Origin of the sequence: Nocardia vaccinii NBRC 15922 (genome assembly GCF_001613305.1) — a bacterium.
In the GTDB taxonomy this organism is placed as follows: domain Bacteria; phylum Actinomycetota; class Actinomycetes; order Mycobacteriales; family Mycobacteriaceae; genus Nocardia; species Nocardia vaccinii.
Genome location: NZ_BDCC01000020.1, coordinates 57672 through 173014 on the forward strand (window position 1 = coordinate 57672; position 115343 = coordinate 173014).

Annotated in this window: 102 protein-coding genes and 1 pseudogene; 69 read left to right on the top strand and 34 right to left on the bottom strand. The window is 68.3% G+C overall.

Features of this window, described 5'->3' with window-relative positions; all coding sequences use genetic code 11:
• Positions 1-82 precede the first annotated feature (82 nt).
• Positions 83-1603 carry a leucyl aminopeptidase gene (locus NV1_RS16305; RefSeq protein ID WP_067892073.1) on the bottom strand — a complete coding sequence of 507 codons (1521 nt, stop codon included), beginning with the start codon at positions 1601-1603 and terminating at the stop codon, positions 83-85.
• Positions 1604-1774: 171 nt separating this feature from the next.
• On the opposite strand from NV1_RS16305, the gene gcvT reads away from it, so the two are divergent.
• Both gcvT and NV1_RS16315 read left to right on the top strand, forming a co-directional pair.
• Positions 1775-2875 carry a glycine cleavage system aminomethyltransferase GcvT gene (gene gcvT, locus NV1_RS16310; protein WP_067892074.1) on the top strand — a complete coding sequence of 367 codons (1101 nt, stop codon included), beginning with the start codon at positions 1775-1777 and terminating at the stop codon, positions 2873-2875.
• Between the two features lie 303 nt (positions 2876-3178).
• Positions 3179-4279 (top strand): branched-chain amino acid aminotransferase, encoded by a 1101-nt coding sequence (locus tag NV1_RS16315; RefSeq protein ID WP_067892076.1) that lies wholly within the window; start codon positions 3179-3181, stop codon positions 4277-4279.
• A gap of 22 nt (positions 4280-4301) precedes the next feature.
• Here NV1_RS16315 and NV1_RS16320 read toward each other — a convergent pair whose 3' ends face one another.
• From NV1_RS16320 to NV1_RS16330, 3 genes are all read right to left on the bottom strand, one after another.
• A complete protein-coding gene (locus NV1_RS16320; protein WP_067892079.1) occupies positions 4302-5015 on the bottom strand; it encodes an MBL fold metallo-hydrolase in 714 nt (237 codons plus the stop codon).
• Positions 5016-5208: 193 nt separating this feature from the next.
• Positions 5209-6180: a carbohydrate kinase family protein gene (locus NV1_RS16325; RefSeq protein ID WP_067892234.1), complete on the bottom strand. Its 972-nt coding sequence runs from the start codon at positions 6178-6180 to the stop codon at positions 5209-5211.
• Positions 6181-6310: 130 nt separating this feature from the next.
• Positions 6311-6661, bottom strand: coding sequence for a HesB/IscA family protein (locus NV1_RS16330; RefSeq protein WP_040821053.1), 351 nt, complete (start codon positions 6659-6661; stop codon positions 6311-6313).
• Positions 6662-6892: 231 nt separating this feature from the next.
• On the opposite strand from NV1_RS16330, the gene NV1_RS16335 reads away from it, so the two are divergent.
• Positions 6893-7552 carry a DUF3043 domain-containing protein gene (locus NV1_RS16335; protein WP_067892081.1) on the top strand — a complete coding sequence of 220 codons (660 nt, stop codon included), beginning with the start codon at positions 6893-6895 and terminating at the stop codon, positions 7550-7552.
• Positions 7553-7776: 224 nt separating this feature from the next.
• Here the strand turns inward: NV1_RS16335 and NV1_RS43575 are convergent, their stop codons facing one another.
• Positions 7777-7947, bottom strand: coding sequence for a hypothetical protein (locus tag NV1_RS43575; RefSeq protein ID WP_157117032.1), 171 nt, complete (start codon positions 7945-7947; stop codon positions 7777-7779).
• A gap of 14 nt (positions 7948-7961) precedes the next feature.
• The gene (locus NV1_RS43580) at positions 7962-8126 is read right to left on the bottom strand and encodes a hypothetical protein (RefSeq protein WP_157117034.1); all 165 of its coding nucleotides are present in this window, start codon (positions 8124-8126) and stop codon (positions 7962-7964) included.
• Between the two features lie 86 nt (positions 8127-8212).
• On the opposite strand from NV1_RS43580, the gene NV1_RS16340 reads away from it, so the two are divergent.
• The gene (locus NV1_RS16340; protein WP_067892083.1) at positions 8213-9169 is read left to right on the top strand and encodes a helix-turn-helix domain-containing protein; all 957 of its coding nucleotides are present in this window, start codon (positions 8213-8215) and stop codon (positions 9167-9169) included.
• A gap of 14 nt (positions 9170-9183) precedes the next feature.
• Here the strand turns inward: NV1_RS16340 and NV1_RS46375 are convergent, their stop codons facing one another.
• Entirely contained in the window at positions 9184-9549 is a 366-nt protein-coding gene (locus tag NV1_RS46375) for a ClpX C4-type zinc finger protein (protein WP_067892086.1), read from the bottom strand.
• Positions 9550-9700: 151 nt separating this feature from the next.
• Here NV1_RS46375 and cobT point away from each other — a divergent pair, with 151 nt between their 5' ends.
• Entirely contained in the window at positions 9701-11509 is a 1809-nt protein-coding gene (cobT, locus tag NV1_RS16350) for a nicotinate-nucleotide--dimethylbenzimidazole phosphoribosyltransferase (RefSeq protein WP_084525438.1), read from the top strand.
• A gap of 450 nt (positions 11510-11959) precedes the next feature.
• Positions 11960-12712, top strand: a complete 753-nt coding sequence (locus tag NV1_RS16360; RefSeq protein WP_067892090.1) for an adenosylcobinamide-GDP ribazoletransferase — start codon at positions 11960-11962, stop codon at positions 12710-12712.
• A gap of 292 nt (positions 12713-13004) precedes the next feature.
• Here NV1_RS16360 and NV1_RS16370 read toward each other — a convergent pair whose 3' ends face one another.
• Entirely contained in the window at positions 13005-14651 is a 1647-nt protein-coding gene (locus NV1_RS16370) for a purple acid phosphatase family protein (RefSeq protein WP_084525439.1), read from the bottom strand.
• 84 nt (positions 14652-14735) lie between these two features.
• Positions 14736-16661, bottom strand: a complete 1926-nt coding sequence (gene asnB, locus NV1_RS16375) for an asparagine synthase (glutamine-hydrolyzing) (protein ID WP_067892094.1) — start codon at positions 16659-16661, stop codon at positions 14736-14738.
• Positions 16662-17137: 476 nt separating this feature from the next.
• Here asnB and ctaC point away from each other — a divergent pair, with 476 nt between their 5' ends.
• The gene (gene ctaC / locus NV1_RS16380; RefSeq protein WP_067892096.1) at positions 17138-18166 is read left to right on the top strand and encodes an aa3-type cytochrome oxidase subunit II; all 1029 of its coding nucleotides are present in this window, start codon (positions 17138-17140) and stop codon (positions 18164-18166) included.
• Positions 18167-18180: 14 nt separating this feature from the next.
• Entirely contained in the window at positions 18181-18597 is a 417-nt protein-coding gene (locus NV1_RS16385) for a cytochrome c oxidase subunit 4 (protein ID WP_067892098.1), read from the top strand.
• A 166-nt stretch (positions 18598-18763) separates the two neighbouring features.
• Here the strand turns inward: NV1_RS16385 and NV1_RS16390 are convergent, their stop codons facing one another.
• From NV1_RS16390 to NV1_RS16400, 3 genes are all read right to left on the bottom strand, one after another.
• A complete protein-coding gene (locus tag NV1_RS16390) occupies positions 18764-19030 on the bottom strand; it encodes an ATP-binding protein (RefSeq protein WP_067892100.1) in 267 nt (88 codons plus the stop codon).
• 40 nt (positions 19031-19070) lie between these two features.
• The gene (locus NV1_RS16395) at positions 19071-20351 is read right to left on the bottom strand and encodes an FAD-binding oxidoreductase (protein WP_067892102.1); all 1281 of its coding nucleotides are present in this window, start codon (positions 20349-20351) and stop codon (positions 19071-19073) included.
• Positions 20352-20662: 311 nt separating this feature from the next.
• Positions 20663-21610 carry a helix-turn-helix domain-containing protein gene (locus NV1_RS16400; RefSeq protein WP_245713751.1) on the bottom strand — a complete coding sequence of 316 codons (948 nt, stop codon included), beginning with the start codon at positions 21608-21610 and terminating at the stop codon, positions 20663-20665.
• Positions 21611-21731: 121 nt separating this feature from the next.
• On the opposite strand from NV1_RS16400, the gene cysD reads away from it, so the two are divergent.
• The 7 genes and pseudogenes from cysD to NV1_RS45705 form a co-directional block, all read left to right on the top strand.
• Positions 21732-22637, top strand: a complete 906-nt coding sequence (cysD, locus tag NV1_RS16405) for a sulfate adenylyltransferase subunit CysD (RefSeq protein ID WP_067892104.1) — start codon at positions 21732-21734, stop codon at positions 22635-22637.
• Positions 22638-22749: 112 nt separating this feature from the next.
• Entirely contained in the window at positions 22750-24729 is a 1980-nt protein-coding gene (cysC, locus tag NV1_RS16410) for an adenylyl-sulfate kinase (RefSeq protein WP_067892106.1), read from the top strand.
• A gap of 47 nt (positions 24730-24776) precedes the next feature.
• Entirely contained in the window at positions 24777-25988 is a 1212-nt protein-coding gene (locus NV1_RS16415) for a hypothetical protein (RefSeq protein WP_067892107.1), read from the top strand.
• Between the two features lie 146 nt (positions 25989-26134).
• Positions 26135-26911, top strand: coding sequence for an SDR family oxidoreductase (locus tag NV1_RS16420; protein WP_067892110.1), 777 nt, complete (start codon positions 26135-26137; stop codon positions 26909-26911).
• 16 nt (positions 26912-26927) lie between these two features.
• Positions 26928-28061 carry a sulfotransferase family protein gene (locus NV1_RS16425; RefSeq protein ID WP_067892112.1) on the top strand — a complete coding sequence of 378 codons (1134 nt, stop codon included), beginning with the start codon at positions 26928-26930 and terminating at the stop codon, positions 28059-28061.
• A 149-nt stretch (positions 28062-28210) separates the two neighbouring features.
• Positions 28211-29134 (top strand): hypothetical protein, encoded by a 924-nt coding sequence (locus NV1_RS16430; RefSeq protein WP_157117035.1) that lies wholly within the window; start codon positions 28211-28213, stop codon positions 29132-29134.
• 47 nt (positions 29135-29181) lie between these two features.
• A pseudogene (locus NV1_RS45705) lies at positions 29182-29268 on the top strand (hypothetical protein); the annotation flags it as partial.
• 199 nt (positions 29269-29467) lie between these two features.
• On the opposite strand, the gene NV1_RS16435 reads toward NV1_RS45705, so the two are convergent.
• Complete coding sequence (locus NV1_RS16435) at positions 29468-30757, bottom strand: alpha/beta hydrolase (protein ID WP_218027033.1); 1290 nt, start codon at positions 30755-30757, stop codon at positions 29468-29470.
• A gap of 79 nt (positions 30758-30836) precedes the next feature.
• On the opposite strand from NV1_RS16435, the gene NV1_RS16440 reads away from it, so the two are divergent.
• A complete protein-coding gene (locus tag NV1_RS16440; protein WP_245713760.1) occupies positions 30837-31373 on the top strand; it encodes a helix-turn-helix domain-containing protein in 537 nt (178 codons plus the stop codon).
• A gap of 145 nt (positions 31374-31518) precedes the next feature.
• Positions 31519-31971, top strand: coding sequence for a MaoC family dehydratase (locus tag NV1_RS16445; protein ID WP_067892120.1), 453 nt, complete (start codon positions 31519-31521; stop codon positions 31969-31971).
• A 9-nt stretch (positions 31972-31980) separates the two neighbouring features.
• Here the strand turns inward: NV1_RS16445 and NV1_RS16450 are convergent, their stop codons facing one another.
• The 3 genes from NV1_RS16450 to NV1_RS16460 all read right to left on the bottom strand — a co-directional run bounded on the left by NV1_RS16450 (position 31981) and on the right by NV1_RS16460 (position 34407).
• A complete protein-coding gene (locus NV1_RS16450; protein ID WP_084525456.1) occupies positions 31981-32634 on the bottom strand; it encodes a YdcF family protein in 654 nt (217 codons plus the stop codon).
• A gap of 206 nt (positions 32635-32840) precedes the next feature.
• Positions 32841-33896 (bottom strand): anthranilate phosphoribosyltransferase, encoded by a 1056-nt coding sequence (gene trpD, locus NV1_RS16455; protein WP_084525457.1) that lies wholly within the window; start codon positions 33894-33896, stop codon positions 32841-32843.
• Positions 33897-33990: 94 nt separating this feature from the next.
• Positions 33991-34407 carry a hypothetical protein gene (locus tag NV1_RS16460; protein ID WP_067892124.1) on the bottom strand — a complete coding sequence of 139 codons (417 nt, stop codon included), beginning with the start codon at positions 34405-34407 and terminating at the stop codon, positions 33991-33993.
• Between the two features lie 269 nt (positions 34408-34676).
• Between NV1_RS16460 and ctaE the strand changes: the two genes are divergently transcribed.
• From ctaE to qcrB, 4 genes are all read left to right on the top strand, one after another.
• Positions 34677-35288, top strand: coding sequence for an aa3-type cytochrome oxidase subunit III (gene ctaE / locus NV1_RS16465; RefSeq protein WP_084525441.1), 612 nt, complete (start codon positions 34677-34679; stop codon positions 35286-35288).
• 54 nt (positions 35289-35342) lie between these two features.
• A complete protein-coding gene (gene qcrC / locus NV1_RS16470; protein ID WP_067892128.1) occupies positions 35343-36215 on the top strand; it encodes a cytochrome bc1 complex diheme cytochrome c subunit in 873 nt (290 codons plus the stop codon).
• Positions 36212-37417, top strand: a complete 1206-nt coding sequence (gene qcrA, locus NV1_RS16475) for a cytochrome bc1 complex Rieske iron-sulfur subunit (protein ID WP_174557452.1) — start codon at positions 36212-36214, stop codon at positions 37415-37417. The genes qcrC and qcrA overlap by 4 nt, the downstream gene beginning before the upstream one ends.
• A gap of 73 nt (positions 37418-37490) precedes the next feature.
• Positions 37491-39125 (top strand): cytochrome bc1 complex cytochrome b subunit, encoded by a 1635-nt coding sequence (gene qcrB / locus NV1_RS16480; protein ID WP_067892130.1) that lies wholly within the window; start codon positions 37491-37493, stop codon positions 39123-39125.
• Positions 39126-39214: 89 nt separating this feature from the next.
• On the opposite strand, the gene NV1_RS16485 is transcribed toward qcrB, so the two are convergent.
• Positions 39215-39490 (bottom strand): Lrp/AsnC family transcriptional regulator, encoded by a 276-nt coding sequence (locus tag NV1_RS16485; protein WP_067892132.1) that lies wholly within the window; start codon positions 39488-39490, stop codon positions 39215-39217.
• A gap of 91 nt (positions 39491-39581) precedes the next feature.
• Positions 39582-41393 carry a DEDD exonuclease domain-containing protein gene (locus tag NV1_RS16490; protein WP_067892134.1) on the bottom strand — a complete coding sequence of 604 codons (1812 nt, stop codon included), beginning with the start codon at positions 41391-41393 and terminating at the stop codon, positions 39582-39584.
• 547 nt (positions 41394-41940) lie between these two features.
• On the opposite strand from NV1_RS16490, the gene NV1_RS16495 reads away from it, so the two are divergent.
• The 10 genes from NV1_RS16495 to NV1_RS16540 all read left to right on the top strand — a co-directional run bounded on the left by NV1_RS16495 (position 41941) and on the right by NV1_RS16540 (position 50935).
• Complete coding sequence (locus NV1_RS16495) at positions 41941-42525, top strand: C40 family peptidase (protein WP_067892246.1); 585 nt, start codon at positions 41941-41943, stop codon at positions 42523-42525.
• Between the two features lie 187 nt (positions 42526-42712).
• Entirely contained in the window at positions 42713-43723 is a 1011-nt protein-coding gene (locus NV1_RS16500) for an NlpC/P60 family protein (protein ID WP_084525459.1), read from the top strand.
• Positions 43724-43753: 30 nt separating this feature from the next.
• Positions 43754-44761, top strand: coding sequence for a hypothetical protein (locus NV1_RS16505; RefSeq protein WP_067892135.1), 1008 nt, complete (start codon positions 43754-43756; stop codon positions 44759-44761).
• A 287-nt stretch (positions 44762-45048) separates the two neighbouring features.
• A complete protein-coding gene (locus NV1_RS16510; RefSeq protein WP_067892138.1) occupies positions 45049-46212 on the top strand; it encodes a glycosyltransferase family 4 protein in 1164 nt (387 codons plus the stop codon).
• A 10-nt stretch (positions 46213-46222) separates the two neighbouring features.
• On the top strand, positions 46223-46618 hold the full coding sequence (locus NV1_RS16515) for a polyketide cyclase / dehydrase and lipid transport (RefSeq protein ID WP_067892139.1): 396 nt from the start codon (positions 46223-46225) through the stop codon (positions 46616-46618).
• Between the two features lie 46 nt (positions 46619-46664).
• A complete protein-coding gene (locus tag NV1_RS16520; RefSeq protein WP_067892141.1) occupies positions 46665-47102 on the top strand; it encodes an SRPBCC family protein in 438 nt (145 codons plus the stop codon).
• 104 nt (positions 47103-47206) lie between these two features.
• Entirely contained in the window at positions 47207-48451 is a 1245-nt protein-coding gene (locus NV1_RS16525) for an ArsA family ATPase (protein WP_084525442.1), read from the top strand.
• Positions 48448-48993, top strand: a complete 546-nt coding sequence (locus tag NV1_RS44940) for a hypothetical protein (RefSeq protein ID WP_174557453.1) — start codon at positions 48448-48450, stop codon at positions 48991-48993. Before NV1_RS16525 ends, NV1_RS44940 begins: the two co-directional genes overlap by 4 nt.
• Positions 48990-50075 carry an ROK family protein gene (locus tag NV1_RS16535; protein ID WP_084525443.1) on the top strand — a complete coding sequence of 362 codons (1086 nt, stop codon included), beginning with the start codon at positions 48990-48992 and terminating at the stop codon, positions 50073-50075. Before NV1_RS44940 ends, NV1_RS16535 begins: the two co-directional genes overlap by 4 nt.
• Before the next feature lie 134 nt (positions 50076-50209).
• Complete coding sequence (locus NV1_RS16540) at positions 50210-50935, top strand: lysophospholipid acyltransferase family protein (protein ID WP_067892146.1); 726 nt, start codon at positions 50210-50212, stop codon at positions 50933-50935.
• A 48-nt stretch (positions 50936-50983) separates the two neighbouring features.
• On the opposite strand, the gene NV1_RS16545 is transcribed toward NV1_RS16540, so the two are convergent.
• Complete coding sequence (locus NV1_RS16545; protein ID WP_067892148.1) at positions 50984-51472, bottom strand: polyadenylate-specific 3'-exoribonuclease AS; 489 nt, start codon at positions 51470-51472, stop codon at positions 50984-50986.
• A 90-nt stretch (positions 51473-51562) separates the two neighbouring features.
• Here NV1_RS16545 and NV1_RS16550 point away from each other — a divergent pair, with 90 nt between their 5' ends.
• Positions 51563-52948, top strand: a complete 1386-nt coding sequence (locus NV1_RS16550) for a class II 3-deoxy-7-phosphoheptulonate synthase (protein ID WP_067892150.1) — start codon at positions 51563-51565, stop codon at positions 52946-52948.
• A gap of 26 nt (positions 52949-52974) precedes the next feature.
• Positions 52975-53274 (top strand): hypothetical protein, encoded by a 300-nt coding sequence (locus tag NV1_RS16555; protein ID WP_067892152.1) that lies wholly within the window; start codon positions 52975-52977, stop codon positions 53272-53274.
• Positions 53275-53513: 239 nt separating this feature from the next.
• Here the strand turns inward: NV1_RS16555 and pknB are convergent, their stop codons facing one another.
• Positions 53514-55448, bottom strand: a complete 1935-nt coding sequence (pknB, locus tag NV1_RS16565; protein ID WP_067892250.1) for a Stk1 family PASTA domain-containing Ser/Thr kinase — start codon at positions 55446-55448, stop codon at positions 53514-53516.
• A 115-nt stretch (positions 55449-55563) separates the two neighbouring features.
• Between pknB and NV1_RS16570 the strand changes: the two genes are divergently transcribed.
• A complete protein-coding gene (locus NV1_RS16570) occupies positions 55564-55932 on the top strand; it encodes an Rv2175c family DNA-binding protein (protein WP_067892157.1) in 369 nt (122 codons plus the stop codon).
• A gap of 420 nt (positions 55933-56352) precedes the next feature.
• Here the strand turns inward: NV1_RS16570 and NV1_RS16575 are convergent, their stop codons facing one another.
• The 4 genes from NV1_RS16575 to NV1_RS16590 all read right to left on the bottom strand — a co-directional run bounded on the left by NV1_RS16575 (position 56353) and on the right by NV1_RS16590 (position 61838).
• Positions 56353-57297, bottom strand: a complete 945-nt coding sequence (locus NV1_RS16575) for a phytoene/squalene synthase family protein (protein ID WP_067892159.1) — start codon at positions 57295-57297, stop codon at positions 56353-56355.
• Positions 57294-58955, bottom strand: coding sequence for an alpha-(1->6)-mannopyranosyltransferase A (locus NV1_RS16580; RefSeq protein WP_084525444.1), 1662 nt, complete (start codon positions 58953-58955; stop codon positions 57294-57296). Before NV1_RS16580 ends, NV1_RS16575 begins: the two co-directional genes overlap by 4 nt.
• A gap of 130 nt (positions 58956-59085) precedes the next feature.
• The gene (gene crtI / locus NV1_RS16585; protein WP_067892256.1) at positions 59086-60678 is read right to left on the bottom strand and encodes a phytoene desaturase family protein; all 1593 of its coding nucleotides are present in this window, start codon (positions 60676-60678) and stop codon (positions 59086-59088) included.
• The gene (locus NV1_RS16590; protein WP_084525445.1) at positions 60675-61838 is read right to left on the bottom strand and encodes a polyprenyl synthetase family protein; all 1164 of its coding nucleotides are present in this window, start codon (positions 61836-61838) and stop codon (positions 60675-60677) included. The genes crtI and NV1_RS16590 overlap by 4 nt, the downstream gene beginning before the upstream one ends.
• Positions 61839-61948: 110 nt before the next feature.
• On the opposite strand from NV1_RS16590, the gene NV1_RS16595 reads away from it, so the two are divergent.
• Both NV1_RS16595 and NV1_RS16600 read left to right on the top strand, forming a co-directional pair.
• Positions 61949-62944, top strand: coding sequence for a methylenetetrahydrofolate reductase (locus NV1_RS16595; RefSeq protein WP_067892161.1), 996 nt, complete (start codon positions 61949-61951; stop codon positions 62942-62944).
• Positions 62945-63046: 102 nt separating this feature from the next.
• Positions 63047-63769 carry a hypothetical protein gene (locus tag NV1_RS16600; RefSeq protein WP_084525446.1) on the top strand — a complete coding sequence of 241 codons (723 nt, stop codon included), beginning with the start codon at positions 63047-63049 and terminating at the stop codon, positions 63767-63769.
• Between the two features lie 292 nt (positions 63770-64061).
• Here the strand turns inward: NV1_RS16600 and NV1_RS16605 are convergent, their stop codons facing one another.
• The 5 genes from NV1_RS16605 to NV1_RS16625 form a co-directional block, all read right to left on the bottom strand.
• Positions 64062-65243: a glycosyltransferase family 2 protein gene (locus NV1_RS16605; RefSeq protein ID WP_067892162.1), complete on the bottom strand. Its 1182-nt coding sequence runs from the start codon at positions 65241-65243 to the stop codon at positions 64062-64064.
• Positions 65244-65342: 99 nt separating this feature from the next.
• Entirely contained in the window at positions 65343-66080 is a 738-nt protein-coding gene (locus NV1_RS16610; RefSeq protein WP_067892164.1) for an LppM family (lipo)protein, read from the bottom strand.
• 27 nt (positions 66081-66107) lie between these two features.
• Positions 66108-66926 carry a carotenoid biosynthesis protein gene (locus NV1_RS16615; RefSeq protein WP_067892260.1) on the bottom strand — a complete coding sequence of 273 codons (819 nt, stop codon included), beginning with the start codon at positions 66924-66926 and terminating at the stop codon, positions 66108-66110.
• Positions 66923-68485, bottom strand: a complete 1563-nt coding sequence (locus NV1_RS16620; RefSeq protein WP_067892166.1) for a phytoene desaturase family protein — start codon at positions 68483-68485, stop codon at positions 66923-66925. Before NV1_RS16620 ends, NV1_RS16615 begins: the two co-directional genes overlap by 4 nt.
• A complete protein-coding gene (locus NV1_RS16625) occupies positions 68482-69138 on the bottom strand; it encodes a GNAT family N-acetyltransferase (protein ID WP_067892169.1) in 657 nt (218 codons plus the stop codon). Before NV1_RS16625 ends, NV1_RS16620 begins: the two co-directional genes overlap by 4 nt.
• Before the next feature lie 247 nt (positions 69139-69385).
• Here NV1_RS16625 and NV1_RS16630 point away from each other — a divergent pair, with 247 nt between their 5' ends.
• From NV1_RS16630 to NV1_RS16740, 23 genes are all read left to right on the top strand, one after another.
• Positions 69386-69817 carry an SAV_6107 family HEPN domain-containing protein gene (locus NV1_RS16630; RefSeq protein WP_067892171.1) on the top strand — a complete coding sequence of 144 codons (432 nt, stop codon included), beginning with the start codon at positions 69386-69388 and terminating at the stop codon, positions 69815-69817.
• A 123-nt stretch (positions 69818-69940) separates the two neighbouring features.
• Positions 69941-70363: an SCO2097 family morphological protein gene (locus NV1_RS16635; protein ID WP_067892263.1), complete on the top strand. Its 423-nt coding sequence runs from the start codon at positions 69941-69943 to the stop codon at positions 70361-70363.
• A gap of 442 nt (positions 70364-70805) precedes the next feature.
• Positions 70806-71237, top strand: coding sequence for a division/cell wall cluster transcriptional repressor MraZ (gene mraZ / locus NV1_RS16640; RefSeq protein ID WP_067892173.1), 432 nt, complete (start codon positions 70806-70808; stop codon positions 71235-71237).
• A 162-nt stretch (positions 71238-71399) separates the two neighbouring features.
• On the top strand, positions 71400-72383 hold the full coding sequence (rsmH, locus tag NV1_RS16645) for a 16S rRNA (cytosine(1402)-N(4))-methyltransferase RsmH (protein ID WP_067892265.1): 984 nt from the start codon (positions 71400-71402) through the stop codon (positions 72381-72383).
• Positions 72384-72420: 37 nt separating this feature from the next.
• Positions 72421-73293: a cell division protein FtsL gene (gene ftsL / locus NV1_RS16650; RefSeq protein WP_067892175.1), complete on the top strand. Its 873-nt coding sequence runs from the start codon at positions 72421-72423 to the stop codon at positions 73291-73293.
• Between the two features lie 98 nt (positions 73294-73391).
• Complete coding sequence (locus tag NV1_RS16655; protein ID WP_084525447.1) at positions 73392-75194, top strand: peptidoglycan D,D-transpeptidase FtsI family protein; 1803 nt, start codon at positions 73392-73394, stop codon at positions 75192-75194.
• 175 nt (positions 75195-75369) lie between these two features.
• Positions 75370-77235 (top strand): Mur ligase family protein, encoded by a 1866-nt coding sequence (locus NV1_RS16660; RefSeq protein WP_245713753.1) that lies wholly within the window; start codon positions 75370-75372, stop codon positions 77233-77235.
• Positions 77232-78791 (top strand): UDP-N-acetylmuramoyl-tripeptide--D-alanyl-D-alanine ligase, encoded by a 1560-nt coding sequence (locus NV1_RS16665; protein ID WP_067892177.1) that lies wholly within the window; start codon positions 77232-77234, stop codon positions 78789-78791. The genes NV1_RS16660 and NV1_RS16665 overlap by 4 nt, the downstream gene beginning before the upstream one ends.
• The gene (mraY, locus tag NV1_RS16670) at positions 78788-79864 is read left to right on the top strand and encodes a phospho-N-acetylmuramoyl-pentapeptide-transferase (protein WP_067892179.1); all 1077 of its coding nucleotides are present in this window, start codon (positions 78788-78790) and stop codon (positions 79862-79864) included. Before NV1_RS16665 ends, mraY begins: the two co-directional genes overlap by 4 nt.
• A 49-nt stretch (positions 79865-79913) precedes the next feature.
• On the top strand, positions 79914-81362 hold the full coding sequence (gene murD / locus NV1_RS16675; RefSeq protein WP_067892181.1) for a UDP-N-acetylmuramoyl-L-alanine--D-glutamate ligase: 1449 nt from the start codon (positions 79914-79916) through the stop codon (positions 81360-81362).
• 64 nt (positions 81363-81426) lie between these two features.
• The gene (gene ftsW, locus NV1_RS16680) at positions 81427-82845 is read left to right on the top strand and encodes a putative lipid II flippase FtsW (protein WP_067892182.1); all 1419 of its coding nucleotides are present in this window, start codon (positions 81427-81429) and stop codon (positions 82843-82845) included.
• Positions 82842-84002, top strand: coding sequence for an undecaprenyldiphospho-muramoylpentapeptide beta-N-acetylglucosaminyltransferase (murG, locus tag NV1_RS16685; RefSeq protein ID WP_067892184.1), 1161 nt, complete (start codon positions 82842-82844; stop codon positions 84000-84002). Before ftsW ends, murG begins: the two co-directional genes overlap by 4 nt.
• A complete protein-coding gene (locus NV1_RS16690; protein ID WP_067892186.1) occupies positions 83999-85579 on the top strand; it encodes a UDP-N-acetylmuramate--L-alanine ligase in 1581 nt (526 codons plus the stop codon). The genes murG and NV1_RS16690 overlap by 4 nt, the downstream gene beginning before the upstream one ends.
• 5 nt (positions 85580-85584) lie before the next feature.
• Positions 85585-86259 (top strand): cell division protein FtsQ/DivIB, encoded by a 675-nt coding sequence (locus tag NV1_RS16695; protein ID WP_084525461.1) that lies wholly within the window; start codon positions 85585-85587, stop codon positions 86257-86259.
• A gap of 364 nt (positions 86260-86623) precedes the next feature.
• The gene (ftsZ, locus tag NV1_RS16700) at positions 86624-87847 is read left to right on the top strand and encodes a cell division protein FtsZ (RefSeq protein ID WP_067892188.1); all 1224 of its coding nucleotides are present in this window, start codon (positions 86624-86626) and stop codon (positions 87845-87847) included.
• Between the two features lie 275 nt (positions 87848-88122).
• Positions 88123-88860, top strand: coding sequence for a peptidoglycan editing factor PgeF (pgeF, locus tag NV1_RS16705; protein WP_067892190.1), 738 nt, complete (start codon positions 88123-88125; stop codon positions 88858-88860).
• 145 nt (positions 88861-89005) lie between these two features.
• Positions 89006-89758 carry a YggS family pyridoxal phosphate-dependent enzyme gene (locus tag NV1_RS16710; protein ID WP_067892192.1) on the top strand — a complete coding sequence of 251 codons (753 nt, stop codon included), beginning with the start codon at positions 89006-89008 and terminating at the stop codon, positions 89756-89758.
• A gap of 263 nt (positions 89759-90021) precedes the next feature.
• Entirely contained in the window at positions 90022-90807 is a 786-nt protein-coding gene (locus tag NV1_RS16715) for a cell division protein SepF (protein WP_067892194.1), read from the top strand.
• Between the two features lie 123 nt (positions 90808-90930).
• Positions 90931-91233: a YggT family protein gene (locus NV1_RS16720; RefSeq protein ID WP_067675067.1), complete on the top strand. Its 303-nt coding sequence runs from the start codon at positions 90931-90933 to the stop codon at positions 91231-91233.
• A gap of 73 nt (positions 91234-91306) precedes the next feature.
• Positions 91307-92143: a DivIVA-like cell division protein Wag31 gene (gene wag31, locus NV1_RS16725; protein ID WP_067892196.1), complete on the top strand. Its 837-nt coding sequence runs from the start codon at positions 91307-91309 to the stop codon at positions 92141-92143.
• Positions 92144-92248: 105 nt separating this feature from the next.
• Positions 92249-92449, top strand: a complete 201-nt coding sequence (locus NV1_RS16730; RefSeq protein ID WP_067892271.1) for a hypothetical protein — start codon at positions 92249-92251, stop codon at positions 92447-92449.
• A 323-nt stretch (positions 92450-92772) separates the two neighbouring features.
• Positions 92773-95982: an isoleucine--tRNA ligase gene (gene ileS, locus NV1_RS16735; RefSeq protein WP_067892198.1), complete on the top strand. Its 3210-nt coding sequence runs from the start codon at positions 92773-92775 to the stop codon at positions 95980-95982.
• A 422-nt stretch (positions 95983-96404) separates the two neighbouring features.
• Positions 96405-96968, top strand: coding sequence for a 3'-5' exonuclease (locus tag NV1_RS16740; RefSeq protein WP_067892200.1), 564 nt, complete (start codon positions 96405-96407; stop codon positions 96966-96968).
• 16 nt (positions 96969-96984) lie between these two features.
• Here NV1_RS16740 and NV1_RS16745 read toward each other — a convergent pair whose 3' ends face one another.
• Positions 96985-98652 (bottom strand): PucR family transcriptional regulator, encoded by a 1668-nt coding sequence (locus tag NV1_RS16745; RefSeq protein WP_245713754.1) that lies wholly within the window; start codon positions 98650-98652, stop codon positions 96985-96987.
• Between the two features lie 88 nt (positions 98653-98740).
• Between NV1_RS16745 and pruA the strand changes: the two genes are divergently transcribed.
• From pruA to NV1_RS16765, 4 genes are all read left to right on the top strand, one after another.
• A complete protein-coding gene (pruA, locus tag NV1_RS16750) occupies positions 98741-100396 on the top strand; it encodes an L-glutamate gamma-semialdehyde dehydrogenase (RefSeq protein ID WP_067892204.1) in 1656 nt (551 codons plus the stop codon).
• Positions 100393-101457, top strand: coding sequence for a proline dehydrogenase family protein (locus NV1_RS16755; protein WP_084525449.1), 1065 nt, complete (start codon positions 100393-100395; stop codon positions 101455-101457). The genes pruA and NV1_RS16755 overlap by 4 nt, the downstream gene beginning before the upstream one ends.
• A gap of 256 nt (positions 101458-101713) precedes the next feature.
• Positions 101714-103084, top strand: coding sequence for an MFS transporter (locus NV1_RS16760; protein WP_245713755.1), 1371 nt, complete (start codon positions 101714-101716; stop codon positions 103082-103084).
• A gap of 360 nt (positions 103085-103444) precedes the next feature.
• Positions 103445-104062 (top strand): C40 family peptidase, encoded by a 618-nt coding sequence (locus NV1_RS16765; protein WP_084525463.1) that lies wholly within the window; start codon positions 103445-103447, stop codon positions 104060-104062.
• 34 nt (positions 104063-104096) lie between these two features.
• Here NV1_RS16765 and NV1_RS16770 read toward each other — a convergent pair whose 3' ends face one another.
• Positions 104097-104975 carry a UTP--glucose-1-phosphate uridylyltransferase gene (locus NV1_RS16770; RefSeq protein WP_067892206.1) on the bottom strand — a complete coding sequence of 293 codons (879 nt, stop codon included), beginning with the start codon at positions 104973-104975 and terminating at the stop codon, positions 104097-104099.
• 248 nt (positions 104976-105223) lie between these two features.
• Here NV1_RS16770 and NV1_RS16775 point away from each other — a divergent pair, with 248 nt between their 5' ends.
• From NV1_RS16775 to NV1_RS16785, 3 genes are all read left to right on the top strand, one after another.
• On the top strand, positions 105224-106579 hold the full coding sequence (locus NV1_RS16775) for a DNA polymerase IV (protein WP_067892279.1): 1356 nt from the start codon (positions 105224-105226) through the stop codon (positions 106577-106579).
• A 100-nt stretch (positions 106580-106679) separates the two neighbouring features.
• Positions 106680-107189 (top strand): WKL family lipoprotein, encoded by a 510-nt coding sequence (locus NV1_RS16780; RefSeq protein ID WP_067892208.1) that lies wholly within the window; start codon positions 106680-106682, stop codon positions 107187-107189.
• A gap of 149 nt (positions 107190-107338) precedes the next feature.
• On the top strand, positions 107339-110602 hold the full coding sequence (locus NV1_RS16785; protein WP_067892281.1) for an arabinosyltransferase domain-containing protein: 3264 nt from the start codon (positions 107339-107341) through the stop codon (positions 110600-110602).
• A 208-nt stretch (positions 110603-110810) separates the two neighbouring features.
• On the opposite strand, the gene NV1_RS43585 is transcribed toward NV1_RS16785, so the two are convergent.
• From NV1_RS43585 to NV1_RS16795, 3 genes are all read right to left on the bottom strand, one after another.
• Positions 110811-110987 carry a hypothetical protein gene (locus tag NV1_RS43585; protein ID WP_157117037.1) on the bottom strand — a complete coding sequence of 59 codons (177 nt, stop codon included), beginning with the start codon at positions 110985-110987 and terminating at the stop codon, positions 110811-110813.
• 204 nt (positions 110988-111191) lie between these two features.
• The gene (locus tag NV1_RS16790) at positions 111192-111932 is read right to left on the bottom strand and encodes a sensor domain-containing protein (protein WP_157117039.1); all 741 of its coding nucleotides are present in this window, start codon (positions 111930-111932) and stop codon (positions 111192-111194) included.
• Positions 111929-112879: a hypothetical protein gene (locus NV1_RS16795; protein ID WP_245713757.1), complete on the bottom strand. Its 951-nt coding sequence runs from the start codon at positions 112877-112879 to the stop codon at positions 111929-111931. Before NV1_RS16795 ends, NV1_RS16790 begins: the two co-directional genes overlap by 4 nt.
• Before the next feature lie 108 nt (positions 112880-112987).
• Between NV1_RS16795 and lspA the strand changes: the two genes are divergently transcribed.
• Genes lspA through NV1_RS16810 form a run of 3 tightly spaced genes read left to right on the top strand, consistent with a single transcriptional unit; the run spans position 112988 to position 115258 of the window.
• A complete protein-coding gene (gene lspA / locus NV1_RS16800; RefSeq protein WP_373864620.1) occupies positions 112988-113680 on the top strand; it encodes a signal peptidase II in 693 nt (230 codons plus the stop codon).
• Positions 113677-114603: an RluA family pseudouridine synthase gene (locus tag NV1_RS16805; RefSeq protein WP_067892209.1), complete on the top strand. Its 927-nt coding sequence runs from the start codon at positions 113677-113679 to the stop codon at positions 114601-114603. The genes lspA and NV1_RS16805 overlap by 4 nt, the downstream gene beginning before the upstream one ends.
• Entirely contained in the window at positions 114596-115258 is a 663-nt protein-coding gene (locus NV1_RS16810; RefSeq protein WP_067892211.1) for a hypothetical protein, read from the top strand. The genes NV1_RS16805 and NV1_RS16810 overlap by 8 nt, the downstream gene beginning before the upstream one ends.
• Positions 115259-115343: the final 85 nt, after the last annotated feature.

Sequence of the window (115343 nt, forward strand, 5' to 3'; positions counted from 1 at the left end):
GCCCGGCCGCCGGGAACAGCGGATCACTCCCGCACGGACGGCTCGCGACGCCGTGCCTGCGCGCGAACCGTCCGTCATCGCGCTACTCCGCCGCGATATCGCCGAGTACGGCGATGAGCGTGCGGACCGGAACGCCGGTGCCGCCCTTGGGGATATATCCGAAGGCCCCGCCGGTGTTGTAGGCGGGACCTGCGACGTCGAGGTGGGCCCACTGCACGCCCTCGGCGACGAACTCCTTCAAGTACAGCCCCGCCACCAGCATGCCGCCGAAGCGATGCGGCGAGACGTTGGCCAAATCGGCGATCTTGGAGTTGAGATCCGCGCGCAGCTCGGCGGGGAGGGGCATGGCCCAGCCGTTCTCACCGGTCGCCTGCGACAGCTGCGCGACCCGGTCGCGGAACGCCTCGGTGCCCATGACGCCCGGGGTGCGGCTGCCCAGCGCGACGAGTTGCGCGCCCGTCAACGTGGCCACATCCATCAGGTATTCGGGCTCGTCCTCGCAGGCCCGCACGATCGCATCGGCGAGAATGAGCCGCCCCTCGGCGTCGGTGTTGATCACTTCGACCGTGGTGCCGCCGTACTGGGTGAGCACATCGCCCGGGCGCTGTGCGGTGGCCGAGGGCATGTTCTCCGCCATGGGGACCGTGGCCGTCACAGTGACGGGCAGCTCCAGCTTGGCGGCCGCGATCGTGGCCGCGATGACGGCTGCGGCGCCACCCATATCGGAGGTCATGTTCTCCATGTTGGAGGCGGGTTTGATCGAGATGCCACCGGTGTCGAACGTGACGCCCTTGCCGACCAGTGCGATCTTCTTCGCGCCGCCCGCGTAGATGAGCCGGATCAGCCGCGGCGGGCGCGAAGAGCCCTGGCCGACGCCGATGATGCCGCCGTAACCCTGTGCGGCGAGGGCCTTTTCGTCGAGGATCTCGACCTGTAGACCGGCCTGTTCGGCGAGGGCCTTCGCGCGTTCGGCGAATTCGGCGGGATAGAGGTGGCTGGGCGGGGTGTTGACGAAATCGCGGGCCAGGGCGACCGCCTCGGCGACCTGGACCGCGTGCCGGACCGCCGCCGTGTCGGCGGGATCGGATACCAGCAGGTCGACCCGCGCGAGGGGCCCTTCCTCCGGCTTGGGTGCGGACTTCTCGGACCGGAACGCGGTGAAGGAGTACGCGCCGAGGAAGAATCCTTCGGCGGCCGGGCCGGGACCGGGCACCGAGCGGGACAGGGTCGTGACCGCCCGGCCCACGCCGGTCAGCGCGCGGGCCGCGGCGCCCGCGGAACGACGCACCTGCTCGGCGTCGATGCCGTCCGGTGCGCCGAGGCCGACCGCGAGGACGCTCGTGACGCCGGTCAGACCTGCCGGCGCGGGGATGCGGGTGAGCTCCTCGGCCGAGCCCTTCGCGCCGACCGCGCGCAGGCTCTCCAGCACCGCGGCGAGTGCCTCGGCCCCGACCGCGCGGATGACGACCTCGTCGTCGCTCCCTGCGAGAGCCGGACCGTCCTCGCCGCCGATTACTCCGAGAACCAGCACATCGGTACCGGGGCTGAGGGAATCGACCAGATCCACATCCGGTCCGAGCGAACGATCTGCAACAGCTGTCATGCGGAACAGGCTACTGGCCGTCGACGCCCTGTCATGGCGGTGGAGCGCAGGCGCACCCCCTGCGTGGATCTGCACCCGAAATAGGTGCGGTAAGGGGTGCGTATCCAGGAAGAGGGTGCGGCTGTTCGGCAGGTGCACACGAAGGGAGATTCGGCGGCTAGGGTTGGCCCGGTGAACGAGGCGAACCTGCTGCGAGGGCCGATCCACGACGTACACGTCGAACTGGGCGCGAACTTCGCGCCCTTCGGCGGCTGGGAGATGCCGGTGTCCTATGCCGGGACGGTGGCCGAGCACACGGCGGTCCGCACCACCGTCGGGGTATTCGATGTGAGCCACCTCGGCAAGGCCACCGTATCGGGGCCGGGTGCGGCGGAGTTCGTGAATTCGGCGTTGACCAACGATCTGCGGCGGATCCGGCCAGGTAAGGCGCAGTACACGCTGTGCTGTACGGCCGAGGGCGGGGTGATCGACGATCTGATCGCCTATTACGTCGCCGACGACGAGATCTTCCTGGTACCCAACGCGGCCAACACCGCCGCGGTGGTCGCAGCCCTCCGCGAGGCCGCGCCCGAGGGCGTCACCGTCACCGAGGAACATCGCGGCTATGCCGTATTCGCGGTTCAAGGGCCCGAATCGGCGCGCGTTCTGACCGAGCTCGGCCTTCCGGCCGAGATGGAGTACATGGCCTACGCCGATGCCGAATGGGGCGGCCGCCCGGTCCGGGTCTGCCGCACCGGCTACACCGGCGAGCACGGATACGAGTTGCTGCCGCGCTGGGACGACGCCGAGGCGCTGTTCCGCGAACTCGTAACGCAGGTGCGCGCGGCCGGAGGAGAGCCCGCGGGCCTGGGCGCCCGCGACACCCTGCGCACCGAGATGGGTTATCCCCTGCACGGACACGAACTGGCACTGGACATTTCGCCGGTGCAGGCGCGCGCCGGATGGGCCGTGGGCTGGAAGAAGCCGGAATTCTGGGGCAAATCCGCTCTGGAACAGGAGAAGTCGTCCGGGCCGCGCCGAATCCTGTTGGGGCTCCAGGCTCTCGATCGAGGCGTCTTGCGGCAGGGGCAGTCGGTGTTGCGCGGTGACGAGGTGATCGGCGAAACCACCTCCGGCACCTTCTCGCCCACCCTCAAGATCGGCATCGCCCTGGCCCTGCTCGATACCGCAGCCGCCCCCGAGCCCGGCGACGAGGTCGAGGTCGACGTCCGCGGCCGGCGGCTGCGCGTGAAAGTCGTCCGCCCGCCCTTCGTTACCGCGCATACATCCTGACCAGAGCTGATGTGGTCGAAAGAATATGCGCGATGAGCAACCGTCGGCGCGCAGCCCGAGAGCATCGACGGGAGTGAGCCGACCGGTTCACCGCCCAGGCGCGGTCGTCTCGATAGCTCGGTAGAGATGCCGAGGCTCGAGTGACTTCGGTTTATCCGAGTCGGGCTCAGTGCCCAACCACCGAGCTACGGGAACGCGACGAATTGGGCAGCGTGCCCAACCGCTCCCGTAGGCGTGAAGCTGGCCAGGTCACAGCATGATGGGCCGGAAAGATGCGGACGCCATTGCCGCTAGGATCGAACCATGACCGCTGCCGCACAGTTCACCCGTATTCCGCATCCCGCGCCCACCTCGGCGCAGCGACGGCAGGAGATCTTGGCGGCACCGGGATTCGGGCGCTACTTCACCGACCACATGGTCTCGATCGATTACGCCGACGGTCAGTGGACCGACGCGCGGGTCGAGCCGTACGCGCCGCTGTCGATGGACCCGGCGACGATGGTGTTCCACTACGGGCAGGCGATCTTCGAGGGCCTCAAGGCATATCGGCAGAGCGACGGCAGCATCGCGACGTTCCGCATCGATGCGAATGCCGCACGCTTCCAACGGTCGGCGCGGCGCATGGCGATGGCGGAACTGCCCGAGGAGCTGTTCATAGAATCGGTGCGGCAACTGCTCGAAGTCGATGCGGAATGGGTGCCCGCCGTCGGTGGCGAGGATTCGCTGTACCTGCGGCCGTTCCTGTTCGCGACCGAGTCGGGGCTGGGCGTCAAGCCCGCCGGGGCCTACAAGTACCTGCTGCTGGGATCGCCCGCTGGTGCGTACTTCCCGCGCGGCCTCGAGCCGGTGCGGGTGTGGCTGTCCACCGAGTACGTGCGTGCCGCTCCCGGCGGTACGGGCGAGGCGAAGGTGGCGGGTAACTACGCGGCCTCCCTGCTGGCGCAGAGGCAGGCCAGTGAGCAGGGCTGTGACCAGGTGGTGTGGCTCGACGCATGCGATCACCGCTATGTCGAGGAGATGGGCACCAACAACCTGTTCTTCGTGTTCGGCGCGGGCTCGCAGGCACGGCTGGTGACGCCGGAACTGTCCGGTTCGCTGCTGCCGGGTATCACCCGCGACTCGCTGCTGACCCTGGCCGCGGACGCCGGATACGAAGTGGAACAGCGTCGGGTCTCGGTCGAGGAATGGCGCAAGGGCGCCGAATCCGGGGAGATCACCGAGGTTTTCGGCTGCGGAACCGCGGCCGTGGTCATCCCCGTCGCCTCCGTCCGTTCGGCCGACGGTGAGTTCGCCATCGCCGACGGCAAGCCCGGCGAGGTCACCATGGCGCTGCGTGACACGCTCACCGGCATTCAGCGCGGCACCTTCGCCGATATCCACGGCTGGATGCGCGCGCTCGCCTGACCGAACCGTGCGGCCGGACTTTTCAGCCCGGCATCAACATCTGCCACTGCTCGAGGGTCTGCGGGCGCATGACGTAGTTCTTCTCGCGGACCTCGGACAGCGCCGCATTGGGCTCCTGGGAGTACCAGTGCCCGGGGTACACCACCGGATTGCCGGATAACTCCGCTAGATGACGTAGGCTGCGGAACATCGACTCCGAATCCCCACCCGGGAAGTCGGTGCGGCCGCAGCCCTCCACGAACAGCGTGTCACCCGCGACGAGCCGGTCCTCGAACAGGAAGCACATACTGCCCGGTGTGTGTCCGGGGGTGTGCAATAGTTCGATGTCGAATCCGCCGACGCGGACCTTGTCGCCGTGCTCGTGTCCGGTCAGCTCGCTCGGCGCGATCTCGGTGACATTGGCCACCCACGGCACCTCCTCCTGATGCACGTGCACCGGGACCTGCACCCGCTCCAGCAGTTCGCGCACCCCGCGCAGAGTGAATCCCATCATCGTGCCGCCCACATGATCGGGATGGTGATGGGTGGCCAGCACCCCGGTCAGTCGCAGGCCGTCGCCCTCGGCGATATCCACCAGATCGCCCGCCGCATACGCAGGATCCACCACAACGCAGTCGCCGGTCTCACGATCACCGATCAGATATGCGAAATTTCGCATCTGAGTGGCGATCGGATCGCCCACAGCCCAATCGCGTCCGGCGAGTAGCTGACGGAAGTACAAACGGTCGGATCCCATACGACCCACCCTATTGCCAGTCGGCCAACTCCACGCATTCGGCCGGGTTGTGAACGGTCACCGTGCTGTTGGTCCACAGGCAGTGCAGGACACACCGCGGGCCCGATCCGTCGCGACGATTTCGCGACGCAGCCCTCGGTGCGCGTGATTCACCGTGCGGCGGAACAACTTCCGCCCGATGCCGGGACGTAGCTCAGTTCAGGATGGCGGCGATGTCGGTGGCGGCCTCGGTGCCGTAGGCCGCACCGATCCGCTCGAGCGCACGCCCCCGGTCGAGGGTCCACTCCTGGGTGCCGACGGTCTCCAGCACCAGCACGGCGATCAGCGATCCCAACTGTGCGGAGCGCTCCAGGCTCAGCCCGCCGGTGTGCCCGGTGAGGAATCCGGCCCGGAACGCGTCGCCGACGCCGGTCGGGTCGACCTTCGAAAGTTCCGGCACCACTTCGACATTCACTTCGACCCCGTCGGGATCGACGATCACCACGCCCTTCGCACCGAGGGTGGTAACTCGGATGCCGACGCGACGACTGATTTCCTCGGGGGTCAGACCCGTCTTCTGCAGCAGCAGACCCCACTCGTACTCGTTGCTGAAAAGGTATGCGGCGCCGTCGATCAGGTCCAGCGACTGTTCGCCGTCGAGCCGGGCGAGCTGCTGGGAGGGGTCGGCGGCGAAGGCGATGCCCAGTTCGCGGCACTGCCGGGTGTGGCGGACCATCGCGTCGGGATCGTTGGCGCCGACCAGAACCAGGTCCAGCGTGTGCTGCTCGGCGAGGTCGGCGATCGAGATGTCGCGGGCCTCGCTCATCGCGCCGGGGTAGAACGAGGCGATCTGGGCCATCGCCTCGTCGGTGGTGCAGACGAAGCGAGCGGTGTGTGCGGTCTGCGAGATGCGCACGCCGGAACAGTCGACGCCGTTGCTCTCCAGCCAGTCCCGGTATTCACCGAAGTCCGCGCCGACCGCGCCGACCAGCAGTGGATCGCGGTGCAGCAGGCCCATCGCGTAGGCGATGTTCCCGGCGACGCCGCCACGGCGGATGACCAGATCGTCGACGAGGAAACTCAGCGATACGTGCTGCAGCTGATCTGCCAGCAGCACATCGGAGAACTTTCCCGGAAAACGCATCAGATGGTCTGTCGCGATGGATGCGGACACTGCGATGGTCACGAAAACCCGGTCCTTCACTGTCGAGGCGAGATCAGCCTTCACCGTACCGTGTGATGATCACGAGTGGTAAGGGCGAACAGACATGACGCCGACGCGGAACCCGAAGGAGTTCCGCGTCGAGGGACGGATCTCAGTTGAAGCTGTCGCCGCAGGCGCAGGAGCCTGTGGCATTCGGGTTATCGATGGTGAAACCCTGCTTCTCGATGGTGTCGACGAAGTCGATGGAGGCGCCTTCCACATAGGGGGCGCTCATGCGGTCCACGGCCAGCTTCACGCCGCCGAACTCGACGACCAGATCGCCGTCGAGCGCGCGGTCGTCGAAGAAGAGCTGATAGCGCAGGCCCGCACAGCCACCGGGCTGGACGGCGATGCGCAGGGAAAGATCGTCGCGGCCCTCCTGATCGAGCAGCGCCTTGGCCTTGGACGCGGCGGCATCGGTCAGTGTCACACCGTGAGTGGTGGTCTCGTTCTGCACAGTCATGAACTCTCCTAGGGACCTGTGTTCAACCCGTAACAGCGCACGGCTTGTAAGCGGTCAACGTTACCCCCGTGGGTGTCTATTCCAATCTTGCCACTTCGGCGCGGGTCGGGTCCTCGCGCACCCTGGAAACGCCGGGTTACCGGGGGTTGAACGGTGTGATATGAGTTATGACACAACAAAGTGGGTGTACCGCATTTCCCGGGTGATGCTCCATCCAATAGCCTGGTCGGCGTGAAGTTCCTCCGCCGCGGCGATGCAGCCGGCAGTAACGACCTCGCCGAGGACGCCCCGGCCGCCGAGACCGGCGGCTCGACAGCGCCTGCCGCGGCCACCGCGGGCAAGGGGCGACCCACCCCGAAGCGGCGCGATGCCGAGGGTAAGCGGCGGGGTCCGGTCGCCCCCGCGCCGATGACCCAGAAGGAAGCCCGAGCCAGGCGCAGGGCCACGCGGGGCACGAAGGCCGACCGCAAGGCCGCCGCGGCCGAACGGCGTGCCGCTGCCGCCGATCGTCGCGCCCGGATGGCCGCCGGTGAGGATCAGTACCTGCCGCCGCGCGATCGCGGTCCGGTCCGCGCCTATGTGCGCGACCTGGTCGACGCCCGCCGCAATCTGGTGGGCTTGTTCATGCCGCTGGCGCTGCTGCTGATCGTGGCGATGTTCCTGAATCCTGCCGTGCAGATCTACGTGACGCTGGCCATGCTGGTGATGATGGTGTTCATGGCCGGCGAGGGTGTCGTACTCGGCCGCATCATCAACCGCCGGGTGCGCGAGCGCTTTCCCGCCAGCACCAATTCGTCGATGCAGCTGGGCTGGTACGCCTTCGTCCGGGCCTCGCAGATCCGCCGGATGCGGATGCCCAAGCCCAGGGTCAACCCCGGCGACAGCGTCTGATCCGATTCGGTCCGAGCCGGGTTTCGGTCCGCGTCGCGTGTCGATCCGGCGCGGCTGCGTCCGGCCGGGTCGGACTATGAGTCGGGATCCGGTTCGACACGGTTCGGATTCGTCGATTCCGAGCCGATCCTTCGGATGTGAGCCGGGCCCGGACCCGTCCGAATGTGCTCGTTCGTGTCGCGACCGCGGTGGATCGCGTCGAACGAGTTCGAATACCTACGTGCTCAGCCGTGCTCGCGCATACCGCCGGACGCGTTGAGCAGAATGCCGAATCGGGCGGTGTCCTCGGGACGGACTCCGGCGCGTTCGGGGGACTCCGGGACGAATGTGTAAAGCCTGCTGGTCAATTCACCGACGATGGTCCAGGCCCGGTGTAGTCGATCGCGAATCGTCATGGGGGACCCGACTTTCAGCGCGGTTCGCGGACGCCGAAGATGGCGCGCAGTTCGTGGTTGACCCGGTCCGCGTCCCGATCGACGACGGCCGATGATCCGGTGGGTCGCGTGCCGGACCGGTAGTGGAGGTAGACCGACAGTGTGGTGATTACCAGGAGCAACAGAATTGAAATGAGCATGGCAGTAATTTTGCGCCCATCCACTTGCCGCCAACAGTGGCGGTAACGACATACTTCATCAATATTCAGCCACGTACACTGGTTGAGTGCTCTCCAAGGTCGCCGTCGTGCTCAACGAACATCTGGCCATGTTCGAATTCGGGGTCGTCTGTGAGGTTTTCGGACTGGACCGCCGGGAGGACGGGCTACCGCTGTTCGACTTCCGGGTGTGCGGCGCGCAGGCCGGACGGGCGCTGGCGTCGAGTACGCCCGGCATAACCGTCACGCCGCAGTACGGCCTGGACGAATTGCGGGGTGCGGACCTGGTCGCGGTTCCGGCGTTTCCGTTCGTATCGCCGGGGGCGTTCGATCCCGTTGTGGTGCAGGCGGTTCGCGATGCCGCCGCGGCGGGAGCGATCGTGCTGACGGTCTGTTCGGGCGCATTCCTGGCGGGGGCGGCCGGACTGCTGGACGGGCGGACCTGCACCACGCATTGGCGGTACGTCGATCAGCTGGCCGAGATGTATCCCGAGGCAACCGTCGATCCGGACGTGCTGTTCGTCGACGAGGGGTCGGTGATCACCAGTGCGGGCACCGCGGCCGGCATCGACGCCTGCCTGCATCTGGTTCGCCGGGAGCTGGGCGCCACGGTGGCCAACAAGATCGCCCGCCGCATGGTGGTGCCGCCGCAGCGTGACGGCGGCCAGCGGCAGTTCATCGAACGTCCGGTCCCGGACTGCGATTCGGACAGTCTGGGGGACACCATGCGCTGGATGCACGAACATCTCGAACTGCCGCACACCGTGGAGGATCTGGCCACGCGCTCGGCCATGTCCACGCGCACCTTCGCTCGCCGCTTCGCCGCGGAGGCCGGGACGACTCCGGTGAAATGGCTTACCTCGCAACGCATTCTGCTGGCCAAGCAGCTGCTGGAGGAGACCGCGCTGGATCTCGAGACCATCGCCGGGCGCTGCGGGTTCGGCTCGGGGGCTCTGCTTCGGCACCACTTCCAGCGTCTGGTCGGCATCGCGCCCACCGAATACCGTCGCCGTTTCGGGGCCTGAATCGCGTCCGCGGTTCACTCCTCGCCGGAGAAACGTTCCCAGGCGGACTGCCTGGTGATGTTCAACGCACCGCCGATCCGGGCCCAGGTGACCTTGCGGCGACGCAACTCCTGGATCCAGTCGCGCAGATTCTCCTCGACCTGATCGGCCACCGCCGCGACCCGCGGAATGTGCTGGAGCATCTCGTCGTCCGACATCGTCTGCCAGATCTGCAAGGGGGCCGGCGCGTCGGACTTGCGGTGGTTCGCCGTGATCGTCGCGGCCAGCCCGACGCATTCGTCGCAGATGTGTACGCCGGGACCGGCGACGAGGGTGCTCACCTCGGAGTGGGCCTTGCCGCAGAAGGAGCAGCGGGGCGGGGCGGGGGTCGGTGCGGTCATCGTGCGCTCCTGGTATTCGGGAACTGCGCTGTCAGGGATTGCCTGACGCAAGTATGCATCTGTCAGGGTCGCCCTGACAAGAGGGCTGCGGGTCGGGCACGGTGCCGGTGCGCGCATGTCGTGGTGAGGCGGTGATTGGTACCGTTCTGGCGTGTTGAACGATGCTTCGAGGCAGCGCCCGCTGCGGACGCTGGTGCTCGGTGGGACACGGTCCGGGAAATCGGCCTTCGCCGAGGAACTGGCCGGTCGGGACCGTCCGGTCCGGTATGTCGCGCCCGCCGCGGTGGATCCTGCCGACGGTGATTTCGCCGACCGGGTGGCGGCGCATCGGGAGCGCCGGCCCGTGGACTGGCAGCTCGTCGAGGGCGATCCGGTGCGGGCGCTGGCCGAGCCGACGCCGATGACGCTGATCGATGATCTGGGCACCTGGCTGACCGCGCGGATCGATGCGCGGGCGGCCTGGGAGTCGCCCCGCGGCACCGTCGCGCCCGATGTGGCGGAGCTGGTCGCGGCCATCGCCGAATACGAACAGCCGTTGGTGATCGTGAGCCCCGAGACCGGACTGGGCGTGCTGCCGGGTACGCGGTCCGGTCGGTTGTTCGCCGATGAGATCGGGACGCTCAACCAGCGGGTGGCGGCGTTGTGCGATGAGGTCTACCTCGTCGTCGCGGGGGTTCCGGTGCGGGTTCGGGAATTCGGAAACCCCACTGCGGCCGGGGCTTCGGTCGAGCGCGCGGAACAGGCCGGGACCACTGTGCAGGGTGGGGCCGCGGCGACAGCGCTCACTGCCGGAGCCGCGGCGGGTTCCGGTGTGGGCGTGCGGGATTCGGGGAACGGTTCGGCGGCGACTCCCGCGATTCCCGGTGCGGCCGATCCGATGTACGACTTGTCCGGCGAGGCGCCGGTTTTCGGGATCGTCGCACCGCCCGATCAGCACGTCCGGGCGCAAGCGCAGGAACGGCAGTTGCAGCTGACCAAGCCCGCGGGTGCGCTGGGGCGGCTGGAGACGCTGGGCAACTGGATAGCCGCATGCCAGGGGGTCTGCCCGCCGCGGCAGTTCGAGCGGGCCCGGGTCGTGGTGTTCGCGGGCGACCACGGCATTGCCCGGCACGGGGTTTCGGCCTATCCGAGTGAGGTCACCGTGCAGATGGTGGCCAATATCGTCGCGGGCGGCGCAGCGGTGAACGCCCTGGCACGGCTCGCGGATGCGAGTGTGCGCGTGGTCGATGTGGCCGTGGACGCCGATACCGATCCGGCCGTCTCGGCGCACAAGGTGCGCCGGGCGAGCGGGGCCATCGACCGCGAGGACGCGCTGACGCAGGCCGAGGTCCACGCCGCGCTGGCGGCGGGGCGCGCCATCGCCGACGAGGAGATCGATGGCGGCGCGGATCTGCTGATCGCCGGTGATATGGGCATCGGAAACACCACGCCCGCAACGGTTCTCATCGCCGCGATCACCGATACCGAACCGGTGCTGGCCATCGGGCGCGGCACCGGCGTCGACGATGCGGGCTGGATGCGCAAGGCTGCCGCCATCCGTGACGCCATGTGGCGGGCCCGTCCGCACCTGCACGATCCGGTCGCCCTGCTGCGCGTCGCGGGCGGTGCGGATCTCGCCGCGATGGCCGGATATCTGGCACAGGCCGCGGTGCGCCGGACGCCGGTGATCCTGGACGGCGTGGTCGTCACGGCCGCCGCCCTGCTCGCCGACGCGCTTGCACCGGGTGCGTCGGCCTGGTGGGTCGCGGGCCATCGCTCGACCGAACCCGCGCACCGCGTCGCCCTGACCAAGCTCGGGCTGGAACCGCTGGTGGAGATGGAAATGCGCCTGGGCGAGGGTTCCGGCGCGGTCACCGCCCTGCCCGTCGTGCGCGCCGCCGTCGCCGCCCTCGCGGAAATGGCGACCTTCGGCGAGGCCGGAGTAAGCACCGCCGACGACACCGCGCCCGCAGCGCCCTGATCGACGGCGACCCGTGAACACCGTCGAATTCGTCCCCTTCCCGCCCCGTTCCCGCCGTCCTCGGTGGGTTCGAGGGGGTTGCGTGATTCGGACATCGGCGGTGGCGTCTCGGCCGCTCATGGCGGGGGCTGATGGGTCACTGTCGCCGACCGCCGTCGGATCCCAGGCCCCACTGGCCACCTTCCGCGGTTGTCGAGCGGACTCACCGGAAAACGCTGCCCGATCGGAATCGCTTGCCGTGCTGGTGGTTCGGGCGGAAACGCACAGGCGGTGTTCGGTGGGCCAGGTGATCGTTCCGATCGGCCGATGGGGTCGGGTGTGGGCCGACGAATCCCCGGTGGGCCGGGCTGTCGTGCGGGCGGTTTCATCCGGTTACTCTGCGGCGGAGAATGCCGCGGCGTGCGATGCCGGTGTTTCATTGTGCAGGACGCGGGTCGAGCAGGTCAGCCGGTGAACGGGATTCGGCTGGCCTTCTCGTGGCTGACCGTGCTGCCGGTGTCCGGCCCGGATGAGGTGGATCGGCGAGTGGCGGCGCGGGCGATCGCGATGGCTCCGATCGTCGGGATCGTGCTGGGGGCCGGGGCAGCGGGACTGATGTGGGTGCTGGGCGCTGCCGGAACGAGTTTCGCGGTGGCAGGGTTGATCGTGGCGGGGGCTCTGGCGTTGATCACGCGCGGCATGCATCTGGACGGATTGGCCGACACCTTCGACGGGCTCGGCAGTTACGGGCCGCCCGAACGTGCGCGCGAGATCATGAAAAGCGGTGGGGCGGGGCCCTTCGGTGTAGCCGCGGTGCTGTTCGCCGTTGGTATCCAGGCGTTCTCGTATGGGTCCCTGGCTGGATCGGGGCGGTGGCCGGCCATTGCGGCGGCGGTGGCGATCGGGCGGGTCGCGGCGGTGCTGGCCTGTCGCCGCGGCTACGAAGCCGCGCCCGGTTCGGGATTCGGGACGTTGGTCGCCGGGACGCAACCGGCGCGGGTCGCCGTCCCGTGGGTCGTGATCGCTCTCGGGGCAGGGTTTTTCGCCGTGCCGGGCCGCTGGTGGCTCGGCATGACGGCCGCCGCGGTGGGGCTGATCGCCGCCGGAATCCTGGTGCGGCACTGCGTCGCCCGGTTCGGCGGTCTGAACGGCGACGTTCTCGGGGCGGCGTTGGAAGTGAGCACTACGCTGGCACTGGTCGTTGCCACTTTCGGTAGTCGCTGAGGGCTACAGCCGCCGGCCGCGCGCTCGGCTTCGATTCGGCGCTACACCTACGGCAACGGCTCGACCGCCCATCGCGCCCGGCCGAACAGGCTCGCGGTGCGCCCATGATTCGTGACGAGAACACCGGCGACGCGGCAAATGCGGCAGGCTCTCCGGTCGTTCGATCCGTCGGCCGGTATCGCCGAATCGTCGTCGTGCTCGAACTCGTCGGTGCTGGTGCGGGCGATATCGTGGCGACGAATCACCGCAAACGTCCCGATCTCTGTGCCCCGCGCCGTCGGGTAACGCGGGTTCAGCGGTCGGAGCGGGGACGGGTGAGGGTGAAGTGGTCGACCGCCTGCAACGTGTTGGCGGGCCCGGTGAGGGCGTAGTACGTGGCCTTGATGGTCGTGTTGCCGCCGGGTTTGCCCGGATCGACGTCGAAGGCGCAGAAACCGTAGGGATGTTCGGCATCCTTGAACGCCGACCAGGGCGCCTGTTCCTGGACGTAGACGGGAGTCTTCTTACCGGTGGCGGGATCCGTCGCGCCCACGGTGGTGAGGACGCGGCACTGCTCACCGGGGAAGAACAGGGCGTTGGACGGCGCCGAGGTTCCGCCGCCGCCGATCACCAGGTGCACTGTGCCCTTGCTGGTGTCGATGACATCGGCGCGGGTGTCCACCGGTTTCGGGGTGAGGGTGTCGGTGCCCAGCACGCCGCGAACAGGATGGGAACGCTCGTAATGGTGTTCGTGTCCGGCGAGCACCAGATCGACCTGGTACCGGTCGAAAAGCGGTAGCCATTCCTGCCGGATGCCCAGGTCGGCCCCGTTGAACTTATCGGCCGAGGAGATCGCGGTCTGGTGCATGAACACCACCACCCAGTCGATGCCGCGATCCGCGCGCGCCTTCGCCAATTCGGCCTCGAGCCAACGTTTCTGGGCGCCGCCGGAGTAGCCGCGCACATAACTGTTGCCCGCGTCCTGATAGCAGATGTCGTCGTTGGCCAGTGCGATGACGCGCACGCCACCGACGGTGAACGAGTACCACAGCCCGCGGGTGAGTTCCTCGCTACCCGCGTCTGGCACGGTGAAATAGGTTTGGAACGCCTGATATCCGATCGGCCCGTTGCCCAGTTCGTTCTCGTGGTTGCCGGGTGCGGGCATCCACGGCCGGTAACGGGCCGAGCGAGAGTTGTTGGCCCACCAGTCGTTCCAGGTGCGGATGCGATCGGTGGACAGATTGGCATAGCACAGATCGCCGTTGACGAGATTGAACAGCGGTGCGACCCGCTCGATTCCGGCGGTGACGTCCCCGGCGAACGGTGAGCCGAGATTGTCGTTGACGTATGTGCCGTTGACCAGCTTGCCGAGCGTCGGCGTGCCCTGATCACCGAAGCTGGTGAACCGGAACGCCGCCCGCCCGCTGGGCGCGGTACGCAGGGTGCCCAGCTCCGGCGGTGCGCCGTCGTGCCCCGCGGCGTAGACGTAGTCGGTGTCGGGGGACAGGCCGGTCAGCCGCGCGTGATGAGCGGTGATCTCGACACCGGATTTCCCGTCCCGATACGTGCGGGTCCGCGCGGGCACCGTCGTGCCGAAACCAGCGGCGGCGGTGCCGTAGCGCACCACCGGATTACGCACCGAAGCGGTTGTGTGCCAGGAAATCACCGCCTCGTGCGCCGCGTCGGCCCCGAATTGCAGATGCAGGCCCGAGACGTGTGGCGCGGCGGTGCTGTCCGCGCTCATGACCAGATCAGGTGTGCGCGGCCAGATCTCACGGGCAGCGGAGTCACTGCTGCCGCGCAGCGCCGCAGTGCCACCCGCGCCGACCGCGAGCCCGGCGACCGCGGCTCCCGCCGATGCGCCGAACAACCATCGCCGGCTCACACCGGATGTCTGCGCCGTGTCCCCGGCGTCGCCGGACCCGGTTTCGCCGCTGCTGGAACCCTGATCGTCCGCCATGACCTCAGCTAACTCCGACTGGGTGCAGGTGCGGCTACGACCCGGCGAACATCAGATGAACCGGCGGGCGCCGGGTGCGGGCCACTACAGCCGCACCGGATAGGTGGGCTCTTCGATGGCGGGCTTGATGCGGTCCTCGACGAAGATGCCGTGCCAGACCATGAACACCAGCACCGTCCACAGCCGGCGGCTGTGATCCACCGTGCCGGTGCGATGCGCTTCGAGCATCGCGGTGATCGCGGCCTTGTCCAGGAGATGATCGGTCTGCGATTCGGCGATCTGCTGGGCGGCCCAGTCGTACAGCTCCGGACCGCGCAGCCAGTGCCGCAGCGGCACCGGGAAGCCCAGCTTCGGGCGGTGCAGCACATGCGGCGGCACGATCTCCTCGAGTGCCCGGCGCAGCGCGTACTTGGTGGTCTCGGAGGTGATCTTCTGCTCGTACGGCAGCTGTTCGGCGACCGCGAAAACCTCGGGATCCAGGAACGGCACCCGCAGTTCGAGTGAGTTGGCCATGGTCATCTTGTCGGCCTTGACCAGGATGTCCCCGCGCAGCCAGGTGAACAGGTCCAGATGCTGCATGCGCGCCACCGGATCCCAGCCGCGCGAGCGGGCGTAGATCGGCGCGGTGACATCCCTGTGGGTCCATTCGGGCCGGAAATCGCGCAGCACCGCGCGCAACTGGGCATCGCTGAAACTGCGCGCGTTGCCGTAGTAGCGCTCCTCCAGGGGAAGCGATCCGCGATGCAGCAGGCTCTTGCCCCGGGTCCCTTCGGGAATCCGGTCGGACAACTTGCCCAGCAGCCGCCGCGCACCGCGCGGCAGGTAGTCGAAAGGCTTGAGCGACAACGGCTCCCGATAGATGGTGTATCCGCCGAACAACTCGTCCGCGCCCTCGCCCGAGAGCACCACCTTGACGTGCTTGCGCGCCTCCTTGGCCACGAAGTACAGCGGTACCAGCGCCGGGTCCGCGACGGGATCGTCCAGGTACCAGACGATCTCGGGGATCGCCCCGGCGAAGTCCTCCGGACTGACCACCCGGATGAAATGCTTCGCGCCGATCGCGTCCGCGGTCTCGGCGGCAACGTCGGCCTCGGAGTAGCCCTCGCGCTCGAAGGCAGAGGTGAAGGTGAGCAGATTCGGGTTGTGCTGGATCGCCAGCGCCGCGGTGGCGGTGGAGTCGATGCCGCCGGACAGGAACGCACCGACCGTGACGTCCGCGCGCATATGTTTGGCGACCGAATCCCGCAGGACGTCGGCGATTTCGCGATAGCGGGCCTGCGCGCCGTCCGGCGCGAACGGCCGCACCCGGAACTTCGGCTCGAAGTACCGGGTGATCTTCGGCTCCTCGCCCGGCGCCAGCGTCGCGTAGCAACCGGATTCCAGGCGCCGGACGTCGGCGTGTAGAGTCTCGGGTTCGGGCACGTACTGCAGCACGGTGTAGTGCTCGACCGCCCGCACATCGATCGACCGGGACAGACCCAGTGGCTCGAGCAGCTCCAGCAGACTCTTCTTCTCGCTCGCGTAGGCGGTGCCGCCCGGACCGGTCGCGACGAACAGCGGTTTGATGCCGAACCGGTCGCGCGCGATGACCAGCTGCCGGGTCTCGGTATCCCAGATCGCGAAGGCGAACATCCCGCGCAACCGGGAGAACGCCGCGGTGCCCCAGTGGTGATAGGCGGCGACTATGGATTCACCGTCGCCCTCGGTGTGGAACTGCGCACCGTGTTCGGCGCTCAGCTGCTCGCGCAGTTCCAGGTAGTTGTAGATCTCCCCGTTGAACGCCAGCGCGTACCGCTCCGGATTCTCCGGCGGCCCCCAGCGCAGCGGCTGGTGCGAATGCTCGATGTCGATGATCGACAGGCGGTTGAAGCCCAGGATGATGTGCTCGTCGTGCCAAGTGCCGCGCTCATCGGGACCCCGGTGACGTCCGCATTGCAGCGCCTCGTACACCTGGTGCACGACTTCGTCGGTCGCCACATCGGCGGTCAGAAATCCGAGCAGGCCACACACGGCGTCGGGAACCTCGTTTCCGGGATCGGGGGGTGGGGCGGGGAGGAGATCGAAACTCAGTCCGCGAGTATGCCGTACCGCGGAATGATTCCGGAATCATTCTGCCTCGGATCGGTATCTTCCGCCCCCTGGAGCGGTGTTATGTGTCCGCAACGTCGTAACCTCGGTTGATAGTTGGCCGGTCGCACCGATCTCCATCGCGGCCTCGATCTTCGGAGTGTCGAATCCGACCCGCGCACAACGCGGTACCCGGTTTGGTCTACGCTGCGTAGTACTCGGGAACTCCCGAGGTGGAGTGTGCGTTTGCGCGGTCTGCCGGTGGGTTCTTCGAACGTGCTGAAAATGTGCCGTCCGGCCCGCCCGGGCGGCGCCGAGTCGGATAGACGACCAGGAAGGCGTTGAGCGTGGCGCACAAGGCGAGCGAAGCGATAGGGGCGCGGCCCGACGGGGGCGCTACCTCCGGCGGACGAGGCCGCATGCTTCGGCGGGCCGGGCTGGCGGTGTCCTTGGGGATCACTGTCATCGCCGTTTCCGGCTGCTCGATCGACAATCCCGTGCTTCGGTTCGGGTGGCCCTCGGGTATCACCCCGCAGGCGACCAGGATGCGGGAGCTGTGGACCTGGTCGGTCATCGCCGCGCTGGCGATGGGTGTGCTGGTGTGGGGTCTGACGTTCTGGACCATCACCTTCCACCGCAAGAAGCCGAACTCCCCGGAGTTCCCCCGCCAGACCGGCTACAACGTGCCGCTGGAGCTGACCTACACCGCGATTCCGTTCGTGATCATCGCGGTGCTGTTCTACTTCACCGTGGTCGTGCAGAACTACGTGCACGAGAAGGTCTCCAATCCGAACGTGGTCGTGGACGTGACCGCGTTCCAGTGGAACTGGAAGTTCGGCTACCAGAAGGTCGACGAGAACGGCCAGGTCTACGACGGTGTCGACCACACCCGTCAGGGCATGGACCAGCAGATCATCGACGAGTACAAGGACCGCAAGGCCAACGGCCACGCCCAGCCCGGCCCGGACCACGGTCTGCCGGGTAACGACATCAGCTACCTGCACTACGACAAGGTCGAGACCGTCGGTTCCAGCACCGAGGTGCCGGTCTTGGTCCTGCCGACCAACCGGGTCATCGAGTTCCAGCTCGCCTCGGCCGACGTCATCCACTCCTTCTGGGTGCCGGAATTCCTGTTCAAGCGCGATGTGATGCCGGACCCGAAGGAGAACCACTCCGACAACGTCTTCCAGATCTCCAAGATCGAGAAGGAGGGCGCGTTCGTCGGCCGGTGCGCGGAGATGTGCGGCACCTTCCACTCGATGATGAACTTCGAGGTCCGGGCGGTCACGCCGGAGAAGTTCGACAAATACCTGACCGACCGCAAGGCCGGGAAGACCAACGCCGAGGCACTGGCCGACATCGGCGAGTCGCCGGTGGCGGTGTCCACGCACCCGTTCAACACCGACCGCACCGTGCGTTCGGCGTCCGAGGCCCAGCAGAGCAACTGAGGGACTGAACTGATATGAAGGTCGAAGCACGCATCTTCGAGCTGCTCACGGTGTTCTTCGTCATCGTGGCCGTCATCTACGCCTTCTTCACCGGACAGTCCAGCACCGGTGTGGAGTGGGCGGGCACCACCGCGATCGTGCTGACCGCGGGCCTGACCCTCATCGTCGGCACGTACTTCCGCTTCGTGGCCCGTCGTCTGGACCTGCGTCCGGAGGACTACGAGGAGGCCGAGATCGTGGACGGCGCGGGTGATCTGGGCTTCTTCTCGCCCGGTAGCTTCTGGCCGGTCAGCCTGGCGGGTGCGGCCGCGGTCACCGCGATCGGATTCGCGTTCTTCCAGCTGTGGCTGATCGCCATCGGCGTCGTCTGCATCCTGACCGCTGCGGCCGGTCTGGTGTTCGAGTACCATATCGGTCCCGAGAAGCACTGAGTTCGAGCGGTACACAGTTCCCCGGCCGTTCTTCGGCCGGGGCGCTGTCGTATCGGCGTTCGTTTGTATCGGAGTTCGTTCAGGGGGAGTTATTCCGGGGTGGGGGACGGCTCGAGGGCGCGTCCGTACAACTCGGGGAGTCCGATCAGCATCACGTCGGGCTCCGTCACCGCACGTCGACGCAACGCGTCACTGAATCCGGTGCCACCGAAGCGGCATCACGGCATCCGAACGGCCGGACCACCAGCTCGAGCTGCGCCCGTCCGCGCAACGGTGCACCGCTGGCCAACAGCCCACCCATCACGGACATCGCCGACCCGTACAGCAGCAGTCGGATTCCGCTCGGCTCGGTCTGATACCGGTCTATCTCCCGCTCCACCAGCGACGGCAACTCGGGCACGGCCTTCACCAGGTACGGGAACTCATCGAGCACAACCAGCGTCGGTGTGTGCGCCCTATCCCGGGGCGTGGTGTTACTCGGCCCCGTGGTAGCGGCGGGCCCGCTCGGAACGGCAGATGTCGTCGATCGCGGTGTTGATCTCGCGCAGGGCGTCGGCGGTGCCGGAACGGCCGGTGAAGGCGCTGGCGGGGCGCAGGCGGCAGGTGAAGCTGATGAAGCCGTGGTCCTCGTCGGCGAGTTCGTGCAGATATGGGGAGCGTACGCCGTAGGTCAGGGCGGAGATGACCGTGAAGCACTCGTTGCGTTCGCGGTATTCGGAGAACAGATCGTGCAGCCGGTGGAAGACCGCGGTGTAGGTCGACAGCGGCGCGAAAACCGCCGCGCGATAGGCCGGCCCGCGCTCGGAGGTGCTGATCACGGTGTCGGCGAGATATTCCGCGTCGCGCAGGGTGAGCACCTTCGGGGAGAACATCAGCGCACCGGCGGCGGCGTTGCGGACCGGCATGCCCGCGCGCCCGCCCGCGGCCGAGGCGATCGCGCCGAGGGATTTGCGTGCGCGGGAGCCGAGTTCGCGGCGGGCCCGAAGGGACGGCGTCGCGGTGGTGGGGTGCAGGCTGGACCACTGGCCGAAGCGCACCGTGCCCAACTGGATGTTGCCGGTGCCGACCGGCCGCGAGACCCGCAGCGGTGCGGTGTCGACCCAGCGGCCGACCTGCAACATCGCATCGCCGGGCCGTTCGATCGCGTCGAGGGTGTGCTCGACGAAACCGTCGAAATCGAGAAAGCGATGCGCGTCCGAGGTCAGCCAGGTGTGGTCCTTGTCCACCTCGACGGCCTGCAACGTGAGGGCGGTGATGATGCCGGTGCGGCCCGCGCCGCCCAGGATGCGGTGGAAGCGTTCGGTGTGGTGGTTGCGCCCGCAGGTGCCGAATCTGCCTTCCGGATCGACGTATTCGATCGCGAGGACGTTATCGCTGAACATCCCGTACCGGTGCGAGGCGGTGGACAGGCCGCCCACCGCGGCGAAACCACCCGCGGTGATCTCCCGGTGGTCGCCGACGATGGGCAGACCCAGGCCATGTGCGGCGAGGGTGCGGTCGATATCGGACAGCCGCGCGCCCGCCTGCACTCGCACCTGACGGGCCTCGGCGTCCACCGCCTGGACCCGGTTCATCCGGCGCAGGGACAGGACGATGCGGCGGTCGGGCGGGCCTGGTTCGTCTTCGTTATCGCTGCTGCGCTCGCCGCCTCGGACCGTCAGCGGTTGCGGTCGTGAATCTCGTACGGTGCGAACGACATCCGCGGTATCGCGCGGTAGATATTCCTCCGGGAAGGCGGCCAGCGACGTGCTCATGGCCTCACAGCTAACCACAGTTGCACCCCTCCCGTCTGCCCCGAAGGTGTGGCGGATCGGCGACTCGCCGGTGAACATATTTCGCGGCGGCTTGATCGGGGCGATCCCGGTGCGCCACAGGAGATTAGGTGTGTGTTACGGCGGTCCGGTCGGGTCTTGCCGAGGGTCTCGAACCCGGCGCTGGTCGAAGCGTTTCGCGCATGGGCGAATCGGTGCTCCGGTTACTCCTGGGGCGGTTGGTGAACCGCGTGGCCGAGCAGGTGCGGGGGTGATGGAGTTGTGCGGCATGCTGTCGGCCGGTCGGACAGGTGTCAGCTGGGTTGGGCGGTGGGCAGGGGCGCGGCGGTGTCGTGGCGCAGAGCCGCGGTGAGCGCGTCGGCGACCTCGCGCGTCGCGGTGCCCAGTGCGGTGAGTTCCTCGGCCGACAGCAGAGTGTCCGGACAGGCGACGACGGCGGCGGTCACGGTGGAACCGAGGAAGACCGGGGCCGCGACGGTGACGACGGCGTTGGCCGGGCCCAGTTCGTCGGGCAGGTAATCGATGGTGATCAGATCGGCGATCATCGCGCCGAGCCGGTTGCGCAGCGGATCGGTGACGGGCGAGTTGCGCAGCGCGGCAAGCGCTTCGAGCATGGGTGCCGAGTCGTCGGCCAGTCGCTCGACCGAATAGCCGCGAGTGCGGACCGCCGCCAGGACCGCGAGCAGGCGGTCGCGATGCGCCGGATCGGCGTGGCCGAGCCAGGTCTCGCGCTCGGCCTCGGGGGCCCAGGCCAGGAATTCGCGGACCACCGGCGGTGCGAGCGGCAGGCGGCGGCCCGGCCGGATCCACGGCAGCGTCGGGGTGCCCGCGACCTCGGTGATGACGATCGCCCCGTCTTCGCGTTCGGCGAGGAAGGCCGGAATGTCCTGACGTGCGGAGAACTCGCGGATGGGGGTCAGGGCCAGACGGCGCAGCGGGAAGGCGGCCTCGGCGCGGCGGGCCACGGTGAGCAGGCCCAGGCCCAAGCCGTAGTTGCCGTCGGCGTCGCGCACGGTCCAGTGGTCGGCGGTGAGTTGGCTGAGCACCGCGTGTGCGGTGGCGCGGGACAGGCCGGTCTCCCGGACGATCCGCGCCAGCGAAAGGTGGTCGCCGACGTGCCGCGACAGCAGGCCGATCACCTGGACGACGCGGTGGGTGGGTGGCGATGCGGGTGCGGCCGAACCATTTTCTGAAACAGGTTCTTGACCGGCGCGGCGTTCCGGGCCTATCGTCGGTGTCACAATATCGAACGATAGCGTCGAATATTCGACATCGCAACTCCGATCGGGATTCCGGCGACGGGCCGATGCCCGACCGCGAGTGGTGCGAACGATCCGTCGCGGTGAGTGGGTGAGAAGTGTGATGCGAACGGGATACGAGCTGTCGCATCTGGCGGCCCTGGAGGCCGAATCGGTGCATATCTTCCGCGAGGTCGCGGCGACTTTCGAAAGACCGGTGCTGCTGTTCTCGGGCGGTAAGGATTCGGCCGTGATGCTGGAACTCGCGCGCAAGGCGTTCTGGCCCGCGCCGCTGCCGTTCACGCTGCTGCACATCGACACCGGTCACAACTTCGACGAGGTGATCGAGTTTCGTGACCGCGCTGCGGAACGGGCCGGGGCCCGGCTGCTGGTGGCGCGGGTACAGGATGATATCGATGCCGGCCGGGTGCACGAGCGTCCGGGCGAGACGCGCAACCGGCTGCAGACCACGACCCTGCTGCGCGCGATCGGCGAATACCGCTTCGACGCGGTCTTCGGCGGGGCGCGACGCGACGAGGAGAAGGCGCGGGCCAAGGAACGGGTGTTCAGCTTCCGCGACGAATTCGGTGCGTGGGAACCGCGGGCGCAGCGTCCGGAGATCTGGAATCTCTACAACGGCAGACACCGTGCGGGCGAGCACATCCGGGTGTTCCCGCTGTCGAATTGGACCGAACTGGATATCTGGGAGTACATCGACCGGGAGGCGGTGGACCTGCCCTCGCTGTACTACGCGCATCGGCGGCGGGTCTTCCAGCGCGACGGAATGCTGTTGGCCGACAACCGCTTCCTGACCCCGCGCGCGGACGAGCCGATTTTCGAGGCGACCGTGCGCTTCCGCACCGTCGGCGATGCGACCTGCACCGGGTGTGTGGAGAGCGAGGCCGCCGATCCGGCCGCCGTGATCGCCGAGACCGCCGTCACCCGGCTGACCGAACGCGGTGCGACGCGCGCCGACGACCGGATCTCCGAGTCCGGCATGGAGGACCGCAAGCGGGAAGGCTACTTCTGATGAGCGCCAGGCATGTTGGTGGACCGAGCGCGCAGCACGGTGTCGATGCTCGGTCGCGGGACCGGATTCACGAGGCCGGCGCGGAGGATCGCAAGCGAGAGGGCTACTTCTGATGAGCCGCAATCTGTTACGGCTGGCGACCGCGGGCAGCGTCGACGACGGCAAGTCCACGCTGATCGGTCGTCTGCTCTACGACTCCAAGAGCCTGTTCAGCGATCAACTCGCGGCGATCGAGCGGGTCAGCGCGCAACGCGGCGACGGGGCGGCGGATCTGGCACTGGTGACCGACGGGCTGCGCGCGGAACGCGAGCAGGGCATCACGATCGACGTCGCCTACCGCTACTTCGCCACGCCGCGCAGGAAATTCATCATCGCCGACACACCGGGCCATGTGCAGTACACCCGGAACATGGTGACCGGCGCGTCCACCGCCGATCTGGCGCTGATCCTGATCGACGCGCGCAAGGGCGTGGTCGAGCAGACCCGCAGGCACGCCTTCCTCGCCGCGCTGCTGGGCGTCCCGCATCTGGTGGTCTGCGTCAACAAGATGGACCTGCTGGATTTCTCGCCGGAGCGATTCGACGAGATCCGGTCGGAATTCGCCGATTTCGCCGCGAAGCTGACCGTCGGCGATCTGAGTTTCGTCCCGGTGTCGGCGCTGCTGGGCGATAACGTGGTCGAGGCGTCCACGCGGATGCCGTGGTACCGGGGTCCGGCGTTGCTGGCTCACCTCGAGGATGTGCACATCGCCTCGGACCGCAACCTGATCGACGCCCGACTGCCGGTGCAGTACGTGCTGCGGTCCGGCATGAGCGGGTCAGGGCCGGAGGCGGCAGCGGAGCGTCACCACGCAGGCCCGCCGCTCATGCCCGATGGACACGGCATGAGCGGGTCGGGGCCGGAGGCGGCAGCGGAGCGTCACCACGCAGGCCCCCCGCTCATGCCCCATGAAACTGTGGGCGAACCGCGCAGCTATGCCGGGACGGTCGCGGGCGGCATATTCAAACCGGGTGACGAGGTCGTGGTGTTGCCGTCCGGGCGGACCAGCCGGGTCGCGCGGATCTGGGGTCCGGGCGGGACCAAGGTGGACGAGGCGTTCACCGGAATGGCCGTCTCGCTGGCGCTGGAGGACGAACTCGACGTCGGTCGCGGAGATATGCTCGCGCGTCCGGGCAATCGGCCGCACATCGATCGGGAGATCGATGCGACGGTGTGCTGGTTCGACGACGAGGCGGAGCTGCGGCCCGGTGCGGACTACACCATCCGCACCGCCGCCCAGTCCGCGCGAGTGCGGGTGAGCGGACTGGACTATCGCCTGGACGTGAACACCCTGCATCGCGTCGAGGACGCGGAAGCCCTGTCGCTCAACGATATCGGCCGCGTCCGGCTGCGGAGCCGGACGCCGCTGATGTTCGATCCGTATCGTGACAACCGCCGCACCGGCAGTTTCATCCTGATCGACGAGGTGACCAACCGGACGGTCGCCGCGGGCATGATCCTCGCGCGCGAGACCGGGCGGCGCGAGGACATCGTCTGGCACAGTTCGGCGGTCGAGCGCGCGGAGCGCGCCAGTGCCGGGGCGACCCTGTGGCTGACCGGGCTGTCGGGTTCCGGGAAATCCACGATCGCGGTGGAGTTGGAACGGCGACTGGTGAATTCGGGTCGTCCGGCCTATCTGCTCGACGGCGATAATCTGCGGCACGGCCTGAACGCGGATCTGGGTTTCTCCGATGCGGATCGCCGGGAGAACATCCGGCGGGTCGCCGAGGTCGCCGCCCTGTTCGCCGATGCCGGTGTGGTGGTGATCGTTTCGCTGATCAGCCCGTTCGCCGAGCAACGTGAGCAGGCGCGGCAGGTGCACGCGGATCGGGGGCTGCCATTCGGTGAGATCTTCGTCGACACGCCCCTGGAACTGTGTGAGAGCCGCGATCCCAAGGGTCTGTACGCGCGGGCGCGGGCCGGGGAGATCCGTGATTTCACCGGAATCGACTCGCCGTACGAACGCCCCGAACATGCCGATGTCGTCATCACTCCCGAGGACGGCACACCGGCCGAGGTCGCCACTCGCATTCTCGACTCGCTGCGACCGTAGCAGCGGCACACCGTAATTCCCGACGATAACGACGAATCAGGAATCGAATGGACAACCCACCCGCAGAGGCGAACACACCACCCGAACCGCCGCTCACCGAGCCGTTCCAGGCCGCGATCGCCGAGGCCGAACGATTGGTGGCCGCGGCCGATTTCATCGACAGCGAGGAAGATCTCGCCGAGGGGTACGAATATCTCGCCGGGAGTATCGCCGCGGTACTGCAGCTGTCCGGGGTGCACGGCACGAGCCATCCGCAGTTCGTCATCTCGACCGGCCCGTACACCAAGATGGGCCTGGACAATCCGGATACGCTCTACTACCACGCGAATATCGAACCCGGCGCGGAATATCTGCTCACCGGCACCCGCGGCAGCACGGTGGACCTGAGTTTCCAGGTGCTGAGGGGTGATTACACCGCCAGCGATGTCCCCAACGGTGACGACGCGTTCGACGACCGCCGCCTGCAGATCGACGCGGACGGTGGATATCAGTTGCGATTCGGGCCGCCGAAGGAGGATCCGGGGCCGAATTACTTCGTCCTCGGTGAGGGCGGCTCGATGCTGGCCGTGCGCGAGGTGTACGGCGACTGGGCGAACGAGCGCAAGGGAACCATTCGCATCGAGCGCGTGGACACCATCGGAACCGCCCCTGCCGCAGCGGATCTGGATCGGTTGCGCAAGCGTTATCGGGCCGCGGCGCGCGCACTGGTGCAGCGCATCCACACCTGGTTCAACTTTCCCAAGTGGTTCTATCTGGACCTGCCGGTCAATACGCTGACCGAACCCCGGCTCACCCCGGGCGGACTCAGCACGCAGTACTCCTCGGTCGGGCATTTCGATCTGGCCGAGGACCAGGCGCTGTTGATCACGGTGCCGAAATCCGATGCGCCCTACCAGGGTTTCCAGCTCGGCAGCCGCTGGTATATCTCGCTGGATTACGTCAACCACCAGACCAGCCTGAACAGCGCTCAGGCGCAGGTGGACCCGGACGGCATGATCCGCATGGTGGTTTCGGCGCGCAACCCGGGTGTCGCCAACTGGATCGAGACCACCGGACGGCGGCGCGGCATCCTGCAGTTCCGCTGGCAGCGTGTCGATCGGGCGATCACTCCCGCCGACGGGCCCGCCATCCAGGTGCTCGCACTGGACGAGGTCGCCGCGCACCTGCCGTACCACGAGTCGAACAAGATCGATGAGAGTGGTTGGCGGGCACGGATTGCCGAGCGGCAACGGGCCTTCGCGGACAGGATGCCGGCATGAGCGGGCCGGGGCCGGAGGCGGCAGCGGAGCGTTCCCACGCAGGCCCCCCGCTCATGCCCGGTGAACACAGCATGAGCGGGTCGGGGCCGGAGGCGGCAGCGGAGCGTCACCATGCAGGCGCCCCGGTCGTGCCCAGCGGCCCCAGCATGCTGCTCGCCGGCAAGGTGGTCGTGGTCAGCGGCGTAGGGCCGGGGCTGGGACGGTCGATCTGCCTGCAGGCCGCGGCGCAGGGCGCCAAGGTCGTACTCGCCGCTCGGACCGCATCGCGGCTGGCCGAGGTGGCCGCGGAGGTGGAGGCGATCGGCGGTACGACGTTGAGTGTGCCGACCGACATCACCGACGACGCCGCGGTCGCGACTCTGATCACCCGCACGGTCGAAACCTTCGGACGGGTGGACGCGCTGGTGAACAACGCGTTCTCGGTGCCGTCGATGAAACCGCTGGAGCGCACCGACTTCCAGCAGATCCGTGACAGCGTCGAACTCACCGTGCTGGGCGGATTGCGGGTGACCAAGGCGTTCACCGACGAACTGGCCAAGACCGGGGGCTCGGTGGTGATGATCAATTCGATGGTGCTGCGCCACTCCGAACCCCGTTACGGCAGTTACAAAGTCGCCAAGGCGGCATTGCTGGCTATGTCGCAGACATTGGCGACCGAGCTGGGGGACAAGGGAATTCGCATCAATACCGTCGCACCCGGATATATCTGGAGTGATCAGCTGAAATGGTACTTCGGCGAGGTCGCGAAGAAATACGGCATCACCGCCGAGCAGGTCTACGAGCAGACCGCCAGTCGTTCGGATCTGAAGCGACTGCCCGAACCCGACGAAATCGCCCGCGCGGTGGTGTTCTTCGCCTCCGACTGGTCCAGCGCCATCACCGGCCAGACCCTCGATGTCAACTGCGGCGAATACCACTCTTGAAGGAATCGAAGAACATATGACCCTACGTACCGACGTCGGCACGATCGAGGATCTGCACGCCTCGGCGACGAAAGCCTGCGGGCTGACCGATTTCGGGCCCGACGACTACACCGAGGCGCTGGGGGTGCTGCTGGAGTCGTATCGGCGCGATGCCGATCTGACCGAATTCGGCAGTAAGATGAACCGCTATTTCCTGCGCGGGGCGCTGGTGGCCCGCGCGTTGAGCGAGGCATCCTGGAAGGCCCATCCCGAGTACGTCGAAACCCCGATAACCAGGCCGATATTCGTGACCGGGCTGCCCCGCACCGGTACGACCGCACTGCACCGGCTACTCGCCGCCGATCCGCGGCATCAGGCCCTGGAGATGTGGCTCACCGAATATCCGCAGCCGCGTCCGCCGCGCGAAACCTGGTCGCAGAACCCGATATTCCGGCAGATCGACGCCGGATTCGCGCAGCACCACGTGGAGAATCCGGAATTCATGGGCCTGCACTACATGTCCGCGGCCGAGGTCGAGGAGTGCTGGCAGCTGTTGCGGCAGACCGCGAAATCCATCGCCTACGAGAGCCTTGCCTGGCTGCCGACCTATTCGCAGTGGCTGCAACGCCAGGACTGGACGAACGCCTACGGCCGGCACCGCGAGAATCTGCAACTGATCGGGCTCGGTGACCAGCGGCGCTGGATCCTGAAGAATCCCAGCCACCTGTTCGCCCTGGACGCGCTGCTGAAGGTGTATCCGGACGCGCTGATCATCCAGACCCACCGTGACCCGGTGACCGTGCTGGCCTCCTCCTGCAGCCTGTCCGAACACGCCACCAAGGGATGGTCGAACACCTTCTCCGGCAAGCGGATCGGGGAATCGCAGCTGGAGCTGTGGTCGCGCGGGTTGCGCGAATTCACCGCCGCGCGCGAGCGGCACGACGCGGCGCAGTTCATCGACGTCGACTTCGCCGATCTGCGCGCGGATCCGCTCGGCACGATCGAGTCGATCTACCGGCGGTTCGGCATCGAATTCACCGACGCCGCCAGGGCGGCCATGACCGCCCTGGACGAGGAGAGCCGCAGCGGGGACCGCAAACCCGCGCACCGGTACGAGCTGGCCGATTACGGGCTCACCGAGGATCAGGTCAGGGCGCACTTCCCGGGCTGATCCACGGGTTCGGCGCGGCGCGGACCCGGATGGTCCGCGCCGCCGCGACCCGCCCACCGGCGATGATCGTTTTGGCGTGTCCAGCGGATATCGCCTAAGTTCCGAAATCGCCTTTGTTGTGGGCGGATTCGGGGCCGGAGGACATTGTGGTGAGTGAGGCTGTGCGTGACGAGGTCAATATCGTCATCTTCCGGTACGGCGATTCCGGGAAGATGGCCGATACGACCGTTCCGGTGCTGGTCGAGGACGGGTACCGGCAGGCCTGGCGGACGGTGATCCGCCAGCACGGGATGACCGCCGAATCGGTCACCGGCATCGCCTCGGACTGGGCGCCCACCGAGGCGGACGAGACATTCCTGCGCAAGAACTTCCCGAACCTGCGGGAGGTCTCCGCGGCGTTCAGCCGGCCCGAACCGGACGGCTGGGATCAAGCCCTGGCCGCTGCGGAGCGGGCCCGGCAGGAGGCCGAGCGGCAGCTCGAGCAGGAGGAGTTGCAGCGCGCGAATCGGTCCGATCGTGAAGCCGGTTCGGATGAGCCGCTGATGATTCCGATGTTGCGCACCGCGTCCGAGCCGCCGCCGCTGATGGCCTCCCGCGAGCTGATTCCCGGGCAGCTGTATGTCGTGGTCGCGGGTGTCGCACCGACGCCGCAGGGCTCGCTCGGCATGCACTGGGTGCTCGAAAAGCAGGTGCAGGACGCGGGTTTCACGTTCGAGGACGTGCTCGCGGAGGCCAACGCGAACCTGGGCGAGGGTCTGCGCACGGTCCTGCGCGGGGAATCCGCCCGCGAACGCGTCGTGCACTTCCAGGGCGTCGACTCACGCCACCTGCCCGCCGCCGCGCTGGCCATTCCCGGCTTCACCGCTCGGGTGGCCGGCCTGATCGGCGGCGACCGTTTCGTCGCGGCCTTCCCGTGCGAGGACCACCTCTACTTCGCCCGAGCCGATTCCGATGCCGCGGGCGTCCTTGCTGATCTGGTCCGCGAGCCACACGAATGCGGTTCGGACCTCACCCCCACCGTCGTACTGCTCGAGCCCGCCGGTATGCGCGTCCTGGTCCAGTTCCCGCGCTGACGTCGCAGCAGTTGCAGCCGATCACCGCGGCGCGCGGCGTCGCGCTGGCAGGGGCGCGTTCGTTCAGCACCCATTCAAATGCGCTGGATATAGATCTGCACCTGCGCATTTCGCCGGAGCTTTTCCTCGAGCGGTTTCCCCCCCGGGCGACAACGTTCTCGCTCATCGACTGCCGGCGTTCTCACGACCGGGCAAGTCTCGATAGCGCCTCGCCGAAGGTTTCTACCCGGCCGGGGGCGGTATCCGGCCGGTCACGACATCCGCGGGATCGCCTGTGTGACAGCGGTTCCGTGCGCCGCCCTGCGGCCGAGGCAATCGGCTCGAGCGCGGTGGTCAGCGGGCGAGGCGGGTCAGCAGACGGCCGAACGGGCTGCGTTTGTGGCCGGGGGCGACCCACTCGGCGATGGCGGCCACGACCGCCGGGTCGACGTGGCGCGGTGCCTGGTAATCCGCCGGAGTCGACGGCCCGGTGCCGGGGAAGAACATATGGTCGTCCGCGTCGAGGATGCGAATGCTCGCGGCCGGATTCGCGGCCAGTCCGGCGCGCCAGGCGGGCAGGTCGTCGGCGGCGGTGACCTGGTAGTCGCGGCCGCCCTGCAGGACCAGGACCGGGCGGTGCAGGTCCGCGGCCGTCGCCACCTGGTCGTAGGCGCGCAGATCCAGCCAGTACGACGCGGGCCAGCCGAACAGCAGGTCGGCGGCGGGTGCGTCGGGTGAGAGGTCCGGGTCCTCGGTTCGGGCGACCGTGATGGCGGCGGCGTCGAGGGTTCCCGTCATGTCCGGGGCGGTGTCGAGACCGGCCAGGTACTCGAATACGCGCAACGCGGCCCGGGGGAGCGGCACGGTGTCACCGGCCAGGATCGCCACCCCGGCGATCGAGGGATCGGCCGCGGCGGCCCGGACCGCGGCTTTGCCGCCACCACTGTGCCCCACCAGGAATATCCGGTCCGGATCCACGTGCGGATCCTGCCGCAGCACATCGACCGCCGCGCGGATATCCGGCAGATATTCCTCGACCATGGTGAATCCGGGCTCGCTGCCGAGCTCGGGGTGTACCAGCGTGAGTTTGTCGAAGCGCACCACCGCGACTCCGCGACTGGCCAGCCCCCAGGCGAGATCTTTGAACGGTTTGTTCGGCCCGGTGGTGACGTCCCGGTCGCTCGGGCCGGACGCGACGAGTACGACGCCGGGCCCGCCACGCAGCCCTTTCGGCAGTGTGAGTGTGCCGGGGACGGCACGCGACTCGGGCCCGGGGGTGACCGCTCGCTCGGTGAAACGGCGCGTCGAAACGTATTGCGGTGGCGTCCAATCGGATTCGGATGACGCGGCGATCCGGAAGCCGTGCAATCGACCGTTGGCGTCGACGGCGAGGCGGATGTGCAGGCTCCCGCGCTCGCAGCGCACCGGCACGATCACCAGGGTGAGTCCGCCGTCGCGTGGTCGGGTGGTCGCCGCGCCGAGTTCGTCGATCGCGCCGAGTCGGGTGACCTGTTCTGCCCAGGCCGCCCGGACGGTCTCGGCCGATACGGCGGCCGCGAGACGGGGTGCGAACAGCGCCTCGAGCTCGCCGAATCGTTCCGTGCGAAGTAATTCCACCACCGTCGCGGCCACAGTCTCGGACATCGTGTGCGCCATCATCGGCCAACCTTTCTCATAAGATGAGAATGATAGCAAGTTATGAGAATATTGGGCAGTGGACGGAATGGAATTGCTGGCGCACCCGGCGCGGCTGCGGATCGTGCACGCGTTGCGCGGCGAGCGCACCCTCACCACTGCCCAGCTCCGCGATCGGCTGCCCGATATCTCCAAGGCGATGGTGTACCGCCACGTCGAGGCGCTGGCCGCGGCCGGAATTCTGGCGGTGGCCGAGGAACGGCGGGTGCGCGGCGCGGTGGAACGTCACTATCGGCTGCGGCAGGACCGCGCGACGATCAGCGCCGAGGACGCGGCCGCCGCCACCGTCGAGGACCACCGGCGGGTGTTCGTCACCGCGATGGCCGTGCTGCTCGCCGAATTCGCCGCGTACCTGGACCGGGACACCGCCGATCCGACGACCGATCTGGTCGGCTACCGCCAGCACGCGCTCTGGCTCGATCCCGCGGAGCTCGAGCAGCTGATCCTGGATCTGCGCCGGGCCATCGCGCCGCGGCTGGACAACAAGCCCGGCCCCGGGAGGGCGCAGTACCTGCTCAGCCCGATTCTGTTCCCGCTCGAGGTGTCGTCGGACGACATCGCGTGATTCGTTCTGCGACACGATGGTGACGGCGCCGCGGGGGCCGATGCTCGCGCGGCGGCCGAGACTCTGCTGGACGCGGCGCTCGCCGGTCCCCGAGTTCGCCGTGATTGGCTAACGTGATGGGCCGAGAACCGAAGGAGCGTTCCATATGACCGAGTTCGCGAATCTGGCAGAGTTCGCCGCCGCCGTGGGCACCGAGATCGGTGTCAGCGACTGGATGACGATCGATCAGCAGCGCGTGGACACCTTCGCCGACGCCACCGGCGATCACCAGTGGATCCACGTCGATCCGGAGAAGGCGGCGAAGGGACCGTTCGGCGGGCCCATCGCGCACGGATTCCTGACGTTGTCGCTGTCTGTGCCGCTGGTGAATCAGGCGACCAGCGTCGGCGGGGTGCGGATGGGAATCAACTACGGGCTCAACAAGGTCCGGTTCATCACCCCGGTCCCGGTGGGCGGCCGCATCCGCGCCCGTGTCAGCCTGGCCGCGGTCCGCGAGATTCCTGGCGGCATCCAGGCCGAACGCACCGTCACCATCGAACTCGAGGGTGCGGAAAAACCGGCCTGTATCGCCGAGAGCATCGCCCGCTACCTGTCCTGATCCGGGCGGTCATCGCGGCCCGAACGGAATCACCCGCAGCGGAGCCTGATCCGGGGTGAGGGTGCCGATCACCGGGACGCCCGCGCTGACGAAATCGCCGACGGCGCGGCCGACGTGGTTCGAGGAGGTGACCACGACCGCGCGGCGCGCGCCGATGGTGTCCATCACATGATGGGAGTACTTCGCGTTCTGCACGGTCGTCTCGGCACGCGTCTCGGCGTGTATGCGGCTCCGCGGAATACCGTGTGCGATCAGCCATCCGGCCATCGCCTGCGCCTCGGTGACGCCGTGGTGCGGATTACCGCCGGTGACGATCACCGGCGCCGCGGGTGCGAGGATCGCCTGCACGTATCCGGCCTCGAGCCGCTGGATCAGCTCGGGCCGCATCCTGCCGTCCGGCTGCAGGCCGTAACCGAGAATCACGATCGCGGTATCGGCGCCGTACCCGGCGGTCAGCGACAGTCCGGGCAGTGGAACCGCCGTGGTGTGCAATGCCGCGAGCACATCGGCGGGGATGTTCGCGAGCGGATTCGGGGGAACGGGATCGGCGGCCGCGGGTCCGGCGGCCCCGAATATCGTCGTCGCGGCGGCGGCGAGCAGTACTCGCGTGGTCGCTACGGTGCGTCGGCGGGAATGCGGGCCAGTACGGAACCGGATGAACATCGGACCTCCCGGGAGGACTGCCACTGCCAGGGTGAGCAATGCCCTTCGATGATCACCCCGAAACTCGTACCCTCACCATCGATGCCGTCAATCCGCGCCGAATTCCGAAGAACGCGAAGCAAATCTGTGCATAATCCCAGACCGGAGGGCGAATCCCCTTGTCGACAACCGTGATTCGGCCCGAGTTCGTACCCTTCGGGGACCGGTCAGTCGTCGCCGAGCTCGTTGCTCAGCGCCGCCCAGCGCGCCAATAGATCCGCGGCCGCACCGCTGTCCACCGCGTTCGCGACGCGAGTGAGCGACGCGGCGAGTGCATCGTGGATATCGCCGCGCGCCGATTCGGGGGTGAGCTCGTAGGACACGATCGCGGCCGCGGAGTTCAGCAGGACCGCATCGCGGACCGCACCGGGAGCGCCCGCGAACATCTCGCGGGCGATGGCGGCGTTCACTTCGGCGTTGCCGCCGCGCAGGGCCTCGGGCGGGACCCGCTCGATACCCAGGCGCGTCGGATCGACGGTCGTCTCGGATACGCCGCCGCCGGTGACCACCCAGACATCGGTGGTATCGGCGGTGGTGATCTCGTCCAGTCCGTCGTTACCGCGCACCACCAAGGCGTTCTTGCCGCGTTCGGCGAACGCGCCGGCGATCACGCCGACCAGGTCCGCGAAGGCGCAGCCGATCAGCCCGGCCTGCGGCTGGGCCGGATTGGTGAGCGGGCCGAGCACGTTGTAGACGGTAGGGATACCGATCTCGGCGCGGGCGCGTCCGGCGAAACGCAGGCCGGAATGGAATATCGGGGCGAAACAGAATCCGATGCCGACCTCGCGCACGCACCGCGCCACCGCTTTCGGGCCCAGCGCGATCTTCACCCCGAGCGCCTCGAGTACGTCCGCGCCGCCGCTCTTCGAGGAGGCCGCCCGATTACCGTGCTTGACCACCGGAATTCCGGCCGCCGACACCACGATCGAGGACATCGTGGAAATGTTGACCGTGCCCGACCGATCGCCGCCGGTGCCGACGATATCGATCGCCGGGCCCTCGATCGGCACCCGCCGGGACAGTCCGAGCATCGCGTCGGCCAGTCCCGCCAGCTCCGCCGGAGTGGGGCCCTTCATCTTCATCGCGACGCCGAACGCGGCGATCTGCGCCTGAGTGGCGTTGTCGGAGAAGATCTCATCGATCGCCCACGCGGTCTCCTCCGTGGTCAGATCGACCCCGTCGGTCAGGGCCCCGAGAATCTGGGGCCAGCTGCGCGCGCTCATCAGCCTCTCCTGTCGCATGTGCCGCATCCCGGCTATCGGACAATCAGCCTAATGGGGCGGGTCGAGTTATTTCTCCGCGCGGCCACCCGGACGATCAGGACCGCGGCGGCTGCAGGGCGTCCCAGCCCACGGCGGTGCCGTCGTGACGCTGCGCCAGACTCGCCATGCGTGCGCGTTCCTGCGAACAGTGCAGGGCATCGAGGATCTGCACCCGCTGCAACAGCAGATCCGCTGTCGCAGGGGCCGTCTCCCCGGGTTCGGCGGGGGAGTAGCCGTCCTGCGCGGCCAGCGCGCTCACCGCCGCCACGTGTTCGGCCGGGATCCGCAGGTGATGCCGCAGCATCGCCGGAACCTCGGGGACCCACTGCTGCGCCGCCCGCTCCAGCGCGGCCGAACAGGATTCCGCGTCATCGAAACTCGATACGACCACGATCAGATCCGCGCGCTCCGGATCCCACCCCGCGACCCCGCCGCGACCGGTCCAGCGCCGCCATGCCGATCGCCATCCCATACCGACCTCCGTACCGCAATCGTCTCGGTTCATCGACGCTGCGCGCGTCCGGAACACCACGATAGAAATCGCGCCCGCGCGAGGCGCATCGGGCCGCCCGAGCGCATTCCAAAGCTTCGGAAACCGCCGCGACCTGGCAAGATCGACTACCGTGCGGGACACGCCGAGACCGTGGTGAGACTCGGTCGCGCCCTGTCGATTCCGACACGGAAGAGCAAGATTCGCACCCGAATACTCCCGTCGTACTACGACGAGTCATACTTACCGGCGTGACGACCGCAGTAGGGACACCAGGATCGGCCATAACCCAGCGTGTGCACTCGCTGAACCGGCCCAACATGGTCAGCGTCGGAACCATCATCTGGCTGTCGAGCGAGCTGATGTTCTTCGCCGGCCTCTTCGCCATGTATTTCGTCGCTCGCGCGCAGGCCCACGGCAACTGGCCGCCGGAGCCGACCGAGCTCGACATGAAGCTCGCGGTACCGGTCACGGCCGTGCTGATCGCGTCCTCGTTCACCTGCCAGATGGGGGTGTTCGCCGCGGAGAAGGGCGACGTGTTCGGCCTGCGGCGCTGGTACGTCCTGACCTTCTTCATGGGCCTGTTCTTCGTGCTCGGCCAGGGCACCGAGTACCACGGCCTCTACAGCGAGGGCACCTCGATCTCGAGCAGCGTCTACGGCTCGGTGTTCTTCATTACCACCGGCTTCCACGGTCTGCACGTCATCGGCGGTCTCATCGCGTTCATCTTCCTGCTGATCCGCACGAAGGTCTCCAAGTTCACTCCGGCGCAGGCCACCGCGGCGATCGTCGTCTCCTACTACTGGCACTTCGTCGACATCGTCTGGATCGGGCTGTTCGCCACGATCTACTTCGTCCGCTAGCCCGGCGCCCAACAAGAGCATCAGTCGGTTCCGTCTACTCCAAAAGGGACACAGATGAGTTCATCTCCCCCGTCAGTGCCTGAAGAGCCCCACAGCGGGTCGGGGAATCCGCAGGCCACCAAGACCCGCAAGCAGCGCCGGATGCGCCGGAAGCTGGCCGGCGGGCTGGTTCTTCTGATGGCTCTGGTCGGAGCCGGCTTCGCTGCCTCGGCACTGACCCCGCACGCGCAGGTCGCCACCGCGGACGAGGATCAGTCCGCCCTGATCCGTCAGGGCAAGCAGCTCTACGACACCTCCTGCATCACCTGCCACGGTGCGAATCTGCAGGGTGTGCAGGATCGCGGCCCGAGCCTGATCGGCGTCGGTTCGGCCGCGGTGTACTTCCAGGTTTCCAGCGGCCGGATGCCCGCGCCCTCGAACTCCGCGCAGATCGTGCGCAAGGAGTCGAAGTTCGACGAGGCGCAGACCGACGCGCTGATGGCCTACATCGCGTCCAACGGCGGCGGTCCGTCGGTGGTTCGCGATCCGGACGGCAAGATCGCCCAGGAGTCGCTGACCAAGGGCGCCGACCTCGGCGTCGGCGGTGAGCTGTTCCGGATGAACTGCGCGTCCTGCCACAACTTCACCGGCAAGGGCGGCGCGCTGTCCTCCGGTAAGTTCGCCCCGCCGCTGGCTCCGGCCAACGAACAGCAGATCTACACCGCGATGCTGTCGGGTCCGCAGAACATGCCGAAGTTCTCCGACCGGCAGCTGACTCCGGACGAGAAGCGCGACATCATCGCCTACATCAAGAACCGCACCAAGTCCGCGCCCGAAGGCGGCTACGGCCTCGGCGGTTTCGGTCCCGCGACCGAGGGCCTGGCCATGTGGGTCATCGGCATCGTCGGTGTGGTCGGTGCGGCGATGTGGATCGGATCCCGCTCATGACAGACAAGGAGAACGACGACATGGGTCGGCCGGACGACGGCGGTGCCGTCAATTCAGGCGCCGGTGGCAGTTCCGCCAATTCCCCCGACGAGCTGAACCCGAGCGAGGAGCAGCTCGACGCGATGTCCCGCGACGAGCTGGTCGAACTCGGCACCAAGCGGGACGGCGTCGATGTCGTCTACCGCGCTCCGCGCTGGCCGGTTCCGGGCACACGCGCGGAGAAGCGGGCCGAGCGGCAGGTGGCGTTCTGGTTCGTCGTGTCGACCCTGGCCGGTCTGGCGCTGATCGGGGTCTTCCTGTTCTGGCCGTGGCAGTACAAGAGCCGCGACGAGTCCGGTGCGGGCATCTACTCGCTGACCACGCCGCTGTACGGGCTGCTGCTCGGCGTCGCGGTGCTGGCCATCGGCGTCGCCATGGTGCTGATCCGCAAGAAGTTCATCCCGCCGGAGATCGCGATCCAGACGCGGCACGACGGCCCCTCGCCCGAGGTGGAGCGTCGCACGCTGGGCGCTCAACTGGGCGACGCGCTGGACACCTCCACCCTGGGCCGCCGCAAGCTGATCACCCGCACCGCGGGCCTGGGCCTGGGTGTACTCGGTGTGGGCGCGTTGTTCGTCTTCGTCGGCGGTCTGATCAAGAACCCGTGGGCGCAGGGCAAGAAGTCGCCGCTGTGGGTGTCGGGCTGGACCCCGGACTACCCGGGTCAGACCGTCTACCTGCGCAAGGACACCGGCCGCCCGGAGGACATCGTGCTGGTGCGCGCGGAGGACCTGAACGCGGGCGGCATGGAGACGGTGTTCCCCTGGAAAGAGGAGTGGCGCGGTAACGCCGAGGACACCCTCCAGTCGCTGCGCGGCGTCCGCAACGCGGTCATGCTGATCCGCTTCCGTCCCGAGGACGCGGCCAAGGCCGTCAAGCGCCGGGGCCAGGAGAGCTTCAACTTCGGCGACTACTGGGCCTACTCGAAGATCTGCACCCACCTGGGCTGCCCGACCTCGCTGTTCGAGCAGCAGGACAGCCGCATCCTGTGCCCGTGCCACCAGTCGCAGTTCGACGCCCTGCACTGGGGTAAGCCGATCTTCGGCCCTGCCGCGCGAGCTCTGCCGCAGCTGCCGATCACCGTCAATACCGAGGGCTTCCTGGTCGCCAACGGCGATTTCATCGAGCCGCTCGGCCCGGCCTACTGGGAGCGTCGTTCATGAGGGAGCTTGCGACCGAATCATCAACACAGCGCGCTGGGCGCATTTCTGTGCCGAGCGCTAGCGAGGTGCAGGAATGAGCCCGAGTAAAGCGGCCGTACAGGCCAACGAGATGGACGAGCGGTACCGCGCTGCGGCGTTCGTCAAGCGTTCGATCAACAAGGTCTTCCCGACCCACTGGTCGTTCCTGCTCGGTGAGATCGCGCTGTACGCGTTCATCATCCTGCTGCTGTCGGGTGTCTACCTGACGCTGTTCTTCGATCCGTCGATGACCGAGGTCGTCTACAACGGCGCGTACCAGCCGCTGCGCGGTGTGTCCATGTCTCGGGCGTTCGAGTCGGCGCTGCAGATCACCTTCGAGGTGCGCGGCGGTCTGTTCGTGCGCCAGGTGCACCACTGGGCCGCGCTGCTGTTCGCCTGCTCGATCATCATCCACCTGCTGCGCATCTTCTTCACCGGTGCGTTCCGCAAGCCGCGCGAGGCGAACTGGGTCATCGGCTCGCTGTTGCTGATCCTGGCGATGTTCGAGGGCTTCTTCGGCTACTCGCTGCCGGACGACCTGCTCTCGGGTACCGGTCTGCGGGCCGCGTTCGGCGGTATCACCATGGGTATTCCGGTGATCGGCACCTGGATGCACTGGCTGATCTTCGGCGGCGACTTCCCGGGCACGATCATCATCCCGCGTCTGTTCATCGCCCACGTGTTGCTCTTCCCGGGCATCATGCTGGCGTTGATCGCGGCGCACGTGGCACTGGTGTGGTACCAGAAGCACACTCAGTTCCCCGGGCCGGGCCGGACCGAGAAGAACGTCGTCGGTGCGCGCATCGTGCCGGTGTTCGCCGCGGACCAGGGCGCGTTCTTCATGTTCACCCTGGGCATCGTGTCGATCATGGGTGGCGTCCTGCAGATCAACCCGATCTGGAACCTGGGTCCGTACAACCCGTCCCAGGTCTCCGCTGGTTCGCAGCCCGACTTCTACATGATGTGGACCGACGGTCTGGCTCGTCTGATGCCGCCGTGGGAGCTGTATCTGGGCCGGTATACCGTTCCGGCGCCGGTCTGGGTGGCCCTCCTCATGGGTCTGGTGTTCGTGGTGCTGATCGCCTACCCGTGGATCGAGAAGCGGCTCACCGGCGACGACGTGCACCACAACCTGCTGCAGCGTCCGCGCGATGTGCCGGTGCGTACCGCGATCGGTGCCATGGCCCTGGCGTTCTACCTGGTGCTCACCCTCGCGTGCGTCAACGACATCATCGCGCTGAAGTTCGACATCTCGCTGAACGCGACCACGTGGATCTTCCGCATCGGCCTGCTGACCGCGCCGCCGATCGCCTACTTCCTGGCGTACCGGATGTGCCTGGGTCTGCAGCGCGCCGACCGCGCGGTGCTCGAGCACGGCATCGAAACCGGTGTGATCAAGCGCCTGCCGCACGGTGAGTACATCGAGGTGCACCAGCCGCTGGGTCCGGTCGACGCGCACGGCCACCCGATCCCGCTGGAGTACCAGGGCGCGTCGGTGCCCAAGAAGATGAACAAGCTGGGTTGGGCCGGTAAGCCCGGCGCCGGTTCGTTCCTGCGGGCCGATCCGGCCGCTCAGGCCGCCGAGCAGACCTCCTACGACAACGAGCAGCACCACAAGCAGCTCGAGATCCTGGCCGAGTACCAGGATCAGATCGCGGGTGGCGGCGACGAGGGCAAGCACGGCCACTGAGTTCACTCGGTAGCGCGGCCCCGAACCGGAAACGGTTCGGGGCCTTTGCTTTTCAGGTGCTTTCCGGGACGGTCACACGTCCGGTCGGGTCATTCGCCGATGGAGAATCCGGCCTCTACCTCGGCTCGCGAATAGGATTTGAACGCGATGTGCGTGGTCGTGCGCAACACGCCCGCGGTCTTGTTGACGTGGCCGGTGACCACCTCGGCGATCCGCTCGTGATCGCGCACCCGCACCACCGCGATGAGGTCCACATCGCCCGCGCACGAGTACACCTCGGTCACACCTTCCAGATCCGCCAGCGCCTGCGCCGTTTCGGGGATGCGGGCGGCGTCGGCGTGGATCAATACGATCGCGGTAATCATGCAGTGAGTCTAGATCGGGTGCTGTGCGCACCTCCGGGAAGACGTCGCGGACGCTGCCCGGGACATTGCCGATCGTGGTGGTCCTCGCTGATCAGGATTCGGTGCTGGTGAGGTAGTCGCGACCGATCGATTCGGTCCGGGCAGCGGCCTCGGCGCGCTCCATCCAGGTCAGCCAAGGGCCTGCGCCGGAACGAGGTTCGGCGTAGCCGTGCGAGGTGTGCACGATGCGGGTGCCGGGTCGTTCGAGCCAGGTGACGATGAGAGCGGTCTCCTCCGGTGGCGCGCCGCGGAGCGGGGGATGGAGCCGGTCTTCGGGAGATTCGGTTCCGGGGAGGGTGGGAGGTGGTACGCCCGCGGAATCGAGGCGGGCGGGGACGACGGTTTCGGCGGCCGCGACGAGAGCGTCCACGACAGGCATCGGCGGGACGCCGCGGGCGGCGGTTCCGGCGGCGGCCAGACGGCCGTAGCGGATCACCGCGAAATCCCATCCGCCGGCCTCGGCCCGCCGCGCGGCCACGAGTTCGGCGATGCGGGCCAGGGCCGCGAGCCGCTGGGTACGGCGCAGGGCGCGCACGACCGTGACGGTGCGGTCGCGGACTCGGGCGGCGACCTCGAAATGTTCAGCGGTGCAGGAGGTTTCGATATGTTCACGCATGGCGTGCAGGGGCAGGTCGGAGCGCCCCGCGAACAGGTCCCGCACCGCGCGGGCCGCCGGTGCGTATTCGCTTGCGGTGGTGAGGGTTCCGGATCTGCCCGCCGGACAGCCGCCGACCGTCGCCGGCGGGCACTGCGCGCCGTGCCGGCCGTTGCGCGGGATGCGGCCGGTGCAGGTGCGCAGGCCGCAGTACTCGGCGACGGTGGCCGCGAGCTCGCCGGCTGCGGCGCGGGACCCGAACGGCCCCAGGGCATCCCGAGTCGGAGTGCGGGTGATGGCGAAACGCGGGAAGGGTTCGTCGGTCAGGGTGATCCACCAGGCGCGCTGCGGGAATTTCGAGCGCCGGTTGTAGGGCGGGGTGTGCGCGACGAGCAGCCGCAATTCGCGCACACCCGCCTCGAGGCCGTGCGCGCACGGGACGTGCTCGACACGGGTGGCGAGGGCGACCATCTCCCGCATGCGCGGGCGGGTCTCCGATCCGGTGAAGTAGCTGCGGACGCGGCGACGCAGATTCACCGCCGTACCCACGTAGAGAACTTCGTCCGAGGGGCCGCGGAACAGATAGACCCCGGGCACGCTCGGCAGATCGGCGGCGAGGAAGCGTTTGGAGCGGTGCCGGCGGGTCGCCGCGGGTAGATAGTCGGCCAGTTCGGTCAGGCTGTGCACGCCCAGATTGCCGACCCGGCCGATGAGCGCGTGCAGGACGTCTACGGTGGCGCGGGCGTCATCGAGGGCCCGGTGGGTGGGGCGGGTCTGCGCGCCGAGCAGTTCGGCCAGTGCGGACAGGCGCACGGTGGGCGCCTCGTCGCGGGCCAGGATCCGCCGGGCCAACTGCACCGTGCACAAGACCTGGAAGGCGGGCCAGGCGGTCGCGCACCGGGCCGCGGCGGCCTTCAGGAAGCCGATGTCGAAACGGGCGTTGTGCGCGACGAGGACCGCTCCTGCCGCGAATTCCAGAAATCCGGGCAGTACCGCCTCGATCCGCGGCGCGGTGCGGACCATCGCGGTGGTGATCCCGGTGATCTGCACGACCTGCGGTGGAATCGCGCGGCCCGGATCGACGAGGGTGGCGAATTCGCCCAGCACCTCACCACCGCGCACCTTGACCGCGCCGATCTCGGTGATGGCATCGCCGTCCGGGCTGGTTCCGGTGGTTTCCAGGTCCACGACGACGAAGGTCGTGTCGTACAGCGGGGTGTCCAGATCGTCGAAGGCCAGCTGGGCCGGGCGCGGGGCGGAAGCGGACACGGCGGCAGCGTATCCGCGGGGTACGACAGAAATCGCGAATGCCGGTGCGGCTCGAGATCCGGCCGTAATACCCGACGCGCGGGGTCCGGTTGCGGACCAAACACCTAAAAGTGGTAAGCGTCACATTGATTCGGTTTCGGCATCACTCGCGCCGCTTTTCGGGATTTTGCGGTTTACGCGATCATGGACACTCGAGAGCCGCGCGGCAACCATTCAGCAAGCAGACCGTACGGTCGCGTCACTGTTGTCGCGCCATTTGCCACGTGCTGATTTCCCGATCGGGCCGATTCGAAACCGATATTCCGCCTTCGACTGCCGCGGGCGCGTCGGCTCGAGGGAAAGCCCAGTTCGCGGCTGGTTGTTATGGTTTCGTGATTGGTGTGATTCATATCGCAGAAAGTGATGCTCGCAAAAGTTGTCGACTTCTGCTGCGCATGTTCGCGGCTTTACAACGCACCGTTATGTGTTCGTAATCTTGCCGGGACCTCGCGGAGTTCGACGTGCCACCGGGTGCGGCGTCGCGGGGCAGATGAGGAGTCACCGCATCATGGCGATCAAGCGACACGCCCACCGGGCCGTTGCGGCCGGAGCCGTCGGCGCTGCCACCCTCAGCGCACTGCTGTTGTCCACCGCGCCCGCCACGGCCGCACCGGTCACCGTTCCGGGGATCGGCAACGTCGAGGTGCCCGATCAGGTCCTCGGCGCGATTCCGAAAAACGCCATTCCGCCGAACGTGATTCCGCCGGGTGTGGTCATCCCCGGCATCTCCGCGACGCCCGCCCCGGCCGAATCGGTGGGTCAGCGCGCGGCGAACGCCGCCCTCTCCCGCGTCGGCGACCCCTACGTCTACGGCGCCGCCGGTCCGAACGCCTTCGACTGCTCGGGCCTGGTGAAGTGGTCCTACGCGCAGGCCGGCCGCGACCTTCCCCGCACCAGTTACGCCCAGCTCTCCGCGGGCGCCCCTGTCGCCCTGAACGACCTACAGCCCGGCGATGTGGTGTCGTACTACGGCGGCAGTCACTCGGGCATCTACGTGGGCAACGGCAACATCGTGCACGCCTCCACCTACGGTCAGCCCGTCAAGGTCGCGCCCTTGCACGCGATGCCCATCGCCGGTGCCCGGCGCTACTGACCACCGGAAAGACTGTGATCGTTTTGTGCTGTGCTGGACATCGTGGGACGCTGTTCCGTAACCTGATCGAGACCTTCGTGATGATTAGTCCGGAACACGGAATGGGGCCCTGCAGGCAGTGACCGCGCACGATCGGAACAGACGAACCAGACGCCTGGTGGGCGGGTCATTGGCGGTGGGCGCGTTGATGTTCGGTGCGGGTACCGGTGGCGGTGCCTTCGCGGAACCGGTCACGCCGCCGACCAGCGCCAGCGATGCGGTACAGAAGCTGATCGATCTGTCCCATCAATCCGAGCAGCTCAATCAGCAGGCGCTGGGCGCGCAGCAGGACCTCGACGCGAAACTCGGTGTCGAACGAACGGCAGACGGCGAACTCACCCGGGCCAACCAGGTGGTCGACGCCGCCCAGGCCGAGGTGCGCAAATATCAACCGGCCGTTGACCGTACGGCGATGGCCGCCTATATGGGCGCGCGCACCAACCGGATGTTCTCGGTGCTGGCCAGTGATTCGCCGCAGCAACTGCTGGATCAGATGTCCACGCTGGATGTGCTGCAGGCCCAGACCAGTGAGCAACTCGCCCAGTTCACGAAGGCGACCGCCGCGGCCACCGCGGCACAGTCCACCGCACACAAGGCTTCCGACGCCGCCCACACGGCCGCGCAGAAGGCCGACGCGGTTCGGGTGGATCTGGAGAAGAAGCGCGCGGATCTGCAAGGCGCGATCGCCCAGGTGATTCAGGCCTGGGGCGCGCTGTCGGCGGGGGACAAGAGCTCGCTGGCCGGATCGCTGTTTCCGCCGGGCTTCGATCGCGACGCGCTGCTGCGCGGATTGGTACCCGGCAGCGGCACGAGTGCGCTGGCCGCCGGGATGACCCGGGTCGGCGATCCGTACGTCTGGGGTGCGACCGGTCCGGATCAGTTCGACTGCTCGGGCTTGGTGCAGTGGGCTTTCCATCATGTCGGTATCAATCTGCCGCGGACCAGTCAGCAGCAGGCCACCGTCGGCACCCCGGTGCCGCGGGATCAGCTGCAACCCGGTGACGTGGTGTTCTTCTACTCCGATGCCTCCCATGTGGGGATCTACGCGGGCAACGGACTCCTCTTGCATGCTTCGACATTCGGCGTCCCGGTGAAGGTGGCGCCGATGGGGTCGTTCCCCTTCTACGGGGCGCGGCGGTACTGGATCGGGATGCCCTAATCACAACGAGGTGAGCGCGAGCGTGCTGATATGACTGCGTGGACTCGGGTTCGTAACTGGTTGGCGGCCAAGCGGCGGTTCGAGTTCGTCGCGACGATGGCGATGGTGATCGCGTTGACCGCGGTCGGCGGTGCGCTGGTGTTGCTACCGAAATCGGTGCTGTACGTTCGCCCGGTGCCCGCGACCGCGGATGCGGCCGTACCCTCGGCTCCGGCCGATCCGCAGCTACCGGAGCTGCGCCGGACGATGGAGTCGTACGCACCCGTGGTCACCCGGCAGGTCTGCACGGCGGACGGTCGGCTGTCGGTGGTGCTCGGCCATCCCTATCAACGCCACGATGTGGACGCCCTGGCCGGCGACGTCGGCGCGGCGGTCGCGGCGGTGACCCAGTTGTGGGGCACCGACTGGGCTCGGCACGCGGTGATCGCGGTGGCCTCCGATTCCGCCGAATTCGCGGCGTTGACACATGACACCGGCGAGGTCTCCGATCAGGTCGCGGCGGCCTCGGTATCGGATCCGTTCGTCCCGCCCGCGCGCCCGACCGGGCAGCGCATCGTGTTCAGCGCCGCCGCGGGCCGCCGTCTGGGCCCCGACGGTATGCGCGAAACATTGCGGCACGAACTCACCCATATCGCTGCCCGCGCGGTCACCGTGGACGGCTCCCCGCAGTGGGTGCTGGAGGGTTTCGCCGAGTACTCCGCGCATCGCGATACCGGCCGCACGTTCGCCCAGCTCGCCCCGACCCTGACCGCGAGGGCACGAGCCGGCGCACTGCCCACGGACCTGCCCACCGACGCGGCGTTCGCCCCGGGCCAGGGCAACGAAGCCGACCTGGCCTACGAACAGGGCTGGTCGGCGAACGCCTACGTCGCCGAGCGGTTCGGCGAGTCGAAGCTGGTCGACCTCTACCGCCACCTGGCCACCGGACCACGAGATTCACCCGCCCTGGACAACGTCCTGCACAGCACCCTGGGCCTCGGCCGCACCGACTTCATCGCCCGCTGGCGGGACTGGATCAAAGACCGCGCAACCGCCTGAGCCGAACCGCTCGACAACCGGATTTCGCTGGGCCCGTGCGGTATTCGAAATCACCGGCGGATCGGATCAGGACTCGGCACGAATCCCCTTCGCGCCCCACAGTTCGGCGATCCGCCCGTCGGTGACGCGAAAGATCTCCAGCATCGTGGCCGGATTCGGCCGCGGCGAAAGATCGACGCCGGGTGATCAGATGTCCATCACAGCGGGGATGTGGATGCCGTGCAAGCTATTTCGGGGGAGCCGAGCCCGGACCGCGTGCCGGGCGCACACGTCAATAGACTGCCCACATGGCGCGCACCCTGCTGGTAACCAACGATTTCCCACCGAGACCGGGCGGTATCCAGTCCTATGTGCATGCGCTGGCCATGCAACTGCCGCCGGACGAGCTGGTGGTGTACGCGCCGCGGTGGCGCGGGGATTCGCATCTGCGATTCGACGCCGAACAGCCGTTCCAGGTCGTGCGTCACCCCACGACGCTGATGGTGCCCACACCGCTGGTGCTGCGGCGTGCGGCCAAACTGCTGCGCGACGAGCGGTGCGATTCGGTCTGGTTCGGTGCGGCCGCGCCGCTGGCGGCGATGTCGCCGCTGCTGCGCCGCGCCGGGGCCGAGCGCATCGTGGCCAGCACCCACGGGCACGAGGTGGGCTGGTCGATGCTGCCGGTCGCGCGGCAGGCGCTGCGGGCGATCGGCGACACCACCGACGCGATCACCTACGTCAGCAAATACACGCGGCGGCGTTTCGCCGCCGCCTTCGGCGCCCGGTCGGCGCTCGAGTATCTGCCGCCGGGGGTGGACAGCGAGGTCTTCCGTCCGGATCCGGCAGCGCGCGGGGAACTTCGGGCCCGCTACGGGCTCGGCGAGCGGCCGACGATCCTGTGCCTGTCCCGTCTCGTCCCGCGCAAGGGACAGGACATGTTGATCATGGCGATGCGCGAGATCAAGGATCGGGTGGACGGCGCGGTGCTGGTGATCGCCGGCGGCGGCCCGTACGAGGAGAAGTTGCGCGGGCTCGTGCAGGCGATGGAACTGTCCGATCAGGTCGTGTTCACCGGCCGGGTGCCCGCGGCCGAACTGGCCGCCCACCACACGATTGCCGACGTCTTCGCCATGCCGTGCCGCACCCGCGGCGCGGGACTGGACGTCGAGGGGCTGGGCATCGTCTACCTGGAGGCCTCGGCGACCGGTGTTCCGGTGGTGGCCGGGAATTCCGGCGGAGCACCGGAAACCGTGCGGGAGGGGCGGACCGGACGGGTCGTGGACGGACGTTCGACGGCGCAGATCACCGAGGCGATCGTGGAGATCCTGTCCGATCGCGACGCGGCGGCCGGTATGGGCGCGGCCGGACGGGAGTGGGTGAGCACCCAGTGGCGCTGGGATGCGCTCGGAGCCCGGCTGCGCGTGCTGTTGGACGGCAACGTGCGATCGAGCGGCGCGGATCGGTTGGGTTAGGCTCAGGCGCATGAGCAGCATCCAGGTGGCGGATCAAACCTTCGTCGCAGCCCCCGGAAGTGCGGTCGGCGAGGTTCTCGCCGATCGCGCCCGCTGGCGTCGCTGGTGGCCCGACCTCGCCCTCGAGGTGCGAGAGGACCGGGCCGACAAGGGAATCCGCTGGACGGTGAGCGGTGCGCTGACCGGAACCATGGAGGTGTGGTTGGAGCCGTCGCTGGACGGGGTCATCCTGCACTACTTCCTGCACGCCGAACCGGCCTCGGCCGTGCGCGACCTGGCCGCGGCCAACCGCGCCCGCCGGGTGGCCGGTAAGAAGATGTCGTTCGAGGTCAAGGCGCGCCTGGAGGCCGGTCGCGCGGCCGGCGAGCCCCCGGCGCACGCGTCGGCCGGCCGGATCACCTCCTGAATCCTGTTCTCCCGCACCGTACGTCGGAAAGGAAACGCTGTCAGTCATGGCCGACCGGACCCAGAGGTCGATCATCATCGATGCTTCGTCGGATCGGGTGATGTCCGTCATCGCCGATCTGGAGTCGTACCCGGAGTGGGTGGCGGCGGCGCGTACGGTGGAAATTCTCGACACATTCACCGACGGCCGGGCCCGGACCGCACGGTTCGTGCTGGACGCGGGCGTCGTCAAGGACACCTATGTGCTGTCCTACACCTGGCGCGCCGACGGCAAGGCGGTGAGCTGGCAACTCTCCAGCGGTGATCTGCAGAAGGCTCAGGACGGCACCTACGAGCTGATCGATCAGCCCGACGGCACCACCCAGGTCGTCTACGAGCTGACCGTGGATCTGACCATTCCGATGATCGGCATGTTCAAACGCAAGGCGGAGAAGGTCATCACCGACACCGCGCTCAAGGAACTCAAGAAGCGGGTCGAGGACTGACCGGATCAACGCCCTCCGCGGATCACCGAGCCGAGTCCGCGGCTCGCCCCGCGGGCTCCGACCAGGAGTCCTCGGCGGCTGCGTCGCGCGGGACTCGGCTGGAACTGTTCGCGGGCAAGGGCGGTGTCGGCAAGACGACGCTGGCCTGTGCCACGGCGATGGCGTACCGGGCCGCGGGGGAGTGCGTCCTGCTTGCCTCGCTCGATCAGGCGCATTCGCTGGGCGATGCGCTGGGCCACCGGTTCCCGCACGAGCCCGGGACGGTCGCCGGGGCGACATCCGTCCTGCCCGGACTGGACGTCATCGAAGTGGATTCCCTTGCGCTGCTGGAGGATCGCTTTCGCGAGGTGGTACGCCTGCTGGGCGGGGCGGGACACGAGCACGGGGTGGATCTGGGGTCGCTGGACCCGGCCGAACTGACCGGTCTGCCGGGTGTGCAGGAATTGCTGATGCTCACCGAGATCGCCCGGTTCGCCGACGAGGGCGACTGGGACGTCATCGTGGTCGACTGTCCGCCGACGGCGGACATGTTGCGCATCGTCACCGGCCCGAGCTCGCTGCTCGGCTATCTGGACCGGGTCTGGCCCCCGCACGCTCGCGCGATGAGTGCGAGCGGACGGGATCTGCGGCGGGCGATCGTGGCCGTGACCGCCGAGCGGATCGCCGGTGCGGTCACCCGGGTGCGGGATCTGCTCGCCGACCGGTCCCGCACGGGAATGCGGCTGATCACCGTCGCCGAACGCGTCGCGGTCGCCGAATCGGTGCGGGTGCGTTCGGCTGCGGCGCTGCTGGATCTGCGCCTGGACGAGGTAGTGGTGAACAAGGTGCTCCCGCCGCTGACCGACGCCGAGCCGTCCGAACATCCGGCGGTGCGCTGGTATGCCGAGCGGCGCGCCGAACAACTCGCCGTCATCGCCGATCTGCGCCTTCGCGTTCCGGATCTGGCGGTGCGGATCGCCCATCACAGCGGGGCCGAGCCCGTCGGCGCGGAACCGCTCGCGGCGTTGGCGGCCGAAACGCGCGGTAATCGGGCAGGAGTCGGCACAGACCCTATGCTGGGCGACGACGTGTCTGCCCGGAGCGCACGCCCCGGCCGGCCGCAGGTGCGACTCGAGTCGGGCAGCGGCCTGCAGTCGGTGTACACGCTGCGGCTGACGTTGCCCGTGGCCGACCCGGCGACGCTGCGGCTGGGACGAGTGGAGGACGATTTGATCGTGGGAGCGGACGGAATCCGGCGTCGGCTGCGGCTGGCCCCGGTCCTGCGGCGATGCACCGTCGACGGCGCCGAGCTGAGCGGTGGCCTGCTGGTCGTGCGCTTTCGCCCCGACCCCGAGGTATGGCCGCGATGAACGACGCACCGCCGCACGACGCCGAGCACGACGCACATATCGGTGAACTCGCCGAGGAACTGCGGCTGCTGGCCGAAGTGCTGCTCGAGCGGGTCGAACCGGTGCTGCGGCGCGCGTCCGCGGACGGTGGCGCCGAATGGGCCGGATGCAACTGGTGCCCGCTGTGCGCGGCGGCGGCGCTGGCGCGCGGGGAACATCACGACGTGGTCGCCTCCCTCGCCGCGCACGGGACCGCCATCGTGACGGTCCTGCGTGAGGCGCTGGCCGGTGTCCCGGTCGAGCCCGTCCTGCCGACCGATGCGGACGCGCCGCCGGATCGCGCAGCCGATGGTGGCGTGCCGAGGGAACCCGCGTCGCAACACGATTCGCCCGGCGAGCGGAGCTCGTTCGACCCGGGTGCTCCGGTGCCCGGCCGCGCGACCGCCACCCATGACGACGAAACTCGTTCCGTCGCGGCCGAATCACCAACGGGAGCGGGCTCGACGACATCGGGTGACAGCAGACCCCGGTACATCTCGATCCCGGTGCAGATCAAGGCATGACCGCACGCATCGGGCGGGAACGGCCCCTGACCGTCGGAATCGATGTCGGCGGCACCAACATTCGCGCGTCGGTCGTGGACGGCACGGGTGAGGTGCTCGACACCGTGCAGGCGCCGACCCCGCATTCGGAACGCGCACTCGAGGACGCGCTCGACCGTGCCGTGCGTGAGCTGTGTGGACGGCACCGGATCGGCGCGGTCGGCCTTGCGGTGGCCGGATTCGTCGACGAGACACGGACTTCGGTGCGCTTCGCCCCGCATCTGCCGTGGCAGGATTCACCGGTCGCGAGCCGCTTGTCCGAGCGGCTCGAGCTGCCGGTCATCCTGGAACACGATGCCAATGCCGCGATGTGGGCCGAATACCGGTTCGGCGCGGCGGCCGGTGCGCACAACGGCGTGCTGGTGGCGATCGGCACCGGAATCGGCGCGGCGCTGCTGGTCGGCGGCGAGCTGTATCGCGGGAGTTTCGGCGTGGCACCGGAATTGGGGCATCTGCAGGTCGTCCCGAACGGCCGCGCCTGCCCGTGCGGTAAACGCGGCTGCTGGGAGAGATACTGCAGCGGAACGGCATTGGTGGACACCGCGATCGAGATGCTGGCGATCGACCCGCTCCGTTCGACGATTCTGGCGCGCGAGGTGGCCCGGGACGCGGGCTCGCTCACCGGTCGCCGGGTCGCGGGCGCGGCACAGGACGGCGATCCGGTCGCGCTCGAGGTGCTGGCGGATTTCGCCCGCTGGCTGGGCCTGGGGCTGGCGTTCGTGAGCGATATCTTCGATCCGGATCTGGTGGTCATCGCGGGCGGGGTGAGCTCGTCGGCCCCGCTGTTCCTGGACGAGGCCCGCGAGCACTACGCGGCCTCGATCACCGGCGCTCGGCATCGGCCGCTGGCCCGCATCCGCACCACCCAGCTGGGTGAGGGCGCGGGCATGATCGGCGCCGCCGAACTGGCTCGGACGGCCCTGGGCGCGGGACCGCCCACGGCCGGTGCGGACCGCGCGAAGACGTCCTCGGCGGGACGCAAGTCCACCCGTTCGACCGCTCGCGAGGCCGCCCCCGGTGGACGCGCCGGAGCCCGCCGTTGATCACCGCATTCCGATGGTGTGAAATCCATCTTGCGAACTTGGTCACAACTCACAAGCGGCGGTAGAGTCGGCATCGGACTGTGGTGCCCGCGACGACGCCGGTAGCCGGAAATCAGACTGGGTGAAAGGACGCAATGTTCTACTGGCTGCTGAAGTATGTATTCCCAGGCCCGTTCATGCATCTTTTCAATCGACCGACGGTCGAGGGTGTGGAGAACATCCCGGCCGACGGACCGGTGATACTCGCGGGCAATCATCTGTCGTTCACCGACTGGCTGTTCACGCCATTGATGAGCCCTCGCCGGATCACTTATCTGGCCAAGGCCGAATACTTCACCTCCCCGGGCATCAAGGGTCGCTTGCAGAAGTGGTTCTTCGCGGGCTCGGGTCAGTACCCGATCGACCGCAGCGGGGCCGATGCCGCGGAGAGCGCACTCAACACGGCGCGCAAACTGCTGAACGAGGGCCGCGTGGTCGGGCTGTATCCGGAGGGCACCCGTTCGCCCGACGGACGGCTCTACAAGGGCAAGACCGGCGTCGCGCGCCTGGCGCTGGAGACCGGCGTCCCGGTGATTCCGGTCGCGCTGATCGGCACCGACGAGGTCTGCCCGCCCGGACCGTTCCGCTGGCGGCTACGCAAGGTGAACGTGAAGTTCGGTAAGCCGATCGACTTCTCCCGCTACGAAGGGATGGGCGGCAACCGTTTCGTCGAGCGTGCGGTCACCGACGAGATCATGTACGAGCTGATGCGGATGTCCGGGCGCGAGTACGTGGACGTGTACGCGGCCAGTTTGAAAAGGGCTGTGCCCTCGGGCAGCCGTCCCGACGCGGACCGGGTGCCCGAAGCGATCGCCGGTTAGATCCGTTTCCTCCCAAGGGAATTCACCGCCCGAACCCAGCGCGCCGCATCACATGCGGCGCGCTTTCTCTATCGCCTCGAATTTGGCCAGATTGTGCCGGGCGTCGGCCAAGGCGTCGTGCGCATCGGCCGGGATCGGCGGCAATGCCGGACGTCCGGCCATTTCCCAGTGCTGCCGCAGTTCGTTCGTATAGCGCGGCATGTTGCCGGGCAGATCGACCATCGAACCCCACAGTTGGCACAGCGCCACGTGGTCGTAGGCGCCGACCCAGGCCCACAGCTCCGGCTCGATGCCGGTGCGCGGGATCAGGAAGCGGTGGATCTCGTCGCGGATCTGCCGGCGGGTGCGCCACAGTGGAGAGGACGGGGCGGGCAGTTTGGGAAGTACGTTGCGCCGCACCCACGGGCCCGCCTTCGCCGGATCGAATTCGCTGGAGACCGCGTAGTACTCGCGTCCGTCCTCGCAGACGATGCCGATCGAGACCAGGTCGATGGTGGTGCCGTCCTCGATGAATTCCGAGTCGTAGAAGTAGCGCACCGGTCGAGGTTACGGCGTGTTCGCCGCGCGTTCGCGAGCTGCCCCACCTCCGAGTTCGCACGAGTTTGCGGCCGAATCTATTCTTGTCTGGTGAACTGGACCGTCGACGTACCGATCGATCGCTTGCCGGAGTTGCCTCCGCTCCCCGCGGAAATGCGTCGCCGGCTCGACGACGCATTGGCTCGCACCGCGTTGCAGCAGCCGTCCTGGGATGCCGAACAGGCCGAGCGGATGCGCACGGTGCTGGAGAGTGTCCCGCCGATCTGCGTTCCGGCCGAGGTCGAGGAGCTGCGTGCCCATCTCGCCGAGGTGGCGCGCGGTGAGGCCTTCCTGATGCAGGGCGGCGATTGCGCGGAGACGTTCGCCGATAACACCGAACCGCACATCCGCGGCAATATCCGCACCCTGCTGCAGATGGCCGTGGTGCTGACCTACGGCGCGAGCCTGCCGGTGGTGAAGGTGGCCCGCATCGCGGGGCAATACGCCAAGCCGCGTTCGGCCGATACCGATGCCAAGGGGCTCAAGTCCTATCGCGGCGACATGGTGAACTCGATCGTCGCGGATGCCGCATTGCGCGAACACGATCCGTCGCGTCTGGTGCGCGCCTACGCCAACGCCAGCGCGGCGATGAACCTGGTGCGCGCGCTGACCGGTGCAGGCATGGCCGACCTGCACAAGGTGCACGACTGGAATCGCGATTTCGTCGCGCAGTCCCCGGCCGGTGCCCGGTACGAGCAGCTGGCCGAGGAGATCGACCGCGGCCTGCGGTTCATGACCGCCTGCCGGGTGCAGGACCCGAGCCTGCAGGCGGCCAAGATCTATGCCAGCCACGAGGCGCTGGTGCTGGACTACGAGCGTGCGATGTTGCGGCTGGCGTACAACGCCGCCGGTGATCCGGTGCTCTACGACCTTTCCGCGCATTTCCTGTGGATCGGTGAGCGCACCCGTCAGCTGGATGGTGCGCATATCGCCTTCGCGGAACTGCTGGCGAATCCGATCGGGCTCAAGATCGGTCCCGGCACCACCCCGGACCAGGCGGTGGAGTACGTCGAACGGCTCGATCCGAACAACGAGCCGGGCCGGTTGACGCTGGTGGCCCGGATGGGCAATCACAAGGTGCGCGAGGTTCTGCCGCCGATCATCGAGAAGGTGCAGGCGACCGGCCACCAGGTGATCTGGCAGTGCGATCCGATGCACGGCAACACGCACGAGTCCTCGACCGGTTACAAGACCCGGCACTTCGATCGGATCGTGGACGAGGTGCAGGGATTCTTCGAGGTGCACCGTGCGCTCGGCACCCATCCCGGCGGCCTGCACATCGAGCTGACCGGGGAGAACGTCACCGAATGTCTCGGTGGCGCGCAGGACATCTCGGATCTGGATCTGGAGGATCGGTACGAGACGGCCTGTGATCCGCGCCTGAACACTCAGCAGTCGCTGGAACTGGCCTTCCTAGTCGCCGAGATGCTGCGCTGATCGCCGGCGACGAGGGGTCAGCAGCGGTGAACGTCGTATTCCGTGGGGCGGGTGTCATGCGGGTCGATCCCGCCGATCGCACCATCCTGCGGTTGCTGCGCGACCGCGACCGGGACGGTATCCCGTCGGAGGTGGTGTTGCGCGACGGCAGTCGGCTACTGATCTTCAACATTTCCTGGGGTTACGATCCGGCCGCGGTCTCGGCGCAGGTGACGACGAACATCAGCCCGAGTATCGGCGGGGTCTCGGTGGATGTGTTCACCACCGACGCCGTTGTCGCGATCAATGATCCGGAGACCGGAGCCCCGCTGCTCGCGGTTGCCTGAGTAAGTCGTTATCGGTCGGCGCCTGTTCTCCGGCCGGATGTCTGCCACCCGGACGTTCACCGACCGGATCGGCGGCATTTCCGGTTCGATTCACGAATTCCGCTGTGCACCAGAGGAACAGTCGCAGGTCGTCGGGATCGGCTCGCAGGAGCCGCTCGGGCAGGTCCATCGATCTGGCCGCGAACCGGCCTCGGCATCAGCCGGTCACCTGCTGGCCGGTGCGAGTATCGGGGCGCCGGTCAGAACGGCAGGACGGTCAGGGTGATCGTGCTGCCCGGCGCCACATTGGTGCCGCCGAACGGCGTCTGCACGCGCACCGTCCCGCGCTCGGTGCTGAACACCTGATTCAGCACGACCTTGAAGCCCAGACTCTCCAATTCCGAGCGTGCCTGGCTCGCGCTCTTGCCCACCTCGTCGGGCACCTGCACCGAATTCGACACGATGAGCGTCACCGAACTGCCCGACAGCGCGGTCGTGCCCGCGGCCGGATCGGTGCCGATCACCTGATCGGCCTTCATTCGCGCATCGAATTGAGTTCTGGTGTCCTGCACGGTGATTCCCACACTCTGCAGCTCCGCTCTGGCCTCGTCGACACTCTTGCCGCTCACATCGGGCAGGGTGACCTGAACGGATCCCTTGCTGCGGAACATCTTCACCGTGGCGCCCGAGGGCAGCACCGTACCCGGTGCCGGATCCAATTTCGCCACCGAGCCTTTCGGCGCGGTGCTGGCGATTTCGCCGCTGTCCACGGGAATCAGACCTTGGTCGCGGATCGCCTGTTCGACCGTCTGCACGTCCTGGCCGGAGTGGAACTGCGGCACCTGGGGTTTGCCGCTGGACACCAGGATCGCGACCGTCGACCCCTTCAGCACGCGCGCCCCCGCGGACGGATCCGTGCCGACGACGCCGCCGACCGGGACGGTGTCCGAGGCCTTGTTGCGCTGTGTGGTGGAGAATCCGGCCTGTTGCAGTGCAGTGGTCGCCGCGGCGCTGTCCATACCCGCGATCGCCGGAACCGCCGAATACCGCTCGACGCCCAGATACCAGCCGCCGACGCCGAGCAGCAGGGCCAGCGCCACGACGATCGCCGCCCAGATCATCACCCGCCGCCGGGAACGATTGCGGTCGTCGTCGTATTCGGGGTAGTAGGGCCGGCGCGGTTCGGGCGGCGGCGCGTAGCCCGTCGGCTCGGCCCGCGAACGTGAGGTGGTCAGCACCCGGGTGTGTGGTGAGGCGGCCGGTTCGGCGGCCAGACGGGTCGTCGCGGGTTCGCCGGGTGCGGGAGCTTGCGGGCCGACCGCGCGATAACGGGCGGATTGGTGCTCGGCCGATTCACGGGGCGCGGGGACCCGGTAGGCGGGCAGATCCAGCTCCCGCACGATCCGCCGCAACTCCCCGGCCATCTCGGTGGCGTCGGCGAATCGGTGTGCGGGCTCGCGGGCGGTGGCGCGCGCGACCAGCTCGTCGAATTCCGGTGGCACGCCCTCGATGAACCGGCTGGGGTTCGGGACGTCCTTCTCCACCCGCTGATAGGCGATCGACAACGAGGTGTCACCGGTGAACGGCGTTCTGCCGGTCAGCATTTCGAAGATCAGGATACCGAAGGAGTACACGTCGCTGCGCGCGTCGGCGCTGCCGTCGGCGACCTGTTCGGGGGACAGGTACGCCGCGGTGCCGAGGATGACGCTCGAAGAGGTCATATTCGATCCCGCCACCGCGCGGACCAGGCCGAAATCGGCGATCTTGACCTCACCGGCGTCCGAGATCAGTACGTTCTCGGGTTTGACGTCGCGATGGACCAGTCCCGAGCGATGTGCCACCCCGATCGCGGCCAGCACCGGCTCGGCGACCGCGGCCACCGCGTGCGGGGGCATCGGGCCGCGCTCGCGCAGCAGTTCGCGCAGGGTGCCGCCCTCGACCAGTTCCATGATGAGGAACGGGTGGTCGCCGTCGACGCCCTGGTCGTACACCGCCACCAGAGCCGGGTGTTTGAGTTTGGCCACCGCGCGGGCCTCGAATTCGAAGCGGCTCAGGAACTGCGGGTCCCCGGCGAACTTCGGATCCATCACCTTGATCGCGACCGGCCGGTCCAAGCGCGTGTCCACCCCACGGAACACCATCGACATGCCACCCCGGGCGATCGGCGCATCGATGCGGTAGCGCCCGTCCAGCATCTGGCCGATCACCTGCTGTCCTCCGCCCTTCGCAAAGCTCTCACCTCTCGCTGTGCCACCCCGATGGCGGCACCACCGATCGTATAGGCGAGAACCGCAGACTACCGTTGTCGGCGTGAGCGCATTTCCATGCAGCGACGACGTGCTGCCGGAGTCGGTGACCCTGCTCGCCCTGCCCGATGTGGCCGAGCAACTGGGTATGGCCGTGACCAGGGTGCATCAGTTGCTGCGAGACCACCAGATCATCGCGGTCCGCCGCGACGGCATCGCGGGCATCCCGAAGGATTTCTTCGACTCCGACGATGCGATCGCCAAACACCTGACCGGCCTGATCACGGTCATGCGTGATGCGAAATACACCGACGAGGAGATCCTGGAATGGATCTACCGCGACGACTCGTCCCTGCCCGGCCGCCCGATCGACGCCATCCACGGCCCCCTCGCCCGCGAAGTCCTCCGCCGGGCCGCCGCAGACCCGTTCTGAAGCTGGATCTTCGGCCTCCGCTCCGACTGTTCGCGGCCCCCGAAGTCGCACCGTTCGGCCCTGTGCCGGGTACTCGTTGCTCGCACCCGCCACTTCGACCGGCGGGACAGGCCCGCGAACGGCGTGGATTGCCTCCGCTCCGCTCCGGCCGTTCGCGGCCCTGAAGGTCTCGCCGTTCGGCCCCGTGTCGGGCACTCGTTCCTCGCATCCGCCACGCGTGCGAGCGGCGAGACAGGCCGCGAACGGTGTTGGATTGTCTCCGCTTCGCTGCGGCGTGTTCGCGGCCTCCGGAGGTCTCACCGTTCGGCCCGGTGTCGAGTACTCGTTCCTCGCATCCGCCAAGCTTGCGAGCGGCGAGACAGGCCCGCGAACGGTGTTGGTGTTGCTCGGGTTGGCAGAGCCGGGTGATGGTCGCGGGCTTCAGCGGCTGGTAAGTGTGGCGGGGAGGTGCCTTGCCGCGACGCGAAGACGGTGCGGGCCGGGGACGGTCGCGCGGCCGGCGAAGACTTCGTGGTCGGCCTGCTCGATCTCGTCGAGGATGGCCGCGTAGAGCAGTGCGGCGGTGCGGATGGCCGGGCGGACTCGGGGGTGCAGCAGAGCGATGCCCGGGGCGGCGGTGCGGTAGAGGGCTCGGTTGGTGGCGATGAGGTGGGTCAGGGCGCGGCGTAGGCGCCGGTCGGTGCGGCCGGTGCGGCGGCAGTGTCGCAGGAGATCCTCGTCGACGCCGAAGGCCGCCAGTTCGGTGGACGGCAGGTACACCCGGTCGCGGTCGAGATCCTCACCGACGTCGCGCAGGAAATTGGTCAGCTGGAACGCCTCGCCGAGTGCGGCCGCGGCCGGTTCGGCCTCGGCCACCGGCACGACCGTGCCCAGGACCGGCAACAGTTGCAGGCCGATGGCGGCCGCGGAACCTCGCATGTAGTCGCGCAATTCGGTCATCGTGCGGTACCTGTTCCGGAATCGCGCGCTGCCGGGCACGTCCATCCGCATGGCCTCGAGGAACACCCAGAAGTGCTGCGGCGCAATCCGATAACGGGCGATGGTGTCGGCGACGGCCGCGAGCACCGGATCCGGATCGGCCGGCCCGCGGCGGTCGAGGCGGGCGCGCAGTTGCTGCTCGATCCGGTCCAGCCGGTCCACCGCAGCGGCGGAATCGGTTGTGCCCGGAGCGATCTCGTGGTCGACGATATCGTCCACCGTCCGCGCGAACGCGTACAGCGCGTGTACGGCCGGACGTCTCTCGGCGGACAACAACCGCGTCGCCAGGAAATAGGTGCGGCCGTGCGCGGCCGCGATGTCCCGGCAGTGCCGGTAGGCGTGGGACAGTTCCCCGCTCCAGGCCGCCGCGGCGGCGACCGTCGTCATCGCGGCGGTCGGATGCTGCCGCTGGGTCTACCGGAGCCCGCGCGCAATCGCAGCGGGTCGACATTGCGCAGCGACAACGCCGCCACCACCGCGGCGAACGTGGCCGCCGCGACGTACCAGAAGTTGTACAGCCCGATGGCCCCACCGGGTTCGAACACCAGCATCAACCACGTGCACAGCCCGACCAGCACCATGAGCGTCGTCGTGGACATCGCGAAGCCTGCGGCCAGCGCCAGCGGCCACGAGTAGTACCAGGGCAGCGCGGCCGGGGACAGGACGACGATCGCCACGAAGGCGATCAGAATGCCGAGCACGGCTTCGCGCTCGGTCAGCTTGAATCGCCACCAGGTCCAGATCAAGGCCACCACCAGTGCGACGGCGCACAGGGAGCGGGTCCAGAACAGCACCGGTTCGAGCGTCCAGGGCGTGAACCAGGTGACGATGTGCGCCATGATCGTCGGCAGCGAGAGCCAGTTGATGATCTTCTTCGATCCCGACAGCGCGGTCAGCCAGCCGATGCCCACCCCGGCCGCGGCCGAGGCGGCGGCGAACACCACCGCGAACACCGAAATACCCAGCCCGCCGATCTTGGCGAACGTCCAGATCGGATGCGGGAGCGGGCCCTCGTTCTTGGCGGCCCGCCGCTCACGCTCGTGGATCATCCAGATCCACACCAGGAACGGCAATGCCACACCCGCGGTCGCCTTGATGGCCACGCCGATCGCGACCACCACGATGCCCGCGACGTGATGACGTTCGAGCACCAGCGCGATACCGGCGGCCATCAGGCCGACCATCAGCATCTCGTTGTGCACGCCGCCGATCAGGTGGATCAACACCAGCGGATTGAGCACCGCCAGCCACAACGCGACCGTCGGCTTACCGCCGAGGTGTTTGGTCAGATGCGGGACCGCCCACATCATCAGGGCCAGACCGGGCAGCATCACCAGCCGCATGGCCCAGGTCCCGGCCACGACGTTGTCGCCGGTGACCGTGGTGATCCACTTTCCCAGCAGCAGGAAGATCGGTCCGTAGGGTGCGGTGGTGGTGGTCCACACCGGGCTCACGTTGTCCAGCAGCACGCCCGGATTGGCCACCGGACCCACCTTGTACGGATCGAATCCGTCCCGCAGCAGCGCGCCCTGGGCCAGGTAGGAGTACACGTCCTGGCTGAACATCGGCACCGCGAACAGCAGCGGGAAGATCCAGATGCCCACGATCGCGCGCAGTTCGTTGAGTGTCACCGGACTGTCCGGGTCGGCGCCGTTGCGCAGACCGGAGATCAGGCGAACGCCGCCGCCGAGGCCGATCGTGATGCGGCCCAGCCGGACCCAGGCCACGATCATCGACAGCACGCCCAGCCAGACCACGATCGTCGCCAGCGTGTACCCGTGACCGAATCGCAACCAGGACAGATGCGCGGATTCCAGGAGCGGGTCGTTGCGGCGCACCGCACCCGCGCCGAGGCCGCCCAGGGTGATCATGAGCGAACCCCAGAAACCCAGGAACGCGGCATGCCCCTCGGGGCTGCGCAGGAATTCACCGGCGAAACGCAGCCACCAGCGCAGGGTGTGCGTCCTCACCGTGGCCTCCGGCTGCGGGGCCGCGGTGGTGGCGATGGGTTCCGCGGTGGCGGTTGACGGTTCGGGGGTCGGCATAGGTCGTCGTTCCCCCCGGGAATCACGTGCGGTCGGAACCGCGGTCAGTAGGTCGCGGGCCAGTTTAATAGTCCTGTCGGGAACACTATCGCGCCGGTCGGCACGCATTGTATGTCGGCATGCCGGTAATTCACCCGGCGACGCCCGTCGCCGAGTTCGCCGATCCGGTCCGGCGGGTCCGCTCGGCCGGGAATCGGCTCGCATCGGGACCGGTGCCACCGGTGATCCGCTGTGCGGCCAGCTTTCCCGACAGCAGCGTGGTCGGCACTCCGACACCCGGCGTGGTTCCGCAACCGGCCAGCACGACGTTCTCGGCCGAACGGGGCAGATTGCGGGTGCGGAACGGGCCGGTCTGCCGGAACAGGTGGGCCGCGGAGAACGGGGTTCCGGCGATCATGCCCTGGTCGGCCCAGGTCCGCGGGGTGTCCAGATGGTCGACGGTGAAATGTTCGGCGATGCCGTGATAGCCGCGACCTTCCAGCACGGCCAGCAGCTCACGCAGGTAGGCCGGCCCGAGTCGAGGCCAATCCAGCGGCGCGGCAACAAGATTCGGGCAGGGAGCCAGAAGGGAGAAGGGTTCGTGGCGGGCGTCGCGCTCGATGAACAGTCCCGGATCGCTGAGTGCGGGCCGGGTCAGCAGCAGCGACGGATCGCTCATCGTCCGGCCCCGGCCGCGTCGCGCGGCGATCTCGGTGAACGTGCGGTCCCAGGCGCGGCCGAATTCGATGGTGTGATGGGCCTGTACCGGCCATCGCGCCGCGACCTCGGCCGGGATCGTGCCGTGCGCGACGACCGCGGAGGGTGCGGCGCGCAGCGGACGTCGACGGGTGATCCCGAACCGGGACAGTGCGCCCAGATCGGCGGTGAGTACCACCGCATCGCAGTCGTAGGTCCCCGCGTCGGTGCGCACCCGGTGTGCGCGGCCGTCGCGGTACTCGATCCCGGTCACCTCGACGCCCAAATCCAGCCGTCCGCCCGCATCGGTGAACGCACCGGCCAGGGCCGCGGTCACCGCGCGCATACCGCCCTCGGGGAAGTACACGCCCAGGGAGGTGTCCATATGCGGGATCGCCCCGTACACGCCGAGTGCCTGCCCGGGCGCCGTCCCGGCGTACAGGGCCTGGAAGGTGAACAACCGGGCCAGCCGCTCATCGCGCAGGATTCGCCCGACCCGCGGACCCAGCCGCCCGAACGCGCCCGCACGCACCAGTTCGCTCAGCGCCGCGCGCTTGCGGCCGACGGTGAGCATATCCAGCGGCGAATCGAAATTGGTGTCCATGAATTCGTCGTAGGCCGCCCCGTAGACCCGGGCCAGCCAGGCCCGCAGCCGCCGGTACCGGGCGACCTCGTCCGGCCCGCATGCGCGGGCCACCTCGGCGGCCATCTCCTCCGGATCGGAGAACACCGAGATGATCGACGCGTCGGCGAAACGCGCCCGATAGGCCGGGGCGAGCCGGTTGATGCGCAGGCCCCGCGCAGCACTGTCGGTCCCGACCGCGCCCAACGCCTCGTCGATCAGGCCGGGAACGGTGAGAACCGTTGCCCCGGAATCGATCTCGTAATCCGGCCCGCGATACACCCCGACCCGTCCGCCGGGATGATCCGCCCGCTCGAGTACGGTGACCGTGCGCCCGGCGCCGGTGAGGTGCAGGGCCGCGGACAACCCCGACAATCCCGCGCCGACCACGATCACGCGATCGGTGCGCCCGGTGACCGTTCTCATGCGACGCGCCGGGTGGCGGCCACGGCCATTGCCTCCAGCCGGCGCTTGGCCTCGGGCGTCGCCGAACATCCGGCCAGAGCCGCGAGGCCCCGCTCGGTGAGTTCGGTGATCCGGCGTTCCACGTCCTGGACCGCGCCCAGCCCGGTGATGATCTCGCGCAACCTGCTCACCTCGTCCGAGGTCAGATCCGTGCCCAAACGGTTGCGTAGCGTGGTGGCCGCGGCCGGGTCGGTGGCGTCGGCGCGGCGCAGCGCCTCGGCGATCAGCACGGTGCGCTTGCCCTCGCGCAGGTCGTCGCCGGATGGTTTACCGGTCACCGCCGGATCGCCGAACACTCCGAGCAGATCGTCCCGCAGCTGGAAGGCCAGGCCGATATCGGTGCCGAAGGTGCGATAGGCCGTGATCAGGGCCGGATCCGCGTCGGCCAGGGCCGCACCCAGATGCAGCGGCCGCTCGATCGTGTAGGAAGCGGTCTTGTACCGGTTGACCCGCATCGCCGACTCCACCGAATGGTCCTCGCCCGCCTCGCCGTGGATGTCCAGCAGCTGCCCGCCGAGCACCTCGGTGCGCATGGCCGCCCAGACCGGGGTGAACCGGGCGCGCGCGGCCGGATCGAGCCGGGCCCCGGCGACCATGTCGTCGGCCCACGCCAGGGCCAGATCGCCGATCAGAATGCCGACGCTGATACCGAAATGCCCTGCGTCACCGCCCCATTCGCGTGCGGTGTGGCGCCGCTCGAAATCCACGTGCACGGTCGGGAAGCCGCGCCGGGTGCGCGAGGAATCGATGATGTCGTCGTGGATCAGCGCGCACGCCTGCACCAGTTCCAGCGCCGCGCACGCGTGTAGCACCGCCGGGGCCTGCGGGCCGTCCGGATCGCCGCCCGCGCCCAGCCAGCCCGTCCAGGCGAACGCCGGACGGGTGCGTTTGCCGCCGCGCAGGACGAAGTCCTGCAGCGCCTCGCTCGCATCGATGAAGACCGGGCCCATCTGGGCGACGATCTCGCGGCGCGTGGCGAAGAACCGATTCAGCGCCTCGGCGACGGCGCCGACCAGCCCGGCCGAATCCGCTGCCGGACCCGGACGTGTCGAGGTATCGGCCGACAACGGAACCTCCCAGTTGACTTGCCGCGACAGCACCGAATGAAAACGCTGACGCATATGGTTCGGACGCACCGGCGTCCCTGGATGGGAACGATACTGCGTCGGCTTTCGTGCCGGTCGCGGCGGACGGTCCCGCCCGGCCAGGGGCGTCCCACTAGACTGGTCCGGTGAGTTTCGACAACGTACGGGGACGATCGACACCAGGCCGACCCCGCCCGCCGCAGGTTTCCGGAACTCCCTCCGTCGTGGAACGTCTCGGGCCGCGCCCGGACGGGAGCATTCCGTTCTCGGTGGAATTCAATCCGCCGCGCGATTCGGCGGCCGAGGCCCGACTGTGGCGCGCGGCGCGTGAGTTCGAGCGCATGCATCCGGCCTTCGTCTCGATGACGTACGGCGCGGGCGGCTCCACCCGCGACCGCACCGCGCGGGTCACCGGGGAGCTGGCGCAGGAGACGACGCTGCTCACGGTCGCACACCTGACCGCCGTCGCGCACAGCGTCGCCGAATTGCGCTCGATCGTGGGCGTCTACGCAGACGCCGGGATCCGCAATCTGCTGGTGCTGCGCGGCGACCCGCCCGGCGATCCGCTGGGGGAGTGGCAGCGGCATCCCGAGGGTGTCGAATACGCCGAGGAACTCGTCCGCATGGTGCGAGAGCTGGGCGATTTCCACGTCGGGGTGGCCTCCTTCCCGCAGGGCCATCACCGATCGCCGGACCTGGACCACGACACCCGCTTCCTGTGCGCGAAACTGCGTGCGGGCGCGGAGTATTCGATCACGCAGATGTTCTTCGACGTCGATCACTACCTGCGCCTGCGCGATCGGGTGAGCGCGTGTGATCCGGTGCAGGGTGACAAGCCGATCATCCCGGAGCTGATGCCGATCACCTCGTTGCGGACCGTGCAGCGCGCCGAGGAACTGTCCGGCCGGCCGTTGCCTGCCGCGCTGATGGCCCGGTTGGGGCGGGCCGCGGGCAACGATCCCGAGGCGAACCGCGACGCGGTGCGCGAGGTCGGCATCGAGATCGCCACCGAGATCGGTCAGCGGCTGATTGCCGAAGGTGCGCCGTGCCTGCATTTCATCACGCTGAACTTCGCCAAGGCCACCACCGAGGTGCTCACCAATCTCGGATACACCGTGGCACCGACGCCGGTCGAGGCTTGATCGGCGTTTCGCGGCCGGATTAGCGGTCGATGCGCTGATACGGCGCGTACGATCACGCGCACCCGTGAGGACCCGGGACCCGTGATGACTAGGAGAGTGCCGATGGCCGTGTTGCGCAATCTCGTCCGTGTCGCCGGTGCGGTGGGTGTATCCGCCGCGCTGGCCTGCACCGGTTTCACCACTGCGTCGGCGGCGCCGCCGGGCCCGTCCGCGGCCGGCGCCGCCTCGGCGGTGACCACTGCCTGGCGCGGCGCCATCGCGCAGACCGATGCGCTGACCGCCTATCAGCAGGCGATCGAGGGGCTACGGCAGTTCGGGATGGATCCGTTCCTGTATCCCTCGGCCTCGGCGTTCTGCGGGGACGGCAGCACCCTGGGCCTGGTACCCGCCATCGCGGGCGCGATGCCCGGCCCGTGGCCGAAGACCACGGTGAGGGTGCCGGGAGTGGATCTGTCCGCGGTCAAGGCCGGGCATACGATGTTCGCCTTCGTGCCCTACGGCCTGGGCCCCGACAGCCGGGACACCTCCGGGATGCAGGTGGCCTGGTTCAACGCCAGCACCGGACGCAGCGGCGTGAGCCCGATGGGATCGGTGGCCGATGTGGCCAAGTCGATGGTTCCGCCGCAGGTCGCCCCGGCGATGCGCCCGCTCGCCCAGCAGGCCATCGAGAAGTTCCTCGGCACGGCACTGCCGCTGGGCGGGGTTCGCGCGGTACCGGTCGACACCGGCTCGGGGACCGTCCTGTCCGCGGTTTTCGGTTCCGTGCGGAACGGCAACCGGACCTGTCTGTTCCTGCCGACCGTAGGTGTCACCCGAGTCGCCTGAGTGATCCGCCGAGCCCGCCCGGGCACTGACGAATCCGGGCGGGCAATCGGATCCGAGCGGCAGCGGGGTCTCGCGTGCCGACCGCACGGCTGCGCCGATCGGCGCCCGACAGTTCGTGCTTGCGGGCGGGCCGTGTCCGCTCGGAGGCCGGAACGGTCCGTCGGACAACCGGATTCACGCCCCGAGCCGACCGTTCATCGAGCGGCGGTCCCGCCGAGCGAGGTCGGCAGCGGGCTCCATCGTCCGGAATCCGATGTCGAAACGACAGGGCAGGGAATCGGATTCGCCTGGTTCAGCCGACGCGTTCGGCGACCGCGCGGCCCTTCCAGGTGAGGGCTCCCGATCGGTGCAGACGATGTGAGCGGATGGACAGGTGCAGGTACGCGGCGACCGAGAGCGGATGGGCCAGTGCCGCGGGGATATCCGAGGGGGTCAGTGTGCCACCGGATTCCAGGGAGCGGGCGGCAAGGCGGCTCGCGACGGCACAGGCGTAGCCGAGCAGCCCGACGCGGCGAGTGACGCCCCGGCCGAACAAGGCCGCGAGGGGCGGGGCCCAGAAGGCCAGCGCGGCCGTCGCGCCGACGGCGGCACTGCCCGCCGCGGACCCGTAGGCCGACCACAGCCATCGGGTGTACCCGGTGTCGAGTTCGGTTGCACCCCGGTACATCCGGGTGTTCGCGATGCGGCCCGCGGAGACCAGGACGGTGCGTCGCCCGGTCCGCCTGACGGCTCGCGCGAGCGCGAGATCCTCGGTGACGTGCGTGGCCACCGCGGCATGGCCGCCCGCCGCGCGGTAGGCGGCCGCGTCGAAGGCCAGGAACTGCCCGCAGGACACCGCGGTGGCCGGGCGCAGACTCCGTCCGGCCAGGCGCACCGGCAGCGTCGCGGCCCACGACCAGCACAGCAGCGGCTGGACCAGTGCCTCGGCGAACGATCCGGCCAGCTGACGCGGCCACGGTGACACCAATCCCGCACCGGTACGGCGCAATTCACCGACGGCGGCCGCGATCGCGCCCGCCCCGATCCGGACGTCGGCGTCCAGGAAGATCAGCGCCCCCGTGGGCGGCTCGTCGGAATCCGCGCTTGCCCAGGCGATCTCGGCCAGACGAACGCAGGCGGCGGATTTCCCGGTCCAGCCGGGCCGCGGATCGCTCTGCGCGGTGATGATGGTGAAGCGCTCGTCGTCCCCGACCGCCTCGACCGCCGCGGGGTAGGTGTCGTCCCCCGATCCGTCGTCCAGGATCAGCACCCGCATCCGCGAAACCCCGTGCTGCCCGCGCAGATCCGCGATCAGTCCCGGCAGCCGCGTCGCTTCGTCCCGTGCCGGGACACAGACGGTCACCGGTTCGATCACCGGCGGACCCACCACTCCGAGCCGTCGCACGGTGAGCCGGTTCAGCACCGTCAGTGCACAGCCCGCCGCCGAGACCGCTGTGCCGGCGACCACCGCTCGTCTCACCAGAGTGCTTCTCATACGCTTCCGTTCTCGCGGGTATCCGCGCTCGTTTCGCCCGGATGCCACGTACATACCCGCGAGACGCCGTGATGTGACATCCACTGCGCCCCCGGTGGGTCAGACCTTCTCGCGCGTGCGGGGCTCGCGCAGCCGGGTGATGTAGTTCGGGATCGGATTGCGGCTCAGGTACGCGATGACCGCGACCAGCGCTGCGACCGCGAGGGTGATGCCGCCGACGATCCCGGCCCACCCGGCGAACGAGCGGGTGTTCGGGTCGGCGTAGGTGGCCTCGGCGCGCACCGTGCTCACATCCCCGGCAGGCAGTTTCCAGGACACCACCGAATCGCCGTCGCGGGTGCCGTTGGTGGTGGCCACCCGGGCCGGGAACGCGACGGTGAACTGGATGTCCGAGCCCTGCGGCGGCACCGATTTCAGGTCCGCTCGGCCGGTCAGTGTGACCAGATCGCCGGTCCGGACGAACTGCAGGTTGAACATGCCCTGCGTCTGATCGGACAGACCGCCGAGCTGGCCGACCTCACCGAAGGTCAGATCGTCGAAATAGACCTGACTGCCCACGTAACCGTCCTGGCTGTACGACTCGACGCGGACCTTGGCGGCCAGTGCGCCGGGCGCCTTCAGCTGCGGCCCCTTGTCCTTGTCGTTGGCGGGCACGACCGCGACGACGATATGGCCCGACACCCGGTCGTTCGAGGACACGCCCATCGAGACCTGGACCCGCAGGCAGCCTGCCAGCAACGGCAGCGATACGGCCAGCAGTAATACCGCCGACCAGGCACGACGGCGGGTCGGGTTCTTGGTGCCGCGGCGTGGGGGTGCGCTCGCGGCGTCGGGCATCGGTGGTGTCGGACTCGGCTGCACGGGTCACATCGTGCCATGGCCCGCCGAGCGGACCGGCATGCGACGGGCCGAGGTGTACAGCAGCGGAACGCCCAGCAGGCCGAGTCCGAGGAATCCGTACCCCGCCGAGGCGGGCAGGCCGAGGAAGACCGCGTGGGCGAGGGTGGACCCCAGCCACGTCCACAGGAACACCGCCACCGGGACAGCGGTCCCTCTGTCCGCGGGAGCCTCGCCGCGGTCCGACAGCTCCAGCAGGGCCGCCATCAGCAGTGCGACGGCGAACCAGCCCAGATAGTTCGTCCACGGGATGTGCGGTGTACCCGGCAGTCCGGGCAGCGGTGAGCACCAGGACCACCGTCCGGCGGACACCATCTGCGAGTCCAGGAACAGATCCCAGCCGACCGCGCCCACCGCGGTCAGCGGGATACGTGTCCGGGCCCTGGACGGTCCCGGCGGACTCAGCAGTCCGGCCACGATCCAGACCGGATACAGTCCGCCCGTCCAGGCCAGCGGCACGAGCAGCGGCACGCCGGCCAGTTCGGGACCGAGTCCGTGGTGTGTGTAGGCATAGCAGCCGAATGGGAATCCCGTTGCCACGCCCACGATCTCGGCGACAAGTCCGAGTCCGGACACGATCAGCAGCAGTCCGGCGGCCCAGCGTGGACCGCGGGTGACCCAGGCATGGCCGAGTGCGGTCAGCGCGGACAGCAGCACCACCGCCGCGGTCACTGCGTCCCGCGCGGAGCCCGCGGTCAGGGGATAGGTGATCTGGGCGAGGATCAGCAGCACCGCCGAGATCGCGGGCACCCGGCGAGCGGCCCGGCGGACCGGCCGTGCGGTCACGACCGGCGCCACCGCGGACGACGCAGATCCCGCAGCGCCAGGCGGGCGGCGCTACGCCCGCCGGCCCCCGAGACGCCGCCGCCGGGATGCGTCGATGCCCCGGTCAGGTAGACCCCGGGCGCACCCGGCACGCGTTGTCCGGACAGTTCCGGCAGCGGCCGCCAGAAGAACATCTGATCCAGCGACATCTCCACATGCATGACATTGCCGCCGATCAGGCCGAGCTCGCACTCCAGATCGGCCGGGGTCTGCACGAACCGGTCCAGTACGGTGTCGGCGAAACCCGGTGCGGCCGCGTCGAGTTCGGCGATGATGCGGTCGCCCTCGCGGTCGGCGAGCGCGCTCCAGTCGCTCCCGTCGGCCGGCTGCCGCGGATGCCACTGCGCCCACAGCGAGAGCTGGTGCTGTCCGGCCGGGGCGATACTCGGATCGAGGGCACTGAAGCTCATCGCCAGCACCACCGGCCGCGGCGGCAGTTCCCCGGCCAGCGCCGCGCCGTGCGCCAGGCGCAGCTGTCGCCGATCGGTGGCGAGCAGTTGCAGTCCGCGGGCCGATTCGTCGGCCGTCGCACCCGGATAGCGGGGGAGTGCGTTCGTGGCGACCCGCACCACCATGCCGATACCCGGCCCGACCCGGATGCGCCGCCCCCAGTCGTCGAGTACCCCGGCGTCGAATCCGCCGCGTCGCAGCAGATCGAGGGTGGTGAGGATGTGCGTGCCCGCGATCACGGTGTCCGCGAACAGGTCTCGGCCCGAGGCCGTGCGCACCCGCCAGCCCGGGTCGTCGCGGCGCAGTTCGGTGACCGCGTCACCGCAGGACAGCACACCGCCGTCCGAGCGCAGTCGCGCGGCCAGAGCCGTTGTCAGAGCGCCGCTCCCGCCGACCGCGCGCCCCGGCGGGAGGGTGTGCATGAGCGCGGCGAATCCGACCATGGGCGCGGTGCCCGGCTCGGACATCGGCGGTCCGGACTGCGCGCCGAACCAGGCCAGCGCCGTCTTGAGCCGTTCATCGTCGAAGTGGCTGTCCAGCAGCGCATCTCCGGACTGCAGGAATTCCCGCGACAGCGCGCTGCCGCCGGCCCGCGCGTCCAGACCCCAGAACGACCGCAACAGTCGCCCGGGGCCGGGCGGCCCGGAGAACGCCCGCATCACCCGCTGTGCCCGGGGCCCCCACACCCGCACGAAGCGTCGGTACGCGTCCGCGTCGCGCGCGCCGCAGGCGGCCTCGATCGCGGCGCAGGTGCGGTCCAGGTCGCGGTGGAACACGATCGGCGCGAGATCGGTGCCGGGGGGCGCGGGCGCGAAACCCCAGGGATCGCAGTCGATATAGCGCAGTCCGAACCGATCGAGCCCGAGCTCCTCGATGATCCCGGTGTGCCGGATCATGATGTGCGCCGAGGATCCGCGATCGACCAGATGGCCCGGGAACCGCTCCACGGTCGAGACCGCGCCGCCGGGTATCTCATCGCGTTCGAGTACCTCGACCTGTTCGCCTGCCCGCGCCAGATAGCAGGCCGCGACCAGTGCGTTGTGGCCGGAACCGAGAACCAGGACCGTCACGGCCGGGGGCCCGGCGCGGGTGGTTCGGCGATCGGCGGGCTCTGCAACGGCAGCGGGCGGCCCAGTACCGCGAAGCGCCGGGTGTCGCCGGAGAAGACGAAATGCCGTACCACGTCGGTGAAGCCCTGTCGGCGGTACAGCCGCCAGGCACGGTTGGCCTCCTGGTCCACCTCGGGTGTGGACAGCAGCGTCGCGCGTTCGGGGCGATTGCGCAGTAGCCGGGTCAGCAGCGTCTCGCCCAGACCGTGACCCTGTGCGCTGGGATGTACGTGCAGTTCGGTCAGTTCGAAGTAGTCCGCGAGCAGATCGCGGGCGGCGTACTCGGCCCAGCCCGAGCGGCGCATTCCGTTGTGCACCTGCTGATGCCACCACTGGTGCGGCGCACCGTGATAGCCGTAGGCGATGCCCACGATCGGTGCGCTGCGCAGATCGAACCGGCCGGTGTCGTCGGGTACCACGGCGGCCACGGCCTGCCAGCCCGGCCGGGCGGTGTGCTCGGTCCACATCGGCGCGCGGTGATATTCGGTGCCGCGGGGATAATCCATCGCCGCGACGTAGACGGCCAGCGCGTCGGGCAATCGGGAGCGCAGGGCGGCGGCCGAGAGGTCGATGACGACGGGGGCGGGTGCGTGAGGAAGTCTGGCGGCTGTCATATCCGGTCGGCGCGGCTCTCGTTGGGCCCGGGCGCTCGCCGTGAGCACGAGCGCGAAAGTTTGTCGGTGGTCGTCTCTATATTCACACCCATTGAAACGTTCGAATATCTGTTCGGTTCGCGTGGTCGGCGATGTACCGCGTGAATCGGACCACGCCGAGCGGATAAATGAGCACAGCGCGTCTCGCGCACCGTGAGCCGAGCACCGAGCGAGGTGGCGCTGTGTGTGACGGTAGGGAGGTGCCGTGATGGCAGGTCGGAAGGAGCATCCGGGGCGAGCGGGCGGTCTGCTGGACCGGGCGGACGGGCTGCTGCTGCAGTCCGCTGGCGAGTCCGATCCGCGGGAGCGGTTCCGCACCGCATATCTGGCCGCCCTGCGCGGCGCCGGTGCGGTACTCGCGCTGACCGGCGCCGACCGCGCGCCGCGGGCCCGCTCGCGCAACGCGTGGGTGCTGATGCAGCAGGCCGCACCGGAATTCGTGATGTGGTCGGACTACTTCAGCTCCTACTCCGAGACCCGCGCGGCACTCGAGGCCGGACTGGAGCGTCCGGTCGACGCGCAGCTGGCCGACGAGTTCGCCTCGCGCGTAGGTGCGTTCCTGCACGACGTGGAGGATTCGATCAGTGCGGCGGCCCGGATGCGGCCGATCGCGGGGTGGCTGGCCGACGGCTCGGCGTGAACATCGGCGAGTAGGTGGTACCGCACAGATCGAACTCGTATCATGGTGACAGAGAGCCGCCAAGGTCGGCTGTCCGTCGCCTACCCGGAGGCGACCACCACACCTAGTGCCGGGGGAGGTACCGTGCCACTCTCCGAGCACGAGCAGCGCATGCTCGAACAAATCGAGAGCGCGCTCTATGCTGAGGATCCCAAGTTCGCCTCGACCGTCCGAGGCGGGCGTCTCCGCTCCGCTACGGGCAGACGCAGACTTCAATCGGCCGTACTCTTCGTCCTCGGCCTCTGCCTGTTGATCGCGGGTGTCGCTCTGCCTGTCAAACCCGGCGGGTTTCCCATCATCAGCCTCTTCGGCTTCATTCTGATGTTCGGCGCCGGAGTGCTGCTGCTCCTGGGTAGCTCGGGCGCGTCGAGCGCCGGTCGCCGTGGTGAGGACGCCGCACAGGGCGGCGGGCCCACGGCCGGCCGTGGCAAACAACGCAAGCAGGGTGGTGGTTTCTCCGCCCGTATGGAGGATCGGTTCAGGCGCCGGTTCGAACAAGACAACTGACAAGGCCCGGATCCGACTGACGGATCCGGGTTTTGCGCTGCGCCCCATCCGGCGCGGATAACGCGACACGCCGCACAATGTGCGGCGTGTCTCTTTCTTTTCCGGTCCGCGCGGTCCCGTTGCCGGATTCCCCACCTCCCCCCACCCGATTCCCCACCTCCCCCCACGGGGGCTCTTCCGGCCGCGTTTCGTGCAGTTATAGCCGATGTGATCCGTGAGTTTGCTGGCGGTTTTCGGGTCATGTGTCCGATCGTGCTCGCGTGTCGTGTATCTCGGAAAAATCTCCCCACCGCCCTGATAGCTGGTGTGACCAGGGGAATCTGGTACGCCGCGGCTGAGATCGCGACGGCTTTCGATTGAAAGTGGGGGAAAGTGGGGTAATGTGGAGCGCGCACAAGCGGAGACCAACCAGACGGGGTGATCACGCGGGAGGTGTCGAGACGTGTTTCTCGGGACCTACACGCCTCGGCTGGATGACAAAGGGCGACTCACGTTGCCCGCGAAGTTTCGGGACGAACTGGCGGGAGGGTTGATGGTCACGAAAGGGCAGGACCACAGCCTTGCCGTGTATCCGAAGGAGGAGTTCACCGCGCTCGCGCGGCGAGCCGCCTCGGCGTCCCGGAGCAATCCGCAGGCCCGGGCATTCGTCCGAGCCCTGGCGGCCTCCACGGATGAGCAGCGCCCCGACGCCCAGGGACGTATCACGTTGTCGGTCGAACACCGCCGCTACGCGAGCCTGACCAAGGATTGCGTGGTGATCGGCTCGGTCGACTTCCTCGAAATTTGGGATAAGCAGGCGTGGGAGTCCTACCTCGCCGAGAACGAGGAGGACTACTCGATGGCCAGAGACGAGTCGCTGGGCGGAATCTTCTAACCCCGAGCGAGGCGAGTGTCCTGCGGCCTCTGCCCGACGCGGACCCTGACGTACTTCCCCAACGCCAGGTGCCGTGCTTCGGTCAGAGACCCCGGGGCATTGGCCGTCCGACCTAGTGAGTTCGATGCGCACCAGCGACGCCGCGACAGGGGCGAGGAGGATCTGGAGGTCGAGGTGGATCTTGCCGATCACACACCCCGCCATGTTCCGGTCCTGCTCGGTCGAGCCGACGAAATTCTCGGTCCCGCACTGCGTTCCGGCGGTGTCATGGTCGACGCCACACTCGGTCTGGGCGGTCATGCGGAGCACTTCCTGCGCACCTATCCCTCGATCCGGCTCGTCGGATTGGACCGCGACACCGAGGCGCTGAAGCTCGCCGGGGAGCGGCTGACGCCGTTCGCGGATCGAATCACCCTGGTGCACACCACGTATGACGGCATCGCCATGGCACTGCGCGAGGCCGGCCTGGCCGAAACCGGTTCGGTGCGGGCGATTCTGATGGATCTGGGCGTGTCCTCGATGCAATTGGACGAGGCCGACCGAGGTTTCGCCTATTCGGTCGACGCGCCGCTGGATATGCGGATGGATCCGACCACCGGCCCGACCGCCGCGGACGTGCTCAACACCTACAGCCACGGCGAGCTGGCCCGAGTGCTGAAAACCTATGGGGAGGAACGTTTCGCGGGCCGCATCGCGAGCGAGATAGTCCGTCGGCGGGCGCAGCACCCCTTCACCACCAGCGCGGAGCTGGTGGAACTGCTCTACGCCGCCATTCCGGCCGCGACCCGGCGCACCGGCGGGCATCCCGCCAAGCGCACCTTCCAGGCGTTGCGGATCGAGGTCAACCGGGAGCTGGAATCGCTCGAGGCCGCTTTGCCCGCCGCCCTGGACGCGCTCGAGGTCGGCGGACGCATCGTGGTCATGTCCTATCAATCGCTGGAGGACAAAGTGGTCAAACATGTTCTCGCGGAGCGATCGACCTCGCGCACGCCGATGGACCTGCCGGTCGAACTGCCCGGTATGGGACCGGAATTCAGGGTGCTGACCCGTGGTGCGGAGAAGGCCACGGCTGCCGAGATCGAGGACAATCCGCGCGCGGCGCCGGTCCGGATGCGTGCGGCGGAACGAATTCAGGCGTCGCGATGAGTCCGGGCGACGTGCGAACGGTAGGGGAGGCGGGACTATGAGCGTGCGGACCCGGGTGGACGCACCACGTGGTGGCAGGACCGCGGAGCGGCGCGACGCGCCGCGCCGGGTGCACGATGCCGACCACGTGACATCGGGTGCGGCCAAGCGGGCGTACGCCCGGCGCCGCAACCGCGTCGGGGGCGGTCCGGTGCTGCCGCCGCTGCCGGGGCGCTCGGTGATGAGCGGCCGAATCCCGTTCGTGGTGGCCATTCTGGTGCTGCTGGGCTGCGGCCTGATGTGCACACTGCTGCTGACCACGCGCTCGGCCGAGGACAGCTATCAGCTCGGTGACGCGCGTCGGGTCAACCAGCAACTCTCCGACGAGCAGGCCGAACTGCAGCGTCAGGTGGCGGCGGCCGACGCCGCGCCGGAACTCGCCACCCGGGCGCGCGAGCTGGGCATGATCCCGGCCAAGGATCCCGCACGCCTGGTCGTCGCGCCGAACGGCGCGGTCACGGTGATCGGCAAGGAGACCGCGCAGCTCGGCGCGCCCGCCCCGCCGCTGAATACCACGCCCGCCGCACCGACACCGGCGAATCCGGCTCAGGCACAAGGGGAACGGATCGTTCCGGTGACGGCGCTGCCGAACCAGAATCCGGCCGACGACCCCGCGCACAAGGTGACGCAGCCGACCGCCGGACGGAACGCCGCGGCCCCGTCCGCGCCCGCTACGACCCAGGGGCCGTCCGCACCCGCGCAGGCTCCGGCCGCCGCGGCGCCGACGACACCGGCTGCTCCCGTACCCGCGACTCCGGCAGGGCCGACGCCGACCCAGCCTCCCGCGGCCCGTGTCGATCAGACCGTGCCGGTACCGCATCCGCCCGCGCCCGCCGCGTTGCCCGCTCCGGCGGCCGGGGCCACACAGTGAGCCCGGGCACGCGAGGACGTGGCCGCACCTCGTCGTCGAGCTCTCGCACGGCACGCCCGCGGCCGCGCCGGACCGCCGGGGCTCGCGGCGGGGCCGGTATGGATTCCTCCTCGCGATTACGGTTCGGCACCGGCCGCGTCTTGATGCTGGTGGCACTGCTGGTCGTGGCGCTCCAATTGCTGTGGATTCAAACGGTTTCCGCGCCGAAGCTCTCGGCCGAGGCGGCGAACCAGCGCACCGTGCACAAGGTGGACTATGCGCTGCGCGGTTCGATCACCGATCGCAACGGCAAGGCGCTGGCCTTCACCGTCGCCACCCAGTGGCTCAGTTTCCAGCCGGTCATCGTGCGCAGGCAACTCGCCGAGGCGCACGCCAAGAGTTCGACGGCGCCCGATCCGGACAAGCGGTTGAAGGACATCGCCAAGACCATTCACGACAAGCTCGGCAAGGACGCTCTCTCGGAGCAGGATCTGCTGAGCAAGCTGAACAGCAAGGACTCGTTCGTCTACCTGGTACGGGACGTCGATCCTCGGATCGCCACCGCGATCACCGACGAATTCCCCGAGGTCGGCAAGGAACGTCACGACAAACCTGTCTATCCCGGTGGTTCACTGGCCGCCAACGTCATCGGCGCTACCGGCTGGGACGGGCACGGGCAGATCGGACTGGAATCCGCGCTGGATTCGAGTCTGGCGGGCACCGACGGATCGCACACCTACGATCAGGGGTCGGACGGTGCGATGATCCCCGGCAGCGAACGCAATCGCCATCCCGCGGTGAACGGTACCGACGTGCAGCTCACCCTCGACTCCGATCTGCAGTACTACGTGCAGCAGCAGGTGCAGCAGGCCAAGGACATGTCCGGTGCGCAGGACGCTTCGGTCGTGGTGCTGGACGCGCATACCGCGCAGGTTCTGGCGATGGCCAACGACAACACCTTCAACCCCGCCAAGGGCCCGCAGTTCTGGGGCTCGGCCAATCTGGGCAATCCCTCGGTCACCGACGCCTTCGAACCCGGTTCGGTGAACAAGATCGTCGATGCCTCCGCCGCCATCGAATACGGTCTGACCACGCCGGACGAGGTGCATCAGGTGCCGGGCAGCATCGAGATGGGCGGGGTCACCGTGCACGACGCCTGGTCGCACGGCGTGATGCCGTATACGACCACCGGAATCTTCGGCAAGTCCTCGAACGTCGGCACCCTGATGCTGGCCCAGAAGATCGGCGAGGACCGCTACGCGGACATGTTGAAGCGGTTCGGACTCGGTCAGCGCACCGGCGTCGGCCTGCCGGGCGAGAGCGCGGGCCGGATCCCGCCGCGCGACCAATGGTCCGGCTCGACCTTCGCGAATCTGCCCATCGGACAGGGCCTGTCGATGACGCTGCTGCAGATGACCGGGATGTACCAGGCCATCGCCAATGACGGCGTGCGGATTCCGCCGCGCATCGTGAAATCCGAGTCCGGGCCGGGCGGCAGCCGCACCGAGGAGAAGCAGCCCGACGGTGTCCGGGTCGTGAGCGCCAAGACCGCGCAGACGCTGCGGCAGATGTTCCAGGCCATCGTGCAGAAGGACCCGATGGGGTATCAGCAGGGCACCGGTGCTCCCGCGGCGATCGCGGGTTACCAGATCGCCGGTAAGACCGGCACCGCACAGCAGATCGATCAGGCGTGCCACTGCTATTCCGAGAGCCGCTACTGGATCACGTTCGCCGGGATGGCGCCGGCGGACAATCCGCGCTACGTCATCGGTATCATGCTGGACGCTCCGGTGCGCAGCTCCGACGGCAGCGGTGGGCAGTCCGCCGCCCCGCTGTTCCACAACATCGCGTCGTGGGCGCTGCAGCGTGACCGGGTACCGCCGTCGCCCCCGGCGAAAGAGCTTGTGCTGCAGGCGATGTGAATGGCCGGGCGGTGTCGGGTCACAATGGGCGGGCCAATACCATGCACAGGGACCCACGCAATACCCAGCCGCGTTGCCCGGCTGTGATCCGGCGTCGGTACCCTGACTCGTCGATCCGAAACCCGTCCGCGGCGGATTTGCCGAGCAGAGCCGCATTGTGACTGAGAGGAGCCTCGTGCCCGTGCAGCCCAGCCCGCAGGTGCTGCGTCCGGCGGTGCCGCCGTCGACGGAGCTGCAGACGGTCGTCGAGCTTACGGGCGCGCGCCTTTCCGGCGCCGGCGCCGGCGAGCTCACCGGGGTGGTGATCACCGGAATCGAGCAACGCTCGAATGCGGTGCAGGCGGGCGATCTGTTCGCCGGACTGGCCGGTGCGCACGCCCACGGCGCCCGGTTCGCCGCGGACGCCGTCGAGCGCGGTGCGGTCGCGGTGCTCACCGATGCCGCCGGCGCCGAATCGATCGGCACGCTCCCGGTGCCCGTCCTGGTGCACGAGAATCCGCGCTCGGTGCTGGGTGAGCTGTCCGCGACGATCTACGGCAACCCGTCGGAGCGATTGCGGGTGCTGGGCATCACCGGCACCTCGGGCAAGACCACCACGTCCTATCTGGTCGAGGCGGGCCTGTCCGCGGCCGGACTGCGCACCGCGCTGATCGGCACCATCGAGACGCGGATCGGCGGGCCCCGCCCGAGCAGGCAGGGCTCCGACGCGCCCGGCGGGCCCGGAGGAGGCAGCCTGCGCCACCACGCAGGGCCTTCGGAAGCGACGCCATCGGAATCTGCGGAGGCAGCTTGCGTAACCACGCAGGACCCCCGCCCGGGCGGCGATTGGACACAGTTGCCCAGCGCGCTCACCACGCCCGAAGCCCCGCAGTTGCACGCGATGTTCGCGCTGATGGTCGAGCAGGGTGTGCAGGCGGTGGTGATGGAGGTGTCCAGCCACGCGCTCGCCCTGGGCCGGGTGGACGGCGTGCGGTTCGCGGTGGGCGCGTTCACGAATCTGTCCCAGGATCATCTGGACTTCCATGCCGATTTCGAGGATTACTACGCCGCCAAGCGCAAACTGTTCGTCCCGGACACGGCGTCGGCGCAGACGCCCACCTCGCAATCCCGGTCGGTGGCCGCACAGACCTGCGTGATCTGCGTGGACGACGCCTGGGGACGCCGTCTGGCCCGCGAGGTGGGCGGGCGCGCCCCGGTGGTGACCGTGTCGACCGGCCAGGGTCCCGCGGGCGAAGGCGCCGAACCGGATTGGACCGCGGTGGCCGCGACCACGCTGGACGGCGGGGAACAGCAGTTCACCGCCGTCGGCCCGGGCGGTCGGGCCACCGATCCGGCGCATCCCGGATCCGCCGGTGCGCATCCGGTCACAGACTCGGCCGAGGTCGTGGAAGTCGGTGTGCGGCTGCGTCTTCCGGGCCGTTACAACATCGCCAACGGCCTGCTCGCGATCGCGGTGTGCGCGGCGGCCGGCGTGGACGCCCGAATCGCGGCGCGGGCGCTGGCCGAGGTCGACGTGCCGGGCCGGATGCAGCGCGTGGATCGTGGGCAGGATTTCCTGGCCGTGGTCGACTACGCGCACAAACCGGCCGCGGTCGAATCGGTCATCGCGACACTGCGTGAATATCTGAAGGGTTCGAACGGCCGGCTGGCGGTGGTCGTCGGTGCGGGCGGCGACCGTGACGCCGGTAAACGCCCGCTGATGGGCGCCACCGCCGCACGCGGCGCGGAATTGGTGATCATCACCGACGACAATCCGCGCAGTGAGGATCCCGCGGCGATCCGCGCGGCGATCGGCGCGGGAGCGCTCGGTATGGCCGAGTCCGAACGCGGTGAGGTCACCGAGATCGGTGACCGGGCTGCGGCCATTGCCGCGGCGGTGGACTGGGCCCGGTCCGGCGACGTGGTGCTGGTGGCCGGTAAGGGGCATGAGACAGGGCAGGAGATTGCGGGTGTGAAGTATCCGTTCGATGACCGTGAGGTGCTGGCGGAGGCCCTCTGCCGGCGATCGGCGCCCGATGACAAGGACCTGACGGTTTCATGATCGAGATGACCCTGCGGGAGATCGCGGAGATCGTCGGCGGCACGCTGCACGATGTTCCCGACCCCGAGGTGACGGTGACCGGCGCGGTCGAATTCGATTCGCGCCGAATCAATTCCGGCGACCTGTTCCTGGCGTTGCCGGGTGCGCGGGCCGACGGCCACGACTATGCCGCCGCCGCGGTGGCCGCCGGTGCGGTCGCGGTGCTGGCGGCGCGGCCGGTCGGCGTGCCCGCGGTCGTGGTCCGCCCGCTCGCGCGGCACGAGACCCGGGGCGGTTCGGCGTACGTGCTGACCCACGACACCGACGGCTCGGCGGCCGCGGTGCTGGCGGCGTTGGCGAAACTGGCCCGGGCCAGTGTGGATCGTTTGGCGACGGGCGGTGAGCTGACCGTCGTCGGCGTCACCGGTTCCTCCGGTAAGACCTCGACCAAGGATCTGCTGGCCCAGGTTCTGGCCCCGCTGGGGATGGTGGTCGCGCCGCCGGAGTCGTTCAACAACGAGCTCGGTTTTCCGTGGACGGCATTGCGCGCCGATTCGAACACCCGCTTCCTGGTGCTGGAGCTGTCCGCACGCGGGCCCGGACATATCAAGGCGCTCACCGAGATCGCGCCGCCGTCCATCGGCGTGGTGCTCAACGTCGGCACCGCGCATCTGGGCGAATTCGGCAGCCGCGAGGCGATCGCCCAGGCCAAGGGCGAATTGGTGGAGGCTTTGGGCCCGTCCGGGGTGGCGGTGCTCAATGCCGACGATCCGAATGTGGCCGCCATGGCCTCGCGTACCGTGGCGCGGGTGGTGACCGCCGGGCAGTCCGAGACCGCCGGTGTGCGGGCGCTCGACGTACAACTCGACGAGTCCGCGCGCGCCCGGTTCACGTTGCGCGCCAACGGCTCCGAGGCGGCGGTGCATCTGGGGGTGCACGGCGAGCATCAGGTCGCCAACGCGTTGTCCGCTGCCGCGGTGGCGCTGGAGTGCGGTGCGGGCATCGATACGGTCGCGCGGGCGCTGTCGAATGCGCGGGCCGCGTCCAAACACCGGATGGATGTGCGCACCCGCGCGGACGGCGTCACGGTCGTGAACGATTCGTACAACGCCAATCCGGATTCGGTGCGCGCCGCGCTCAAGGCATTGGTGACCATGGCCCGCGCCGGTGCGCACGACGCTCCCGGCGGGAAGCGACGCAGCTGGGCAGTGCTCGGCGAAATGGCCGAGCTGGGAGCGGATTCGGTGGTCGAACACGACCGCATCGGCCGCCTGGCGGTCCGGCTGGACGTGGACCGGCTCATCGTGGTCGGGACCGGACGGCCCTCGCACGCACTGCATCAGGGCGCGGTCATGGAGGGCTCCTGGGGTGAGGAGTCGATCCTGGTCCCCGACATCGCTGCCGCACTCGAGGTGCTCGACGATGAGCTCGCGGCCGACGACGTGGTGCTGGTCAAGGCATCCAACTCCGTCGGATTGTGGGCGGTGGCAGAGCATCTCGCGCCGGGCATCGTAGCGCCCGGCGACGGTACGGAGGGCTCGGAAGTGCCTCCTGTGGACACGGAAGCGGGCCGATGAGGCAGATTCTTTTCGCGGCGGCGATCGCGCTGGCGGTGTCGATCCTGTTGACGCCGTTGCTGATCCGGATGTTCGCCAAACGCGGCTTCGGCCAGGAGATCCGGATCGACGGACCGGCCAGTCATCAGGCCAAGCGCGGCACCCCGACGATGGGCGGCGTGGCGATCCTGGCCGGACTGTGGGCCGGATACTGGGGCTCACATCTGATCGGCATCGGTTATCGCGCCGAGGGACCGACGGTCTCGGGCCTGCTGGTGCTTGCGCTGACCACCGCACTGGGCGCGGTCGGTTTCATCGATGACTTCATCAAACTGCGCAAGGGCCGCAACCTCGGCCTCACCGCGGCGGGCAAATACATCGGACAGCTTTCCGCCGCAGTGGTGTTCGGCGTGCTCGCGCTGCAGTTCCCCGGCGCGAACAAGCAGACGCCGGCGAGCCGTCACCTGTCCTACGTCCGCGACATCACCACCGTTTCGATGGGGGTGATCATCTTCCTGGCGTTCGTCTGTCTGGTGGTGGTCGCCTGGTCCAACGCGGTGAACCTCACCGACGGTCTGGACGGCCTGGCCGCGGGCTCGATGAGCCTGGTGCTGGGCGCGTACGTGATCATCACCTTCTGGCAGTACCGCAACGCCTGCTCGGTGCACGCCGAGGCGGGCTGCTACAACGTGCGCGACCCGCTCGACCTGGCACTGGTGTGTGCCGCGGGTGCGGCCGCCTGCATCGGATTCCTGTGGTGGAACGCGGCTCCCGCGAAGATCTTCATGGGTGACACCGGCTCGTTGGCGCTGGGCGGGCTGATCGCGGGGCTGTCTCTGCTCTCGCGCACCGAACTGCTGATGATCGTGATCGGTGCGCTGTTCGTCGCCGAGACCACTTCGGTCGTCCTACAGGTCGCGGTCTACCGCACGACGCGCAACCGACTGTTCAAGATGGCGCCGTTCCACCACCACTTCGAACTCAGCAAGTGGGCCGAGACTACGGTGATCATTCGGTTCTGGTTGCTCGCGGGCATCGCGTCGGCGATCGGACTGGGCTTGTTCTACAGCGAATACCTCTCTCAGGTCGGGTAAAGCAGCAATGGTCGAACACACTCCGCGGGCCCTGCGATCACCGGGCCCCATGCTCGAATTCCTGCGTGGCCGTGACGTTCTGGTGGCCGGTTGGGGCATATCGGGTCGCTCCCTGATCGATCCGCTGCGCGATATCGGTGCCACCCCGGTGGTCACCGACGCCGGTGCGAAGGCGATGGCCGAGGCCGCCGAACTGGGCCTGGACACCGCCACCGGTGAGAGTCTGCTCGATCCCGGCGGGCTGGATCGCTTCGCGCTGGTGATCACGAGCCCGGGCTGGCGGCCGGACTCTCCGGTGCTGGCCACCGCGGTCGCCGAGGGCGTACCGGTCTGGGGCGACGTCGAATTCGCCTGGTGGGTCGATCAGGCGCGGCTGTACGGGCCGGTGCGTAAATGGCTTGTGATCACCGGAACCAACGGCAAGACCACCACCACCCAGATGACGCACGCGATCCTGCGCGCGGCCGGGATCGCCAGCGTCGCCTGCGGCAATATCGGCCTGCCCATCCTGGACGCGCTGCGGCGTACGCCGGGGCCGCAGGTGCTCGCGGTGGAACTGTCCTCGTTCCAGCTGCACTGGGCGCCCTCGGTACGCCCGGAGGCGGGCGTGGTGCTGAATGTGGCCGAGGATCACCTGGATTGGCACGGCGGCCTGGACGCGTACGCGGCGGCGAAGGCGCGGGCGCTGATGGGCCGGGTCGGCGTCGTCGGCTTGGACGATCCGGTGGCCGCGGCGTTGGCGCGTCGATCGCGGGCCCGGCGCACGCTCGGCTTCCGCGTCGGTGTCCCGGCCGACGGTGAACTCGGTGTCGTGGACGGCAAATTGCTCGATCGCGCGTTCACCAAGGCCGCCATCCTGGCCGAGGTGCGCGATATCAGCCCGCCGGGTCCGGCGGGTGTGGCCGATGCGCTGGCGGCGGCCGCGCTGACCCGATCCATCGATGTGGCACCGCAATTCGTGAAAGAGGGCCTGCAGGAGCACAAGGTGGGCCCGCATCGGGCGGCCTCGGTGCGCGAGCTGTCGGGCGTGGAGTTCGTCGACGATTCCAAGGCCACCAATCCGCATGCGGCCCGGTCCTCGATCCAGGCGCATGCCCAGGTCGTCTGGATCGCCGGGGGACTGCTCAAGGGCGCGCACGTGGACGATCTGGTCGAAGAGGTGGCCGAACGTCTCGTCGCGGCGGTGCTGCTGGGCAAGGATGCCCCGGTCATCGCCGCGGCATTGGCGCGACACGCCCCCGATGTCCCGGTCGTCGAGCTCGGTTCGGGTGACGATGCAGGGATGGGTGCGGAACTCACGTCCGAGATCGATGGGGCGGACGCGGTCATGGCGCGGGCCGTGCGCATCGCTGCCGGATACGCCACCAGCGGTGACACGGTGTTGCTCGCCCCCGCGGCGGCGTCACTGGACATGTTCGCCGACTACACCCACCGGGGACGCAGTTTCGTCGCGGCGGTGCAGGCGCTGGACGAAGGAGATATCGGGAGCCCTCGGTGACCGGGCGTGGCGAGGCGGCGATCCGCGCGGCGGGCCCAGGGCTCGCCGCGCCGCGGGAGGGCCGATGACCAAGGCGCGCAAGGGTTCGGGTACGTGGTTCGGTGCCTGGCTGGCGCGTCCGCTCGCCTCGTTCCACCTGGTCGTCACGATCGCCACCCTGCTCACCGTGCTGGGTCTGGTGATGGTGCTCTCGGCGTCGAGCGTGGAATCGTACGCCGACGACGGATCGGCCTATTCGCTGTTCATCCAGCAGCTCATGTTCGCCGTGCTGGGTGCGGTGCTGTTCTATCTCGCGTTGCGAATTCCCTTCCGCACCTTGCGCGGACTGTCCTTTCCGCTGTTCGCGGTGTCGGTGCTGGCGCTGGTCCTGGTGCTGATTCCGGGCATCGGCACGCAGGCGCAGGGTTCGCGGCGCTGGTTCGATATCGGCTTCATCCACGTGCAGCCCTCCGAAATCGTCAAGGTGACCCTGATCGTCTGGGGCGCGCATCTGCTGGCCACGCGTCGCGCGGAGAACGCCGGGTACAAAGAGATTCTGATGCCGCTGGTTCCGGCGGGGCTGCTGTGCTGTCTGTTGATCGTGCTGGAGCCGAACCTGTCGACCACGATCGCGGTGGGCATCATCCTGGTGGCGTTGCTGTGGTTCGGCGGGCTGCCGGTGCGGTTGTTCGTCGCGATCGGCGCCTCCGGTGTGATGGCGGCGCTGGTGCTGGCGATGACGGCGGGATACCGCTCGGATCGCATGCGCGCGTTCTTCAACCCCGGTGACGATCCACAGGGGATCGGCTATCAGGCGCGTCAGGCGATGTTCTCCCTGGCCGACGGCGGGATCTGGGGCCGCGGCCTCGGGCAGAGCCGGGCCAAGTGGAGTTATCTGCCCAACGCGCACAACGACTTCATCTTCGCCATCATCGGCGAGGAACTCGGCTTCCTCGGCTGCGCCCTGGTACTCGGCCTGTTCGCGCTGTTCGTCTACACCGGCCTGCGGATCGCGAGCCGTTCGGCGGATCCGTTCCTGCGGCTGCTGGTCGCCACCGCGACGACCTGGATCACGGGCCAGGCACTGATCAACATCGGTTATGTGGTGGGTCTGCTGCCGGTGACCGGCCTGCAGCTGCCGCTGGTCTCGGCGGGCGGTTCCTCGCTGGCGATCACGCTGCTGATGTTCGGCATCATCGCCAGCGCAGCACGCCACGAGCCCGAGGCCGTCGCGGCCCTGCACGCCGGACAGGACGGCCGGTTCAGCCGTCTGCTGCGGCTGCCGAAGCCCGAGATGTATCCGCCCTCGCGCAACGCGGCGGCGCGCACTCGCGGCGGATCCCGGCCCTCGGCGTCGCGGCGCGAATTGCCACCGGCCCGTCGACGGGTAGATTCGGATTCCGCACGGCGCGAACGCCGCGGCACCGCGTCGTTGCGGACCACGCGGGCCTGGGAGCCCAGCTATCGGACGACACATGCGAGAGAACGGGGTAAGTCCAGGTGACCAGTAGCGACGGCGTCGGGCCCGACACCGGGGGACGGGCGCTTTCGGTGATCGTCGCGGGCGGTGGCACCGCCGGTCACATCGAACCGGCCATGGCGGTCGCGGATGCGTTGCGCCGCCTCGATCCGGACATCCGGGTCACGGCGCTGGGCACCGAGCGCGGACTCGAGACGACCCTGGTGCCCGAGCGCGGCTACCCGCTCGAGCTGATTCCGCCGGTTCCGTTGCCGCGTAAGCCGACCGCGGACCTGCTGCGGTTGCCGGGCCGGGTGCGGGCCGCGGTCGCGCGCACCCGGGCGGTGATCGACGCCGTCGAGGCCGATGTGATCGTCGGTTTCGGCGGGTACGTGGCCCTGCCCGCCTATCTCGCGGCCGGGCGGGGACTGCGCGGACGCCGGCCGGTGCCGGTGGTGGTGCACGAGGCGAATGTGAAGGCGGGGATCGCGAACAAGGTCGGTGCGCGCCGGGCCGCGCGCGTGCTGGCCGCGGTGGCGAATTCGGGTGTGCGAGCGTCGGGGCGCGCCGATGCGGAGATCGTCGGGATTCCGGTGCGCGAGTCGATCGCGACGATGGATCGGGCGGGTCTGCGCGCGCAGGCGCGGGAGCATTTCGGGTTGCCCGCCGATGGGCCGGTCCTGCTGGTGTTCGGTGGTTCGCAGGGTGCGCGCACGCTCAACGAGGCCGTTTCGGCCGCCGCGCCGCAACTGCTGGCGGCGGGCATCTCGGTCCTGCATGCGCACGGTCCGAAGAACACGGTGCAGGTCGCCCAGGCCGCTGTGGGCGACACCGCGAAATATGTTGCGCTGCCGTATGTATCGCGAATGGATCTGGCCTACGCGGCCGCCGATGCGGCGGTGTGCCGCTCGGGTGCGATGACGGTGGCCGAGGTGTCGGCGGTCGGGCTGCCGGCGTTCTACGTGCCGCTGCCGCACGGTAACGGTGAGCAGGAGCTCAATGCGCGCCCGATCGTGGCGAAGGGCGGCGGCCGGATCGTCGCCGATGCGGAGTTGACCGCGAAATATGTGATGGATGAGGTGATTCCGCTGCTCACCGACCCGGCACGGCTGTCCCAGATGTCCGTGGCCGCCGCCGGGGCCGGGCATCGGGACGCCGCCGACACGGTGGCGCGGATCGTGGTGGAGGTAGCCGGGCGATGACCGAAGATCAGGACACGACCGTCGAGGTCGGTGAGCTACCCCCGCTGCTGCAACGGGTGCACATGGTCGGTATCGGCGGGGCCGGGATGTCCGGGATCGCCCGGATTCTGCTCGCCCGCGGCGGCTCGGTCTCCGGCTCCGACGCCAAGGAGAGTCGCGGCGTGCTCGCCCTGCGGGCCCGGGGCGCGCAGGTCCGTATCGGCCACGATGCCGGGGCGCTGGATCTGCTGCCCGGCGGGCCCAGCGCGGTGGTCACCACCTACGCGGCCATCCCGAAGACCAATCCCGAACTGGTCGAGGCGGCCCGGCGCGGCGTGCCGGTGCTGTTGCGCCCGGCCGTACTCGCCGAACTGATGCGCGGCCATCGCACGCTGCTGGTATCCGGGACGCACGGCAAGACCTCGACGACCTCGATGCTCGTGGTGTCGTTGCAGCACTGCGGTTTCGACCCGTCCTTCGCCGTGGGCGGTGAGCTGAACGAGGCGGGCACCAACGCCCACCACGGCACCGGCGGCTATTTCGTGGCGGAGGCGGACGAGTCGGACGGCTCACTGCTGCAATACGATCCGGACGTCGCGGTGGTTACCAACATCGAATCGGACCACCTGGATTTCTTCGGCACCGACGAGGCGTACGTTCAGGTCTTCGACGATTTCGTGGATCGGCTCACGCCCGGCGGCCTGCTGGTGGTGTGCCTGGACGATCCGGGGTCGCGAGCGTTGGCCGAGCGGGTCGCTGTGCGTATGGGCGGCACTCGCGGGGCCTCCGTGGTTACGCAAGCTGCCGCCTCCGGCCCTGACGAGAGTGCCGCCGACCGTCTGGACGGCTTGGATATCCGCGTATCGGGTTACGGTTCCGGCGATCTGGCCGACGCTCCGGTTCCGGTGGGGGTACGGCTGCTGTCCTGGGAACCGCGCGACGTGGGCGGGGTGGTGACCTTCCAACTCGCCGACGAATCCGCCCCGCGCACGCTGCGGCTGTCGGTGCCCGGACGGCACATGGCTCTCAATGCACTGGCCGCCCTGCTCGCCGCGCGGGACGCCGGCGCCGATCTCGGCGAGGTTCTGCAGGGCCTCGAGGGTTTCGGCGGGGTGCATCGGCGATTCCAGTTCGTCGGCCGGGAGAACGGCGTGCGGGTGTTCGACGATTACGCCCACCATCCGACCGAGGTGCGCGCGGTGCTCGGCGCGGCGGCCGAACTGGTGCGGCAGGAGGCCGCGGACGGCGCGCGCTCGCGGCAGGGCCGGGTGATCGTGGTGTTCCAACCCCATTTGTACAGCCGCACTGCGACATTCGCGACCGAGTTCGGCGCGGCCCTGGATGTCGCGGACGAGGTCGTCGTACTCGACGTGTACGGCGCGCGGGAGGAGCCGCTGCCGGGCGTCAACGGCGCGCTGGTGGCCAAGTCGGTCACCAAACCCGTGCACTACCAACCGGATATGTCGCGGGTGGGCCGTCAGGCCGCCGGACTGGCGCGTCCGGGTGATGTGGTGATCACGATGGGCGCGGGCGATGTGACGATGCTCGGCGGGCAGATCCTCGACGGATTGCGGGTGCGCCCGCCCACCGGACGGTGATCGCGATGCGCCTGCGGCCGCCGTCGCGTCGAATGGTCCTGTGGGGCTTGACGGTTGCCGGAGTCGTGGTCGTGCTGGTGCTCGCGGCGTGGTTCACTCCGGTGCTCGCCGTGCGCACGGTCACGGTCGAGGGCCTGGTGACGGTGTCCGAGAAGCAGGTGCGCGATGTGGCGCAGGTACCCGAGGGCGTGTCGATATTGCGCCTGAACACCGATGACATCGCGCACCGGGTGGCGGCGATCCCCAAGGTGCATTCGGTGCGGGTGCGGCGGGTGTTCCCGTCGGCGGTCCGGGTGAGCGTCGTGGAACGCACCGCGGTCCTGTACTTCGATTCCCCGCAGGGGCCGCACCTGCTGGACGCGAACGGCGTCGAATTCGCCATCGAGCCACCGCCTCCCGGCGTGCCGAAGTTGACCACCAGCCGTCCGGGCGGTAGCGATCCGGTCACTCGCGCGGCGGTGACGGTGCTCACCGCGGCCTCACAGGGTTTGCGGGGGCAGGTGGGTGAGGTTGTGGCGCGGTCGGTTTCGGATATCGAGCTGAAACTGCGTGATGGGCGCACCGTGCTGTGGGGTGGCGCGGCCGATTCGGCACGCAAGGCGGAGGTGGTCGTGCCGGTGCTGACTCGGCCCGGACAGGTATACGACGTTTCGACTCCCGATCTGGTCACGGTAAGGTGAGTGATACCCGTTGTGCCGTTGGTGTTTTCGGTGCGTATCGCGATGCGCCCGGAATCGCCGGGGGCACCGGGAACGATTCCCCCTGCCTGGAGCGGCTGTTCGCGATACGATGCGGGGCGGGCTCGGACGAGACGGATCGCATAAGATTCTGGTTCTCGCGTCGGCGCGCCTGCGCGCGGATTGCGGCGGGTACGAATAGCGTTCCGCAGCAGTCGGATACTTGACATAACGCCAACCCTATGGTTGAGGTTGAGGGTTTGCTCGGGCGGGAGCCCGGGTTAGCCGGATCGAAACCATCCGCGGCTCGGCGCTCTGCCGGGAATCCGCAAACGACAGGCTTTAGATCGAAGGAAGGCGAGAGCCCATGACGCCCCCGCACAACTACCTTGCAGTGATCAAGGTCGTCGGTATCGGCGGCGGCGGCGTGAACGCCGTCAACCGAATGATCGAACAGGGACTCAAGGGAGTCGAGTTCATCGCCGTCAACACCGACGCCCAAGCGCTGCTGATGAGTGATGCGGACGTCAAGCTCGACGTCGGGCGTGAGCTCACCCGCGGCCTCGGCGCCGGTGCGGATCCGGAGGTGGGCCGCAAGGCCGCCGAGGATCACAAGGACGAGATCGAAGAGGTGCTCAAGGGCGCCGACATGGTCTTCGTCACCGCCGGTGAGGGCGGTGGCACGGGAACCGGCGGCGCGCCGGTGGTGGCCAGCATCGCTCGCAAGCTCGGCGCCCTGACCATCGGTGTGGTGACGCGCCCGTTCTCCTTCGAGGGCAAGCGGCGCAGCAACCAGGCCGAGGCCGGTATCCAGGCGTTGCGCGAATCCTGCGACACGCTGATCGTCATCCCGAACGACCGGCTGCTGCAGCTCGGCGATGCGGCGGTCAGCCTGATGGACGCCTTCCGCTCCGCGGATGAGGTGCTGCTCAACGGTGTTCAGGGCATCACCGATCTGATCACGACGCCGGGTCTGATCAACGTGGACTTCGCCGACGTCAAGAGCGTCATGTCCGGGGCCGGCTCGGCTCTGATGGGCATCGGCTCCTCGCGCGGTGAGGGTCGCTCGGTCAAGGCGGCCGAGGCGGCGATCAACTCGCCGCTGCTGGAGGCGTCGATGGACGGCGCACACGGCGTGCTGCTCTCGATCGCGGGCGGGTCGGACCTGGGTCTGTTCGAGATCAACGAGGCCGCCTCGCTGGTGCAGGAGGCCGCGCACATCGAGGCGAACATCATCTTCGGTACGGTCATCGACGATTCGCTCGGCGACGAGGTGCGCGTCACGGTGATCGCGGCCGGATTCGACAGCGGTGCCCCGACTCGTCGCCTGGACGCGCCGGTCACTCGCTCCACGATCGGCTCGGCGCGTGCCGGGGAGGTCGGCCATTCCCACACCCGCGGCACCGATTTCCCGAGCCGCACCGCGGACCCGGCACCTCCTCCGGCCCCGGTTTCCCGCGGCCCCGCCCCGTCGTACGAACCCCGCCCGGCCGTCGAACCCACGGTCGCCCACAACTCCCGCAACCACATCCAACCGCCGGACGAGGACACCGACGACGATGTCGACGTGCCGTCGTTCATGCGGCGATAATCAGCTCCCCCATGAGCACCCGTTCGGAAGGAACGGGTGCTCGTTTGTTCCGCTTCCACTTCTGATTCGGCTTCCGCGTCTCGTCGAGTGCGGGAAGAGTTCGTCGTAGGGCCGACGGTCGGGCGGCGAGTTACGCCTCGGGTGTACCCGGTGCGTTGACCCGTGGCGGTGCTGGATCGGTCGTCGTGCGCGGAGCGGTCGGTTGCCCGGACTGCTATGGATTTTCTCAGGTTGCTGGCGCGAGTGGCCGTCGTCGGGGCGATTAATGTCGGGGTATGCCAACGCAACAGCTCATGCGCACCAGGCGGGTGACGACGACCCGTGCCGGCGGGTTCTCCCGTGCGCCGTACGACTCGTTCAATCTGGGTGATCACGTCGGTGATGATCCGGAGGCGGTGCGGCGCAATCGGGTTCGGCTGGCGGAGGGGATCGGGCTGGCGCCGGAGCGGTTGGTCTGGATGGAACAGGTACACAGTCGCACCGTGACGATCGTGGACGGTCCGCAGCCTGAGCCGGTGCCGGTGACCGATGCGCTGGTGACCACCGTCCCGGAACTCGCGCTGGTGGTGCTGACCGCGGACTGCGTACCGATCCTGCTGTCCGATGACGAGGCCGGGGTGATCGCCGCCGTGCACGCCGGTCGTGTCGGTGCGCGGATAGGGATCGTGCCGCGGGTACTGGAGGCGATGATCTCGGTCGGCGCCCAGCCCGAACGCATCGGCACGTTCCTCGGTCCGGCCGCCGGCGGAGCGCGGTACGAGGTGCCCGCCGCGATGCGGGCCGATGTCGAGGCCCATCTGCCCGGCAGCGCCACCACCACCGCGCAGGGCACTCCGGGTCTGGATTTGCGCGCGGGAATCCGCCGTCAGCTCGAAGCGGCCGGTGTCGGCGCGATCGCGGTCGATCCGCGCTGCACGATCGAGGACACCACCCTGTTCAGTCACCGCCGCGGCGCACCGACCGGTCGCATCGCCGGGGTCATCTGGCGCGAACCCGCGGATTCTCCGGTCTGATCCGGTCGCGGCGCCGGGCGTCGCACCGCGCACCCGGGACGTCCGGTCGCGCAGTGCGCGAGCGGAGGAGAACGCCGCGTCCAGGAAATTGACGGGACACGCCCGGGTGGATCGTGATACGAATCGCATTCGAGGGAGAGGAATCATGATCGGCGAATTCGGTAGGGCCACTGCGGAATCCGGCACGCGTGCCGAGGAGCTCTCGACCGCGCTGGCCGGGTTGCTCGGACGTATCGATGCGGCCTGTCGCGCGGCCGGGCGTGATCCGGCTCGGGTGCGGTTGCTGCCGGTGACGAAGTTCTTCCCGGCCTCGGACGTGGCGATTCTGTACCGGCTGGGGCGGCGCGAATTCGGCGAATCGCGCGAGCAGGAGGCGAGCGCGAAGGCGGCGGAATTATCCGATCTGCCCGGTGTCGAATGGCACATGATCGGCCGTCTGCAACGCAACAAGGCCAAAGCCGTTGCCCGGTGGGCGCATACTGTCCATTCGGTGGACAGCGCCCGGCTGGCAACGGCTCTTGACGCTGGTGTGCGCGCGGCTCGGGAGGCGGGATCCCGGGATACGCCGGTGCGGGTTCTGCTCCAGGTCGGCCTCGATCGCGACCCAGGTCGCGGCGGTATCGCCCCGGGCGATTTGCCCGAACTCGCCGACTATGTCGCGGGTTTGGAGAACCTGCAGCTCGCGGGCCTGATGGCGATTCCTCCGCTGGGGTCGGATCCGGATGCCGAGTTCGCTCGGCTGGCCGAGATGCATGTCCGATTTCTAGCGCGACACCCCGCGGGGACCGAACTGTCCGCAGGCATGTCGGGAGACCTCGAGGCCGCGATTCGACACGGGTCCACCTGTGTGCGTGTCGGTACTGCCTTGATGGGCGCTCGACCGATAACCTCGGGATAGCAAACAAACCTCAGCAGTCACATTCGAAACATATGCTTGAGACTGCCAGAATTGGGCAAGTCTTCAACACCCCAGGTCAACCGGGGCCGTAGGAAGGTCGACCAGGATGAGCGAGCGCAGCGAGCGAGTCGTCAAGGCAGTCACGAGCGTGCTCGTGCGGGAGGGTGTCAGCGAGGTGGGAGCATGAGCGAGCGCTGCGAGCGAATCACAAGGGCTGCCACGAGCGTGCTCGTGCTGGAGCCGAGCGCTAGCGAGGTGGGAGCATGAGCACGCTGCACAGGTTCAAGGCTTACTTCGGCATGGTTCCGCTCGAGGAATACGAGGACGACTATGTCGACGACCGCGGGCCGCGGGGGATGGATGATCGGCCCGCGCGTAGGCCACGGGAATTCTCCGAATCGCGTTACGAGGGCGCTGGGCGTTCGCGCTTCGACGACGACCGGTACGAGCCCGAGCAGAGCTATCCGGAGCCCGCGTACAAGGCGCCGTATCAGCCGGGGTACACCGTGTCCCGCCGCAGCGAATTCGCCGACGACGCATATTCCGACGATCGTTACGAGCCGACTCGTCGGCCCACCCGGATCGAGTCCGCGCCATCGGGGCGCTCGCGCGGCCTCGGTGGCGGGTCGTCGATGATCCGCGGCACCACGCACGGCGCGCTGGCGGTCGACCCGGAGGTCGAGCGGAGGATGGAAGAGCGGCGACTGGAGGAGCGGGCCCGTTTCGAGCCGGCTCCGCGCCGCTCGCCGGTCTTCGAGGACGGAGGCCCGTTGTCCAAGATCACAACGCTGCGGCCGCGCACCTTCACCGAGGCGGCCATCATCGGCGAGCGGTTCCGTGACGGTACTCCGGTGATCATGGATCTGGTGGAGATGAGCAACGCCGACGCGCGGCGTCTGGTCGACTTCGCCGCGGGTCTGGCGTTCGCGCTGCGCGGCTCGTTCGACAAGGTCGCGACGAAGGTGTTCCTGCTCTCACCGGCCGATGTGGACGTATCGGCCGAGGAGCGCCGCCGCATCGCCGAAACCGGCTTCTACAACCAGAAATAACGCTCGAATCGGACGTCGTGCCGCGGCCGCCTTCGGGCCGACGCGCGACGCGCGGGGGAAGCCGCGCCGTCTGCAGACGGCGCGGGGAGTTTGCAGGACACCGAATCTGAGGCAGAGTGGCGGGTGGCCCTGTTCAGTGTGTTGAACTACCTGCTGTTCGTCTTCTGGTTGTTGCTCATCAGCCGGATCATCGTCGAGTTCATCCGCAGCATCGCGCGGGACTGGCATCCGCGCGGCGCGGTCGCCATCGTGCTCGAGGTGATCTTCACGATCACCGATCCGCCGGTGAAACTGCTGAGAAGGCTGATACCCCCGGTCAACTTGGGGGGAATTCGACTGGATCTGTCGATTATGGTGTTGATATTCATCGTGTTCATCTTGATGACGGTCACGGGCGGGCTCGGCCAGGCGCACGCGCCGGTGTGACAGAATGGGTCGTGAAGAATAGCTTGCAAGATCTACCGCTAGACCTCCGTACGAAGCGTGAAGGGATCCTTCCATGCCGCTGACCCCAGCCGATGTGCACAACGTCGCGTTCAGCAAACCGCCGATCGGGAAGCGGGGCTACAACGAGGACGAGGTCGATGCGTTCCTCGATCTGGTCGAGCAGGAGCTTTCACGTCTGATCGAGGAGAACGCGGATCTACGCCAGCGGGTTGCCGAGCTGGATGCCGAGCTGTCCGACGCCAAGGCGGCCCCTCGCCCGATGCCGCAAGCGGTGAAACCGGCTCCGCCGCAACCCGAACCGCCCAAGCCCGCTCCGGTGCCGCCTCCGGCCCCCATGCCGATCGCCGCGCCCGCCGCGATGAAGGATCCGGGCGCCGCCGACGCCAACCTACAGGCCGCCAAGGTACTCAGCCTGGCCCAGGAAATGGCCGACCGGCTCACCACCGATGCCAAGTCCGAGGCCGAGACGCTACTGTCCAACGCCCGGGCGAATTCCGAGCGATTGGTCACCGAGGCGCGCACCCGCTCCGACGGCATGGTCGCCGAGGCCCGGCAGAAGGCCGAGACCCTGCTGTCCGACGCGCAGAGCCGTTCGGACAACCAGTTGCGTCAGGCCAAGGAGAAGGCCGACGCGCTGCAGGCCGACGCCGAGCGCAAGCACACCGAGATCATGGCCACCATCACCCAGCAGCGCAGCGTGCTCGAGAGCCGCATCGAGCAGCTCAAGACGTTCGAGCGCGAGTACCGGGTGCGGTTGAAGTCCTATCTGGAGTCCCAGCTCGAAGAGCTCGAGAACCGCGGTTCAGCGGTACCGGTCGACGGTGGTGAGGCCTTCGATGGCGCCAGCAACAACCACGCCTCTGCGTCATTCGCCAAGGGCGGCAAGTAATTTCGCTTCGGCTGACCGCCGTCCCCGCCAGCCCGGGGCCGGTACGCGCAGCTGCGGCCGTGGTCGAAAGTTCGTCGAGCCAGCAGGCCCGCCTAGGGGGTGACCATGCTCGTCCTGACACTTGTTCTCGCGGCAATCGGATTCGGCCTCCTGATCGCCGCACTGACCACCGGTTCGGTGGTGTGGGCCTGGGGATGCATTGTGGTGTGCGTCATCGGCGCGGTTCTCTTGCTGGTGAGCGCCCTGTCGATTCGCGATTCCGACGACGACGCCCCGACGCGTCCCGGTCGTCACGCCAAGCGGTGAGCAGGGTAGCCCGCGATGCGAACCAACCGCGGTCGGAAATAGTTTTGACCGCAGTGGCTACAATCAAACCTGTAACTACGGCAGTGATCCGGCAATCACCGGGGAGCCTTCGGAAGAACGGCCACGCGGCCTCGTGAGCTGCGTCGCTCAGTAGAACCGAGCGGGTGAGCCCGTCACAGCTCGCAACGAGAGGTCCGGCGTTATCGCCATCGCGCCGGGCAAGCGGGGTGGTACCGCGGTTTCGGCGCACCGGCGCCGATATTCGTCCCCGTGCCCACGGACTGCGCCCACGGCGCATACGGCACGAGGAGAGACGTCCCGACATGGCGGACGAGACAACCCCCCGCAAGGCAGAGCCCAGCGATGTCCGGGACACCTATCCGCGCGTCGATCTGGGCGCCGGGGGACAGGTTTCCTTCCCGGAGTTGGAGCGGCGCGTCCTGGACTACTGGGCCGCCGACGACACCTTTCGCGCCAGTATCGACAACCGTTCGGGCAGTGCGGAGTTCGTCTTCTACGACGGTCCACCGTTCGCCAATGGTTTGCCACACTACGGTCATCTGCTGACCGGATACGTCAAGGATTTGGTCCCGCGTTTTCAGACGATGCGCGGTAAGAAGGTCGATCGGCGATTCGGCTGGGACTGTCACGGGCTGCCTGCGGAACTCGAGGCGGAGAAGCAGCTCGGTATCACGGACAAATCACAGATCGAACAGATGGGCCTCGCGGAATTCAATACCGCGGTCAAATCCTCTGTGCTGCGCTACACCGGTGAGTGGCGCGATTATGTGACCCGTCAGGCGCGGTGGGTCGATTTCGACAACGACTACAAAACCCTGGATCTCGACTTCATGGAGTCGGTGATGTGGGCATTCAAAACCTTGTACGACAAGGGGCTGGTGTACCAGGGATTCCGGGTGCTGCCCTACAGTTGGTACGAGCAGACGCCGCTGTCGAACCAGGAGACCCGGCTCGACGATGCGTACAAGATGCGTCAGGACCCGGCCGTCACCGTGGATATGCCGCTGCGGGTGCCCGCGGACCATCCGCTGCGCCATCTGGACGGCGCCAACGCGCTGATCTGGACCACCACCCCCTGGACGCTGCCGTCCAACCTGGCGATCGCGGTCCATCCGGACGTGACCTACGTCCAGGTGCGCGGGCAGCACGGGAAGCGTTATCTGCTCGCCGCCGAACGGGTCTCGCAGTATGCCCGCGAACTCGGCGCGGAACCCGAGGTGCTCGGTGAGTACGCGGGCGCGGCCCTGGCCGATCTGCGGTACGAGCCGCCGTTCGACTTCTTCCTCGGCCATCCGAACGCGCATCGCGTGCTGACCGCGGACTACGTCACCACCGACTCCGGTACCGGGATCGTGCATCTCGCGCCCGCGTTCGGTGAGGAGGATATGGACGTGGCCGCCGCCCATGGGATCGAGCTGGTACAGCCGCTGGATCCGGGCGGGCGGTTCACCTCGATGGTGCCGCCGTACGAGGGCATGATGGTGTTCGACGCGAATCCGGTGATCATCAAGGATCTCAAGGCGTCCGGAAAGCTGCTGCGGCACGAGACGATCGAGCACTCCTACCCGCACAGCTGGCGCTCGGGGCAGCCGCTGATCTACATGGCGGTACCGTCGTGGTTCGTCGCGGTGACCGAATTCCGGGGCCGGATGGTCGAGCTGAATCAGCAGATCACCTGGGTGCCCGAGCATATCCGGGACGGACAGTTCGGTAAGTGGCTGGAGGGCGCCCGGGACTGGAACATCAGCCGGAACCGCTACTGGGGCAGCCCGATCCCGGTGTGGCTCTCCGACGATCCGGCCTATCCGCGCATCGACGTCTACGGTTCGCTGGACGAACTCGAGCGGGACTTCGGTGTGCGCCCGGACGATCTGCACCGGCCCGGCATCGACCAGCTGACCCGGCCCAATCCCGACGACCCGACCGGCAAGTCCACGATGCGCCGGGTGCCGGAGGTGCTGGACTGCTGGTTCGACTCCGGATCCATGCCGTTCGCGCAGGTGCACTACCCGTTCGAGAACAAGGAATGGTTCGACGGCACCGCAGATGAACTGGGCCACAATCCGGCCGATTTCATCGTCGAGTACATCGGGCAGACCCGCGGCTGGTTCTATCAGATGCACGTGCTCGCGACCGCGCTTTTCGACCGACCGGCGTTCAAAACCGTTGCCGCACATGGCATCGTGCTCGGCGACGACGGGCTGAAGATGTCCAAGTCCAAGGGCAACTACCCGAACGTCAACGAGGTGTTCGACCGCGACGGCTCCGATGCCATGCGCTGGTTCCTGATGAGTTCGCCGATCCTGCGCGGCGGCAACCTCATCGTCACCGAGCGTGGTATCCGGGAGGGCGTGAGCCATGCGCTGCGGCCGCTGTGGAACGCCTGGACCTTCCTGCAGCTGTACGCCTCCAAGCCGGGCACCTGGCGCACCGATTCGCCGCATGTGCTGGATCGATACATCCTGGCCAAGCTGGCGCGCACTCGCGACGTGATCACCGAGGCGCTGGACGTCTATGACATCGCCGGGGCTTGTGACGAACTGCGCGCCTTCGCCGACGCGCTCACCAACTGGTATGTGCGCCGGTCGCGTTCGCGGTTCTGGGAGGAGGACAACGACGCCATCGACACTTTGCACACCGTGCTCGAGGTGACCACTCGTCTGGCCGCCCCGCTGCTGCCGCTGGTGACCGAGGTTATCTGGCGTGGCCTGACCGGTGGTCGCTCGGTGCATCTGACCGACTGGCCCGAGGCGGGGGATCTGCCCGCGGACGCCGAGCTGGTCTCGGCGATGGACGAGGTGCGGTCGGTGTGCTCGACGGTGCTGAGCCTGCGCAAGGCGCAGAACCTGCGGGTGCGGCTGCCGCTGTCCGAGTTGACCATCGCGGCCGCGGATGCGGACCGGCTGCGGCCGTTCACCGATATCGTCGCCGACGAGGTGAACGTCAAGCGGGTCGATCTGACCACCGACGTCGCCGTGCACGGCCGTTTCGAACTCGTGGTGAACGCCCGCGCCGCCGGTCCGCGCCTGGGCAAGCAGGTGCAATCAGTGATCAAGGCGGTCAAGGCCGGTGATTGGGCCGAGGACGAAAACGGAGTGGTCACGGTGTTTCCGGGGCGCTCCGCGGGCTCCGCTCCCGAAGCCGGTGTGGAGCTGCTGCCGGAGGAGTACACCCAGCGCCTGGTCGCGGCCGAACCCGAGTCCACTGCCGCCCTGCCCGGCAATGCCGGTCTGGTGGTGCTGAATTCGGAGGTCACCGAGGAGCTCGAGGCCGAGGGCTGGGCCCGCGACCTCATCCGCGACCTGCAGGAGACGCGCAAATCCCTGGGGCTGGACGTCTCGGACCGCATCACCGTCGTCCTGGACGTCCCAGCCGACCGCGCCGAGTGGGCACACACCCACCGCGAGCTGATCGCCGGTGAAATCCTCGCCACCACACTGACATTCGGTGATGCGGGCCAGGATGCGGCCGAGGTCGTCGGCGGGGTGCGGGTGTCGGTCACCAAGGCGTGAACGCTCGCGTCGTCACCGGGCAACGTGGTCCGACTCGTCGATGCGTCCGTACGGACAGTGAGATCCGTACGGACGCATCGGGTCTCGGTCTCGCCGCTGCTCGGAGCGGGCCCCGTGCCCGGTCGTGTCGGGATATGCCCCGGTGGGCGGTTTCGCATCGCGATCCGCGTATCGAGGTGAGGCGTCCGAGCAGTGCCATGCTGAAGGTGTCGGCAGGTCGGACAGCAATATCCCGGTAGGGGCCGGGTGAGATTTCTGCCGGCGCATCCGGTCGTGGCGTGGCGAGCCGGGTAAGGGGCCGTGAGATACCCGGCCATGCGCCGACTCGGTCGGTGGCATGGGGCGCTCGGGTGGTGATGGGTTGGGCCGTCGGCTGTCGAAAACCGCTGGTCGGTGCGGTTGGGGCTGGGTAGCCTGCGGGTATGGATGATCGGCTGCTGAATGTCGTGGATGTGGAGGCCACGTGCTGGGAGGGAGCGAGTCCCGGCGGGCAGCCGAACGAGATCATCGAGATCGGGGTGTGCGTACTGGATATGGGGACGCTCGAGCGGGTGGGGCGGGACAGCATTCTGGTGCGGCCCGAGCGGTCTTCGGTGAGCGAATTCTGTACGCGGCTCACCACCCTCACAGCGGAGCAGGTTGCGGCGGGGGTGGATTTCGCGACCGCGTGCGCGCTGCTGGGGTCGCGGTATCGGGCAGCGGAGCGGCCGTGGGCGAGTTGGGGGGATTACGACCGTAAGCAATTCGAACGGCAGTGCGCCGCGAGCGGTGTGGCATATCCTTTCGGTGACCGGCATACCAATGCCAAGCGGTTGTTCTCCGAATCTCTCGATACCACAAAGCGTTTCGGGATGGATGCGGCATTGCGGGTTGCGGGTCTGCCGCTGGAGGGCACACATCATCGTGGCGATGACGATGCGTGGAATATCGCCGCCCTCATCATCGATATGTTCCGGCGCGGGCGGTGGCCCGCGAGCGGCGGATAACCGTGTTCCCGGCGGCTCAGTCTCGTATTTCGGCTGGGGCCGGGGCGGACAATCGGTGCACCGCGAGCTGGATCTCCAGCAGGAGCCGGTCGGGGGCCGAGTCCAGGTCCAGGCCCATCAGCTGGGTGGCTCGACGGACGCGGTAGCGCAGCGTGTTGGGGTGAATACTGAGATCCGTTGCGGCCGTGCGGACATCACCGCGGCGGGTCAGGTAGGCATCCAGGCTCGCGAGCAGATCCGCGGAGTACTTCGCGTCGTAGTCCATCAGCGTGTCCAGGCGCGGGTCGCGCAACTGGGGCTGATCGGCGATCAGGGTGAGGATCTCGGCGAGCAGGACCGTGGTGCGCGAGCCGGCCAGGGTGGTGACCGCATCCGCGTCGGGCAGATCGGCGGTACGGTCCAGGACCCGGTCGACCTCGGCGCGGGCGCGGGCAGCATCGGTGAGTCCGTCCACGGGGGCGGCGATGGCGGCACGCAGGCGCAGCCCGGATCGCTCGGCGAGCTGCTCGATCACCTGTCTGGTCCATGACGTCACCCGATCGGCCGAATGATGTTCGGGGAACAGCACATACAGCCGATCGCCGATTACCGTGGTGACACAGTCCTGACGAAAGGCGCTGGCGTGCAGGCGAAGTGCCGCCGCGCCGCGGTGTACGATCTCCTGCGCGCGCTGGGCGGGCTCCTGCTCGTCGGTGTGCCGGGCGAAGCCGACGACCGCCGCTCGCCCGGCCACCGCGACGCCGAAGGTCTCGGCGAACGCGGCCACGTCGACGTCGCCGCCGTGCGCACCGAAAAGGCGCTGAACCAGTAGGGCATCGGTGGTGGGTGCGTGCCGGGTGCGCCAGATGACCCGGGCGGCAATGGAAGCCGCGCCGCGCAGGACTCGCGGACTGTCCGACCGCAGCGGCTCGGCGCCCTCCTGCACCCAGATCGTGCCCAGTACCGTCCGCGGCCGGATACCCGGTGCGCCCGGCTCGCGGATGCCGATGGCGATGCGGCGCTTGGTTTCCCATTCCCGCTGTGCCGGAACCTCCACAATGTCACCGGTATTGCGCAGCCGATCGAAGACGCCCTCGCGTTGCAGCCAGTGCAGATATCCCGGCGGCCCTTGGCGGCCCAGCACCGACAGCCGCCGCACCGCATCGGCGCAGGCGCTGCTGTCGGCCGAATAGGCCAGCACCCGGGACTGGTCGTCCTCGATGGTGACCAGCCCGTGCGTGGACTCGGCCACCGATGCCGCGAGTCCGAACAGATCGGTGTCCAGAGTGGGCGTGGACGTCACGGCCAGTGGTCCGCCGCCCTGTCCGATGAGCCGCCCGACGAGCGCGTGCACCATCTCCCAGCGGGCGTGCGGATGCACCGCCACCAGCGCCAGCCCGGCCCCGCGAGCGGTCTCGCGCAACTCCTCGGCGCCCTTGGAGAACACCGCGCGCGGGCGATACTGCGCCGGACAGTGCCGGGTGAGTTCGCGCAGCCAGTGCACCGCATCCGCGTTCGACACCCCGACCTGCAGATACAGCTCCGGCAGGGGCTGGGCGGGCGCCGATTCGGGGCTCGGATCGTCCGGATCCAGGAAGGCCACCGATCCGATGACCACATCCTCGCCCTCGGGCGCGTCCATCAGTGTGACAACCGAGCTGGTCAGCGCCGACAACAGTTCCGAGAGTGGTATGAGCTGGTTCACGCTCTTCATTCAATCCGACCAAAATGTATCCTGCAATTCGTCCGATCGGACAACGGACAGTTGGTTCGTCCGGTGTTTATTTCATGCCATGGACGCGATCACCACGGTCCCCGCACCGACCAACGAACCCGTGCACTCCTATGCGCCCGGCACCTCCGAGCGAACCCGTCTGCGCGCCGCTCTGAACGAGCTGGCCGCGAATCCCACCGAGATCTGCCACGTGATCGACGGCAGACACCGCGCTGGTACCGGAGCCGCGGTGAATGTGGTCCAGCCGCACCGGCACGCGGCGGTGCTGGGCACGCTGCGTCTGGCCGAGGCGGCCGAGGCACACGATGCCGTGGCCGCCGCGACCGATGCCGCATCCGATTGGCGCGCACTGCCTTTCGACGAACGCGCCGCGGTCTTCCTGCGTGCGGCCGACCTGCTCGCCGGCCCATGGCGCGAGCGGATCGCGGCGGCGACGATGCTCGGCCAATCCAAGACCTGCTACCAGGCCGAGATCGACGCACCCTGTGAACTGGTCGACTTCTGGCGCTTCAACGTGCATTTCGCCCGGGAGATCCTGGCCGGTCAGCCGGTCTCCTCGCCCGGGGTGTGGAACCGTACCGACTACCGCCCGCTGGAGGGTTTCGTCTACGCGATCACCCCGTTCAACTTCAGCGCGATCGCGGGCAACTTGCCCACCGCCCCGGCCCTGATGGGCAATACCGTGATCTGGAAGCCCTCGCCGACCCAGGCGGTGGCGGCCTATCACACGATGCGGCTACTCGAGGCCGCCGGACTCCCGCCCGGCGTGATCAACCTGGTGCACGGGAACGGGCCCGAGATATCCGATGTGCTGCTGGCCGATCCTCGGCTGGCGGGCATCCATTTCACCGGATCCACGCGTACCTTCCAGCATCTGTGGCGGGAGGTGGGCAGCCGGATCGATCGGTATCGCGGCTATCCGCGGCTGGTCGGCGAGACCGGCGGTAAGGATTTCGTGCTCGCGCATTCCTCGGCCGATCCGGACGTGCTGACCACGGCGCTGATCCGCGGCGCGTTCGAGTACCAGGGACAGAAGTGCTCGGCGGCCTCGCGGGCATTCGTGCCGCGTTCGGTATGGGCGCGGATGGGGACGGAGTTGATCGACAAGGTGAGTGCGCTGCGCTACGGCGACGTCACCGATTTCGCGAATTTCGGTGGCGCGGTGATCGATCGGCGGGCGTTCGACCGTCTCGCGGGTGTGCTGGACCGGGCGAAGTCGACCGCGAGCCTGACCGTCGCGGCGGGCGGTACCTGCGACGACAGCGTCGGTTATTTCGTCGCCCCGACCCTGTTGCTCGGCGACGATCCCGCTGACGAGGCGTTCCGCACCGAGTATTTCGGGCCGATCCTGGCGGTGCACGTCTACGACGACGCGCGTCCCGGCGGATTCGAGGACGTGCTGAATCTGGTCGATTCGGGTTCGCCCTATGCGCTGACCGGAGCGGTCATCGCCCAGGATCGTCACGCGATCGAGAAGGCGGGCGCCGCATTGCGTTTCACGGCCGGAAACTTCTATGTGAACGACAAGCCGACCGGTGCCGTGGTCGGCCAGCAGCCGTTCGGCGGGTCGCGCGCCTCGGGAACGGACGACAAGGCCGGCTCCTCGCTCAACCTGTTGCGGTGGACCTCCCCGCGTTCACTCAAGGAGACCTTCGTTCCCGCGACGACGCACGAATATCCGCACCAGGCCGCCGAATCCGAGGAATCGAGATGAGTGCCTTGTTCACCCGGGCCGCCGGCTCCGCGAGTTCCGGGGCCCACCGTACCCCGCTGCCGTTCGGCAATCCACTGCGGCCCGCCCTGCTGGCCGCGGCCCGGTCGGCCCGAGCCGAACGGGGCATCACCCGGATGCCGGTCACCAGGCGGATCGTGGACCGGTTCGTCGCGGGCGAGTCCCGGGAGACGGCGCTGGGGGCGGTGCGAGAGTTGTTGCGGCAGAACCGTCTCGTCACGATCGACTATCTCGGTGAGGACACCGTCGATCCCGGACGGGCCGAGCAGGTCGTGCAGGAGTACGTGCTCCTGCTCGAGGCCCTGGCGCAACTTCCGCGGGACGGCGCGGATATGCCACGGCCGCTGGAGATTTCGGTGAAACTGTCCGCGCTGGGACAGGCTCTCGGCGAAGACGGTCACGCCGTGGCACTGCGCAACGCCCGGACCATCGCCGAAACCGCTGCGGCAGCCGGGATCTGGATGACGGTGGACGCGGAGGATCACCCCGCCACCGATTCCAGGCTCGCGATCGTGCGCGCGCTGCGGCACGAACATCCCGAGACGGTCGGCATCGTACTGCAGGCGTATCTGCGCCGGACCGAGGCGGACTGCGAGGCGTTCGCCCGGGAGGGCGCCCGGATCCGGCTCTGTAAAGGGGCTTACGACGAGCCGGAGCCGGTGGCCTTTCGGCGTAAGCGCGAGGTCGACGCGTCCTACCTGCGCTGTCTGCGCATCCTCATGCGGGGCAAGGGATATCCCATGGTCGCCACGCACGATCCGGTGATGATCGAGGCCGCCGCGCTACTGGCGACAGCCGCCTCGCGCGGGAGCGCCGACTTCGAGTTCCAGATGTTGTACGGGATCCGCCCCGCCGAACAGGAGCGGCTGACCGGGCTGGGACAGCATGTGCGGGTGTACGTCCCGTTCGGCGATCAGTGGTACGGGTACTTCGTGCGCAGGCTGGCCGAGCGGCCGGCGAATCTGCTGTTCTTCCTGCGTTCCGCCGTGCCCGAGGCTCGCGGCAATATTACTGGACCGTTAAGTGGTGGTATGTACCACTAAAAGATGGCATATGGTGATACAGTTCATGACGAGGTAAGGAACGCTGGGTCGGCTCCCATGAGGGGGGAGCTGAACCGGCGGCCTCGAAGGTCTTCCCCAGCCCGATCGGCGGGGAAGTGCAATGCCGCTCGGCGGGTGTTTCCCCTAGTGACGCCAACTGGTCGCATCCGCCGAGCGGCGTAAACAACCGCATTCCGGCTGCTCGGGGGCTTTCGCGTACCATGACGCGGTTCGACCGACGTGATGAGGGAAGACCGTGACCGATCCAGCGCCCGCCGCCTCGCGGCCGTCCGGCGAGAGCTCCGCTCCCGCTGTTCCATCCGCCGCACCGGAGATCGATTCCCCGGGAACCGCTTTGGCCGGTTCGGGCCGGACCATCGCGATCGCCAGCTTCATCGGCACCGCGATCGAGTTCTACGACTACTACATCTACGGCACGGCCGCGGCGCTGGTGCTGAACAAATTGTTCTTCCCCGCGCTCTCGCCGGTCGCGGGCACGCTGGCCTCGTTGGCCACCTTCGCCATCGGATTCGTCGCCCGGCCGGTGGGTGCGATCGTGTTCGGGCACTTCGGCGATCGCATCGGCCGCAAGGCCACGCTGGTGGTCTCGCTCCTGCTGATGGGCCTGTCCACGGCCGTCGTCGGACTGCTGCCCGGATATTCGAGCATCGGCGTGGCCGCGCCGATCCTGCTGGTCGTTCTGCGGGTGCTGCAGGGAATCGGCCTGGGCGGCGAATGGGGCGGCGCCGCACTGCTTTCCACCGAGTACGCGCCGAAAGGGCGGCGCGGGCTTTACGCGGCTGCTCCCCAGATGGGTTCGCCCATCGGCTTCTTCGCCGCGACCTCGGTATATTGGGCGCTGTCGGAATTGCTTCCGAAAGGCGCGTTCGAATCGTGGGGCTGGCGGGTGCCGTTCCTGCTGTCCTTCGTACTGGTGGCGGTCGGGCTGCGAATCCGGTTGCGGGTGGCCGAGACTCCGGCGTTCGCGAAATTCCTGGCGACCGAGCGCGCGGTGCGGGTGCCGACGCTCGAGGTGATCCGGCGCTACCCGAAGCAGCTGCTGCTGGGTGCGGGGGCCATCGTGGTGGTGTACGTGATGTTCTACACCGCCTCCACCTACTGCCTCACCTACACGACGAAAACCCTTGGCATTCCGCGCAATACGATGCTCGGCCTGACGTTGATCGCGGTCACGGTGCTCGGGGTGACCACGTTCGCGGTGGCGCGGCAGTCCGATCTGCTCGGCCGGCGCGGATTGCTGCTGGGCGGTGCGGTCTTCAGCCTGGTGTGGAGCCTGGTGATGTTCCCGCTGCTGAACACGCGCAATCCCGTCCTCATCGCGATCAGCCTGTCCGGCGCGCTGCTGTGCATGGGCATCGGGTGGGGGCCGCTCGGGGCCTATCTGCCCGAACTGTTCGGCACCGATGTGCGGTATTCGGGGGCCGGCATCGCCTACAACCTCGGTGGCGTCCTCGGCGGTGGCGTGGCTCCGCTCATCGTCGCGCAACTCGGCCAGACCCGCGGTACGGCCTCCGTCGGCCTCTTCATGGCCGCCATGGCGGTGATTTCGTTGCTGTCGCTGCTGGCATTGCCCGAGACGCGACATCGGAACCTGAGTGAAGTGTAGTTCCAGCGAACTTCCCTCCCTGCCTTCGTGGCGCGCCGAGTTGCTGGTCCGTACCCGCATTCGAGCAGATGAAACCGGTTCGGGCCGAAAATGACGAAGGTCGTTACAGGGGAGGTCTTGTGTGATGGATGGGACATACGGTACAACAGCTATGTCAGGGCAACCTTGATGCTCTAGTTGAGCTTCCTGCTTCACCCGATCTCCCTCCTGTTCGACCCCAGCTGAGAACCATGCACTGCCAGGCACGTGGTCCCGGCCGAGATGTCCGTGGGGAAGCGGTCATCCGACAGCTCTTCGTCTGTGCCGATCGGTCGCCGGGGCACTGTCCTCGGTGGTGTCTGCACACCGAAGGGCGAGACCATGGCAAGTAAGGCATCGCGTGGCAGATTCATCCGCCTGCTGACCAGCGCACTGATGGGATTCCTGGTCGCGGGCGCAGTAGCCGAGACCGTTCCGGCCGGGGTGGCCGGCGCGGATTCGGGCATACCCATCGTCGCGAACAGCGGCAGCGCCGAATCCGGCAGTGCCTCGGACCCGGTCGCGGGCGGTTCGGGCAGCGCGTCCTCGGGCTCCGGGACCGGTTCGGCCTCCGGCAGCGCCAGTGGCTCGGCGAGTCTGCCGCTGGCCAGCCCGCGGGCGATGGCGGCGCTGGCCTTCGCGCGGTCCCAGGCCGGCAAGCCCTACGAGTGGGGCGCAACCGGCCCGAACGCCTACGACTGCTCGGGCCTGGTGCAGTGGGCGTACCGCTGGGTCGGCATTTTCCTGCCGCGCACGACCTGGCAACAGGCGCGCGCGGGAAGCCCGGTGCCGCTCGCCGCGATCCAGCCGGGCGATGTCGTGGTGCTCAACGCCGACGGCTCCCACGAGGGCCTCTACGTCGGCAACGGCGACGTGCTCAACGCCTACGACTACGGCGTCGGCGTGGTGTACTCGCCGTTGAGCCAGTTCAAGATCTACGCGATCCGGCGCTTCTTCTGAGCCGGCGAGCGGCGGGCGGTCGGGCCCGCCGCACTCACTCGGTGACGAGCTGACGCAGCAGCGGGCCGTACTGCGGGTGGTTCAGGGCGGTGGCGAACTGGGCGGTGAGGTAGTCCGCGGGATTGCCGGTGTCGTACCAGCGGCCGCGAATCACCTGGCCGTAGGCGGCATTCGCACCGGCGAAGGCATTGATCGCATCGGTGAGGTACACCTCGCCGGTGCGATGCGTATACCACTCCGCCACCTGCTTGTCGAGCTCCTCGATGATGCCCGGAGTGACCACGTAACCGCCGACGGCGGCGAATGCCGACGGCGCGTCCTCGGGTTTGGGCTTCTCCACCAGTCCGGTGATGCGCATCAGCCCGTTGTCGAAGGTCTCCTCGACGACCGGAACGCCGTAGCGGACCGAATCTCCCGGCTCCATCGGCATCAGCGCCAGGACCGGGGATTTGGTCTTGTTGTAGGCGTCGATCAACTGCTGAGCGCGCGGCACCTCGGCGACGAACACGTCGTCGGGCCACAGCACCAGCATGGGCTCCTCACCCAGATTGCGGGCGGCGTTCAGAACCGGGGTGCCGTTGCCATAGGGCCCGTGCTGGTCCAGATAGGTGATGTGGCCCAGGCGGCCCAACTCGCCTACCTCCTCCACCGCGTCCGCGTAGGCGGACTTGCCGTCGGCGCGCAACTGGGCCACCAGCGCCGGATTGGGGCGGAAGTGGTCCTGTATCAACGACTTTCCAGCACTAACCACGATGGTGATATCGGTGATACCGGAAGCCACCAGCTCGCGCACGGTGTGCTCGATCACCGGCTTGTCACCGACCGGGAGCATCTCCTTCGGGATCGCCTTCGTCAGCGGCAACAGGCGCGAGCCGATGCCGGCGGCGGGGATCACGGCCTTGCGGATAGTCATTGTTCGATCATCACATACGGGCACGGCCGAACATGTCGGTAGCCGAGCGTAGATTTTCGGGTATGACCACCCACCCCGATCCGGCTATGACGCGGCTTTTGCCAGGTCAACCGGTATATTCCGGGGTTGTCGGAGTACGTGGCGCGCAGGGTGGTCCGGCAGCATCGACGCAGAAATCGCCGAGCAACCTCGCGGGCACGCCGAATGATTCCGAGCCGATCGCGCGGCGCTGGGTGTTGCACATCGATATGGATGCCTTCTTCGCCTCGGTCGAGCAGCTCACCCGGCCCACGCTGCGGGGTCGTCCGGTTCTCGTCGGCGGAACCGGTGCGCGTGGCGTGGTGGCCGGGGCCAGTTACGAGGCGCGGGTCTTCGGTGCGCGCTCGGCGATGCCGATGCATCAGGCGCGGCGGCTGGTCGGGGTGACCGCGGTGGTGGTGCCGCCGCGCGGGGTGGTGTATGGCGAGGTGAGCGGGCAGGTCTTCGAGACGTTGCGTTCTCGTATTCCGGTGCTCGAGACGCTGTCCTTCGATGAGGCGTTCGGTGAGCCCGTCGAACTGGCCGGTACCAGCGCGGGGGAGGTGCTGGAGTTCTGCGAGGCGTTGCGGTCGCTGGTGCGCGAGCGCACCGGACTGGTCGCCTCGGTCGGCGCGGGCACCGGTAAGCAGCTCGCCAAGATCGCCTCGGGTCTGGCCAAACCCGATGGCGTGCGGGTGATTTCGCCACATGAGCAGGGGGAACTGCTGGCCGCGCTGCCGGTGCGCAAGCTGTGGGGAGTGGGGCCGGTGGCGCAGAGCCGGTTGCGGTCGGTCGGTATCGAGACCGTCGGCGCCTTCGCGGCATTGCCCGAGTCGGAGGCGGTCTCGCTGCTCGGCGGCAGTGTGGGCGCGGCGCTGCACCGGCTCGCCCGCGGCCTGGACGATCGACCGGTCGCCGAGCGGGCCGAGGCCAAACAGATCAGCGCCGAGACCACCTACGAGAGCGATATCGCCACCCTCGGACAGTTGCGTCCGGCGATCGAGGAGATGGCCGCCGCCGCGCACGGCCGCCTGATCCGCGACGGCCGGGCCGCGCGCACCGTGGTGCTCAAACTCAAGAAGGCCGATATGAGCATCGTGACGCGCTCGTTCACGCTGCCGTACGCGACCGAGGATCCGGCCACGCTCACCGCCGCCGCGCTGCGTTCGGCGCTCGACCCCGCGCGGATCGGGCCGATTCGCCTGGTCGGCGTCGGTTTCGGCGGTCTGTCGGCGGTGCGGCAGGAGTCGCTGTTCCCGGAGTTGGACCAGGCGACCGAGCCGCGCGAGACCGCCGAATTGGACGAATTCGTCGCACCGGAGCCGACGGTCACCCTGGCGACCGATATCCCGATCACCTCCGATGCGCCGGTGCCGCCCGCGACCCGCTCCTACACCACCGAATATTTCTATCCCGGCCGCGATGTGACCCACCGCGCACACGGCCACGGCTGGGTACAGGGCAGCGGGCACGGCCGTGTCACAGTGCGTTTCGAGACCCGCTCGACCGGTCCGGGTCCGGCGCACACCTTCGCCGCCGACGATCCGGATCTCGGCCCGGCCGATCCGCTCCTTAGTCTTCTTTGAAAGTCTGCGGGTAGCGTGAGGCCACTCGTGCAATCACACCGGTGTGGTGGTAGTTGTCACGGAGCACGCAAGAGACCAACTCGAAGGTAAAGGACGAGCATTGAAGCTTCAGAGGACTGGACGCGTCGCGGTTGCCGTATTGGCCGTGGTGGCCGCGCTCGGCATGTCGGCCTGCGGTAGCGGTGACAAGCACTCGAGCTCCAAGGCCAAGACGACGACCGCTGCGGCCGCGACCGGCAGCAACTACCCGCCGGTCCCCACGGCGACGCAGCTGAACCAGGAGCTGTCCCAGACACTCGACCCGAGCGTGCCCTCCGCGCAGAAGGTGCAGTACCTGGAGGACGGCTCGACGGCCCTGCAGAAGGATCCGGAGATGATCAACAAGCTCATCACGGCCTACAAGCAGAACAACGCCAAGATCGCGGTGACCTCGGTCAGCTACCTCGGCGGCCCCACCCTGACCGCGAACGCGAATTTCTCGGTCAACGGCGGCCAGAACAATGTGGCCACCGTGCCGTTCGTCGCACAGGACGGCAAATGGAAGCTGCAGAAGCAGTGGGCGTGCACCGGTCTGCAGAACCTGAACCAGACCTCGCCCGCCTGCAGCTGAGCGTGGGCGTCGGAATCGAGGCCGGTATCCGCGCGGATACCGGCCTCGGTCGTTCGTGGGCGCGGATTCTAAGCGCAGACTGAGAATCGTCAAGTGATTTCGTCGGTTACGAAGCGGTCACGCTAACATCTGCCTCCGTGACAGACACGATGGTGCGGGCGGATGAGGCGCCCGCGGCCCGCGAGCAACCCGGTCCGATCGCAAGTACCGGCAGGCAGTGGGCCAAGCCGGTGGCCTTCATCGCGGGTCTGCTCGGGGCATTGTTCGCCATCGCCGTACCGCTGCTGCCGGTGCGGGTGGATCACACCACTCTGTCTTGGCCACAACAAGATTCGCCACGCGGCATCACCGCGCCGCTGGTCGGCTACGCCCCGCTGACGTTCGATGCATCGATTCCCTGTGGTGCGACAAGGCAATTGGCCGCGCATGGGGGTGTGATCAGCTCGACCCTTCCCGGCGGTGCGCCCGACCTGGATCGTTACGGCTTTGTCGCACGGGTGAATCCGGCCCGCGCCGGACAGCCCGCGCAGTTCGAGGCGGTGCTGCGCGATCAATCGCTGCTGAGCGTTCCGCTGAACCGGCTCGGCGACTGCGCCCTCACCGTGCACGCCGACATATCCTCGGCCACAGCGACTCTCACTGGCTCGACGGTGAATCCTGTGACGTTGACCGGTGATTGGCGTCCGCAGCTGGTCGGGATTTTCAGTGATCTGAAGACCACCGCGGGTGTGCGGGTCACCGCGCAGGTGGACAGCCGGTTCTCGGTCGTGCCGACGTTTCTCAAGCGGGCCGCGACGATCCTGGCGATCGGGTGCACACTCATCGCCCTGGTGGCGCTCTACCGGCTCGACACACTGGACGGACGCCGGGTCCGGCGGGTGTTTGCCCAGCGGTGGCGCACGTTCGGTCTGGTGGACGGCGTCGTCTTCGCGACGTTGGTGGTCTGGTACTTCATCGGGTCGACTACCTCCGATGACGGATATCAGTTCGGTATGGCCCGGGTTTCGCTGGTGTCGGGCTATATGGCCAACTACTTCCGCTACTGGGGCGTGCCCGAAACGCCGGTCGGCACACCGTGGTTCGATCTGCTGGCGCGCATGTCCGAGCTGAGCACCGCGAGTCCGTGGATGCGGCTGCCGACGCTGCTGGCCGGGGTGCTGTCCTGGTTGCTGATCAGCCGGGAGGTGATTCCGCGCTTCGGCGCAGCCGTGCGGTACGACCGCGTGGTGCGCTGGACCGGTGCGCTGGGTTTCTTGGCAGTCTGGCTGCCTTTCAACAACGGATTGCGTCCGGAACCTGTTGTGGCGGTGAGTGTTCTGCTCACCTGGTGCCTGGTGGAGCGGTCGATCGCGGTGCGGCGGTTGCTGCCCTACGCCCTCGCCGTCATCGTCGCGGCCTTCGCGTGCACCGCGAATCCCTCGGGCCTGATCTGCTTCGCGCCGCTGTTGGCCGGTCTTCGGCCGGTGTGGCGCTCGGGCATGACGCGGGCTCGTGCACTGGCCGGGGCCTCGGACCGGGAAAAGGTCACGCCCTGGGCGTGGATCCGTGCCTACGGCGCGTTGCTGGCGCCATTGGCCGGGGCCGGGACGCTGATCGTCGCGGTGGCCTTCTCGGTGCTTCCGCTGTCGGACATGTTCGAAACCAATCGGGTGCACCAGATCGCCGGACCGGCCTCGCCCTGGTACGACGAATATCTGAGCTATCAGTGGCTGTTCATGCCCAATGCCGACGGGTCGATCGGCCGCCGCTTCGGCGTCGTCGCGATGTGGCTGGGTCTGCTCGTGTGCGCATTCGTGTTGTTGCGCAAGGGCGGACGGATTCCGTTCACCACACCCGGGCCGACCAAGCGGCTGCTGGGCCTGACCTTCGGCGCGATGCTGCTGCTGGCGCTCTCGCCGACGAAGTTCACCCACCACGACGGCGTGTACGCCGGACTCGCCGGATCGGTCGCGGCGCTCACCGCGGTGGCCGTCGGCCCGCGGGTGCTGCGCTCGCCGCGGAACCGGGCGTTGTTCGCGGCGGTGGTGTCATTGATCCTGGCGCAGGTTTTCACCAGCATCAACCAGTGGTGGTACGTCTCCAGTTTCGGAATTCCATGGAATGACAAGTCGCCGTCGGTGCACGGCTTCCTGATCGAGAAGGTATTCGTCGCCGTCGCGGCCGTGTGCCTGCTGCTTGCGGCATGGTGGCATGTGCGGGCGCCGGAACCCGGTACCCCGCACCGGATTTCGCCGCGGGCCTGGAAGTTGGTGAAGATTCCGCCGTTGACCGTGGCGGCGGCGATTCTGGTGCTGTTCGAGGTGGCCTCGTTCGCCAAGGGCGCGGTGGCTCAGTACCCGGGTTTCTCCCTGGCCGCCTCGAATGTGAATGCGGTACTGGGCAAGCCGTGCGGCTTGGCCGACCATGTGCTGGTCGAGCCGGACCCCGGTGCCTCGTTGCTGAGCCCTGTGTCGGGGAATCCGTTCCGCGCATTCGCCAACGGCGCAACGGGATTCGTACCGAACGGGATCGGTGATCTCAGCCCGGACGGTCAGCCCGCCGCGGCGAGCAGTATCGCCAGCACGAATACGTTCAACGCCAAGCCCGGTGGTGATGTGGGCACCCAAACCGGCGGTGCGCCACTGCCTTTCGGTCTCGACTCGGCCACCACGCCCGAGCTGGGCACGGCCGGCCAGTCCGGACCGTCGGATCTGACCACCGGCTGGTACCGCCTGCCCGCCGCGGGCGACCGCAGCGGCATCGTCGCCATCGCCGCTGCCGGGCGTATCCGCTCGGTCGACAAGGACGGCGTGGTCACGCCGGGGGAACCGGTGGAGGTGGAATACGGTACGAGCGATTCGGCCACCACCGCGCATCCGCTCGGTCGGCTGACGCCGATCGATATCGGGCCCGCACCGTCGTGGCGCAACCTGCGCGTACCGATGGACCAGATTCCCGCGCAGGCCGATGTGATTCGCGTCGTGGCCAGTGTGCACAGCCTCGACCCGAATCAGTGGATCGCGCTGACCCCGCCGCGAGTGCCGCGCACGACCACGCTGAACGATCTGATCGGGTCCTCGCAGCCGGTGCTGCTGGACTGGGCGGTGGGCCTGCAGTTCCCGTGCCAGCGTCCGTACGACCACAAGGACGGCATCGCCCAGGTCCCCGGTTGGCGCATCCTGCCCGACCGCGGCGGCGCCCACGACACCAACCTGTGGGAGAGCCACGACGGCGGCGGCCCGCTCGGCTGGAGCCGGCAGTTGCAGCGCTCCAGCAGCCTGGCCACCTACCTGAAGGACGGCTGGCGCGAGGATTGGGGCGAGTTGCAGCGGCTGACGCCGATCGACCCGTCCGCGGTCCCGGCCACGCCCACGGTCACCCAGGACACGCACACCGGTATGTGGACTCCGGGGCATATCAATACGACCTGGTAGTTCGGGACATCACGGTGGTCTGCGGTTCAGCCGCACATACCGTGGGTTCACAGATCGCGCCGGACACTCCGTGACCGCGGGCCGAACGGGCGAAACACCCTCCGGCGCAGAATGTCCCGGTATCGGAGCCGGTCCGTTTCGCGTGGACCGCACCCGTGCGGGCAGACCGCCGTTGTGGCGAACCGCTCCGCACGGGTGCGCATGCCGCTCAGCCGCGGCGGTAGTTGTTGTGTTTGCGCGCGGGTAGGGTGATCTGCGATCCGCGTGCGGGGAGTTTCATCCCGGACACCGGCTGTCGCTCGGCGCGCCCGCCGCGACGTTCGCGCCGGGACATGGGCGCCGGGGCGGCTGGATCGGGTTGGGGGAGAGGGGATTGCGCGGGCATGGCGCCTCCTGGGGTTTCGTGGCCGACTCATCGCGCGACGGACCGCCGGCCTGAATGGGAATGCCGGACTGCGACAAAAGCTGCGCCCGAAACCGGAACGGCGTGGGCGCGAGCGAGAACACGCTCAGGAGAACAGTGCGAACCACATGTCGACGACGGTAACAACCGACCGCCCTGGCGCGCATCCGATTTATCGCGCCGTTCCTATGGGCCGGAAATGCCCTGTAGACGCTGGATCTGGGTGTCGGTGATCGAGCGCAGCGCCGCGGGGTCGACCGCTTTCTGACCCGCGCGTGCGATCTGGACGACCGTGCTGCCGACCAGGGCGACCGTGGCCGCGGAGTACAGCGTCAGCCCCTGACTGGTCGTGCGCACCTGGAAGGAGACCGAGGCGTCCCCGGCGCGGGGCTCGTCCAGGCCGCCGACCTGGTAGCTGACCGCGGCGCCGTCGGCGTCGGTGCCCGAATAGGACCCGCATCGGTGCAACAGATCCTGCACCGATGCGAACGCCCGCGCCGCGGCGTTGCGCGGATAACTGGCCGCGTCGATGTCGATGCTGTCGAAGTCGGCCGACGAATAGTGCACCGCCCCATGGGCGCTCGCGCCGGGCACCTGATCGTTCACCGCGTCGAGCACCTTCGCGCAGGCGGCCGGATCGGTGTGCGATCGGTCGGGCGGGGTCGGGCCGTTACCGCCGGAGCTGTCGTCCAGCGCCTCGAATTCGGGCGGAATGTCGGTCCCGGACAACAGCTTGGCCCGCAATGCCGCTGAATCGGTGAGCGGCGCCGCGGTCACCGTCGAGGGTGCGGTCGCCGAACTCACCGGCGGTAGCGAGGAGCCGCTGTGCTGTGTGCTGCATCCGGCGGCGGATATCGCCGCGGCCGTGATCAGGGCGCACCCGGCCCACTTCCCTCGGACGTCGAACATCGCGTCGATTCCGCTCACCGGCCCCACTGCACCTGCGTGCTGATGTTCTGGTGCAGCAGGATCTCGCTGTGCGGGTCCCGGTAGGACTGCCGGCCCGCGACCGTGACCGAACCCGACACCGGCAGTGGCAGACCGAGATCCACGGTGATGGTGCCGGTGCCGTGCATGGCGTAGTCGACGATGTCCAGACTGCCCGCATTACTCGGCAGCGACCACACCTTGGCCTTGGGCGTCTGGGTCACATCCAGTTGGATGGTGAGCAGATCGCCGTCGCGCTGGGTGAGGGTCGCGGTCGTCACCTGATCCAGTGGGACGCCGCTGGTCACTTGCTGGTGCACGGTCCAGACCGCGCCCACGCCGACCGGGTCGACGGGGAATGCGATCGATTGGTAAACGGCCTGGTAGAAAGCCTGCTCCAGCGCGGCGCTGGCGGCATCGGGGGTATCCGGCTTGGGCACCATGCGCAGCGCGGTGATCGCGCCCACATCGCTCATCTCGAAACCCGCGTGCGATCCGTCCGCCGACTGCAGCTGTTCGGCCAGGCGCGGATCGGAGGAGGTGGCGTTGCCGAGCGTCAGGTCGACCCCGTCTCGTCCGGTCTGCGCGGTCAGCGGGATGGTGACCGTCGGCTGGGAGAAATCGTGCGGGGTCTGGTCGTTCATCTGCTGTTCGATGTGGTGGCCCGTATGCAGGGTGACCTGCTGGGTGTTACCCACCGCGAACGAGCGCCGCAGCAGCGAGTGCGGCTGCGCACCCGGCTTGACCACCGTGGTCACCACCGCCGAGATCGGCATGGTGACCTCCTTGTCCATGGTGGGCGGCTCGATCTCGGCCTCGCTGCGGGTCTCGGTGACGTCGCTGCAACCGACGCCCATGGCCGACAGCGCGACCGCGAGCACCATGAACAACACACCCGGACGGGCGGACCGTACGGCCGTGCGAGAGTGAGAAGACAACACCGTCACGCCTGACAGGTTACGACCGGTACCTGAAAATCTGCTTTGACGCCGCCACGGTGCGCACTGCCCTGCCGAGCGACAGGTCCGTGATCGCGATAGGGAATGATGGGTGCTGTGAGTATCGACCGGCCGCGCGAGCAGCACATCGACGAGCACGAGGAGCCATCCCGGAAAATCGCCGACGAGGGCGACACGCCGGTGACCGCGGGGGGTGCGGAGTCGACCGGGGTGACCGGGTCCGCGGCGGAGTCCGACCCCGCCGCGGCCGAATCGCCCGGCGAGGACACCGCGGCGCTTCCGGGGCGCACCCTTCCGGTGTTGCTGGTGATCGCGGCTGTTGCCCTGCTGCTGGACCTGGGCACCAAGGCCCTGGTCGTCGCGAAAATGACGCCGGGCGAACCGATTTCGATCATCGGTGACGTCGTGCGGCTGACCCTGGTGCGCAATCCGGGCGCCGCGTTCTCGATGGCCACCGGTATGACCTGGCTGCTGACGCTGATCGCCGCGGCCGTCGTGGTCGGTGTGATCCGGATCGGGCGGTCGCTGCGGTCGGTGGGCTGGGCGATCGGGCTGGGCCTGGTACTGGGCGGTGCGGTCGGCAATCTGATCGACCGGCTGTTCCGCGCGCCGGGACCGCTACAGGGACATGTGGTCGACTTCATCTCGGTCACGCGCTGGTGGCCGGTGTTCAACGTGGCCGACTCCTCGATCGTGTGCGGGGCGATTCTGCTGGTCGCGCTGACCGTGTTCGGATTCGAACCGGACGGCAGCCGGTCGCACCGCGATCAGGACGGTGACCGGGCATGAGGGAGACGCGCGCCATGCCGGTGCCGGACGGTCTGGACGGACTGCGGGTCGACGCCGGCCTGTCCCGGCTGCTCGGGCTGTCCCGCACGGCCGTGGCCTCGCTCGCCGAGGAGGGCGCGGTGCAGATCGACGGCTCGCCCGCGGGTAAATCCGATCGGCTGGCCGGTGGCGCCTGGCTCGAGGTGGAGTTTCCCGAGCCCGAACGGGAGCTGAAGGTCGAGGCGACGCCGGTGGAGGGGATGAAGATCCTCTACGCCGACGACGATGTCGTCGCGGTCGACAAGCCGGTCGGGGTGGCCGCGCACACCGGGGTCGGCTGGTCCGGGCCGACGGTGGTCGGCGGGCTCGCGGCGATGGGGTACCGGATCTCCACCTCCGGCGCGCACGAGCGGCAGGGCATCGTGCACCGCCTGGACGTGGGCACGTCCGGGGTGATGGTGGTCGCCCAGTCCGAACACGCGTACACCGTGTTGAAGCGGGCGTTCAAACAGCGCACCGTCGACAAGCGCTATCACGCACTGGTGCAGGGGCATCCGGACCCGTCCAGCGGCACCATCGATGCGCCGATCGGCCGGGCGCGCGGTAACGACTGGAAGTTCGCGGTCACCGCGGACGGGCGGCCCAGTGTCACCCACTACGACACCGTCGAGGCGTTCCAGGCGGCCAGCCTGCTCGACATCCACCTGGAAACCGGTCGGACACACCAGATCCGGGTGCACTTCTCCGCCATCCGGCATCCCTGCTGCGGTGATCTGACCTACGGTGCGGATCCGCGCCTGGCGCAGCGGCTGGGGCTGGAACGTCAATGGCTGCACGCGCGTTCGCTCGGCTTCGCTCATCCCGCCGATGGACGCTGGGTGGAGATCACCAGCGAGTATCCGGCCGACCTGGAGCATGCGCTGGACGTCCTGCGCCATGCGTGAGCGCCTGCGCATCGCCGGATTCGGCGGTGCCGCAGTCGCGCTGGTCGTCGTCCTCGTTCTGATACTGGGCTGGGTCCATCCACCACGGATATCGGTGATCGGAACCGACCGTCTGGGGCCGGATTCGGGCGAGGCGGTGGCGGATTACCTTGTGCGGGCTCATGATTCCTTACAGGGCAACGACGGCGGCGAGCGCTGGGCGTTGGTGGCGTTGACCACCGGCGTCGTCCCGCGCGACATTCCGGAATCGGTTGCGGACCTGCGAGTTTCGCAGGTCATCTACCACGTTCCGATCGACCGTGTCTACACCCCGCCGATCACGGTCCCCACTCCGGCGGACGATGCGGCCGTCATCGATTCGGCCCGCGCCGCGGCCGGCGTACTGAACTACTCGCAATCCTCCGACGACCGCACCAGCCGAATCACCGCGGTCATGGCCGCCCGCCTGCGCACCCCCTGCGCCTGTGCGGTGAACCTGATCGTCCGGGGCGATCCGGACCAACTGCGCACGCTGAGTTCGCGCCCTGGCATCCGGTCGGTACAGGCTCTGCCCCCGGACGCCTCCGCCGGAGCCTTCGCGGTCCTGCCCTTGCTCCCCGAACAAACCGACACCGTCGTCTCGGGCCCCGATGATGGTCCGGTCCCGGCCAACTGAGGGTCCCGGTCGTTCCCGATTCGCGGGGCGTCCCGGCCTCGTATCCGGAAGCCTGCTGTATTCGGCCCGGTCCGGCGGCTCGTCG

Excerpts from the sequence above, each read along its gene's own strand:
- NV1_RS16305 (WP_067892073.1), bottom strand. The coding sequence starts at position 1,603 with ATGACAGCTGTTGCAGATCGTTCGCTCGGACCGGATGTGGATCTGGTC.
- NV1_RS16315 (WP_067892076.1), top strand. The coding sequence starts at position 3,179 with ATGACCGCTGCCGCACAGTTCACCCGTATTCCGCATCCCGCGCCCACC.
- NV1_RS16320 (WP_067892079.1), bottom strand. The coding sequence starts at position 5,015 with ATGGGATCCGACCGTTTGTACTTCCGTCAGCTACTCGCCGGACGCGAT.
- NV1_RS16330 (WP_040821053.1), bottom strand. The coding sequence starts at position 6,661 with ATGACTGTGCAGAACGAGACCACCACTCACGGTGTGACACTGACCGAT.
- NV1_RS43575 (WP_157117032.1), bottom strand. The coding sequence starts at position 7,947 with ATGACGATTCGCGATCGACTACACCGGGCCTGGACCATCGTCGGTGAA.
- NV1_RS43580 (WP_157117034.1), bottom strand. The coding sequence starts at position 8,126 with ATGCTCATTTCAATTCTGTTGCTCCTGGTAATCACCACACTGTCGGTC.
- NV1_RS46375 (WP_067892086.1), bottom strand. The coding sequence starts at position 9,549 with ATGACCGCACCGACCCCCGCCCCGCCCCGCTGCTCCTTCTGCGGCAAG.
- NV1_RS16370 (WP_084525439.1), bottom strand. The coding sequence starts at position 14,651 with ATGGCGGACGATCAGGGTTCCAGCAGCGGCGAAACCGGGTCCGGCGAC.
- ctaC (WP_067892096.1), top strand. The coding sequence starts at position 17,138 with ATGCTTCGGCGGGCCGGGCTGGCGGTGTCCTTGGGGATCACTGTCATC.
- NV1_RS16385 (WP_067892098.1), top strand. The coding sequence starts at position 18,181 with ATGAAGGTCGAAGCACGCATCTTCGAGCTGCTCACGGTGTTCTTCGTC.
- NV1_RS16395 (WP_067892102.1), bottom strand. The coding sequence starts at position 20,351 with ATGAGCACGTCGCTGGCCGCCTTCCCGGAGGAATATCTACCGCGCGAT.
- cysD (WP_067892104.1), top strand. The coding sequence starts at position 21,732 with ATGCGAACGGGATACGAGCTGTCGCATCTGGCGGCCCTGGAGGCCGAA.
- cysC (WP_067892106.1), top strand. The coding sequence starts at position 22,750 with ATGAGCCGCAATCTGTTACGGCTGGCGACCGCGGGCAGCGTCGACGAC.
- NV1_RS16415 (WP_067892107.1), top strand. The coding sequence starts at position 24,777 with ATGGACAACCCACCCGCAGAGGCGAACACACCACCCGAACCGCCGCTC.
- NV1_RS16420 (WP_067892110.1), top strand. The coding sequence starts at position 26,135 with ATGCTGCTCGCCGGCAAGGTGGTCGTGGTCAGCGGCGTAGGGCCGGGG.
- NV1_RS16425 (WP_067892112.1), top strand. The coding sequence starts at position 26,928 with ATGACCCTACGTACCGACGTCGGCACGATCGAGGATCTGCACGCCTCG.
- NV1_RS16435 (WP_218027033.1), bottom strand. The coding sequence starts at position 30,757 with ATGTCCGAGACTGTGGCCGCGACGGTGGTGGAATTACTTCGCACGGAA.
- NV1_RS16440 (WP_245713760.1), top strand. The coding sequence starts at position 30,837 with ATGGAATTGCTGGCGCACCCGGCGCGGCTGCGGATCGTGCACGCGTTG.
- NV1_RS16445 (WP_067892120.1), top strand. The coding sequence starts at position 31,519 with ATGACCGAGTTCGCGAATCTGGCAGAGTTCGCCGCCGCCGTGGGCACC.
- NV1_RS16450 (WP_084525456.1), bottom strand. The coding sequence starts at position 32,634 with ATGTTCATCCGGTTCCGTACTGGCCCGCATTCCCGCCGACGCACCGTA.
- trpD (WP_084525457.1), bottom strand. The coding sequence starts at position 33,896 with ATGAGCGCGCGCAGCTGGCCCCAGATTCTCGGGGCCCTGACCGACGGG.
- NV1_RS16460 (WP_067892124.1), bottom strand. The coding sequence starts at position 34,407 with ATGGGATGGCGATCGGCATGGCGGCGCTGGACCGGTCGCGGCGGGGTC.
- qcrC (WP_067892128.1), top strand. The coding sequence starts at position 35,343 with ATGAGTTCATCTCCCCCGTCAGTGCCTGAAGAGCCCCACAGCGGGTCG.
- qcrA (WP_174557452.1), top strand. The coding sequence starts at position 36,212 with ATGACAGACAAGGAGAACGACGACATGGGTCGGCCGGACGACGGCGGT.
- qcrB (WP_067892130.1), top strand. The coding sequence starts at position 37,491 with ATGAGCCCGAGTAAAGCGGCCGTACAGGCCAACGAGATGGACGAGCGG.
- NV1_RS16485 (WP_067892132.1), bottom strand. The coding sequence starts at position 39,490 with ATGATTACCGCGATCGTATTGATCCACGCCGACGCCGCCCGCATCCCC.
- NV1_RS16495 (WP_067892246.1), top strand. The coding sequence starts at position 41,941 with ATGGCGATCAAGCGACACGCCCACCGGGCCGTTGCGGCCGGAGCCGTC.
- NV1_RS16500 (WP_084525459.1), top strand. The coding sequence starts at position 42,713 with ATGTTCGGTGCGGGTACCGGTGGCGGTGCCTTCGCGGAACCGGTCACG.
- NV1_RS16505 (WP_067892135.1), top strand. The coding sequence starts at position 43,754 with ATGACTGCGTGGACTCGGGTTCGTAACTGGTTGGCGGCCAAGCGGCGG.
- NV1_RS16510 (WP_067892138.1), top strand. The coding sequence starts at position 45,049 with ATGGCGCGCACCCTGCTGGTAACCAACGATTTCCCACCGAGACCGGGC.
- NV1_RS16515 (WP_067892139.1), top strand. The coding sequence starts at position 46,223 with ATGAGCAGCATCCAGGTGGCGGATCAAACCTTCGTCGCAGCCCCCGGA.
- NV1_RS16520 (WP_067892141.1), top strand. The coding sequence starts at position 46,665 with ATGGCCGACCGGACCCAGAGGTCGATCATCATCGATGCTTCGTCGGAT.
- NV1_RS44940 (WP_174557453.1), top strand. The coding sequence starts at position 48,448 with ATGAACGACGCACCGCCGCACGACGCCGAGCACGACGCACATATCGGT.
- NV1_RS16535 (WP_084525443.1), top strand. The coding sequence starts at position 48,990 with ATGACCGCACGCATCGGGCGGGAACGGCCCCTGACCGTCGGAATCGAT.
- NV1_RS16540 (WP_067892146.1), top strand. The coding sequence starts at position 50,210 with ATGTTCTACTGGCTGCTGAAGTATGTATTCCCAGGCCCGTTCATGCAT.
- pknB (WP_067892250.1), bottom strand. The coding sequence starts at position 55,448 with ATGCTGGACGGGCGCTACCGCATCGATGCGCCGATCGCCCGGGGTGGC.
- NV1_RS16575 (WP_067892159.1), bottom strand. The coding sequence starts at position 57,297 with ATGACGACGGTCGCCGCCGCGGCGGCCTGGAGCGGGGAACTGTCCCAC.
- NV1_RS16580 (WP_084525444.1), bottom strand. The coding sequence starts at position 58,955 with ATGCCGACCCCCGAACCGTCAACCGCCACCGCGGAACCCATCGCCACC.
- crtI (WP_067892256.1), bottom strand. The coding sequence starts at position 60,678 with ATGAGAACGGTCACCGGGCGCACCGATCGCGTGATCGTGGTCGGCGCG.
- NV1_RS16590 (WP_084525445.1), bottom strand. The coding sequence starts at position 61,838 with ATGCGTCAGCGTTTTCATTCGGTGCTGTCGCGGCAAGTCAACTGGGAG.
- NV1_RS16600 (WP_084525446.1), top strand. The coding sequence starts at position 63,047 with ATGGCCGTGTTGCGCAATCTCGTCCGTGTCGCCGGTGCGGTGGGTGTA.
- NV1_RS16605 (WP_067892162.1), bottom strand. The coding sequence starts at position 65,243 with ATGAGAAGCACTCTGGTGAGACGAGCGGTGGTCGCCGGCACAGCGGTC.
- NV1_RS16610 (WP_067892164.1), bottom strand. The coding sequence starts at position 66,080 with ATGCCCGACGCCGCGAGCGCACCCCCACGCCGCGGCACCAAGAACCCG.
- NV1_RS16625 (WP_067892169.1), bottom strand. The coding sequence starts at position 69,138 with ATGACAGCCGCCAGACTTCCTCACGCACCCGCCCCCGTCGTCATCGAC.
- NV1_RS16630 (WP_067892171.1), top strand. The coding sequence starts at position 69,386 with ATGGCAGGTCGGAAGGAGCATCCGGGGCGAGCGGGCGGTCTGCTGGAC.
- ftsL (WP_067892175.1), top strand. The coding sequence starts at position 72,421 with ATGAGCGTGCGGACCCGGGTGGACGCACCACGTGGTGGCAGGACCGCG.
- NV1_RS16655 (WP_084525447.1), top strand. The coding sequence starts at position 73,392 with ATGGATTCCTCCTCGCGATTACGGTTCGGCACCGGCCGCGTCTTGATG.
- NV1_RS16665 (WP_067892177.1), top strand. The coding sequence starts at position 77,232 with ATGATCGAGATGACCCTGCGGGAGATCGCGGAGATCGTCGGCGGCACG.
- mraY (WP_067892179.1), top strand. The coding sequence starts at position 78,788 with ATGAGGCAGATTCTTTTCGCGGCGGCGATCGCGCTGGCGGTGTCGATC.
- murD (WP_067892181.1), top strand. The coding sequence starts at position 79,914 with ATGCTCGAATTCCTGCGTGGCCGTGACGTTCTGGTGGCCGGTTGGGGC.
- ftsW (WP_067892182.1), top strand. The coding sequence starts at position 81,427 with ATGACCAAGGCGCGCAAGGGTTCGGGTACGTGGTTCGGTGCCTGGCTG.
- NV1_RS16690 (WP_067892186.1), top strand. The coding sequence starts at position 83,999 with ATGACCGAAGATCAGGACACGACCGTCGAGGTCGGTGAGCTACCCCCG.
- NV1_RS16695 (WP_084525461.1), top strand. The coding sequence starts at position 85,585 with ATGCGCCTGCGGCCGCCGTCGCGTCGAATGGTCCTGTGGGGCTTGACG.
- ftsZ (WP_067892188.1), top strand. The coding sequence starts at position 86,624 with ATGACGCCCCCGCACAACTACCTTGCAGTGATCAAGGTCGTCGGTATC.
- pgeF (WP_067892190.1), top strand. The coding sequence starts at position 88,123 with ATGCCAACGCAACAGCTCATGCGCACCAGGCGGGTGACGACGACCCGT.
- NV1_RS16710 (WP_067892192.1), top strand. The coding sequence starts at position 89,006 with ATGATCGGCGAATTCGGTAGGGCCACTGCGGAATCCGGCACGCGTGCC.
- NV1_RS16715 (WP_067892194.1), top strand. The coding sequence starts at position 90,022 with ATGAGCACGCTGCACAGGTTCAAGGCTTACTTCGGCATGGTTCCGCTC.
- wag31 (WP_067892196.1), top strand. The coding sequence starts at position 91,307 with ATGCCGCTGACCCCAGCCGATGTGCACAACGTCGCGTTCAGCAAACCG.
- NV1_RS16730 (WP_067892271.1), top strand. The coding sequence starts at position 92,249 with ATGCTCGTCCTGACACTTGTTCTCGCGGCAATCGGATTCGGCCTCCTG.
- ileS (WP_067892198.1), top strand. The coding sequence starts at position 92,773 with ATGGCGGACGAGACAACCCCCCGCAAGGCAGAGCCCAGCGATGTCCGG.
- NV1_RS16740 (WP_067892200.1), top strand. The coding sequence starts at position 96,405 with ATGGATGATCGGCTGCTGAATGTCGTGGATGTGGAGGCCACGTGCTGG.
- pruA (WP_067892204.1), top strand. The coding sequence starts at position 98,741 with ATGGACGCGATCACCACGGTCCCCGCACCGACCAACGAACCCGTGCAC.
- NV1_RS16755 (WP_084525449.1), top strand. The coding sequence starts at position 100,393 with ATGAGTGCCTTGTTCACCCGGGCCGCCGGCTCCGCGAGTTCCGGGGCC.
- NV1_RS16765 (WP_084525463.1), top strand. The coding sequence starts at position 103,445 with ATGGCAAGTAAGGCATCGCGTGGCAGATTCATCCGCCTGCTGACCAGC.
- NV1_RS16770 (WP_067892206.1), bottom strand. The coding sequence starts at position 104,975 with ATGACTATCCGCAAGGCCGTGATCCCCGCCGCCGGCATCGGCTCGCGC.
- NV1_RS16775 (WP_067892279.1), top strand. The coding sequence starts at position 105,224 with ATGGATGCCTTCTTCGCCTCGGTCGAGCAGCTCACCCGGCCCACGCTG.
- NV1_RS16785 (WP_067892281.1), top strand. The coding sequence starts at position 107,339 with ATGGTGCGGGCGGATGAGGCGCCCGCGGCCCGCGAGCAACCCGGTCCG.
- NV1_RS43585 (WP_157117037.1), bottom strand. The coding sequence starts at position 110,987 with ATGCCCGCGCAATCCCCTCTCCCCCAACCCGATCCAGCCGCCCCGGCG.
- NV1_RS16805 (WP_067892209.1), top strand. The coding sequence starts at position 113,677 with ATGAGGGAGACGCGCGCCATGCCGGTGCCGGACGGTCTGGACGGACTG.
- NV1_RS16810 (WP_067892211.1), top strand. The coding sequence starts at position 114,596 with ATGCGTGAGCGCCTGCGCATCGCCGGATTCGGCGGTGCCGCAGTCGCG.